This is a genomic window from Streptomyces sp. NPDC007863 (assembly GCF_040633895.1).
Classification (GTDB): domain Bacteria; phylum Actinomycetota; class Actinomycetes; order Streptomycetales; family Streptomycetaceae; genus Streptomyces.
This window is the reverse complement of the sequence record NZ_JBEYEI010000001.1, coordinates 397,051-512,393: the sequence shown is the minus strand read 5'-3', so window position 1 is coordinate 512,393 and position 115,343 is coordinate 397,051. Positions and strand designations below refer to the sequence as shown.

The following is a 115,343-nucleotide window of genomic DNA, read 5'->3' as shown; positions in this document are numbered from 1 at the left end:
GGCGACCGTCGGCCGGGGGCTTCGCTTCGGTCACGGGAGTTCCTTCACGGGAGGTCCTTCGCAGGAGGTCCTTCACGGGAGGTCCTTACGGATCCTTACGGATTTCCTTACGGGATCTCCTTCAGGCCGAGGTCGGTCAGCAGGTCGCGGGCGAGGGTGAGTTCGGCGGCGATGCCGTCGGCGAGACGGCCACGGGTCCGGGGCCGCGCACCGGGCGGGAGCGCCTGCCAGGTGTACGTCTCGACCTCCAGGTGGCGGGTGCGGGGGCGGGCGCCGCCGACCAGGTGGGTGAGGGCGTCCTGGAGGACGGGGAGCGTGGAGGTGAGCGGCGGGGCGGGCGGGGCGTGCAGGGGGACGTGGAAGTGGGCGCGCCAGGGGGCCGTGTCGGGCAGGGTGTCCCCCGCGAGCGCTTCGGGCAGGTCGTCGGTGCCGTGGAGTCCCGTGGCGGTGACCGTGCGGGTCTGGTGCAGGAAGCGCGGTTCGGCGTAGGCGGCGAGGGCGGCGCGCACGTCGGGCCGGTGGGGGTGTTCGGCGTGCAGGGCGGTGGAGAGCTGGGCCTTGGGGACGCCGATGCCGGCGGCGTCGAGGGCGGCGAGTGCCGTGGCCGGGTCCTCGAAGGAGGTCGCGAGGTGGCAGGTGTCGACGCAGACGCCGACGCGGTCGCCGGGCAGGCCGGTGAGCGGTGCGATGGCGTCGGCGGTGGTCTCCACCGCGCAGCCCGGTTCGGGTTCGAGGGCGAGCCGGACGGACTTGCCGGTCAGCTCCTCCAGCGCGTCGAGCCGTTCCGTGAGGGTGGTGAGGGCGGCTCGGGCGGTGGCGGCGGCGTGCTCGTCGAAGGCGGTGCGCCAGGCGAGCGGCAGGGTGGAGACGCTGCCCTCGGTGATGTCGTCGGGGAGCAGGGCGGCGAGGAGGCGGGCGAGGTCGGTGGTGTGGGCGAGGCGCTCGGGCTCGGTCCAGTCGGGACGGTAGACGCGGTGTTTGACCGCCTCGGCGCCGAAGCCCTCGTAGGGGAAGCCGTTGAGGGTGACGACTTCGAGGCCGCGGCGGTCCAGCTCGGTCCGGAGGCCGCGCAGCGCCACCGGGTCGTCGACGAGTGCCCGGGCGGCGCCCCTGGCGAGCCACAGGCCGATGCCGAGCCGGTCGCGGCCGAGGCGCCGGCGCACCGGCTCGCAGTGGTCGCGGAGCTGGGCGAGGACGCCGTCCAGGGTCTCGGCGGGGTGGACGTTGGTGCAGTAGGAGAGGTGGACGAGGGTGCCGTCCGGGTGGCGGAAGCGCACGGGTCCCTCCTCACTCTCCGCCGCGGAGCACGGAGTTGCCCTCGTGCAGGGGTTCCGGGGCGGGGACGTCGAGACGGAGCCGGCCGCCGAGTCCGTAGAAGGCGACGGGGTTGCGCCACAGGACCCGGTCGACGTCGTCCTCGGTGAAGCCCGCGGCGAGCATGGCGTCGGCGACCTCGCGGGTCTTCAGCGGATCGCTCCTGCCCCAGTCGGCGGCCGAGTTGACGAGGATCCTCTCGGTGCCGAAGGTGCGCAGGATGGCCACCATGCGGTCCGTGTCCATCTTGGTGTCGGGGTAGACGGAGAAGCCGAGCCAGCAGCCGCTGTCCGCGGCGACGGTGACGGTCGTCTCGTTGAGGTGGTCGAGCAGGGTCCGCTCCACGGGCAGGGCGGACTCGCGGACGACGTCGAGGGTCCGGTGGAGTCCGGCGAGCTTGTCCCGGTGCGGGGTGTGGACGAGGGCGGGCAGGCCGTGGTCGGCGGCGAGCTGCAGCTGGGCGGCGAGCGCGGTGTCCTCGGCGGGGGTCATCGCGTCGTAGCCGATCTCGCCGACGGCGACGACGGAGTCCTTCACGAGGTAGCGGGGCAGCTCGTCGAGGACGGGCGTGCAGCGCGGGTCGTTGGCCTCCTTGGGGTTGAGCGCGATCGTGCAGTGGTGGGCGATGCCGTACTGGGCGGCGCGGAACGGCTCCCAGCCGAGCAGCGCGTCGAAGTAGTCGAGGAAGCTGGCGGGCGAGGTGCGCGGCTGGCCGAGCCAGAAGGCCGGCTCGACCACGGCGCGGACGCCCGCCGCGTACATCGCCTCGTAGTCGTCGGTGGTGCGCGACGTCATGTGGATGTGGGGGTCGAAGATGCGCATCACGGCTCCTGGGTCGGTACGCCGGTCAGGGTCAGGGCGTGGCGGAGGTCGCGGGGGATCTCCCGGCCCGCCGCGGTGCGTTCGGCGGCGTGGGCGGCGAGCATGCGGGCGAGCTCCGCGTCGTCGGCGGCCCGCCGCGCCAGGTCCGCCACGGCGGTCAGCGGTACGCCGGTGAAGAGGCACTTGAGGACGGCGTGCCGCCAGGCGTGCGGGGCCAGGTGGGCGGCGGCGTAGGGGCCCACGGCGGCGGCGATGAGCCGGGTGTCGTGGGTGCGCAGGGCGTCGTCCACGAGGGGTGCGGCCTGGGGGCCGTCGACGAGGAAGGGCAGGGCGAGGAGCACGGCGCGGCGCTCGGCGGCGCTGCCCTGCCGGTAGAGCCGGGTCAGCGTCTCGGTGGCGGCCCGGGCCTCGATCAGCAGCAGGGCCCGTACGGCGTCCGCGGCGTCCTGGCCGCAGTGCCGGCCGGCGGTGACGAAGCGGAGCTGCCAGGCGGGGTCTGCGGAGTGCGCGGGTGGGGGCGCGGGTGGGGTCCGTGGGGCCGTCGCCGCACGGGCGGCCGGGTCGCGGGGCGATGGTGCCCGTGGTGCCGCCGCCGCTCGGCCGGCGTCGGCCAGGGCCTCGGCGAACCAGGCCCGGGCGTGGTCGTCGGGCAGCCGGGCCGCGATGCCGGCCCGGGTCCAGGACGGTGGTGGCGTCAGCATGCCGGCGCTCCCTTCGCGGCGACCTCGGCCGCGTCACGGAGGAAGGCGACGGATTCCGCGGCCAGGCGCGGGCCCGCGTGCGCGTGGCGGGGCAGTTCGACGACGGTGAGGCCCTGGTAGCCGGTGGCCGCGAGGGCGTCGAGGACGGGCGGGAAGTCGATCTCGCCCTCGCCGAACGGCAGGTGCTCGTGCACACCGCGCCGCATGTCCTCGATCTGCACGTGCCGCAGCCAGGGCGCCGCCGCGCGGACGCACGTGGCGGGCGGCTCCGTCTCCAGGCACTGGCAGTGGCCGATGTCGAGGGTGAGGCCGAGGGGCGCGGGGTCGCCGAGTGCGGCGCGCAGCCGGTGGAAGTCGTCGAGCGTGGCGAGGAGGTGTCCCGGCTCGGGTTCGATCGCGAGCGGCACGCCCGCGTCGGCGGCGGCGTCGAGCACGGGCGCCAGCGCCTCCGTCAGGCGCCGCCAGGCCGTGGCGTCGTCGGTGCCGGGCGGCGTGACGCCGCTGAAGCAGTGCACGGCGTGCGCCCCGAGGTCGGCCGCGACCGCGACGGCGGTGCGCAGCAGGCGGATCCGGGCGGCACGGTCCTCCGGGCCGGCGTCGAGCAGCGAGGGTCCGTGTTTGCGGCGCGGGTCGAGCACGTACCGTGCCCCGGTCTCGACGGTCGCGGTGAGTCCGAGCGCGCCGAGCCGGCGGGCGACGCGGGCGGTACGGGCGGCGAGACCGGGCGCGAGGGGGTCGAGGTGCATGTGGTCGAGCGTGAGCCCGACGCCGTCGTAGCCCAGGTCGGCGAGCAGCCCGAGGGCGTCGTCGAGACGGAGGTCGGTGAGCCCGTTGGTGCCGTATCCGAGGCGGAGTCGCCGCCGCTCGCTCATGTGGCGCTCACCTTCCGTGCGAGGGTACGGGCGAGGGGGGCGAGCCCCAGCAGGCCGATCCCGGTGCCGACCGCTCCGGCGCGGGCCGCGAGGGCGGCCTGGAGCGGGATCATGGCGCGGATCCCGGCGCCGACGGCGCGCTGGGTGAGGGGCGGGGACGGGTTGAGCGCGGCGTGCAGCAGGGGCACGGCGGCGGTGCGGGCGTAGAGGGCGGCGGGCAGCAGCGGTACGAGTTCCGCGGCGCCGCACGGCTTCCGGAGCGACCGGAGGGCGGTGCCGGCCCCGAGCGCGGACGTCGCGGCGAGGGCCCCGAGCGGGACGCGCGTCGAACCGCCCCGCGCCTCGTGCCGGGACACGGCGGTGACGGCGTACGTGTGCACGGCGAGCGCCCCGGCGGGCGCCGCGACCCGGCGGAGGACGGCACGGGCTCCCACGGGGGCGGGGACGCGTCGCGCTGCGGGGTCCGTGACCGAGGCCGTGGCGCCCAGGACGAGGTCGAGGGCGCGGGCGGCGGCCATGGCGGCCGGGGCGGCCGGCGTGTGCTTGAGGCGGAGGTCGTAGGCCCATACGGTGCCGGCCAGGGCGGTCGCCACGGTGAGGGCCGGCCGGCCGGCGCGGGAGGCGAGGGCGAGGCCGGCGGCGGTCAGGAGACCGGCCGCGCCCAGCGCCGCGGCCGGAGCGATCCGCCCGGAGGGCAGGGGGCGGTGGGGCCGGTCGACGGCGTCCTCCTCACGGTCGGCCCAGTCGTTGAGCGCCATGCCCGCCTCGTACAGACAGAGCGACGCCCCGACCGCGTACGCGGTCCCCCGGCCGGGCCGCACCCCGACGGCCGCGGCCCCGGCCAGCGCGTCCCCGGGCACACTGAACAACGCCGACACACGCAGCAGTTCGGCCCAGGACCGGAGCGGACCGCGGCCCGGGGCGAAGCCGGGTCGCTGCGGGGGCCCGGACGCGGCGCCGGAGGCGGACGCGGGCTCGGCTACCGGCACGGTGCCGGACTCGGTGCCGGGCGCGGGCGCAGGGCCGGGCGGCGGCGTCGCCGTGCGTGCGGTCGCGCGGGGGCGTGGGGCGCCGGGCTCGGGTGTGCCGCGCTCGGCGGGGTTCGGGTGGGTGGGGCGGGTCATTTCGCCTCCCGCAGCCGGTCGGCGAACGCCAGCAGCTCGGCGAACTGTTCCGCGAGGCCGGCGGGGCCGCCGTCCGGGTCCTTGAAGTAGAAGCCCAGCTGCGGGAGCGGGCCGGAGATGCCGGCTTCGTGGGCACGGGCGACCAGGCGGGCGAGGTCGAGGACGAGGGGCGCGGCGAGCGCGGAGTCGCAGCCCTGCCAGATGGTCTGGAGAATCATCCGCGATCCGAGGAAGCCCTCGAAGGCGATGTGGTCCCAGGCCGTCTTCCAGTCGCCGAGTGCGGGAACGTCGTCGATGTGGACCCGGCCCTCCGGCCGGTGGCCGAGCGTGTCCGTGAGGACGCGTTCCTTGCCGGCGTTCTTCGCCGCCGCGGCGGCGGGGTCGGCCAGCGTCGCCCCGTCTCCCCCGCCCAGCAGGTTGGTGCCGGACCAGGCCCGTACCTCCAGGGCCCGCTGGACGAACATCGGGGCGAGGACGGACCGCAGCAGCGTCTGGCCGGTCTTGCCGTCGCGGCCCGCGTGGGGCAGTCCGGCGGCGCTCGCCGCGGCCGTGAGGTCCGGGGTGCGCAGCCCGGTGGACGGGGTGAAGTCGACGTACGGGCAGCCGGCCCGCAGGGCCGCGGCGGCGTAGAGGGAGCTGGGCGGCAGGCGTTCGGCGTCGGGCGCGGGTGGCGGCTCCGTGCAGGAGACGTTGACGACGACCACGCGTGCCAGTGCGTGGCGGGCGCGGAACGACACGAGGTCGGCGGCGAGGTCGGTGATGAGTTCGGCGTCGGTGCGGGGGTCGTCCGGGAGGGGTCCGCCGGTACGTATCTCCTCGTCGGCGGCGGCGAGTTCGGCGTGGACGGCGGCGGCGAGCCCGTGCGGGAGCACGCCGGCGCCGGTGAGGAGTTCGGCGCGCTTGGGGAGCGGGCAGGACGCGATGTCGTGGCCACCGAAGACGAGTGCCGCCAGCGGCGGCAGCCCGGTGCCGGCGAACGCGGGTGTCTCGGTGACCATCCCGGTCGCCGGGTGGAGTCCGGCGCGGACGGCGGCGCATCCTGCGACGGCCGTGGTCGCCACGGAGCCGCGTGCTCCGGCGAACCAGACTCCGGTGCGTGCGTGGGTGTCAGTCACGGGCTGCCTCCTTGCCGGTCGTTGAGTGCGTGGGGTGGAAGGCTGGGGGCTTGGGGGGGCTGGGGGGCGGGGGGGGAGGTGCCGCGGCGCCGCTGCGCTGCGGGCGGCGGGGGCGGGGGCGACGCCGGACGCCTGGCGGTGCGGGGCGGGGCGACCCGGCCCCGCCCGAAGGGGTTCCGGCGCGGGCCGGGGACGGCGGTGCCGTGAGGGCCAGGGGCCGTGGTGGTGGTGATGTGAGGGGACCGTAGCCCCGTTCGTCCCTGACGGAAAGCCCTTGTGCAGCCATGAGGACGAACTTTCTCCCGCGTCAGGACAAAGACGTGCGCGGGCAGGCCGGACCGCCCGGTGGCGCCCCTCGCCACCGGGCCTGACCTGCGGTCCTACCGGTCGCCGCCGGAGAACGCCGCGTCGAACGACGCGGCCGGCGGGTCGAAGTCGAACCGCTTCAGATGGGCCAGCGCCTCGGGCGCGCCGGTGAGCCGGTCCATCCCGGCGTCCTCCCACTCGACGGACACGGGGCCCTGGTAGCCGATCGACCGCAGCATGCGGAAGACGTCTTCCCAGGGCACGTCCCCGTGTCCGGCGGAGACGAAGTCCCAGCCGCGGCGCGGGTCGCCCCACGGCAGGTGGGAGCCGAGCCGGCCGTTGCGCCCGTCGAGGCGCTTGCGCGCCTCCTTGCAGTCGACGTGGTAGATCCGGTCCCGGAAGTCGTACAGGAAGCCGACCGGGTCGAGGTCCTGCCAGACGAAGTGGCTGGGGTCGAAGTTGAGCCCGAAGGCCGGACGGTGGTCCACCGCCTCCAGGGCGCGGCGCGTCGTCCAGTAGTCGTAGGCGATCTCCCCGGGGTGGACCTCGTGGGCGAAACGGACCCCCTCGGCGTCGAAGACGTCGAGGACGGGGTTCCACCGCTCGGCGAAGTCCTCGTACCCGCGCTCGATCATCCGTTCCGGCACGGGCGGGAACATGGCCACCAGGTGCCAGATGGAGGAGCCGGTGAAGCCGACGACGGTGTCGACGCCGAAGGCGGCCGCGGCGCGCGCGGTGTCCCGCAGCTCGGCGGCGGCCCGCCGCCGCACGGCCTCGGGTTCGCCGTCGCCCCAGATCCGGGCGGGCAGGATGCCCTGATGGCGTTCGTCGATCGGATGGTCGCAGACCGCCTGGCCCACCAAGTGGTTCGAGATCGCCCAGCACGTGAGGCCGTACTTGTCGAGCAGGGCGTGCCGGCCCGCCAGGTACGACGGATCGGCGAGGGCCTTGTCGACCTCGAAGTGATCGCCCCAGCAGGCGAGTTCGAGGCCGTCGTAGCCGAAGTCGCGGGCGAGCCGGCAGACCTCCTCCAGCGGCAGGTCGGCCCACTGGCCGGTGAACAGCGTGAACGGACGCGGCATGAAGCCTCCAAACGGCGGTGTGCGGGCCGGTTCCCCTACCGGGCCTCGGCCGGCACTTCCTCGACGGGTGTGTAGACGGCGTTCTTCCGGGCGCTCTCCTCGACCGCGGCCAGCACCCGCTGCACCCGCAGTCCGTCGGCGAAGGACGGCGACGGGTCGGTGCCGCCGCCGATCGCGACGAGCAGGTCGCGGGCCTGGTGGGTGAAGGTGTGCTCGTAGCCGAGGGTGTGGCCGGGCGGCCACCACGCCTCCAGGTAGGGGTGTTCGGCCTCGGTGACGAGGATCCGCCGGAAGCCCGAGGTGGCGGCGGGTTCGCGGTGGTCGTGGAAGGAGAGCTCGTTGAGCCGCTCCAGGTCGAAGGCGAGCGAGCCCCGCTCGCCGTTGATCTCCAGCCGGAGCTGGTTCTTGCGGCCGGCGGCCATCCGGCTGGCCTCGAAGGCGGCGAGCGCCCCCGAGGCGAGCCGTCCGGTGAAGACGGCCGCGTCGTCGACGGTCACCGGCCCGCGTGGGGCGCCGGCGGTGGTCCGCCCGGACGGCGCGGCGAGGCCTGCCGCCGCGGTGGCGGGCAGGGGCCGTTCCCGTACGAAGGTCTCCGTCTGGGCGGACACCCCGACGATCGGCTCCCCGGCCAGGTACTGGGCGAGGTCGACGATGTGGGCCCCGAGGTCGCCGAGCGCCCCCGATCCGGCGTGCTCGCGTTCCAGCCGCCAGGTCAGCGGGAAGTCGGGATCGACGAGCCAGTCCTGGAGGTAGCTCACCCGGACGTGCCGCAGGGTGCCGATCCGGCCCTCGGCGATGAGGCGGCGCGCGTACGAAAGGGCGGGCACGCGCCGGTAGTTGAAGCCGACCATCGCCACCTGGCCGCGGGCGCGGGCGGCCTCGGCGGCGAGGGTCATGGCCTCGGCCTCGGCCACCGAGTTCGCGAGCGGCTTCTCGCACAGGACGTGCTTGCCGGCCTCCAGCGCCGCGATCGCGATCTCCGCATGGCTGTCCCCCGGGGTGCAGATGTCGACGAGCTGCACGTCGTCCCGGGCGATCAGGGCGCGCCAGTCCGTCTCCGCCGCCGCCCAGCCGTGCCGTCGGGCGGCGTCCCGGACCGCGCCCCCGTCCCGGCCCGCGATCGCCGCGAGGACGGGCCGCAGCGGCAGGTCGAACACCCGGCTCACATTGCGCCAGCCCTGTGAGTGCGCGGCGCCCATGAACGCGTACCCCACCATGCCGACGCCGATCCCGGGCGGCGCGGTCGCGTCACTGTCCCGCTGTTCCATACGGTTCCTCCTGGTCGGAGAGTCACTGTCTCGTCGGTGTGCTGCGAGGCCGGGCGTCCCCCCGGGAGCCCGGTTCCGGTCAGTTGAAGCCGGTGGGCAGGTAGTCGTCGACGTTCTCCTTGGTGACGACGGCGGAGTAGAGCGTCAGCGAGGACGGGATCTCCAGCTCCGCGAGACCGCCCACGCCCTTGCCCTGGCCGAGCGCGCGGGCCAGGTCGATGGCGGAGGCGGCCATCGTCGGCGGGTAGAGGACGGTGGCCTTGAGGACGCCGGTGCCGGCCTTGATGGCGTCCATCGCGGACTTGGCCCCGGCGCCGCCCACCATCAGGAAGTCGTCGCGGCCGGCCTGTGCGATGGCGCGGAGCGCGCCGACGCCCTGGTCGTCGTCGTGGTTCCACAGGGCGTCGAAGGCGGGCTGTGCCTGCAGGAGTTGGGCCATCTTGGCCTGGCCGGACTCGACGGTGAAGTCGGCGGCCTGGCGGGCGACCTTGGTGATGTTGGGGTAGTTCTTCAGGGCGTCGTCGAAGCCCTGGGTGCGCTGCCGGGTGAGTTCGAGGTTGTCCAGGCCGGCGAGTTCGACGACCTTGGCGTTCGGCTTGTCCTTGAGCTGCTCGCCGATGTAGGTGCCGGCGTTGAGGCCCATGCCGTAGTTGTCGCCGCCGATCCAGCAGCGGTAGGCCTGCGGGGAGGCGAAGACGCGGTCGAGGTTGACGACGGGGATGCCGGCCCGCATCGCCTGGAGGCCGACCTGGGTGAGCGCCTTGCCGTCGGCGGGCAGGATGACGAGGACGTCGACCTTCTTGTTGATGAGGGTCTGCACCTGGCCGATCTGGGCGGCGGTGTCGTTGGAGCCCTCGGTGATCTCCAGGGTGACGTCGGAGTAGGTCGCGGCGCGGGACTTGGCGTTCTGGTTGATGGCGTTGAGCCAGCCGTGGTCGGCCTGGGGTCCGGCGAAGCCGATGGTGACGGGCTTGCCGGGCTTGTCGGCGGCGGCCGGGGTGTTGCCGGCCGGCTGTTCCTGCTGCTTGGGCTCGTTGCTGGTGCAGGCGGTCAGCAGGGCTCCGGCGGAGACGGCGGCGGTGCCGAACAGAAGTCCTCTGCGGCTGGGGGCGGTTCGGGACATGGCGGATCAACCCTTCGGCTGGACGGGCGGGGCGGGTCGGCGGGAGTGGGGTCGAGAGGGGGCGGGACGGCGGTCAGGCGTCGCCGCCGCGCAGGGTGCGGCGCTGGACGAGGACGGCGGCGACGATGATCGCGCCCTTGGCGATCTGCTGGACCGCCGTCTCCAGGTTGTTGAGGGCGAAGATGTTGGTGATGGTGGTGAAGATCAGGACGCCGAGGACGGAGCCGACGATGGTGCCGCGTCCGCCGCTGAGGAGGGTGCCGCCGATGATGGCCGCGGCGATGGCGTCGAGTTCGTACAGGTTGCCGTTGGTGTTCTGGCCCGATCCGGCGAGGACGATCAGCATGAACGCGGCGATCCCGCAGCACAGGCCGGACAGCAGGTACAGGTAGAGGCGCTGGCGGCGCACGTCGATGCCGGCGAGCCGGGCCGCTTCCGCGTTGCCGCCGACGGCGACGGTGCGGCGGCCGAACGTGGTCCGGTTGAGCAGCAGCCATCCGATGACGGTCACGGCGGCGAAGACGAGGACCAGGGGCGGGACGCCGAGGACGTAGGCGTCCTTGACGCCGAGGTCCAGGACGTCGGTCACGGTCACCATCTGGGTCCTGCCGTCCGTGATCTGGAGGGCGAGACCCCGGGCGGAGGCCAGCATGGCCAGGGTGGCGATGAACGGCACCATGCCGCCGTACGCGATCAGCAGCCCGTTCACGAGGCCGCAGCCGACGCCGACGAGCACCGCGGTGAAGAGGATGCCCGCGAAGCCGAACTCCTGGGTGGCGACGGTCGTCGCCCACACGGAGGCGAGAGCCACGATCGCGCCGACCGACAGGTCGATGCCGCCGCTGGTGATGACGAACGTCATGCCGACGGTGACGACGCCGATGACGGAGGCCTGGGTCAGGACGAGCTGGAGGTTGCTGGTGGCGAGGAAGGAGTCGGGCTGGGTGATGCCGCCGACGGCGACGAGGGCGATCAGGACGCCGAGCAGCGACAGGCTGCGCACGTCCCACCGCATCAGCGCCGGTCGGCGGGTTCCCCTCCTGCCGGTGTCGGAGGTGGCGGCGGACGTCGGCGCGTCCTTCCGCGCGGCGGAGGCCGGCTGCGTCATGGCGTCGGGTTCCCTTCCATCACGAGATCGAGTACGCGGTGCTCGTCGAGCTCCCGGGCCGGTGCCGTGTGCACGACGGAGCCCTCGCGGAGCACCAGCACGCGGTCGGCGAGCCCGAGGACCTCGGGAACCTCGCTGGAGACGAGCAGCACCGCCAGTCCTTCGTCGGCCAGCCGGCGGATCACGGCGTAGAGCTCCGCCCGGGCGCCGATGTCGACGCCCCGGGTCGGCTCGTCGAGGAGCAGCACCTTGCAGCCGCGCAGCAGCCAGCGCGCGAGTACGGCCTTCTGCTGGTTGCCGCCGGACAGCGTCCTGATCGCCGCGTCCGGGTCGTCGGGCCGCAGCGACAGCTCGCGCACCGCCCGGTGCGCCGCGGCGCGCTCGGCGCGCCGGTCGAGCCAGCCCGCGCGGGCGTAGCGGGAGAGGGTGGAGACCGAGACGTTGCTGCCGACGGACTCCAGCATCAGCAGGGCCTGCGCCTTGCGTTCCTCGGGGGCCAGTCCGATCCCGGCCCGGACGGCGGAGCGGACGCTGCCCGGGCGCAGCGGGACACCATCGACGAGGACACGGCCCGCGTCGGGCTTGCGCGCCCCGTAGATCGTCTCCAGGATCTCGCTGCGGCCGGAGCCGACGAGCCCGGCGAGGCCGACGATCTCGCCGGGCCGCAGTGCGAGGTCGAGGGGGGCGAACTCGCCGCCCCGGGTGAGGCCCTCGACCGTGAGGACGGGGTCGCGGGCGGCGGCCGTGCCGTCGGGGCGTCCGGAGGGGTCGGGGCGCTCCGGGAAGACGTGCTCCACGTTCCGGCCGGTCATCAGGGAGACGATGTCGCGGGTCGGGGTGGTGTCCGCGGGCAGGCCCCCGGCGACGGAGCGGCCGTCCTTCAGGACGGTGACCCGGTCGCCGATGCGGCGGATCTCCTCCAGCCGGTGGGAGATGTACACGACGGCGACGCCGTCCGCGGTGAGTTCGGCGACGATGCGGAAGAGGTTGTCGACCTCGTCGGGGTCGAGCGCGGCGGACGGCTCGTCCATGACGATCAGCCGCACCTCGTGGGAGAGGGCCCGGGCCATGGAGACGATCTGCTGCTGGGCGGCGGACAGCTCGCCGACGAGCCGGCCCGGATCGATCTCCGGGTGCCCGAGGCGCTCCAGGAGCCGCCCGGCGGCAGCGCGGGCCCGGGCGCCGCGCACGACGAACCCGGCGGAGGTCGGCTCGTTCCCCAGGAAGACGTTCTCGGCGACGGAGAGCCCGCCGACCAGGTCCAGCTCCTGGTAGATGGTGGCGATCCCGAGCCGCATGGCCGCGATCGGCGAGGTCAAGGAGACCGGCTCGCCGCCCCAGGCGATCTCGCCGTCGTCGGGCTGGTGGGCTCCGGCGAGGACCTTGATGAGGGTGGACTTGCCGGCGCCGTTCTGGCCGAGGAGGCAGTGGACCTCGCCGGCGTGGACTTCGAGGTCCACGCCGTCCAGGGCGCGGACGCCGGGGAACGATTTGGTGATGCGGTTCATCGTGAGCAGCGGTGGGCGTGTTGCCATGGGGATCCCCTCGGCGGATGCGGCCGTGAGCGGGCAGGGCGAAGCGGGGCACGGTGAGCGGCGTGAGGCGGGAGGGAACGGGCGAAGGGCTCAGGGGCCCGCGGCCTCGGACGTACCGGCGCGTGCGGGGTGAGCGGGCATGGCTGACAGCCACGGGACCGTTGCGTGGTGCGGTGGTGCGGTGACGCTGCTTCTGGCGGGGGTAGCGGCTGGGTGACGCGGTGCCGGAGTAGTACCGAGGTGCTCCGGTGCCGTGAGGGGTACGTGCTTCGGCGTGCGGGGTACCGCGGCCGGAGGAGTGGTGGGCCGGGCGGCGAGCGCCCGGCCGGGGTCAGGCCGGCGAGAAGACGTGATCGCTGATGAGACGGGCCGCGCCGATCACTCCGGCGGTGGGCCCCAACTCCCCTAGGACGATGGGGAGGTTGCCGGTCGCGAGCGGCAGCGACTGGCGGTAGACCTGGGTACGGACGCTGGCCAGCAGGGTGTGGCCGAGCCCGGTGACACCGCCGCCGATGACGACGAGTCCCGGGTTGAAGAAGCTGACGAGCCCGGCGATGACCTGGCCGAGGCGCTGTCCGCCCTCGCGGATCAGCTCCAGGGCCACGGTGTCCCCGGCCGCCGCGGCGGCCGAGACGTCCGCGGCGGTGAGCTCCCCGGCCGCCTCCAGCCGCGCGGCGAGCTGCGCCGAACGGCCCGAGCGCGCCGCGTCCTCCGCGTCGCGGGCCAGCGCCGCGCCGCTGAAGTGCGCTTCCAGACAACCCAGGTTGCCGCAGGCGCAGGCCCGTCCGTCCGGCTGGACCTGGATGTGCCCGATGTCGCCGGCACTGCCCGTCGTACCGCGGTAGACCTGGCCGCCGATCACGATGCCGCAGCCGATGCCGGTACCGATCTTGACGCAGAGGTAGTCGCCGACGGAGCGGGCGACTCCGGCGTGCTGCTCCCCCATCGCCATGAGGTTCACGTCGTTGTCGACCATCACCGGGCAGCCGAGGTCCTGGCTGAGGGCCTCGCGGACGGGGAAACCGTCCCAGCCGGGCATGATCGGCGGGGCGACGGGCACGCCCTCGGGGAAGCGGACCGGACCGGGGACTCCGATGCCGGCGCCGTCGAACCCCTCCGCGACCCCCGAGGCCTTCAGCTTGTCCGCCATGGCGAGGACCCGTTCGAAGACGGCGACGGGCCCTTCGCGGACGTCCACGGGCTGGTTCAGGTGACCCAGGACCTCCAGCTCGGCGTTGGTGACGGCGACGTCGATCGAGGTGGCCCCGATGTCGACGCCGAGGAAGCGGAGCGCCGGGGCGAGCCGGAGGTTGTGCGAGCGGCGTCCGCCGCGCGAGGCGGCGAGCCCGTCCGCGACGACGAGCCCCGTCTCAAGGAGACGGTCCACCTCGACCGCGAGCTTGGAACGGGACAGGTCCACCAGATCGCCCAGCTGCGCACGGGAGTTGGGGCCTCCGTCGCGCAGGAGGCGCAGCAGTCGCGCCTGGTGCACGTTCGCGGGTCGAGCAGTCATCCGTCTCACGAATCCCTCCTCTCCCCCACCTCCGGCTGGGGGCCCGATTGCCTGTCCGCGGCGGCCGATCCGTCGGGCTTTCGAGAGGAACGTAGCAGCGCTCCACCGAGCTGGGAACTACTTGAGCAGGAAACGGTCGTGACTTCTTCCACTCCCGGGACAAAGACCCGTCGCCGCGGGCCCGGTTGCCATGGAGACGACGGAACGGCCCCCCTTCCGGAGAAGGGGGGCCGTCACGCGGCGGGAGCCGGAGCGGGGTGGATCAGGGGGCGATCTTCAGAAGCTTGTTGGCCGTGCCGGCGGAGGGGTTCTTGATGGCGTCCGCCGTCGCCGCTCCGGTGAGGGCCGCGGCCGTGTCGGCCGGGGTCGCCGCCGGATGGGCGGCCAGGTACAGGGCGGCGGCACCGGCGACGTGGGGTGCGGCCATGGACGTACCGGAGATCGTCTTGACCTCGGTGTCGCCGCCGTTCCACGCCGAGGTGATCTCGGAGCCGGGAGCGTAGATGTCCACCACCGCGCCGAAGTTCGAGAAGTCCGACTGCTCGTCGTCCTTGGTGCTGGACGCGACGGTGAGGGCTTCGGGGACCCTGGACGGGGAGCCCTGGCCGGCGTCGGAGGACTCGTTGCCCGCGGCGACGGCGAAGGTGATGCCGGCGGCGATGGCGCGCTGGACCGCCGCGTCGAGCGCCTCGTCGGCGCCGCCGCCGAGGCTCATGTTGGCGACGGAGGGCCCGGTGTGGTTCTTCGTCACCCAGTCGATGCCGGCGACGACCTGCTCGGTGGTGCCGGAGCCGTTGTCGTCCAGGACGCGGACGGCCACGATCTTGGCCTTCTTGGCGACGCCGTGGGAGGTGCCGGCGATGGTTCCGGCGACGTGGGTGCCGTGCCCGTTGCCGTCGTCGGCCGAGTCGTCGTTGTCGACGGCGTCGAAGCCGTGGGTCGCCCGGCCACCGAAGTCCTGGTGCGAGACCCGGACCCCGGTGTCGATGACGTACGCCGTCACGCCCTCCCCTCCGCCGTCGGGGTACGTGTACTTCTCGTCGCCGGCGGTGTCGGCCTGGTCGATCCGGTCGAGGCCCCAGGACGGGGGCTTCTCCTGGGTCTCGTTGATGGTGAAGCGCTTGTTCTGGACGACCGTTCCGACGGCGGGGTCGGCCGCGAGCCGCTTCGCCTCCTGGACCGTCAGGCCGGAGGCGGAGAAGCCGTTGACCTCCGAGCCGTAGGCACGGTCGAGCGTGCCACCGTACTTCTTCGCCAGCGCTTCCTTGTTCGCGGATGCGTCGAGGATGACGACGAAGCTGCCGTCGACGGCGCCGGGCGCGCCGAGTCCGTGCACGGTTCCCTCGGCGGGGGCGGACGCGCCGGCGAGGTTGGCGGCGAAGAGCGCCGCGGCGACGGAGCCCGCCACACCTGTGGCTATGGCTGCGTTGCGAAGGCCGCGGGATCGCTTGTGAGTTGCCATGAAGGGAGTTCTCTCCTCGTGTTGACGTGTGGGGCGTCAAACGTTCGAGAGAACCTTGTGCGGCTTGGCAGGAGCAAATCAAGTCTCGTCGGTGACGAGACGTTATTCAACAAGGTTTCTTAAAACCGCCTCCGCATCCCCTCCACGACATTCATGCCTTCCACCGCACTCCCCTGCGGGACGCGCACATCCCGCGGACCCGCGCCGGCCTCCCGCGCGGGCCGGTGCCGCGCGGGAGGCTGTTCGACGGGCGCGGTGTTCAGGCCCCCAGGACGATGGGGAGTTCAGGCGCCCAGGAGGTCGGGGGGTTCAGGCACCCAGGACGGTCAAGGCCGCGATCGCGGGCCCGAACGCTCCGCCGAGCTGGTAGCCCAGGTTGAACAGGCCGAGTGCCGTGGGGCGTTGGGGTGCGGGTGCGCTCTGGACGGCGAGCACGGCCAGGGTGGCCTGGCCCGCGCTGGTCGTGAACACGGCCAGGGTCGCGACGGGCAGGAGGAGCGCCGGCCAGGGGGTCAGCAGGGCGAGGAGCGGGGCCAGGGCTCCGGCGGTGAGCAGGACGGCCAGGACGCGGGTGTGACCGAGCCTCCGCGCGACGACGGCCAGCGTCAGGGAGAGGACGGAACCGGCGAGCAGGGCGCCCAGTTGGCCGACGCCGATCGCGGAGGCCGACCAGTCCGTGCGGTCGCGCAGCAGCTGCGGAACGGCGAACAGGAGGGTGAAGTACGAGGTCGCGAAGGCGCAGGCGAGCAGGGTGGACAGGAGGAACGTCCTGGTGCGCAGCAGGGACAGCGGGACGAAGCCGGAGGGGCGGGCCCGGATGTGCAGCGCGAGCAGCACGCCCACGGCGAGCGCGGCGGTCGCGGCGGGGAGCGGGAAGCGGGGCAGGAGGACGAGGGACGTGGCCAGCAGCACGAGCAGGGCGGCCCCCCGGCCGTCGAACGGGGTTCCCTCCCGGGGCGGGTCCAGGTCGGCGCGGCGGGCGACGGCCGGGAGGGCGAGGAGCGCGACCGCTCCGACAGCGAGGGAGAGCCGCCAGGAAACGGCGTCCGCGAGCACCGAGCCGAGCAGGGGACCGACCGCGCCGAGCACGCCGAATCCCGCCGTGATGACACCCATCCGGCGGACGGTGCCGGCCAGGCTCATCGCAGCGGTGACCAGGCCGGCGCCGCCCACCGCCTGTGCCGCGCGCCCGGTCATGGCCAGCGGCAGCCAGGGCGCGGCGACGACCACGGTGCCGGCCACGACCAGGGTCGCGCTGAGCCGGAGGACCGCCCGCAGGCCTCGGCGGCGCAGCAGTCCGGCCATCAGAGGGGTGCCGACGGCGATGGCCCAGGCGAACACCGTGACGAGCCAGGTCGCCGTGGCGGTGGGGGCGCCGAACGAGCCGGCGATGTCGTCGAGGATCAGGACCGGGCTGTTGGCGCCGGCGGCGAGCGGGGTGGCGAGTAACGCGAGCCAGAGGGCGGCTATGGGGCGCGGCTCGGAGGGCGGGGCAGTGAGGGGGCGCGGCCGGGTGCGGTCGAGCAGGGACACGGCGGACTCCATGGCAGGGGCGGGCGTGGGCGGGGACGATGCGCGGGACGGCGGGCGGCCGGGGGCTTCGCCGTACGCGGTGGTCGGGCTCAGACGGTGGTGATGACGTCGTCCGCGGTGGTCGGGCTCAGACGGTGGTGATGACGTCGTCGTAGGCCAGGCGCGGGGAGCGCGGATACCAGGCGTCCTCGCCGGGCTTGCCGATGTTGACGACCATGAGCGGGGTGTGGTCGGCATCCAGGAAGTCCTTCTGGAGGCCGGCGAAGTCCAGGCCGGTCATCGGGCCGGCGGCGAGGCCGGCGGCGCGGACGCCGACGATGAAGTACGCGGCCTGGAGGGCGGCGTTCAGCAGCGCGGAGCCCTCGCGGACCGGGCGCTCGGCGAAGAACATGTCCTTGGCCTGCGGGAAGTGCGGGAGCAGCTCGGGGAGTTCCTCGTGGAACTCGTTGTCGGCGGAGAGGATCGCGACGAGCGGGGCCGTGCGGGTCTTGGCCTGGTTGCCCTCGGCCATGTGCTTCACGAGGCGCTCGCGGGCCTCCTCGGAGCGGACCAGGGTGATGCGCAGCGGGGTCTGGTTGAAGGCGGTGGGGCCGAACTTCACCAGGTCGTAGATCGCCTGGACCTGCTCGTCGGTCACCGGCTCGTCGGTGAACGTGTTGGCGGTGCGGGCCTCGCGGAAGAGGAGGTCCTGGGCGGCGGAGTCGAGAACGAGAACGGACACGGCGCACTCCTGTCAGTCAGCCTTGATAATCTCAACGTTGAGATAAAAACAGCCCGACTCACTCAACGTCAAGCTTCTTAACGTTGAGAAGATGTCCGTTGAGAGGAGTGTGTCGATGAGCGACGCCGTGGACGCGATCATCCGCCAGTGGGCCGAGGAGCGCCCCGACGTGGAAGAAGACCTGTGGCCGGTGGAGTTGTTCGCCCGCGTCCAGCGCCTGTACCGGGTCGTCGAGAAGTCCGCCAAGGCGGCGGCGGCCGCTCACGGCGTGGAGTACGGCGAGTTCGACGTGCTCACCACGCTCCAGCGCTCGGGCCCGCCCTACGCCCTCACCGCCGGCGCCCTGCTCAAGGCCGCCATGGTGACGTCCGGCGCGATCACCAACCGCATCGACCGGATGGAGGCCAAGGGCCTCGTCGAGCGGATCCGCGACGACGGCGACCGGCGCACGGTCAGGATCCGCCTCACCGACCACGGCCACGACGTCACCCGCGCCGCCTTCGCCGACCACCTCGCCAACTACAGCCGGCTCCTCGCCGACGTCGACCGCGACCTCGTCGGGAGGACCGGCGACGGCCTGCGCCAGGTGCTGGAGGCCCTCGGCGACACCGCCATCGAGTAGCCCCCGCCCGGTCGTCGCGGTCGGCCGGCACTCGCCGGGAACCGCGACGACCACGGGGCCGGCCGCGCAGGTGACTCAGTACCAGCGGGTGCAGGTCCAGCTTCCGCCCTGCCCGTCGTACTCCTCGACGCAGGCCCGGTAGGCGTTGCTGGAACCGACCATCTGCGTGTACGCCTCGTAGGAGGGCGAGGCGTTGGCCACGTACGACCTTCCGCCCCTGATCTCGATCTTGAAGCGCCAGTTGCCGTTCGCCTTCTGGATGCGAGCCCACGACGCGCTGCAGCGCGTGGACGTCCGCAGCTGGACCTCCGGACCGCCGCCGGCCGGCTTGATCCGCTTGAGCACGGTGGCGCCGGAGCCGCACCCCTCCTGCTGAGGGTTCTTCCCGGTACAGGCGCTGCCCTTGCACGCGGCGGGTGCCACCGCCTCCGCGGACAGCGCGGGGGCGAGGAGCAGCGCCGAGGCGAGCGCGACGGAGCCGAGGGTCGACAGCAGGGATCGGCGAGCGGCCATGAAGGAGCCTTTCGACACGGGGGAATGCGCACAAAACGGGTGATCGGCGCATCTGATGTGATCTTGATAGCGATCGTGACAGGCCGGTCACAAGCCCACGGGTCCGCGGATCACTCCGGAGAGTGAGTCCCGGCCAGGGATTTCACACCTCCGTGCCCCGTCCCCGGGGCGTCCTCCCGGGCGAGCGCGCTGGGCCACCAGACCTTCGGGCCGATGTCGCGCACCAGGGCGGGCACCAGGAGCGACCGCACCACGATCGTGTCGAGGAGGACGCCGAAGGCGACGATGAAGGCGATCTGCGCCAGGAAGGCGAGCGGGATGACGATGAGCGCCGCGAAGGTCGCCGCGAGAACCACTCCCGCCGAGGTGATCACACCGCCGGTGGCGATCAGCCCGCGCAGCATGCCCTGCCGGGTACCCAGCCGCAGGGTCTCCTCGCGCACCCGGGACATCAGGAAGATGTTGTAGTCCACCCCGAGGGCCACCAGGAAGACGAATCCGTACAGGGGCACGGAGGCGTCCGTTCCGGAGAAGCCGAAGCCGTGCTCGAAGACCAGACCCGCGATGCCCAGCGTCGCCAGGTAGTTCAGACCGACGGTGGCGACGAGGAGCAGGGGCAGGAGCAGGGAACGGAGGAGGACGATCAGGATGACGAGGATGATGGCGAGGACGACCGGGATGATCAGGTTCTTGTCGTGCTCCGCGGTGCGCTGCGTGTCGTACTGCTGTGCCGTGTAGCCGCCGACCAGGGCCTCGGCGTCGGCGGCGTGTACGCGCTCGCGCAGGTCCTGGACGGTCCGCTTGGCCGCGTCACTGTCGGGGGCATCGGCCAGGGTGGCGTCGATGCGGACCTTGCCGTCGACGACCAGCGGCGGCCCGCCGGGGGTACGGGTGGTCACCTGTGCGTCGGCCACTCCGGGTGTCGCGGCCGCGGCCTGGCGCACCGCGTCCCGGCTCACAGCTTCGGTGATGATGACCGCGGGCTGGCCGGAGCCGCCGGGGAAGTGCCGGCCCAGGGTCTGCTGGGCGGCGACGGACGGGGCGTCGTTGACGAAGAGTTCGTCGAGCGGCACGCCCTTCGACTGCAGAGCGGGGAAGAACGCCGCGCCGGCCAGGAGGACGCCGGTGGTGACGATCCACAGCCGTCGGGGGCGGGTGTCGACCCCGTGGGCGACGCGCCGCCAGATGCCGTGCCCGCCCGTCTCGGCGTCGGCCGACTTCGGCTTGGCCGGCCAGAACGCCGTCCTGCCCATGAGGGCCAGGACGGCGGGCAGGAACGTGAGTGTCGTGAGGACGGCGCAGACGACGCCGATCGCCCCGACGGGCCCGAGCGCCTTGTTGTTGGTCAGATCGCTGAGGAGGAGGGCCAGGAGGCCCAGGGCGACGGTCGCGGCGCTGGCGGTGACCGCGCCAAAGGAGCCCCGGGTGGCGGCCCACGCGGCGGTGACGCGGTCACCGCCGGCGGCGATCTCCTCCCGGAAGCGGGCGGTGAGGAGCAGCGCGTAGTCGGTGGCGGCGCCGATGACCAGGATGGACAGGATGCCCTGGACCTGGCCGTCGACGCGTACGACGCCGTTGTCGGCGAGGACGTACACGATCGCGCCGGCGACTCCGAGCGCGAAGACCGCGCTGATGATGATCAGGAAGGGCAGCAGGACGCTGCGGTAGACGAGCAGCAGGATGAGGAGGACGGCGGCCAGCGCCACGCCGAGCAGAAGCCCGTCGATTCCCGCGAACGCCTCGCCCAGATCCGCCTGGGTCGCGGCGGGCCCGGCGAGTTGCGCTCGGGCGTCCGGCACCTCGGCCGCCGCGCGCTCGACCTCGCCGAGCACCTCTTCGAGCCGTTCCCCCAGGTCGGGCGCGAGGGGCACGACGCCCTGCAGGGCCTTCCCGTCCTCGGAACGGAAGGCCGGCGAGGGCGCCCCGACGACACCTTCGGTGTCCGCCAGCGACCGCAGGGCGGCGGTGGCCGCCTGCCGCTGGGCCTCCGATACGTCGGCACCGTCGAGCGCGGTCCAGACGACGATGACGGGGATCTCCTGCCGGCTGAAGGCCTTCTGCTGCGTGATCACCTTCGTGGACTCGGCGTTCTGCGGCAGGAAGGCCGCCTGGTCGTTCGTGGAGACCTCGCCGAGCTTGCCCGCGTAGGAGCCGAAGGCTCCTCCGAGGCCCAGCCAGACGACCACGAGGACGAGGGGGACCAGCCAGCGGACTGGTCGGCGCACGCTGTTCATCGACTCCCTAACGGAGGGCGGGACAGAGGAGGGTCGGTCAAGTTATCTCAACGAGAATGTATCTCAATGGTTGAGTAATCTTATACTCGACCTATGCAGCCACCTTCGCCAGACGCCGCCGACCAGCCCAGCGACCTGTTCGCGTACGCCGTCCTGCTGCGCACGCTCAACCGGGAGCTGAACCGGAGCACCCTGGACTTCGCCCACGAGAACGGGCTGCACGCCACGGACATCCACGCCCTCTCCGTCATCATGGATTCCTCCGCCGGCGCCGAAGCGCCCGTCACCCCCACGCGCCTGAGGGAAGAACTGGGCCTGACGTCCGGGGCCGTCACCGCCTGCCTCGACCGGCTGGAACGCTCGGGGCACATCAGCCGCGAGCGCGACAGCGCGGACCGCAGGGTCGTCCACGTCGTCTACAACCCCGAGGCCCGCGCTCTGGCGCGCCAGTACTTCAGCCCCCTGGCACGGGCCACCGAGACCGCGCGCGGCAAGTTCACCCCCGCCGAACTCACGACGATCGCCGCCTTCCTCCAGACGCTCAACACCGAACTCGCCGCGGAACGCGAGCAGTGAGAGACCCGGCAGGAGGCAAGGCGGTCTCTTGCCGGAACCGGGGACAGCGACGACGCGGATCTGATGGAGTGAGGGGCCGAGGGCATCGCGTACCGCGTGCCGCGGTCCGGACTGGTCGTTCAGGGAAGGGCGAGGATGCTTGCTGAGGCGATGACGGCGCTGGCCGCGGCGGGTGGCACCGCGGTGGTGCAGGCCGCGGGCACGGACGCGTGGACAGGGATGCGCCGGCAGGTGGCACGTTGGTTCGGCCGGGGGAACCCGGAACGTGAGCACGCCGAGCTGGAGCGCCTCGACAGCACCGCGGGCGAGCTGGAGGCGGCGCCGCCGGCCGAGGTCGAGCGGGTGCGCATCCGTCAGGAGGCGGCGTGGCAGGGCCGGATCCAGGCTCTGCTCGAAAGCCTGGAGGACACCGAGCGGGCCGCGATCGTGGACGAGCTGACCGCCCTGCGGACGCGGCAGACCTCCCCCGGCGACGGCGCGTCCGCCGGGCAGGGCGGGGTGGCCGTGGGCGGGAACGTCATCGTCCAGGCCGACCACTCGTCCGCCGCCGCCCTGGTCATGGGGAACGTGACGCTGGGAAACCCTTCGCAGCCGGGTTCGCATCAGGACTGAGCGCACCCGGTCCCGACGCGGCCGCGCCGGCCCACCACGTCGGCGGCGTCTTCGCCGACCACGGCGGCAGCGCCTTCGGCCACGTCGGACAGGTCCACCACCACGCCGCGCCCCGCGCACCGGCCGCCTGGCCACACCAGGTGGGCGTGATCCCGCCCCGCGCCCTCTCGTTCCAGCACCGGGCCGAGGTCGACGCGCTGCGGGCGGCGGTCGGCAGCGGGGGTACCGCGGTGATCGGCCAGGTCCTGACCGGCACCGGCGGGGTGGGCAAGACGCAGCTGGCCGCCGACTACGCCCGGACCGCCTGGGAGGGCGGCGGGGTCGACGTCCTGGTGTGGATCAGCGCGAGCAGCCGCTCGGCGATCACCGCCGGGTACGCCCAGGCCGGTGCGGAGGTGGTCGCCGCCGACCCCGGCGACCCCGAGCAGTGCGCGCGGGCGTTCCTGGCCTGGCTGGAGCCGAAGTCCGGCCAGAAGCCGTGCCGGTGGCTGGTCGTCCTGGACAACGTCGTGGATCCGGCCGACCTGCGGGGCTGGTGGCCGCCCGCCAGCCCGCACGGCCGTGTCCTGGTCACCACGCGTCGCCGCGAGGCCGCCCTGACCGGGGCGGGCCGTCGCCAGGTGACCGTGGGCCTGTTCACTCCCGAGGACGCGGCCGTCTATCTCACCGCCGTACTCGCCGCGCACGACCGTCACGAGCCGCCCGATCAGATCGCCGGCCTCGCCGCCGACCTGGGCCACCTCCCGCTCGCCCTGGCGCAGGCCGCCGCGTACATCGTCGACACCGACGTCACCTGCGCCCGCTACCGCGGGCTGCTGGACGACCGGCTCCGAAGACTGGCGGACCTGCTGCCCGAGCCCGGCGCCCTGCCCGACGACCAGGCCGTGACGGTGACGGCCGCCTGGTCCCTGTCCATCGAGCACGCCGACCGGCTGCGCCCCGCCGGTCTGGCCCGCCCCATGCTCCGCCTCGCCGCGATGCTCGACCCCAACGGCATCCCCGCCGACGTCCTCACCAGCCGGCCCGTCCTCGCCCACCTCACCCGCCACCACACCCAGGACGCGCGGCCGCCCGTCCACGCCACGGCCGAGGACGCCGAGGGCGCGCTGCGCGCCCTGCACCGGCTCAGCCTGGTCACCTACGCGCCGGGCCAGCCCGTCCGGATCCACGGGCTGGTGCAGCGCACCGTGCGGGAGGACCTGCCGCCGGACGTGCTCGCCCACACCGTACGGGTGGCGGCCGACGCCCTGCTCGACGCGTGGCCGGAGACGGAACGCGACTTCGCCGTCGGCCAGCGGCTTCGCGCCAACACCGAGGCCCTGCGGTCCCATGACGAGCACCTGCTGTGGTCGGACACCGATGTGCACCAGGTCCTGCTCCGCCTGGGCCAGAGCCTCGCCCACGCGGGCCTGTACCAGGCCTCCGACGACCACTACCGGCACCTCGCGGCGATCTCGACCCGGAAGTACGGCGCCGACTCACGCCGCACCCTCGCCTGCCGCAGCAACGCCCTCGTCTTCCTGAAGGTCACCGCGAGCCCCGCGGAGGCCGTGGCGGCGTACACGGAACTCGCCGCGGACTGCGCACGACTCGTCGGGCAGGACGACTCCTTCACCTTCCGCGCCCGCGACGATCTCGCCGGGACCCGGACCATCGGGGGCGACCTGGCCGGCGCGCTGGCCGACTACGAGGGGCTGCTCCTCGACCACCGGCGCGTCCATGGCCCGCACCACCACCGCACCCTCGCGGTCCGTGCCCGGATCGCCGCCCTGTACGGCGAGATGGGAGACGTGGCGGTCTCCACCGCCCGGTACGAGCTGCTGCTCGACGACTGCCGGACGCACCTCGGGCCCCTGGACGACACGACCCTCGACGTACGCAGGGCGCTCGCGCGCCTGCGGGGCGGGGCGGGCGATCCCGCCGGAGCCCGCGACCGGCTCGGCGAGCTGCTGGACGAGCACCTGGCGGCCTTCGGGCGCGACGACCACCGCACCCTGGTGGTGCGGCACGAGCTGGCCGACTGGCGTGCCGCCGCAGGAGACGCGCCCGGGGCCGCCGCCGAGCTGTCGGAGATGATCGACGATGCCGTGCGGGTCCTCGGCTCCGACCACATCGACGTCGCCAACGCCCGCTTCTCGCTGGGGCTGATGCGCGACAAGGCGGGAGACGCGAACGCCGCGCCGGTCGGCATCGACGAGTCCGCCCGCCTGCTGGAGCGGACGTTCGGGCCCGACCATCCGTTCGTCATCGGTCACCGCGGCCTGCTCCGGCTGTGGCAGCACGGTCTGGCGGAGAGCGATCCGGTCACCGCGGCCGAAGCCTGGGCGGAGATGATCGCCGCCCTCAGTCCCGTCTGGGGATCCGACCACCCCCAGGTGCTCTTCCTCCGCGGCAACCTCCTCGCCATCGAGGGCGTGATCGGCGACCCGGGCCGGACAGCCGAGGCGTTCGCCATGCTCCTCGCCGACTGCCGACGGGCCCTGGGCCCCGAGCATCCCCTGACGCTGACGACCCGCGCGCAACTCGCCGACTGGCGCGGCGAGGCGGGCCGCCACGCCCAGGCGGTCGCCGACCTGCGCGCACTCCAGGACGACATGGCCCGGGTCCTGGGCCCGCACCACCCGGAGACCCTGCACGCCCGTGAGCTGCTCGCCGACAAGCTGCACGAGAGCGGAGAGACCGCCGCGGCCCTCACGACGTACGAGGACCTGATCACCGTGCACGGCCACGTGCTGGGCCCGGACCACCCGGACACCCTCCGGCTGCGCACCGCGCTCGCCGGGCGCCGCGCCGACGACGCGGAGGCGGACGCGATGATCCCGGTCTACCAAGAGCTGCTCGCGGACCATACGCGCGCCTTGGGCCCCGACCATCCCCGCACCCTCGAAGTCCGTACCCAACTCCTCGAATGCCGGGCCGATGCGGGCGACCCGGCCGGAGCCGTCGAGGAGTGCCGCGCACTGCTCCTCCACTACGAGCGGCTCATGCCGCCCGACCACGTCGAGCTCCTGCCCGTCCGCGCCACCTACGCCAAGGTGCTCGCGGACAGCGGGGACTTCACCGGGTCGGCCGCCGTGTACGAGGACCTGCTGCCGGTGGCGCTGCGCATCGGTGGCCCCGACCACCTCATCGCCCTCGTGACCCGCGGCTGCCTGGCCGAGGTGCGGGTCCGACGCGACCGGGCCCCGGCCGACGGCCTCGGCGCCTTCTCCGCGCTCCTCGACGACTGCGTACGTGTCCTGGGCCCCGCCCATTACCTCACCGAGGCCACCGAAGCCTTCCGGGACGCCCTGCGCCGCGGCGGCCCCGACCTCCCCTCCACGACGTACCACACGATGCTGGAGCGGTACGAGAAGGCAGAGCGCTCCGGCCGCGCGGCGTCCTCCGGCACCGCGTGACCCCGGGCGCCCGGATGACGAAGGGTGCCCGGTCCGGGATCTCCGCCCGACCGGGCACCCTTCGTCGTGTCAGCGGAGGCCGAGCGCCACGACCTGGGTGATGGCGTCCTCGGCGAAGTTGTCGTCGCTGACGAGGATCAGCAGGCGCTCGCCGGAGGGCAGTTCCGGGCCCCACGTCATGCCCTCGGTGTTGTCGATGGCGGAGAGGCCGAGGGTGTCGAAGTCCGCGACGAGCCTCTTGCGCATCGGCGTCACGGTCTGCCCGGCCAGCGAGTCCATCGCGCGCACGTCGGTCGCCCCGCGCGTGGTGGCGTCGAAGAGGCGGATCTTGTAGCCCGCGCCGGCGACCCAGGTGCGTTCGAGCACGAGGTAGCGGTCGGGCTGGTCCGGGAAGGCCAGGATGGAGGGAACGCCGGTGTCCGGGCCCCAGGGGCTGTTCGGGTCGCTCTCGGCGAAGATCTTCTCCAGCGGGTAGGCGAACTGCCCGAGCACCCTCCCCCCACGGTTCTGCTGCGTGACGCGGACCAGCGCGCCGTTCTCCAGGTCCGGCTCCGGGCCGTCCTGGAGGAGCGGGCCCTCGACCGCGCTGGTCACCACCCTGCCCTGGGAACCGAAGGTGATCGCCTCGATCGCCTGGTTCCGGCGCGGGCCACGCTCCTCCATCGTGATCTCGTAGTTCGCCGGCAGCCGCAGCTGCCCGGTGTAGTCGCCGGTGGCGGAGGCGTACTGGATGGACGGCTGGACGACCAGCGGGCCGACCGCCTTGGGCCGGTCGCCCTCCTGCGCCCACCAGTAGTCGCAGCCGCGCGGGTCGACCCTGATCTCCTCGGGATCGACGGCCTTGCCGTCGCCCACGGTCGGGGCCGGGTAGACCGAACCGTCGGGCTGGCGGAAGGGGTGGGTGTTGGTGAAGTCGACGGCGTGCACACCGCCGGCGTCCACGTCCAGCTTCGCCGTGTAGAAGCGGGCGGGCTGGAGGTACGAACGGTCGTCGCTGATGAACACGTACTCGCCGGTGCAGGGGTTGCGGTCGATGCCGGAGAGGCCACCGACCGTGGTGTCCTTGAAGGCCAGCTTGTGGGGAACGGTCTTTTCGCCGAGCAGGCGGGCCTGCACGGCCCGCCCCAACCCCTTGCCGGGGTCGCCGGGTTGGGCGGCGGCGGCCACGGCGGGGGCCAGGGTCGAGGTCAGGAGCAGGGCTACGGCGCACGCTCGGCGCGTCAGGGAAGAACTCACCAGTTGATCTTGGCCTCTGGCGGGCCGAAGCACAGTCGCCCAATCGGGTAGGTCTCCCGGACATCGGTTCGGTGATCGTCCGGGAACGGCCGCGAACGGGCACTGCGCGGAGTGCGTCGCCGAGCGGGCGCGGTTCAGTCCCGGGCCTTCACCTGTGTGTCGAGGAAGTCCAGCATCGCCGCGTTGAAGCGGTCGGGCCGCTCGGCGCCCGGGAGGTGGCCGGCGCCGTCGACGACCGTCAGGACGGCCTGGGGAACGAGGTCGCGGATCGTCTCGGCGGCCGTGACGGGGGTGTAGACGTCGTCCGCTCCGACGATGATCAGCACCGGTTCGCGGACGGCGGGCAGCGTGTCACGGTAGTCGCGGCGTTCGGCCCGGCCGCGCAGCGCCGCGGCGGCGCCCCGCGGGTCGGTGGCGCGCATCATCGCCAGGACGTGCTCGGCGACCCTCGGCATCGCGGTCACGTTGTACGCGGCGAGCATCTTGTCGATCACCTCGTCCGCGTAGCCGCCCATCCCTTCGGCGAGGAGCCGGTCGGCGAGCCGGTTGCGGACGTCCTTGCCCGCGGCGGTCTCGGCGGGGGCCGAGGTGTCGGACAGGACGAGGGCCCGTACGCGTCGCGGGTGACGGTGGTGGAACTCCATGGCGATCTGACCGCCCATGGAGACGCCGCCGACCACCGCCCGCTCGATGCCCAGGTGGTCGAGGAGCGCGGCGAGGTCATCGGCGAAGTCGGCGAGGAGCACCTGCCCGGGGGTGACGCCGCTGCCGCCGTAGCCGCGCAGATCGGGGGTGACGACCCGGTAACCGGCTTCGGTCAGCGCCGTGACCTGGGGCGCCCACAGGGTGCGGTCGAAGGGGTGACCGTGGATCAGCAGGACCGGCAGTCCGGCCGACGGCCCGAAGTCGCCGTAGTGGAGGGTGACGCCACGCAGGGTTACGGTGTCCATGCCAGGCACCCTAGCCGCGTGATCGCCCGACGTGCGGCGGCGTTTCGCGGGACGGCGGACGCGGCCTCGCCCTGCTCCGTCTGGCTTCCGGGCGGCGGAGCCGGCCGGCCTCGGGTGTCGAGACCGGTCGGCTCCCCTGCCGTGTGCCGTCGGTTCCTAGTGGGGCGCGGCGTCGGTGTCAGGCGCGCCGGAAGCCTGGTAGGCGGCGGCCTGGAGGGTGAACATGTGGGCGTAGAGGCCGTCGTGCGCCATGAGTTCGGCGTGGGTGCCCTCCTCCACGACCCTGCCGGCGTCGAAGACGTAGATCCGGTCGCAGTCGACGACGCTGGCGAGGCGGTGGGAGATGAGGACGGTGATCTGGTCCTCGCGCAGGCGACCGCGCAGGACCGCCTCGTACACCGCGTGCTCGGACGGCGGGTCCATGCTCGCGGTCGGTTCGTCGAGGAGGAGCAGCGGGGCGTCGTTGTACAGGCCCCGGGCCACGGCCATCTTGGCCCACTGGCCGCCGGAGAGGTCCTGGCCGCCGCGGAACCGCTTGGAGAGCAGCGTGCTCCACTGTTCGGGCAGGCGGGCGATGACCTGGTCGGCGCCGGAGGCGCGTGCGGCGGCCAGGGCGCGGTCCGGGTCGGCCTCGGTGAGGCTTCCGGTGGAGGCGGTGATGTTGGCCAGGGCGCTGAAGGGGAACCGTACGGGCTCCTGGAGGACGAAGGCGACCTGCCGCTGGAGCGACCGGGCGTCCATGGTCCGTACGTCGACGCCGTCCCAGCGGATCGTGCCGCCCTGCGCCTCGTGGAGTCCGGCGAGGAGCTTGGAGGCCGTGGTCTTGCCGCCGCCGTTGGACCCGACGAAGGCGACCGTCTCCCCCGCCCTGAGTGTCATCGACACTCCGGTGAGGGCGGGTTCGGGCTTCCCCGCGTACGTGAACGACACGTCGTCCAGCTCGATCGCCGCCACGCGCCCGGGAGCCCGGAGGGTGCCGCCGCGCATCTGCAGGCCGCGGCAGCGTTCGAGTACGGCGTCGAGGTCCGCGACCCACAGGGCGTGCTCGTACACCAGGTGGGCCACGTCGACGAGCCGGGTCAGCGCGGCCTGACCGCTCTGCACGGCCAGGACGGCGCTCGCGCCGGCGGCGAGGGGGAGCCAGCCGGCGATCAGCATGGCGGTGAGCGCGCCGTACGTGACCGCGGTGCCCAGTCCGCCGACGCCTCGGCCCGTCAGGTGCAGCCAGGCCGCCTGCGCCCGCAGGCGCGTGTCCTCCTCGGCGATGCGGGTGATCAGCCGGTCGTGCTCTTCCAGCAGCGCCGCCTGCACGGTGTCGGAGCGCACCTCGGCGGCGGCGTCCTGGTCGAGCAGCAGCCAGGTGAAGACGCGGACGCGGCGCTGCAGGGCGTTCCACCGCTTGAAGGAGTGGTACCGGGCGCGGGCGCTGCGGACCGCGGCGATGCCGACGGGCAGCACGGACAGCAGCATCAGCGGCAGCAGGGCCGGATGCAGGAGTCCGAGGACGCCGATGGTGCCGGCCAGGCCGAGCGCGGCCGAGGCGAGCGCGACGACTTGCCCGATGAGCTCGCGGGCGTAGAAGAGGCCGCGGTCGTACGCGCGGAACACCTCGTCGTGCCAGTCGGCGTCCTCCACCGCCTCCAGCCGTACGTGCGCCGTCAGCCGGAGGAACTCCTTCTCCAGCGCGGTCCGGATCTTCGGGGTGACCCGCGCCTGGGCCATCCCGACGCCGGCCTCCAGGAGGGCCCGCAGGGCGAGCACACCGGCGACGAGGAGGACCTGGAGGGCGGCGGCACGGACGCGCTCGGAGGTCGGCCCCTCCGCGAACAGCGCCTGCAGCACGCCCACGGAGGCGAGGAGCCCGAAGGCGGTCATGGCGGCGGAGGCGAGCTGGCAGGCGACGGCGGCCAGCGTGGCACGCGGGTCCGCCCGCCAGGCGAGCAGACCGATCCGGCGGGTCGTCCGGGGCAGCCCGCCGAGGATCTGCCGGACGGTCGCGGTCGCCACGGCTCCGTCGTGGACGGACCAGTAGGCCTCTTCCATCCCCTCGGTGATGTCCGTGCCGTCGCCGTCGGCGGCGGCCGACGGCGGAGGCGGGCCGAGGGCCGGCGTGCGCGGTGGGGGGACGGAGCTGTCGGGGGCCGGTTTCGAGTGGGCGCGCTCGGTCATGCGGACCGCCTCGGGGCCGTGGCTGCCGTGGCTGCCGTTGCTGCCGTGCGGCAGCGGCCGGTCGCCGGGCGGGCGGGTGGGGCGGGGAGAAGGAGAGAAGCGACGATCTGGGGGTGCAACACGTCCTCCATGCCTGCGGGTCGGGGTGTCGGTCGGCTCAACGAGGCGACATCCCGGGTCGTGCACATCCGATTCGGACGGCGTTCGAACCCTGCAAGCAGGCGAAGGGGAGTTCGTTCCCTGTACATCGATCCGCGCGGGGCACGGGTCGGGGCGGAGACCCCGCGTGGCCGAAACGCCGACGTCGCGGGCGTGCGGCCGGATCTCCGGCGCGGCCCCTCCGTACGGCGCGGGGTCGGTGCCGCGTCCCGCGTCCCGCGCCCCGCGCCCCGCTCAGAACATCGTGTTGTCGTTCCGGGAGGCGGACGGGACGACCTGGAGGACGTCCCAGTGTTCGACGATCCGGCCGGCGGCGTCGAAGCGGAAGATGTCGATGCCGGCGTACTCCTCGTCGCCCGGCCAGGTCTGGTGGCAGTGCAGGACCACGTGGTCGCCCTCGGCGAAGGCCCGCTTGTACGCGACGCGCTTGCCCGGGTACGCGGCGGCCATGCGCTCGAAGTAGTCGATGAACGCCTGCTTGCCGTCACCGACGTGCGGATTGTGCTGGATGTACGTGTCCCCCACGTACCGGTCGACGGCCTCGGCGGGGCGGCACTCGTTGAACATCAGGTCGTAGAACGCCTTGGCCGTGGCCTTGTTCTTCTCCGGGTCGCTCATGGGGCCCACCGTAGGCCCGGCGGGCCGGAGCGGCACGGCGGGGACGCCGTTCCCGGCCGGCCGGCGGGACTGCGCCGCACGGGTGAGGGCCCGGGCGAGAGCCTCATGGGCCGGGTCCAGGGCCGGTCGGAGCAGGCCGTTGGCGTGCGGGGGTTGAAGTCGCCTTCGGCGATCGCCCGGTGGACGGCCCTGCAGCCGAGGTTCCCGCCCTGCCCGGCCCACCGCGCGGCGCCCGTCGGCGGACCCGCGCCCGAAGCCGACGCCACAACCTGCCTGCGCTTCCGCGACGCCGTCGAGAAGGGCTTCGCGCCCACGCGCCGAGGCGCTCGGCTACTCTCCCCGCACCCTTTCCCGGGCCTCGCTCGCCGCGGCCGGCGTCGGCACCAAGGAGTCCATCGACCGGCGCGTCGTCCTGGAGGCCAAGCCCCCCCTCGCCTTCCTCGACGGCCCGGACGAGTCCGGCACGAGCCCGCGGCGCTAGCCTCGGACCCCATGACGATCGTATGGATCAACGGCACCCATGGCGTGGGCAAGACGACGACCGCCGCCCTCGTGCAGCAACTGATTCCGGACTCAAGGGTGTTCGACGCCGAGAAGGTCGGCGAGACGCTCATGGACATCAGCCCGGGGCTGCCGACGACGAGCAACTTCCAGCACTGGCCGCCGTGGCGGCCGCTCGTGGTGGAGACCGCCCGGCACGTCCTCGACTACACGGGCGGCACGCTGGTGATGCCCATGACGGTCCTGTACGAGCAGTACTGGCGCGAGATCGGTGCGGGCCTCGCCGGGCACGGGATTCCGGTCCGGCACTTCGTCCTCCATGCGGACCGGGACGCCCTCCGCGCGCGCATCGCGGGCGACACCGTCACCGGCCCGGACTCCCCGTTCCGCCTCCAGTACCTGGAGCCCTACGCCGAAGCGGCGGCCACGTGGCTCCACGCCGAGGCCGAGGTCGTCGACACCACCCACCTCACCCCCGCCCAGGCCGCCCTGCGGATCGCGGAGTCCGTCACGGGCTGACGGGAATACACGGTGCCGGTCCGTTGTTGTGCGGCCATGGGCCGTACGCGCCGTGCTGCCGTCGCCGCCTCCGTCGCCGTGACGGGGGTTCTCGTGCTGCTGGTGGGGTGCGCCTCCGCTTCCACGTCCGACGGTGTCACCGCTCCCCCGCCGGCGCGTGTCGCCGAGGCGGGCGAGCTCTCCGGGTCCGGGTCAGGGTCCGTCAGCGCGTCGCCACTCAGTCCCACTCCCAGCCCCACTCCCAGCCCTGCTCCCACCGCTCGGCCGCGGGCCGCCGAGATCGACATCCCTTCGATCGGGGTGGCGGACCTGCGGGTCGTGCCGTACGAGGGGAGGACCGACGACCGGGCGGGCACCCGCATACAGGACCGGGGCGTCGCGGCCAGCCCGTACGGGGACCGGGGTGGCGTCGGGCCCGGCGACATCGGCAACTACCAGGTGACGGCGCACCGGCTCTCGGCCGGAGGGCCGCTGCGTGACCTGCCCGAGGTACAGGTCGGCGACCTGGTGCACGTCACCGCCGGAGGCGACACGTACACGTACCGGATCGTCGAGACCCGCTCCACCTCCTTCCGCTCCGAGCGTTCCCTGGCCGAGCAGCGCGCCGCGGTCCCGGGGGAACCGGGCGAACGGCCCACCCAGGCCATGATCACGTTGTCCACCTGCGCGACTCCGGAGGACGACGCGGCGGGCAACTTCTGGCGGGACGCCCAGGGGAATCCCGAGCACCGGATCGACAAGATCGGCCTCCTCACCGCGACCCGACCCGCGTCCGACTAGGGACGGCGACGGCGGCCGCCGCGGCCAGGAAGAGCCGGGCCGCCCGGGGTGCGGGCGCGGCCGGTGAGGACGTGGGGTCGTCGTCCGCCATCGGTGTTCCTTCGGGGCTTCGCTTCCGCGCCTGGGTGACCGCTCGGACGTTACCCCGGCCCGTGCTCACCGGGGGCACCGCTTCGGCGGAGCGCATTGCGGTGATGTTTGCGGCATCCGTTGGAATCCTCGGGAATGTGCTGGCCCGTGATCGTTTCCGCGTGGTGCCCTCCCGCCATGAACACACGTACCAGACTCGCTCTGGCGAGCACCGTCGTCGCCGCCGTGGCCCTCACCGGACCGGCCGCCACCGCCGTGGGGTCCCCCTCGGCCCCGGGGGCCGGCGCCGTGCCGGATCCGACTCCGGCGCCGCTCATCACCGCCGCCAACGCGGTGCCCGGCAAGTACATCGTGACGCTCGACGAGACGGTCGACGCGGCCGCTGCGGCGGCGAAGCTGGGGCTCAAGCCCACGTTCGTCTACGAGAAGGCGCTGAACGGCTTCGCGGTGCCGCTGACCTCGGTCCAGCTGGACCTCGTCAGGAAGACGCCCGGGGTGGCGTCCGTCGAGGAGGACGCGGTGGCCCTCGCCCCGCCGCAGCCCGTCACCCCCACCGGCACCCGCGGACCGGCCGCCACCTGGGGGCTCGACCGGATCAACCAGTGGAACCTGCCGCTCGACAACGACTTCACCACGCTCGGCAGCGGCGCCGGCGTGACCGTGTACATCCTCGACACGGGGATCGACTACGCGCACGACGAGTTCGGCGGCCGTGCCTCGTTCGGCTTCGACGCCATGGGCGACGGGCGGGCCGGGCAGGACTGCAACGGTCACGGAACGCATGTGGCGGGCACCGTCGCCGGGAAGACGTACGGCGTCGCCCGCAAGGCCGGCCTGGTGAGCGTGCGGGTGCTGGGCTGCGACTCCCGGGGGCCGTACTCGGGGATCATCGCGGGGATGGACTGGGTGGCCAAGAACGCCAAGCAGCCCGCGGTCCTGAACGGCTCGCTGGGCGGCGACAAGTCCGTCGCCGTCAACAACGCCGCCACCGCCCTGTACTCGGCGGGCGTCCTGCCCGTCATCGCGGCCGGCAACTCCGCGAAGGACGCCTGTGACGTCTCGCCCGCGTCCGCGGCGGGCACGTTCACCGTCGCCGCGTCCAACGTGCGGGACGAGGAGACGTCCTTCTCGAACTACGGCCGGTGCGTCGAGATCTTCGCGCCCGGCCAGGACGTCGTGTCGGCGAAGCTCGGCGGCGGTTCCGTCGCCCTGAACGGCACGTCCATGGCCGCCCCGCACGTGGCCGGGGTCGCCGCGCTCTACAAGGCGCAGCACCCCACCGCCGGTCCGGCCGAGGTCGGCCAGTGGCTGGACGGCAACTCCACCAAGGGCCTCCTGACCAGCCTCAGCAACAACACCCCCAACAAGCTGCTGTACACCGGCGGCCTGTAGCACCCGCCCTCGCTCCCGCTCCCGCTCCCGCTCCCGCTCCCGCCACGCCTCTCACGCCCCGCCCCGGGTGGTCGGCGACGCCGGGGCGGGGGCCGTGGGCGGCGGGGCGGTGCTGTTCCTGACGACGAGGCTGGTGGCGAGTTCCAGGCGGGTCACGGCGGGTTCGCCCGCGCGCAGCCGGAGCAGCATCTGGACCGCCTCCTCGCCCATCTGGCGGAGCGGCTGGTGGACGGTGGTGAGGGCGGGGCTCGACCAGCGGGCGGGCATCACGTCGTCGTAGCCGACGACGGAGAGGTCCTCGGGGACGCGGAGCCCGCAGACCCGGGCAGCCTCCAGGACGCCGAGGGCCTGGAGGTCGCTGCCGGCGAAGATCGCGGTGGGACGGTCGGGCAGGCGGAGCAGGTCGAGGGCGTGGGCGTAGCCGCCTTCGACGTGGAAGTCGCCGAAGCGGATCAGCTCCGGGTCGCTCGCGAGTCCGGCCATGCCGAGGGTCGAGCGGTAGCCGTCGAGGCGGGCGAGGGAGCACAGGACGTCCTCGGGGCCCGTGATGATGGCGATGCGCCGGTGGCCCAGGTCGACGAGGTGGCGGGTGGCGGCGACTCCGCCGGCCCAGTTGGCCGAGCCCACCGACGGGACGTCCGGCTCCGGGTCTCCGGCCGGGTCGACGATCACGAAGGGGATGGAGCGGGCGCCGAGTTGTCGTTTGACCTCGGCGGGGAGCGAGGAGAAGACGAGGACGACGCCGATCGGGCGGCGCTGCAGGACGCCCTCGATCCAGTCCGGTCCCGGCGCGTGCCGCGTGCCGCTCTCCGTGAGGACGACGCTCGCCTGGTGGGCCTTGGCGAGGTTCTCCACCCCGCGGATCAGCTCCATCGACCACACGCTGTCGAGCTCGTGGAAGACGAGTTCGATGAGCGGGGCCTCACCGGCCGCCCGGGTGGTCCTCCGGTACGAGTGCGCCTCGAGGAGCGCCTCCACCTTGCCGCGGGTGCGGGGCGAGACGTCCTGGCGTCCGTTGAGGACTTTCGAAACTGTCGAAAGCGAGACCCCGGCCTTCTCGGCCACTTCGGCCAGGGTGATTCGCCGGTTCTCCTCGTCATCACGCATCCGAGCAGCATAAAGCACCGGTCCCGGCGACTCCGATGTCACGTTTCCATAACGCGACGACAGAGGGTTGACCGGTTTCACGGCGCCGCCCTAGCGTCCCGCCCATGAAGTTTCGGAAACAGTTCCGAAACTCTTTCGAAGCGAGGCGGTGCGATGAAGCGACACATACGGCTCCTGAGAACGGCTGTCGTCGGTGGGGCGTCGCTGGCCATGACCCTGTCCCTGGCCGGCTGCGGCGGGTCGGACGACGCGGCCGGCGGCGACTCGGGCACGATCCACGTCCTCGTCTACGGGGACGCCACGAACAAGGTGGAGAAGCAGCTCGTCGACACCTTCAACAAGACCTCGAAGGTCAAGGCGGTCCTCGACACCATCCCCGGCGCCGAATACCAGTCCAAGCTGCAGACGATCATCAGCGGCAAGCAGGCCCCGGACGTCTTCTTCAACTGGGGCGGCGGCAGCATCAAGCCCTACGTCGACGCCGGGCTGCTGATGCCCCTCGACGACTTCATCGCGAAGGACCCCAAGCTCAAGTCCGACTTCCTGCCGTCGGTCTTCGACACCGCCGTCGTCGACGGCAAGCCGTACGGCGTCCCGATGCGCGGCACCCAGCCGGTCCTGCTCTTCAGCAACGAGAAGGTGCTCCGGGAGGCGGGCGTCACCGCCCCGCGGACCTGGGACGAGCTGCTGGCCACCGTCAAGGCGCTGAAGGCCAAGGGCGTCACCCCGATCGCGCTGGGCGGCGGCGACCGGTGGCCCACGCAGATGTGGTTCCAGTACGTCTACGACCGGGTGGCCGGGCCCGAGCACTTCGCGAAGGCCGTCAAGGGCGACAAGGACGTCTGGGCGAGCGCCGACAGCAGGAAGGCCCTCGGCATGCTCAAGGAGCTGATCGACGCGGGCGCCTTCGGCACCAACTACGACTCTGTCAAGTTCACCGACGGAGGCTCGCCCGCGCTGCTCGCCACCGGCAAGGCCGCCTTCGAGCTCATGGGCTCCTGGGAGTACTCCACCCTCCAGGACGCCTACCCCGACTTCGTGAAGACCGACCTCGGCTACGGCGCCTTCCCGGCCGTCACGGGCGGCAAGGGGAACGGCGACAACATCGCCGGCAACACCAACAACTTCTACTCGGTGCTCAAGAGCACCGAGCACCCCGAGGCCGTCGCCGACTTCCTGAAGCTCATGTACTCCGACGAGTTCGTCAAGGCGCAGCTCTCCATCGGCAACCTGCCCACCACCGCCAACACCCCGAAGTTCCTCGGCACCGCCGCCAACCCCGAGTACTCGACGTTCCAGTACGACCTGGTGAAGAAGGCCCCGGCCTTCCAGCTCTCCTGGGACCAGGCGTTCCCGCCGGCCGCCACCACCACGCTCCACCAGGCGATCCAGCAGTTCTTCAACGGACAGTCGGACGCCGACGCCTTCATCGCCGCCATGCAGAGCCTGCCCGCGGCCTGACCACCGGGACTTCCGACATGACCCCCGCCACCGGTGTGGGCCGCCCGGGCTTCGCCTGGGCGGCACCGGCCGCCGTCTTCTTCGGGCTGTTCGCCCTCGTCCCGCTCCTCCTGGTCGTCGTGCTCTCCTTCACCCGCTGGAACGGCCTCGGCTCGCCCGAGTTCGCGGGCCTGGAGAACTGGAGCAAGCTGCTCGACGACCCCGTGATGGTGAAGAGCCTCTGGCTGAGCCTCGTCCTCACCGTCCTCGGCGTCGTCGTCCAGACCCCCATCAGCATCCTCCTCGGCGTCTGGGCCGCCGGCCACCAGCGCAACCGTGCCGTCCTCTCGGCCGTCTACTTCGTCCCGCTGCTGCTCTCCGTCACCGCCGTGTCGGTGCTGTGGCGCGCCCTCCTCGACCCCAACTTCGGCCTCCCCTCCCAGGCCACCTGGCTGTTCGGGGACGGCAACCTCTTCGGCGTCCAGTCGAGCGCCCTCGGCGTCCTCGTCCTCGTCGGCACCTGGCAGTTCACGCCCCTGCACACGCTGCTCTACCAGGGCGCGGCGCGGGCCATCCCCGACGTGCTCTACCAGGCGGCGCAGATCGACGGCGCGGGGCGGGTCAGGCAGTTCTTCCACATCACCCTGCCGCAGCTGCGCAACACCGTCGTGACCTCCACGATCCTCATGGTGGTCGGCGGTCTCACCACCTTCGACACCGTCCTGATCCTCACCCAGGGCGGCCCCGGCACCGACACCACGAACACGGCCTACTTCATGTACCAGAAGGCCTTCAAGAGCTTCGACTTCGGCGCGGCCTCCGCCATCGCCCTGCTCCTCGTCCTGGTCGCCACCCTCGTCTCCCTGGTCATGGTCCGCCTGAGCGGCTACGACCGGATGCGCAGCACCCTGGAGGGCGTGTGACGCGGAATCGAGGGCGTGTGACGCGCACACGACCCAACTACCTCGCGGGCTTCGGTTCCCTCGTCTGGCTGTTCGTCGTCGGCCTGCCGCTGTACGTCATGCTCGTCGCCACGTTCCAGAGCCGGACCGACTACGCCGCGAACGGCCCCCTCGGGTTCCCGACGAACCTCACGCTCGACAACTACATCAACGACCTGAACGACGGCTTCGCCCAGTACTTCCTCAACACGGTCGTCGTCACCGTCTCCGTCGTGGCGATCGTCCTGCTGCTCGTACCGCCCCTGGCGTACGCGATCGTCCGCAGCGACGGCAAGGCCTCCGGCAGGGTCTTCCGGCTCTTCCTGCTCGGTCTCGCCATCCCCTCCCAGGCCGTGATCGTGCCGATGTTCTACCTCATCAACGAGGCCGGCCTCTACGACAACCTCCTCGGCGTCATCCTCCCGACCGCCGCCTTCGCCATGCCCGTCTGCGCCCTCATCCTCACCGGCGTCATGCGCGACATCACCTCCGAGCTGTACGAGGCGATGACGGTGGACGGCGCCTCCTCCCGGCGGATCTTCCTGCAGCTGGTGCTGCCGCTGTCCAAGGGCGGGCTCTCGACGATCGTCGTCTTCTCCGCGCTCCAGGCGTGGAACGGCTTCCTCTTCCCCCTCGTGCTCACCCAGTCCTCGGAGAACAAGGTCATCACCATGGGCCTCTACGACTTCCAGACCGAGCACGGCGTCGACATCCCCGGTCTGCTCGCGGCCGTCGTCCTGTCCATGCTCCCCATCCTGTTCGTCTATCTGTTCGCCCGTCGCGCCCTGGTCCAGGGCCTGATGGGAGTCGGAGGAAAGTGACCGCCCCCATGACCACGGCGTCGCCCGACACCCCTCCCGCCCCCGACACCCCTCCCGGCCCCGGCCCCGCCTCGGGACCCGGCCCCCTTCCCGGCCCCTGGCGGGACCCCTCACTGGATCCGGAGGCCCGCGTCGAGGCGCTCCTCCGCGCGATGACGCTCCCGGAGAAGACCGCCCAGCTCTACGGCGTCTGGGTCGGCGCCTCCGACGACGGCGCCGAAGTCGCGCCCCACCAGCACGACATGGAGGAGCCGGTCGACCTCGACGCGCTGCTCCCCGACGGCCTCGGCCAGCTGACCCGCCCCTTCGGCACGGTTCCGGTCGACCCGGCGCTCGGCGCGCTCTCCCTCATGCGGACGCAGGCGAGGATCGCCGCCGCCAACCGCTTCGGCATCCCCGCCGTGGCCCACGAGGAGTGCCTCGCCGGCTTCGCCGCCTGGGGAGCCACCGCATACCCCGTCCCGCTGTCCTGGGGCGCGACCTTCGACCCGGAGCTGATCCGGGAGATGGCCGGCACGATCGGGCGCGACCTGCGCGCGGTCGGCGTCCACCAGGGCCTGGCCCCCGTCCTCGACGTCGTACGCGACGCCCGCTGGGGGCGCGTCGAGGAGACCATCGGCGAGGACCCCTACCTCGTCGGCACCATCGCCACCGCCTACGTCCAGGGCCTGGAGTCCGCGGGGATCGTCGCCACCCTCAAGCACTTCGCCGGCTACTCCGCCTCCCGCGCGGGCCGCAACCTCGCCCCCGTCGGGATGGGGCGGCGCGAGCTGGCCGACGTGATCCTTCCCCCGTTCGAGATGGCGGTCCGGGAGAGCGGCGTCCGGTCCGTGATGCACGCCTACACCGACACCGACGGCATCCCCGCCGCCGCCGACGACGCGCTCCTGACCGGGCTGCTCCGTGACACCTGGGGGTTCACCGGCACGGTCGTCGCCGACTACTTCGGCATCGCATTCCTCAAGACCCTGCACGGCGTCGCCGGAAGCCTCGACGAGGCGGCCGGCGTGGCGCTCGCGGCGGGCGTCGACGTCGAACTGCCCACCGTCAAGGCCTTCGGCGGGCCGCTGCTCGACGCCGTCGAGCACGGGCGCGTACCCGAGTCCCTCGTGGACCGCGCGGTCCGGCGCGTCCTCCTGCAGAAGGTCCGCCTCGGCCTGCTCGACCCCGACTGGAGCCCCGTCCCACCGGCCCTGGCGGGCCTGGTCCCCGGTACGGACACCGCCGACACCTCGGACCCGGAGGACCTGCGCGGCACGGTCGACCTGGACCCCGCGTCCAACCGGGAGCTCGCCCGCCGGGTCGCCGAGCGGGCCGTCGTCCTCCTCCGCAACGACGGCACCCTGCCCCTCGACCCGGCCGTGCCCCGCCGGATCGCCCTGATCGGCCCCACGGCCGAGGCCCCCACGGCCGTCCTCGGCTGCTACTCCTTCCCCGTCCACGTGGGCGGACAGCACCCGGACGTGCCGCTCGGCATCGCGCTGCCGACCCTCCACGAGGCGCTCCGGGCGGAGTTCCCGGCCGCCGAGTTCACCGTGGCGGCCGGCACCGGCATCGACGACGGGGCGACCGACGGGATCGCCGAGGCCGTGGCGCTCGCCCGCGGCGCCGACCTCGTCGTCGTGGCGCTCGGCGACCGCGCCGGGCTCTTCGGCCGCGGCACCAGCGGCGAGGGGTGCGACGCGGAGTCCCTCGACCTGCCGGGGGCCCAGGGCCGGCTCCTCGACGCCCTGCTCGACGCCGTTCGCGACACCGGTACGCCCCTGGTGGCCACGCTGCTGGCCGGACGGCCGTACGTCCTGGGCCGGGCCGCCGAGGAGGCGGCCGCCCTCGTCCAGTCCTTCTTCCCCGGCGAGTCGGGAACCGCCGCCATCGCCTCCGTCCTCAGCGGCCGGACCGCCCCCAGCGGCCGTCTCCCCGTGAGCGTGCCCCGGCACCCCGGCGCCCAGCCGTCCACGTATCTGGCCGCCCGCCTCGGCCACGCGAGCGAGGTCTCCAGCATCGACCCGGCGCCCGCGTACGGCTTCGGCCACGGCCTGACCTACACGAGCTTCGACTGGTCCGGCCTCGCGGTGGAGACGGCCGAGACGCCGACGGACGGCGCCTTCCGCCTCTCCTTCACCGTGGAGAACACCGGTGCCCGCGCCGGCACCGAACTCGTCCAGCTGTACCTGCACGATCCGGTGGCGTCGGTGGTGCAGCCCGTGCAGAGGCTCGTCGGCTACGCGCGGCTCGACCTCGCCGTGGGCGAGCGGAAGCTCGTCCGCGTGGAGGTCCCCGCCGATCTCGCGTCGTTCACAGGCCGCGACGGGGCGCGGAGGGTGGAACCGGGAAGCCTGGAACTCCGCTTCGCCGCCTCCAGCACCGCGCCCCGGCTGACGGCGCACGTCACGCTCACGGGTCCGGTGCGGAAGGTCGACCACCGCAGGCGTCTGCACGCCGACTTCGCGATCGCGCCTTCCGCCCCGCCCCTGCCCCCGGTCCCCTCGGTCCCGTGATCACGGGACGATCCTGATGAAGAAGGGATCGCCGTCGAGGATGCGGTCGCGCTGGTACCAGGCGCCGAGGGCGCCGCCCGCGCTGCTGTTGTCCGCTCCCGGTACGTACTTGACCGAGAAGTCGCCGTACGGGGCGGCGGGCCGGTACGTGGGCAGGCCCGCGCCCTCCAGGCTGGAGGCGAAGGGGAACTCGTCGCACTCGGGCTTCGGCACCCCGGGTTTGACCAGCTTGGCGCACTCGGCGCGTACGGCCTTGCGGTTGTCCCGGACGCGCTGCGGGTTCTTCTTCCGGACCAGGCGGTGGAGGGGCGAGGCGGCGGACCCGCCGGGGATCCGCTTGGGCGGATCGGTGCGGGCGGGGACCGTGGCCGCCGGGTCCTCCAGGGCGGTGCGGATGTGCTCGGCGACGGCCGCCTCCTTGCCGCCGAGCCGGTACACGAGGTGGGGCACGGTGTTGTCGAAGACGGCGCCGTCGACGAGCTCGGGCCGCTGCTCGGGCTCGTCCCGGCGGCTCACGGCCCGGGTGGGCTCGTCGTGGGCGTCGGGTTCCGGTTCGGGGCGGGCGATGTAGTCGCTCGTGTCGAAGCGGAGGGTGCTGCGCGGCCCGTCCTTCAACTGGGGTGAACTGCTGCCCGCCTTGCCCCACATGCCGAAGGAGAAGACGGCCTTCACGATGCGCTCGTGTTCGGCGCCCGCCGTCGCGGGCGCGTCCGCCGTGAAGCGGGCGGGGGCCGCCACCCACATGGCCAGCGGGGTCAGGGCGGAACCGGAGGAGGAGTCCTCGCACACGTCCCCGGCGACGGCCGCGTACGTGCTCACGCAGTCGAAGTCGAGCCCGAACCTCGGGTCGCCGGGGAAGCCGGACATGTCGAGCTTCGAGCCCTGGGCGGTGTAGTCGACGCGGCGGCCGTCGGCACGGCCGTTGCCGAGGAAGGTGACGAGCATGGAGGAGGTACCGATGGGCACGGGGATCGTGAAGGGGCCGACCTTGTAGTAGTGGGCGATGACCACGACCTTGACGGCGCACCAGGCGTAGTGGTTCTTGACCCACCCTTCCGGCAGGCCGGACCTGCCGCCGCGCCGGAAGTCCGCCAGGCACTCCTCCTGGGTGACCGGGTCGTAGAGGTCGCGGGTCGCGGGCGCGTCGGCCGCGTCCGTCAGGTCGGCCGCGTTCACGCCGTAGGTGGAGGCGGTGGTCCGGCGGAACTCCGCGGCCTCCTCGGCCGTCCTGGGGACCCTGGGCAGGTCGCCGTAGCCGAGGGACCGGAGCGTGGCTCCCCCCTTGAGCTCCTGGAGGATCTCCTCGGCGGTGCGGGAGGCGTCGTTCCCGACCCCGATCCGCACGAACGACTCCCCGTCGCCTCCCGAGGGGTCGGACGGAGAACTCGCCCCGTACGTGGGACTCGCCCCGTACGTGGGACTCGCGGCGTACGTGGGACTCGCGGCGTAGGTGGGCGTCAGGCCGGTGACGGCCATCGCGGCGGCCAGGGACAGGACGAGTGCGGGCCGCCGCAGGCGCGGGGGCATCCGTCACGCCTCCGTTCCGGGAGCGGCGCCCGCGGTGAGCCGGTACGAGCAGCCCGGGCGGGCGCACGGACCGTCCACGTCCTGGCCGAGCGAGATCAGGTCACCGTCCTTGATGAGGGTGTACCGCACGGTCCAGGAGGCCTCGGGGGCGTCGTCGCAGCGGTCCGAGAACGGATCGCAGCGGGTGAGGGAGACGTCCACCCCGAAGCGCCGGTGGGTGCCGCCGATGACCTCGTCGCGTACGGCGGTGTCGACCCGCCAGCGGAAGCCGTGGTGCTCGGCGGGCCGGGGGGCCTCGGCGCGCACCGTCCACTCGTCCGGCATGCGCCACGCGCAGGCGACGATGCCGACGTCGATCCGGGCCAGCGGCTCGTCGGCGGCCCAGTGGCGCACCGTCAGCTGCTGCGACGGCGCGCAGCGGGCGAGGCCCCCGCCGCCGGTCGCGTGGGCGGGGGCGGCCACGGACAGCAGGGAGACCAGCGTCAGCGCGGCCGCGCCGGCGGTTCGCCGCAGGGGTCGCCGCGGTCGGCGGGGCGGACGTGTGCGGGACAGGAGGGACATGCGTGCTCCCGAATTCGACTTCTCGTACGAGGTACGAATGGACACGTGATCGAGCCCATCCTCGGGAGCACGGAGCGCGGGGAGGCCGTGGCCCGCCCATGAGCCCGGGAAATCACTCTCCCGCCGCAGGCCGGCACCGGGGGCGCCGCCGGCGGTCCTCGGCTCAGGAGTCGAGCAGGCGCGCCACCCAGTCGTCGCGGGCCGCGGTCGCCGCCTGGGACACGGCGGTGTGGGGGGCGAGCAGGTCGAAGCCGTGGAAGCCTCCGGCCCACACGTGGAGTTCCGTGGGTACGCCGGCCGCCCAGAGTGCCGTCGCGTACGCGACGTCCTCGTCGCGGAACAGCTCCGCCGAGCCGCAGTCGATGAACGTGGGCGGCAGGCCGGCGAGGTCCGTCGCGCGGGCGGGCGCCGCGTAGACCGAGACGTCCTCGGTCCCGCGCCGCTCGCCGAGGAGCGCGCTCCAGCCGACCCGGTTGTTGTCGCCGTTCCAGGTGCCGGCGTCGGCGTACTGGTACGTCGAGGCCGTCCGCCCCCGGTCGTCGAGCATCGGGCAGATCAGCACCTGGCCCAGCAGTGCCGGGCCCTGACGGTCGCGGGCCAGCAGGGCGGTACCCGCGGCGAGTCCGCCACCGGCACTCGCGCCCGCGACGACGATCCGGTCGGGGTCGATCCCGAGGTCCGTGGCGTGCTCCGCGGTCCAGACGAGACCCGCGTAGCAGTCCTCCACCGGATACGGATCCGGGAACTCGGGAGCGAGACGGTACTCGACGGTGACGAGGACCGCGTCGTGCTCGACGATCCAGGGCAGCATCTGGACCACGCCGAGCAGGCGGTTCCCGAGGACCATGCCGCCGCCGTGGACGTGGTAGATCCCGGGCCCCCGGCCGGTGTGGTCGCGGCGCGCGATCACGGTCGCGGCCAGCTCCGCGCCCTCGTGGCCGGGCACGGTGACCTCGCGGCGTACGAGTCCCTCCGACTCCAGCTCCTCGTCGGTGAGTCCGCCCGCCATGGGCAGGTCCCGGAACTGCGGGACGGTCTCCAGCGTCAGGGTCGGCAGCTGTTCGGCGACATCGGACAGGACGGCGTCCAGCTCCGGATCGAACGGCGGCCTGGCTATCCCCGGGCTCGGCATCATGACCTCTCTCTCCTCGTGTCTCCCCGCGTGTCCCCGCGCACCTCACGCTGCTCGCGAGGCGTCGCGGCGCAGGCCCTCACCCTGTCCGCCGGCCGAGGACCACGACAACCGCCGTTCGCGGCGGTCTGCGGGCGCCGCGTCCGCCGTTCGTCGGTGCGGACCCGGGCTGACGTGCCGCAACGCCACGGGATCGGCGTCGACCCGCCGGGTCCGGATCCCGGTGGGCGGTCGCGCACTCGATCAGGGGACGCGGGAACCGGCCGGCAGCGGGGGGAGGGGCGGGCGCGACGAAGGGCGACCGCGCGTACCGGGCGCGTGAACGCCCCCCTCTGGCTATAACGATCGTCATAGTCTACCGTGACCGCTGTCTATAACGACCGTCATAGGAGCTGCCATGCCCCTGATCCGCCTGACCGTGCCCGCCGGCGCCCTCACCGAGAGGGGCCGCGCCGGCGTCCGACGCGACCTCGCCGCCGCCGTGCTGCGCTGGGAGGCGGTGCCGGACACCGCCTTCTTCCGCGCCCAGGCGTGGAGCTACCTCGTCGAGCTGCCGGAAGGCGCGCAGACGACCGCCGAGGACGACGCGCCCCGCTTCCTCGTGGAGGTGAAGGTGCCGCAGGGGGTCCTGTCCGAACGGCGCAAGGCGGGCCTCGTACAGGACGTGACCGGGACGGTCCTCGCCGCCGCCGGCCTCGGTCCGGCCGAGGCGCCGCGGGTCTGGGTGCTCGTCCACGAGCAGCCGGACGGCACGTGGGGCGCGGGCGGCTCCGTCGTCCGCCACGCCGACCTAGTCGCGCTGGCGCAGGGCCGGCGACGGGGCGAGGAGCGGGCCGGTGCGTGAACTGACCTACGTCGCCCGCCGGACGGTCGAATGGCGCGAGGCCCCGGACCCCGCGCTGCGGTCCGACCGGGAGGCGATCGTCGCCCCGGTCGCCGCGACCTCCTGCGACGTCGACTCCTCGATCCTGGCCGGACACGGCTTCATCGACCCGCCGTTCGCCCTCGGCCACGAGTGCGTCGCCCGCGTCACCGAGGTCGGCGACGCCGTCACCACCGTCGCTCCCGGCGACCTCGTCGTCGTGCCCTGGTCCATCAGCTGCGGCACGTGCGGCCCCTGCCTCGGCGGGCTGACCGCCCACTGCGCCTCGGTCCCGCACATGGCGATGTACGGCGCGCCGATCGGCGGCGGTTGGGGCGGGCTCTTCTCCGACCTGGTCCGCGTCCCGTACGCGGACGCCATGCTCGTCCCGCTGCCCTCCGGACTCGACCCGGTCGCGAGGGCTGCCGCGAGCGACAACTGGTCGCTGTCCTGGCGGCTCGTCGCGCCGCACCTGACGGCCCGCCCCGGCGCCCGGGTCCTGGTCGTGGCCCGCGGCAGCATCGGCCTGTACGTCTGCGACATCGCCCGGGCGCTCGGCGCCTCCGACGTCCTGTACGTCGACCCCGACGCGCAGCACCGCGAGCTCGCCGAGGGCTTCGGCGCCCGCACCGCCGAGGCCCTCGAACCGGTCCGGCACGGCTTCGACCTCGCCCTCGCGGCGTCCGGCACCGTCGACCCGGCGCGGGTCGTCTCGCACGTCCTCGACTGGGAGCAGCTCCCCGAGGCCCTCCCCGAGCGCCACCTCAAGCCCGTCTTCGTACGCGACCCGGGGTGCGCCGAGCGGGGGGAGAACCACGCCGACCTTTCCTGATATGCCATCAAATGCTGTCCTGATGGCGACAGTTGGGGGATGTCGATGCGCAACCGCAGGGAGTGGTTACGGGTCAACCGACCCGCGCGGCGGCCCCGGCGGCGACGGCCGTCTCCGAGCGGAAGCCGTGGCCGAGTTCGGGGGCGAGGCCGTGGTAGTGGCGGAAGTTGTAGATGAGGGGGCTCCACTCCCCCGGGTCGACGTGGTGCGTGCCGGGGACGACGATGTGCTCGGCGGCGTGGACGCGGAGCACTTCGCATTCGACGGAGAAGAAGTCGCCCCCGCCGCCCGGAGTCAGCGCGGCGGCCCGCGCCTCCAGCTGGAGCGGGGACTCGGCGACCCGGGGCGGCCGTACGAGCTGGGAGGGTCGCGGGGTCAGCCCGGCGGCGGCGAACTTGTCGGGCTCGTGCCGGTACACCGCCCGCTTGCTCTCCGGCACCGGATCGGCGCCGGTCAGCGGCGCGAGGCGCTCCACCTGTTCCCACAGGTCGGGCGAGGCGAGGTTGATCACGACGTCCGGCCGCTCGGCGAGGTTGCGCACGGTCCGGCTGTCGCGGCCCAGGCCCAGGACGACGCGCTGTCCCAGGGCCCAGGCCGAGGAGATCGGGGCGAGGTTGAAGGTTCCGTCGCCGTTCTCGGTGGTGAGGAGGGCGACGGGGGTGCCGAAGTAGAGGATGCTCGGGCGGATCACTCGGTGGGTGTCGTTCGTCATGCGGAGAACGCTAGGCGCGTGACCCTTCGGCGGGCGTCGAAGTGACGGCGGTCGACAATGACCGCGTGACCAGCACCGACGTGTACGCCGACGAGCCCGACCTCGCCGCCCTGGCCGGCCTCCTGGCGGACCGGACGCGCGCCGCCTTCTGCCTCGCGCTGCTCGACGGCCGGGCGTGGACGGCCACCGAACTGGCCCGCCTCGCGGGCGTCGCCCCCTCGACCGCGACGAGCCACCTGAACCGGCTGGTGACGGGCGGCCTGCTCGCGGAGGAACGCAGCGGCCGGCACCGCTACGTCAGGCTCGCCGACCCGGGCGTCGCGGAGATGATCGAGGCGCTGGCCGCGCGGGCCCCGCACCGGGTGACGCCGGTGCGTTCCCTCACCGCGGCCCGGCGCCGCCGGGATCTGGCGTTCGCCCGCGTCTGCTTCGACCACCTGGCCGGCTCGCTCGCCGTCGCGATCACCGACGCCATGACCGCCGAGGGCCTGCTCTCCTGGGACCACGGCCCCGCCCTCACCACCGCCGGGGCCGACTGGCTGAGGAAGCTGGGGATCACCGACGAACCCACCGGCCCCGCGCCCGCCCGTCCGCACGTCCGCACGTGCGTGGACTGGAGCGAACAACGCCTCCACCTGGCGGGCGGTCTGGGAGCGGCCGTCTTCCGGCACGCGGTCGAGGAGTCGTGGCTGGTCCACACCGCCGACACCCGCGTGGTGCGGCTGACGGACGACGGCCGCGCCGCCCTCCGGCTGCGCCTCCGCCTGCCGGACACGGCACTGACGCCCGCATCGCGTCGGACGGAGGACGGACCGACCGCCCCTTGACGCTCCTCGCGGGAACCACGGCAGCGACGATCACTGCCCCGCGGGGGGCGTGCCCTCGAGTACGCCCCCCGGGAGTACGGCAAAGACCGGTCCGCTCAGCGCGCCGGGCGGTAGGTCGCGATGATCACGCCGCTGCTGGTCGGCTGGGCGCTCACCAACTGGAGCCGCTTCATGGGGGCGTCGTCGGCGAACAGCTTCCGGCGGCCCTCGCCGGCCACGACCGGGTGGATCAGCAGGACGAGCTCGTCCAGCAGGTCCAGCTCCAGCAGGGAGCGCACCAGGCTCGGGCTGCCGGCGACGGTGATGTCCTTGCCTTCGCCCGCCTTGAGCTCGTTCACGGCGGTCGTCAGATCGCCCTTGACGAGAGTGCTGTTCGCCCAGTCGTCGACGCTGTCGAGCGTCGAGGAGACGACGTACTTCGGGGACTCGTTGATCCACTGGGCGAAGCCGGCGTCCTCCCCGCTGGTCACCGTCGGCCAGTACCCGGCCCACTCGGTGAACGTGACGCGGCCCAGCAGGATGGTGTCCGCCGTCTCCAGCGTGCCGGCGAGCGCCGCGCCCATCTCCTCGTCGAACTCGAACTGCCACTCGTTGGGCGACTGGGCGACTCCGTCGAGGGAGACGAACAGACCCGAGACGACCTTGCGCATGATTCCTCCACGTCGGAAAGGTTCGATCGACGGTTCTCGGCCGGTCGGCCGAGAACCGTCGGCCACGTGAGGAACAGTAGGTCGGCGCGCGGGGTCAGGTCTTGTACAGAAGCGACAGCGGCAACGTCGTGTCCGGCGTGGCGAGCTGGGTGGCGGTGCGCCCCACGTACCGCTTCAGGGAGCGGGCCAGGTGCGGCTGGTCGAAGTAGCCCAGCCGGTGCACGACCTCCTGCGCCGGTACGCCCTCCTGGACGAGCACCGCCGCCTGACGGGCCCGGTGGATCTGCCGGACCGCTCCCTGGGTCAGTCCCGTCGCCGCGACGAAGCGCCGCTGCAGGGTGCGCTCCGAGACGTCCGGGACGGCACCGGAACCGATGCCGGGGCCGGGACCGGTGCCGGTGCCGGTGCCGGCGAGCGCCGCGGTGACGACCGGGTCGAGGTCCACGATGCCCTCGCGGACCATCCGCCGGACGAACGCCTCGGCGTTGTCGTAGTCGGGGACGTGCCACGCCGAGCCCTTCAGCCACAGCGAACGCCGTGTCACATCGGGGATCGCCGCGCTCCCGCCGACCAGTGCGCTCACCGGGATGTGCGGCATCGACGTGCCGAGCGCGAAGCTGATCCCGAAGAAGACGGCCTCGCCGGGGACGGGTGCGAGGGAGGCCTTCGCCTCCGGGCCCAGTACGGCCGCCTGGGGCACCCCCTGGTGCTCCCAGAACACGAGCTCCCAGTGCGACGTCGCGACCGACATCATCCGGCCGGCCGCGTCGCTGCGACTGCGCCACACCCGTTCGATGTACGGCACCTCCGACGGCCGGCTCTCGACCACCAGACCCACCCTGCCCCCTCCCCCGGTCGACCGCACCGATCCGGTCGACCGCACCGCTCCGAACCCCGTCAGTGTGGCATCCGGACGGGGAGCGTCAGCGGCCGGTGTACGGCAGCAGCGCCATCTCCCGGGCGTTCTTGACGGCGGTGGCGAGGGCCCGCTGCTGCTGGGCGGTCACGCGGGTGACGCGGCGGTTGCGGATCTTGCCCCGGTCGGAGATGAACGTGCGGAGCAGATCGGTGTCCTTGTAGTCGATGTACGTGATCCCCGCCGCGTCGAGCGGGTTGGGGCGGGACTTCACGGGCTTGCGGGGTTCCTGGCGTCGCGCCATGGCGGTGTCTCCCTTTCTTGGGGGGGCGGGTGTCTCGGGGTTCTGCGCGTCGAGGGTCAGGCGGCGGTGTCGAGGAGGGAGTCGAACGCTGCGGGCAGGTGTTTCCAGGCGTCGGGCCCGGCCGCGTACTCGGCGTCGGTCAGCAGACAGGATTCGAGGAGCTGCTCCAGTCCGTCCCGGTCGAGTCCGGGCGAGGTGAAGACCAGGTGCTGGCAGCAGTCGCCGTGTTCCGGGTGCCAGTCGAGCGCGGCCGCCGCCCGGCGCATGGGAGGGATCAGCTCCCAGGCCGCGTCGGGGAGGGACGCCAGCCAGGGGCCGGCGTTCTCGACGCAGAGCGCACCGCCGGCCGCGTCCCAGGCGAGCAGGGTGTCGGGGCGGTCGGCGAGCCAGAACCGGCCGCGGCTGCGCGCGGCGGCGCAGCACAGGTCCTCAAGGGCCTGGTAGAGGCGCTCGGGGTGGAACGGCCTGCGCCGGTGCCAGACGAGCGTGGTGACGCCGGCCTCGTCGGCTTCCTGCGGAAGGAGCGCGCACGCGGGGTGCTGGGCGGCCGCCGCGGCCTCGACGTCGAAGCCCGCGAACGCGGCCCGGGCCAGCTCGGCGGAGGCGGCCGGCACCTGGCGGGCGGTGGGGTGCAGCTGGGCGAGCAGGGCGCGGTCCTCGTCGTCGGCTTCGTCGTTGTCGACGACGGCGAGGACGGGGGCGTACTCCAGCTGCCGTGCCCAGGTGTCGGCGACGGTCCGCCGGTCGGTGGGCGCCGCCGCGAGGCCGGCCTCGGCGAGGTCGTCGCCGTTGCCGAGGTACGGCAGGACGAGCGCCGGGTCCACGGCGGTGATGACGCCGGTGAGCCTGAGCCGGTCGCGGCCGTGCGCGGCGATGACCTCCGCCATGGCCTTCGGTTCCACGGAGTCCCACAGTTCCACGACGGCGAGCCGGGTCAGCCCGCCGTCCGCCAGCCGTTCCAGCTCGGGGACGAGGTCCTCGCGCAGCGCGCAGCAGGCACAGTCGTTGACGAGCGGCGTCTCGTCCCGGGACACGGTGCCGGTGGCGTCGCTCACGAGCCGGAGGACGGTCCCGCCGGGCGCGTCGGAGAGGTCGTGGTGGAGCGCGACGCTGCCGGGGACGGTCCGCAGGAGCCGGTCGACGACCTCCCGCCGGGCGTCGGAGTGGAGGCCGGCGACGACCACGACGGCCAGTTCGCTCCCCGTGGGCCCCGTGCTCATCGGCCGCTTCCGTAGCGTCGCTCGAAGCGCTCCACGCGGCCGGCGGTGTCGAGGACGCGGGCGGTCCCGGTGTAGAAGGGGTGGCTCGCGGAGGAGATCTCGACGTCGACGAGGGGGTAGAGGTTGCCGTCCTCCCACTCGACCGTCTTGTCGCTGGTCATCGTCGACCGCGTGAGGAACGCGGTGCCGGAGGCGGAGTCGCGGAAGACGACGGGGCCGTAGGCGGGGTGGATTCCGGGCTTCACGGCAGGAACCTTTCGGGGATGGGCTGGGGGATGGACTTGGGGCTGGGCTTGGGGCTGGGGGTCGGTGCGGTTCAGGCGGGCTTCGCCCAGGGGCCGGGGTCAGCGGTCCTCTCGGAAGTCGACGTGCCGCCGGGCCACGGGGTCGTACTTGCGCAGGACGAGCCGGTCGGGGTCGTTCCGGCGGTTCTTGCGGGTGACGTAGGTGAAGCCGGTGCCCGCGGTGGAGCGGAGCTTGATGATCGGGCGGATCTCGTTGCGTGCCATGGGGCTAGTATATGGGAACGATTTTCATTTCCAACCAGCCCTCTTCGGAGAAAGGCGGCCCCCCATGTCGGCCCTCTGCCAGCTGACCGGCGCGAAGCCCGGCTTCGGCAACAACATCTCCCACTCCCATCGGCGCACCTCGCGCCGGTTCGACCCCAACATCCAGCGCAAGCGCTACTGGCTGCCCAGCGAGGGACGGCACGTCCGCCTCACCCTGAGCGCCAGGGCGATCAAGACGGTGGACGCGATCGGCGTCGAGGCCGCCGTGGCCCGCATCCGCGCACGGGGCGGGAAGGTCTGATGGCGAAGAAGAGCAAGATCGCGCAGAACGAGCGGCGCAAGGCGATCGTCGAGCGGTACGCCGCGCGGCGGGCCGAGCTGAAGGAGACCATCCGCCGTACGTCGTCCACCCCCGCCGAGCGCGAGGCGGCCCAGGCCGAGCTGCGGCGGCAGCCGCGTGACGCCAGCGCCACGCGCGTACGCAACCGCGACAGCGTCGACGGCCGACCCCGCGGCTACCTCCGCAAGTTCGGCCTCTCCCGCGTGCGAACCCGCCGGCAGGCCCACGCGGGCTTCCTGCCCGGAGTGACCAAGTCCTCCTGGTGAACCAGGGCGTGCCCCCGCCGGAACCCCCGGCGGGGGCACGCGCGCAGACCGCACACCCCTCAATTGATAATGGGTACCGTTTTCATATAACCTCGGCGAGTCACCCCCCGACCCGACCGAGGAGACCCGACCCCATGGCCGTTCCCAAGCGGAAGATGTCCCGCAGCAACACCCGTCACCGCCGCGCCCAGTGGAAGGCCAGTACGCCGCAGCTGGTGGCCGTCACCGTCGACGGTGTCGTGCATCAGGTGCCGCAGCGGCTGGTGAAGGCGTACGAGCGCGGCCTCGTCCGTCCCGAGGGCTGAGCAGTTGACCTCCTACGAACGCCTGCCGGTCACGGTCCTCTCCGGATTCCTCGGGGCGGGGAAGACGACCCTGCTCAACCATGTGCTGGCCAACCGCGAGGGCCTTCGGGTCGCGGTGATCGTCAATGACATGAGCGAGGTCAACATCGACGCCGCGCTCGTCCGAGGCGGCGAGGCGGCGCTCTCGCGGACCGAGGAACGGTTGGTCGAGATGACCAACGGCTGCATCTGCTGCACCTTGCGCGACGACCTGCTGGAGGAGGTCGAACGGCTCGCGCGCGAAGGGCGGTTCGACTACCTGCTCGTCGAGTCCAGCGGCATCTCCGAGCCGATGCCGGTCGCCGCGACCTTCTCCTTCCCCCGGGACGACGGCGCCACCCTCGGCGACCTGGCCCGCCTCGACACGATGGCCACCGTCGTCGACGCCGCGAACTTCCTCCGGGAGCTCGACGGAGGCGAGGAACTGGCGGCCCGCGGCCTCGCGCCGTACGAGGACGACGAGCGCACGATCAGCGATCTCCTCGTGGATCAGGTCGAGTTCGCCGACGTCATCGTCCTGAACAAGCTGGACCTGGTCGGCCCCGACGAGGCCCGTCGGCTCCGGGCGGCCCTGTCCCGGCTCAACCCGGAGGCACGCGTCGTGCCCGCCGTACGCGGACAGGTGGCGCCCCAACAGATCCTGGGAACCCGGCTGTTCGACGTCGAACGGGCCCAGCAGGCTCCGGGGTGGGTGAAGGAGCTCAACGGCGACCACGTACCGGAGACCGAGGAGTACGGCATCTCCTCCCTGGTCTTCCGCGCCGACCGCGCCTTCCACCCCGGACGGCTGTGGACCCTCGTCACCGAAGGCCTGGACAGCGGCACCTACGGGCGGATCCTCCGCTCCAAGGGCTTCTTCCGGCTCGCCAGCCGTCCTCACGTGACCGGCCTCTGGTCCCAGGCCGGCGCCGTCGCACGATTCGAACCCGCCGGCGCCGCAGGCCCGGAGACCGCCCAGATCCAGGAACTGGTCTTCATCGGCACCGACTTGCGCCCCGAAGCCCTGCGCGCCGCACTGGAGGCCTGCCTCCTGACCCCGGGCGAACCCGCACCCGCCGAGGACGAGTTCCCCGAGTGGGAGACGTACGGCATCGACGACGCCTGCGAACACGAACCCGGGCACGCGCACGGACAGGCGCACGGACACGAGCGCGGGCACGAGTACGCGGCCTGACACGGCAGGCCGGAAGAATCCGGGCCGGACGGTGGTCGCAGCCACGGCACCGTCCGGCCCGGTCCTCGTCGTGCCGCGCCATGCCGTGCCTCTGGCCATGAAACGAGGCCCGCTTGTCCATGGCCGGGCAGACCAGCGGTGGACCCTCGCATGGGTACCCACCCAGCCCGGGGCTGCTGTGGCGCACGGAAACGGCCGTCCCGCCCGGCTTCTCCGTCGAGCGACAGGATCCACGACCGGCCTGGTAGGACTCACTCACCCGGTCACGTCTCAGGCCACGATCCGAAGGCAGCCGCATCACGGGTTCGCGTCCAGTGGCCAGGGCCGACAGCGGACACTCCGGCTTGTCGCACTCGGAGAACGCGCCGGTACTCGTCGAGGTCGTAGCGACGGTCGGCGAGCAGCCTGCCCGGTCGGTGATCAGGTGGTGCGTCCCGCCCGGCCGCGTGCGGTCGACCGGCGAAGGCCCGGTGTGAGCCGGTGGCGCCACGATGGGGGCCCCGGCCGGTGGTGCCGGGGCTCACATCGTGGTGGTTCGTCAGCGGTCCATCAGGACGAAGACGCCCCACCCGAGGTATTCACGCTGGTACCTGGCGTGTTGGACGGGCGCCGCGGTCAGTTCCGCGCGCATCTCGTCGGCGAGCTCGTCGTCGGGGTTGGCGTCGAGCCAGCGCCGGATGTTGAGCCACTGCGCCGAGACGTACCTGTCCCAGCTGTCCTGGTCGGCGAGGACCATCTCGACGACGTCACAGCCCAGGTCACCGAACTGCCGGAGCAGTTCCGGCAGGGTGAGCAGGTCGTCCTCGCGGGCCATGTGGCAGCCCTCGACGACCGTCTGGTCCTCGGGCTCGCGGCGCCAGTACGGCTCGCCGATCAGCATCATCCCGCCGGGAGCGAGGCTGCGCCGCAGGAGTTCGACGGTGCCGGCGACTCCGGAGCCGATCCAGGTCGCGCCGACGCAGGCGGCGATTCCCACGGGATCACCGGCGACGTGGCCCGAGGCATCGGCATGCACGAAGTCGACCCGGTCGGCAACGCCCAGTTCCGCAGCCCGCTCACGGGCGGCGTCGAGGAAGACGGTGCTGATGTCGACCCCGGTGCCGGTGACACCGTGGTCCCGGGCCCAGGTGCACAGCATCTCGCCCTTGCCGGATGCGAGGTCGAGCATGCGCGTACCCGGCACAGGGCTGATGGCCCGGCCCAGGAGAGCCAGCTTGTCGCTGGTGAAGGGGTTGCAGATGCGGTGGCTGCTCTCGCGGATGGTGAAGCTACGCGGCAGATCCATGACAGGGGTTCCTTCGGTTCGTGGAGGTCACAACGGTGGGGCTGAGCGGCCGACGGGAGCTGACCGCGAGAACCTGAACCGTCATCGGATACACCTCTTCGAACGCATGAAGGCTGGGACCGGCCGAGGCTACGACCGCTGTGATCACCGTGTCCAGCGCAATTGCGCCGTGCCGACGGGCGCCTCGTGCCACGCGAGTCGCCGGCCTGTCACGGCCTGCGTCAACCACTCCGTAACCCGTGGCACCTGACCGACCTCGGCCGACAACCCGACCAGCACGCCGGCGTCTTCTCGAACGTCATTCCGAAACGATCAGTGAGCCCGCGGGCGTGCGAGGAACTCGCGGGCGTGGGTCCAGATGGTCTCCGGGTCGTACGGCTCCGGGCGGCGCCAGGTGGTCGTGGTCAGGGCGCCCCGCCCACGGTACGCACGCATGATCTCGACGTGTGGCGGCCAGGCGACGAAGCTTCCGAGGGCCTCCTCGTCGCGCCAGACCGCGACCGAGCCCACGCGTCGGGACAGAGGCCGTGCCCAGAGCCACATCCCGTACGCGCCCTCCAGCTCGGCCCATCGCGCCGCCAGGGTGCGGGCGGCACGGAAGACGCCCGGCAGGTCGGCGATCCGGTCGGGACGGAAGGCGGTGACGGTGACGGTGATGTCAGGCGGGGTCGCGGCGACGGGGGCGGGAAGCGGGCCCGGCGTCCAGGACGACCTCAGCACGCGGCGTCCGCCGGGCGCCGCCCGAGCATCGCGAGGATCCGTTCCAGGACGGACGCGTCGGCGGCGGCCGCGAGCCCGGGGGCGAACGGGCTGCCCGGAGCGCGCCGGAAGTCCCCGTCGGGGACGGCGAGGGCGATCGGCAGCGCGGCGTCGAGGACGTCCGGGTCGGGGTCGTACGGGATTCCCAGGGCGTGGGCGACGTCCCAGCCGTGCACGACGTAGTCGAGGAGGTGGAATCCGAGGGCGCGCCGGGCCTTGACGGTCGTCCCCGTACCGAACTCCGGCAGGGCGAAGGGACGGTCGGGGTCGTCGACGGCCTCGAAGGCGGCGAGGACCCGGTCGGCGGCCTTCCCGTATCCGCCGTCCGTCACCTCCCACTGGGCCGGGTCCGCGCCGTTGCCTTCGGCTGCCGCCGCGAACCCGTGGTGCTGGGCCGTCATGTGGTCGAGCAGGTCGTTCAAGTCCCACCCGGCACAGGGCGTGGGCCTGGCCAGGTCGGCGGGCGTGACGCCGGCGACCAGGCGCACGGTGTCGCGGACGGCACGGGCGTGAAGACGCCTCAGGTCGTCGAAGGCGTTCCCCTCGATATTCATAGGCATACGCTTACGATCTGCGTGAGCCTACGATTTGTCAACGGGTATTTTCGTGCCCATGTCCGAGAACGCAACCCCGGGAGAAGAGCGCCGCCCCGACCTCGCGGCGATGGTCGTGCCGCTGGGCCGCGCCCTGATGGCCGCGGAACGGCCGGTGCTCGACGCCCACGGCCTGACCATGTGGGCGTACGCCGTCCTGCTCCACCTCGACGAGGCCCCGATCCGCACGCAGGCCGCGCTGGCCGAGGCCATCGGCGCGGACAAGACCCGGATCATCGGCGTCCTCGACGCGCTGGCGGAGCGCGAACTGATCCACCGCGTACCGGACCCCAAGGACCGCCGCGTACGCCTCCTCTCCCTCACCCCCGAAGGCCGCCGGGTCCGGGACACCGCCCAGTCCGCCATCCAGGAGAACGAGGAGCGCCTCCTCGCCGGCCTGTCGACCCGCGACCGAGAAGGATTCCTGAGGGCGCTGCGGGCTCTGACCGAGGCCACGGGGGTCTCCTGAAGCCCCGCCCTCCCGCGCGGACGGCACAGCCCCCTTCGAGAAGCCCGACGGGGACGGCTTCGACGTCACGTGATGACGCGCGCTGCCGCCGAAGCGACTCCGCGCATCGGTGACGAGGGACGGAACGCTTCGGCCCGGACGTTGCCGCCGTCGGCCCAGGTCCACAACCATCGCCGCAGTGACGCGGTCGCGTGGCCCAGGCCGTCACGGGGCCTTCGCCCCGGCCTGGCGCCCAGCCGTCCGCGCCATAGGGCGAGCGCGGCCAGGCCGCCGTCGGGGCCGAAGCCACCGTCGCCGACCTCGGCGTGGATCCTCCGGAGGAGGGCTGGCAGCGGACGTCCGATGATGTCCTCGGCGGCGTCGACTTCAGGGGGCCTCACCGGTGGAAACACCGGCCCGCGCGAGCGTCGGCGAAGTAGGCCGTCACCTCCTCGGCTTGCGATTCGAGCAAGATCATCCCGTCGCCGTTCGCGCCGACGGTCCGGCTCCGCTTCTGCTCCAGATGCTCCGGACCGAAGCGTTCCTCGATCCAGGCGCGGGGACCGATACGGTGTCGAACCGCCGACCCGGGCCCCAGGCGCGGGCACGCAGCTTGTCGATGAGCGCGTCGTCGTCCTCGGGCCTGACACGCAGGTCTTGACGGTGCGACTCGGAGTCGCCGCGCACCGGGAACGTCATGCGCCGGGATCTTGCCGGCGGCGTCCAGCCGTCGCGGGGCCGCGCGCAGCCGGGACCGTGGGCGTATCGCAGGTCGGAGTGCGGCGCGTAGGCATGGCTCTGTCCACTGTGGTGACGAGTGGCGCGCCTACGGGAAGGCCCGGACCCCTTCCAGGGTCAGAGGGGCGCGAGGGCGGAGGCGAGTTCGCGCCACTCGCGCTGCGGGAGGGTGGTCGGGTCGGGGGTCAGGACCTGGAGGCAGACGTGGTCCGCGCCGGCGTCGAAGTGGTGCTGGACGCGGCGGCGGACGGCCTCCGCGTCCCCGTACGCGACGATGGCGTCGACCAGGCGGCGGCTCGGGCCGGCGGCGAGGTCCGCGTCGCCGAAGCCCAGCCTCCGGACGTTGGCCTCCTGGTGCGGGGCGGCCGTGACGTACGCGGCGACGTGCGCCCGCGCCGACTCCCGGGCCCGGCTGCGGTCGGTGTCCAGTACGACGGCCTGCTCTACGCCGAGGAACGTGTCCGGCCCCATGATCGCCCGGGCCCTTTCGGTGTGCTCGGGCGGTACGAAGTACGTGTGGGCGCCCCACGTCGTCGCGGCCGCCAGTCCGAGCATCTTCGGGCCGAGGGCCGCGAGCAGGCGGCGCGGGGTCGGGGACGGGGCCGTGGGCGGGGGCGGCGTCCATGGCCTGGAGGTAGGCGCGCATCGTGGACAGGGCCCTTCCTCGCGCAGGTACGGGGTAGCCGTCCACCTCGTGGACGGTGTCGTCCACCCGGTGGCCGCCCAGCCCGAGTACGTACCGTCCGGGGAAGGCCTCGCCCAGGGTGCGTTCCGCGGCGGCGGTGGCGAGCGGGTCCCGGAAGGCGATGTTGGCGATGCCGGAGGCCACGGGGATGCGGCGGGTCGCCGACAGCAGTAACCAGGCCTGGCCGAAGGTGTCGCGACCGAAGGCCTCTCCGTACCAGATCGCCCCGTACCCCAGCTCTTCGAGTTCGGCGGCGGATTCCCGTACGCGTCCGGCGGGCTGTCCGTCGTAGGCGAAGGTCCAGATTCCGACGCGGCCGAGATTGGTCGATGCGGGCGGTGTCATGCGTTCGCACTCCTTGGGTCGGTCGCCAGAACGTAAACGGAGAGGGTCTCCGGTTCACCGGGAACGCTACGATACGGAGAACCTCTCCGGTTGGCCACACCTTGACGGCGGAGCGGATGGGATGGACGGGATGGATGGGATGCAAGCACTGGATGCGCTGGACCGGGACCGGACGTCCGGGGACGGAAGGTAGGACGATGACGGCCGAGCACGGCATCGGCGGCGCCGGCGGCAGCCCCGCCGATCCCCCACGGCGCATGGACGCCCGCCTCAACCGGGAGCGCCTGGTCGCGGCCGCGCGCGAGGTGTTCGCGGAGGCGGGCCCCGGTGCGTCCCTCAACGAGATCGCCCGCAGGGCGGGGGTGGGTCCGGGGACCCTGTACCGCCACTTCCCGGGCCGGACCGACCTGTTGACCGCCGTCCTCAGGGACCGGATCGACACTTTGAGCGGGCGGGCGGAGCAGCTGCTCGGCGCGCAGGACGCGGACGACGCCCTTCAGCGGTGGCTGCACGACTTCCTCGACCACGCGCGGGCGAACCAGGGCATGGGCAGCGCCCTGCTGGTGGAGACCTCCGCCGCGGCCGACCCGGACTGTCAGCGACGCATTCTGGACGCGGCGAGCGGACTGCTCGACCGGGCCCAGGAACACGGAACGGCCCGCGCCGACGTGACCGTCGACGACCTCGTCCACCTCGTGGTCGGCATCGCCCTGGCCACGACCGGCGGCGAGCCCAACGTGCCGCAGCCCCACCGCCTCCTGGACCTCGTGCTCGACGCGGTGTTCGGGTCACCGCGCGACGGCGGGTGACAGGGCGACGGTCGTAGGCTCGGCCGGGGCGACTCGACCGGCGCGAGACGAAGCGGGCGGGGCGGAAGCTTCGCCGCGGGCGCGGGTGCGGGCGCGGGCGTGCGCGGCGCTGGGCGGAGGGACCCCCGTCACCAGATGCCGCCGGCCACCTCTTCCAGAGCGAGGTGCCACGGGGACTCCTCGTTCGCGAACGGGAGGGGGTCGTGGGCGGTGATCCGGGCGCGCAGGGCGTCGAGGGTGGTGTCCGCGAAGAGGGCGAGCACCAGCCAGCCCCGGCACTCCTCGGGGACGGCGCCCCACCGGGCGTACCACCGGGGGGACGTCGACGGGGTCGTCCGCCCGCAGGCTCGCCTTCGACATGAACCACTCGGTGTCGGAGGCCGACGGCGCTCAACAGGTGTGCGGTGCGCCGGTCGAGGTGGTCGTGGGGGCATTGCCGTAAGGGCGAGGTCGTCGGCGCGCGGACGGACACCGCGGTCCCGCGCCAGGGTGCGCCGGACCGCGGTGTCCGTCCGTGGACGGCGTCTGCGGTCAGGGGGTGTAGACGGTGGGGCGTGGTGCGGTGGGCATGCCGGCGCCGAGGAAGAAGGAGGGGTGCGGGGGCTGGTTGTAGGCGGTGTTCTGCCAGGCGAGGGCGGTGCGGTACTGGGTGTCGTGGAGCAGGGTGGTGATCCTGGTGCCGGTCGGGTGGGGTGTCGCGTAGATGCGCAGGGCGGTGTTGTCCGAGGTGCGCCAGACGACCTCCTCGCGCCAGTCGCCGAGGATGTCGCCGGAGAGGGCGGGGGTGGCTTTGGTGGTGTTGTTGGAGGAGACGCCGGAGCCGGTGAGGAGGCGGGTGTCGCCGGCGGTGCCGTACTTGTCGATGCGGGTGCCGTCGAGGAGTTCGCGGACGGTGTCGCCGTCCCACCAGGACAGGAAGTTGATGCTGGAGGGCTCCCGGCCGAGGGATGCGCCGGTCGCGGAGCGCAGGGTGGTGTCGGAGGCGGACCAGGCCTCGGCGCCGGGGCTGCCGGCGTAGACGTCTCCGGCCACGCCCCGGCCGTTGTCGGCTCCGGAGGCCGTCTGCCACAGGATCTGCCCGGTGCGGGCGTCGGCGAGCCAGGAGCCGGGCTTGGTCTTGTCCTCGGAGACCTTGAAGTACTCCAGGCCCTGCCGGGACGGGTCGAGGTCGCCGACGTGGCCCGCGTCGCCGTGACCGAGGCGGGTCGTCCAGAGTCCGGCGCCGTTGTCGTCGACGGTCATCGCGCCGTAGACGATCTCGTCCTTGCCGTCGGCGTCGACGTCCGCGATCGAGAGGGCGTGGTTGCCCTGGCCGTCGTACCCCTTGCCGACGTTCGTGGAGGAGTTGGTGTCGAAGGTCCAGCGGCGGGTGAACTGGCCGCCCCGCCAGTCCCAGGCGGCGATGACGGTACGCGTGTAGTAGCCGCGGGCCATGATCAGGGAGGGGCGGGCGCCGTCCAGGTAGGCGGTGCCGGCGAGGAAGCGGTCGACGCGGTTGCCGTAGGAGTCGCCCCAGGACGAGACCGTGCCGCGCGCGGGGACGTAGTCGACCGTGCCCATCGCCCTGCCGGTCTGGCCGTTGAACATGGTGAGGAACTCGGGGCCGGAGAGGACGTAGCCGCTCGCGTTGCGGTGGTCGGCCGCCGCGTCGCCGATCACCGTGCCCGTGCCGTCGCGCGTGCCGTCGGCGGTCTTCATCGCGACCTCGGCCCGGCCGTCGCCGTCGTAGTCGTACACCTGGAACTGGGTGTAGTGGGCGCCGGAGCGGATGTTGCGGCCGAGGTCGATCCTCCAGAGCCGGGTCCCGTCGAGCCTGATGCCGTCGATGACCGTGTTGCCGGTGTAGCCCGACTGGGAGTTGTCCTTGGCGTTCGTCGGCTGCCACTTCAGGACCAGGTCGAGCCTGCCGTCGCCGTCGAGGTCACCGGTACTGGCGTCGTTGGCCTCGTACGTGTACGCCACGCCGTCCGGTGTCGTGCCGCCGGCGGGCGCCGAGATCGGCACGTCCAGGTAGCCGGAGCGGAACTTCAACGCGCTTTCGGAGGCGGGCTGTTCGACGCCGTTGACCACGGCGCGCACGGTGTAGTCGGCGGAGTCCGCGGCGCCGGAGTCGAAGTAGTTGGTCGAGGTGGCGAGGGGCGTGGGGGTGAGCTTCGCGGTGCCCCGGTAGACGTTGAACGCCACGTTGTCCGGGTCGGTGGCGAGCCAGCGCCACGCGACCAGGTTCCCGCTCGCGGTGTGCGTGCTGGTCAGCCCTCGGTCGAGGCGTTCCACCTGGCGGGCGGTGGCGGCGTGCGCGGTCTGCGGCGACGCGACGAGCCCGGAGACGGCGAGCACGGCGGCCGCGACACCGCTCATCAGCAACCTGCCCGCCGACCGCCTCCGCGCGGGGAGGGAGGGGGGCGGGGCGGCCGTGCGGATGGGGGTGCGGGTGGGGATGGGGGTGGGGATAGGGGCGGGGGCGGGCAATGTGGCCTCCGTGGCGTGGGGGTGCGTGAGGGTGTGGCCGTGTGGCCCGTGGGACGAGAGGGACGCGTTCACCACGCCGACTTCGTGGGCACGGATGGTGTGGGAACGCTCCCATGCGAGGTGAGCGTAGGAACCCACTGACGCCTGGTCAAGAATCCTGTCGCATCTTGTTGTTCGTCGATGTTGGGATTCGTTACTTTCCCTTCCGTGTGCAGGGGAGGGCCACCGGGACTTGTCCTGCCGCTCACTCGCCCCGTCAGGGTGACCAGGCAGTGGGGGTGGTCATGAATACAGTGGATATGAGCCGGACCGAGGCCGTTGCCCTCGTGCAGCGGATCATGGCTGCGGACCACGCTTCCGAAGAGGAGGCGGACGGGTGGTTGGACATGCTCGGCAGAGCCCTGGCATGGCCGACTGGCCACATCAGCAACTTGATCTTCCACCCGTCAGGGCGGGATCTCTCGGCCGCTGAAGTGGTCGATCAGGCCCTGTCCTATCGGCCGATCGCCTTGTGAGGTCGACGCGTGACGCCGGAGGTCGGCCATCGTCACCCGTGACGTTCGCCATCCCCCACGGGCCGAACCGTTCAAGCAGTTCACATCACCCGGAGTGGAGGGTGATCACGCGGATGCAGCGCGGGCGCCGACGCCATGCCCGGCGGCGTTCATGGAGCAAGCTCGTGGCGGCGGGGGTCGCCGGGACGACCTTCAGCCGGCGGTTCGCCTACCTTCAGGCGCTGATCGCGGCGCCGGCGACGTCCGTCGTCCGCATGTCCGTCGGATCGCCCGGGCCGTGGACGACGGGAGGTCGGGCACGGCGCCGCCGTTCGTGGCGATGCGCCGGATCACGGCCGGCGTCCTTCAGGTCGCGGGCGCCTGGATCCCCGTACTCGGCCTGTGGGACGAGCCCGGCCGGCGAGGCCTTCACCCTCCAGCCGGGCGTCGCTGCGCGGCGACACCAGACGGCGCCGGCCCCGGCACCCTGCCACAGGGCGCCGGGCCGCCCGAGGGCTGCGGGGCGGGGGCCGTACGGTGGCGTCGCCGTCGGTCGGCGTCACGCCTCCGGCCGGGGAGGAACGTTCCCTCTGGCTGCCCGCATCGCGAGCAGCGCGGCCTTCGCCTCGGCCTTCGTGCGGTCGATTTCCTCCCTCAACTGGCGTATGCGGGCCTCTCGTTCGGCACCGGTCAGGCCCGTGAGTCCCAGCCGCGCGTCACGTTCCTCCTGAGACATGGCGTCCCCTCCCCTTCTCCCCCGCCATGATGCAACACCACGCTCGACGCCGGCGGATCGCGGATCCCCTCCCGGCCAAACTCCGGGGGCGTACGGCCGCGCCCTCGGTGGCCACGCCGGGGCGCGGCGACACGGCGGACGGGGGTGCCCGGGCATGGCGAACGCCGGAGTGTTCCGCGCCTACGTTGGGCGGCATGAACGACATCACAGCCGAGCTCGACGACTTCCTCGTCCGGTACGCCGGCGCCCTCGCCTCCTTCGACGCCGAGGCGGCGGCCGCGTTGTGGGGCGCCCCGGGCATGATCCTCGACGATCGCAGCGTCGGCGTCGTGGAGACCCGGGAGGCCATGGCCGACGGGCTGAAGCGTTCGTACCCCCTCTACCGTCGGCTCGGCCTGACGGCGGTCGGCCATGAGCTGCTGAGCCGCGATCAGCTGAGCGACGCCGTCTATCTCGTCCGCGTCCGGTGGCTCTTCTACGACGGGGACGGCGACCTGATGACCGACAGCTTCGGCAGCTACCTCCTGCGCCGCGACGCCGACGGCGCGGGTCTGCGGGCGTTCGTGTACGTACCCGTCGACGACGCCGAGAAGCTGCGAGAGCTCGCCGAACGGAAGGGGATCGATCTCGCCGGGGAGTAGACCGGGCAGGTGATGGTGCGGTCGCTCGCCGGGCGATGTCGTCGTGCGGCAGGCGGGCGGTTCCGGGCGGGGCCTCCTGGCGTTCTGCGGTGGCCGCCCCGTTCACCCGCCCGGTCCGCCCGCGACGGCGACGGCGCGCCGGGCGCTCCTGTGCGGTTTCGCGTCGGCGGTCGGTCGGCGCGTCAGGTGCGCGGTGGCGGAGTCGGAGAGGGTGTCCGGCCGGGTGGGGTCGGGCCTTCCTGCCCCTCGGGGCCGGTGGCCTGCTTCGACTCGCGCTCCGCGCTTCCGTGGAGGTCGGCGAGCAGTTCGGCCTGGCCCTCCAGCACCCCGGACAGGATCGAGCGTGCGACGGCGAGGAGTTCGGCGACCTGGGGGCTGGTCAGCGAGTAGTACACCGACGAGCCCTCACGGCGGGCGACGACCAGGTTCGAGCGGCGCAGGACGGCGAGCTGCTGCGAGAGGTGCGCCGCCTCGACGTCCACGTCGGCGAGCATCTCGGAGACCGCGTGGTCCCGCGTGCTCAGCAGTTCCAGGACCCGGATGCGTACGGGATGTCCGAGCGTCTTGAAGAACTCGGCCTTCAGTTGGTAGAGCGGCGCCTTCACCGGGCCCACCGCCGCCGCGGGTCCCGTGCCGATCCCGCCCGTCCAGAACTGTTCACCATGGGGACATCCTCGCCGCTGCGGGTCGCGACGCCGAGCCCGGGGTGTCCGGGCGCCGGAGCGGGGTCACCCGGATCGGCCCGGGTCCCCCTCTCGCACGCACAGCGAGAGGGGGACCCGGGAGTACGCGGCCTCTCCCGGCGTCAGATTCCGGACGGGGTCGCGAGCGTGCGCGTGCCGGGCCAGTCGTCGCTGCACCACTCGCGCTGTTCCTCGCCGCCGCCGTGGTGCGCGGCCAGCGCGGCCTCCAGGTCGCAGTGGACGGCCATCTGGGGGGTGTCGCCCGTGGGGACGAGGGAGCCGTCGGCGGGGATCGCGGCGAGTTCCAGGCCTCGCCCCTCCCCCGCGAGGCGCCGGGCGGCCTCCGCGACGGCCAGCTGCCCGCCGGCCGACCAGCCTCGCAGGCCGGTGAGGTCGAGGACGACGGGGCCCGTCCCGCGGGCCAGGACCCAGCCCACGGCGCCGCTGAACCGGCCGACCGCGTCCGCCCCGAGGTATCCCGACAGGGACAGCACGCTGAGGCGGGGGTGGAGGGTGTAGCGCCATTCGATGGTCATCGCGTTGCCTTCGTCTTCACGGGCGGAGGGGGGAGGGGAGAGGTGGGAGTGTTGGGGGTGGGGTGGCGGTGGGGGGTACGCCCCGTCCCGGGGCCGCTGTCACACGGGCTTCACCGTGCCGAGCCGGTACCCGGTCACGGTCTGCGGGGTGATCCGCAGCAGGGTGTCGTGCGGGCCGTACGCCCAGCCGGGCACCGTACGGAAGGGGTGGGCGACCTCGGCCGTCTCCAGGACGTGGACTGCGGGCCGGACGACCGGCACCTCGCGCCGCACCATGCGACGGGGCGTGGCGACGGCGGTCATGGGACGGACTCCTCGTTGGCGGCGGGGGAAGCAGTAGGGGTGGCGGGTGCGGCGGGCAGGAACCCCGCCCCGTGGAGGTGGGCTCGGGCGCCCGCGATCGCCTCGGGGGTGGTGGCGAACTCGCGTCCTTCGAGGCGCAGGAGGTCCAGCGCGCCGACCGCGTCGAGCGCCTGCCGCTGGCCGGGGCGGATCCCGGAGGTCATGACGGCGATGCCGCGCCGGTGGAGCTTCTCGACGACGTCCTTGAGGACGAGCGCGCCGGTGGCGTCGACGGTGGTCACGCGGGACATGCGGAGGATGACGACGCGGACGTCCGCCACCTCGGAGAGTCCGAGGAGGAAGCGGTGGGCGGCGGCGAAGAACAACGGGCCGTCGATCCGGTACGCGACGATGTGCTCGGCGAGCAGGGCGTGCTCCTCGGCGCTGTGCTCGCCCGGCAGGTCGGCCGCGAAGTCCACCTCGGCGAGGCGGGCCTGCTGGGCGACGGCGCGCAGGGCGAGGGCGCCGGCGACGACGAAGCCGATGATCACGGCGTACACGAGGTCGAGGGCGAGGGTCGCCGCCGCGGTGAGGACGAGGACGACGGCGTCGGCGCGGGTGGCCCTCGCCATCGCCCGCAGCGAGCCGACCTCGACCATCCGGACGGCGGTGGCGAGGAGTACTCCGGCGAGGGCGGCCAGCGGGATCGCGGAGACCAGGGGCGCGGCGGCGAAGACGATCACGGCGAGAACGGCGGCGTGGGTCAGGGCGGCGAGCCGGGAGGAGGCTCCGGTACGGACGTTGACCGCCGTACGGGCGATGGCGCCGGTCGCCGGGACGCCGCCGAACAGCGGCGCGGCGAGGTTCGCGAGGCCCTGGCCGAACAGTTCCCGGTCGGGGTCGTGCTTCTGGCCCACCGTCATGCCGTCGGCGACCTGCGCGGAGAGCAGGGACTCCAGGGCGGCGAGCGCGGCGACGGCGAGCGCGGGGGCGATCAGCGATCCGAGCTGCGCGGGGTCGACGAAGCCGAGGGAGGGGGCGGGCAGTCCGGCCGGCAGTTCGCCGATCGGTGCCGCCGCGTCCAGGTGGAAGACCCGGGCGACGACGGTGGCCGCGATCACGGCGACGATCGAGAAGGGGACGGTGGGCCGCCACCGGGCACCGATCAGCATGAGGGCGGCGACGCCGAGCGCGAGCCCGAGGGCGGTCCAGTTCGGGGCCCGGACGAACTCGCCGACGGCGCGCCAGGTGACCTCCAGGACCCGCTCGCCCTCGGGTTTGGGGGCGCCGAGCGCCTGCGGGACCTGTTGGAGGCCGATGACGAGGGCGATGCCGAGGGTGAAGCCCTCCACCACGGAGGCGGGGATGTAGGCCATGTACCGGCCGGCGCGGGCCACGGCCAGGGCGATCACGATCGCGCCGGCGATCAGGCCGACCGTCAGGACACCGCCGGGGCCGTACTGGGCCACGATGGGGACGAGGACGACGGTCATCGCCCCGGTGGGCCCGGTGACCTGGAGGTTCGAGCCGCCGAAGAGCGCGGCGAGCGCCCCGGCCACGACGGCCGTCGCCAGGCCGGCTTCGGCGCCGAGCCCGGAGGAGACGCCGAAACCGAGCGCGAGCGGCAGCGCGACGACGGCCACGGTGAGGCCCGCGAGCAGGTCGCGACGCGGGTCGCGGCCCATGGCGGCGAAGTCGGCGCGCACCGGCAGCAGGGCCCGCAGCCCGCCCGTCCGGCGCTCGCCCGTACGGCCCGACGCCTCGCCCGTACGGCCCGACGCCTCGCTCCTCGTGCGCGTGGTGCTCATCGGGCGGGGACCCGGGCCTCCCGGAGTTCGGCGAGGAGTTCGTTCTGCCCGGACAGCACCTCGGTGAGGATGCGCCGGGCGGCGCGCATGAGGTCGGCGACGTCACCGCTGGCGAGGGTGTAGACGACGGTCGCGCCCTCGCGGGTGGACGTCACGATGCCGGAGCGGCGCAGCACCGCCAGCTGCTGCGACAGCGCGGGCGGCTCCACCTCGATCGCGGCCAGCAGATCGCGTACGGCCATCGGACCGTCCTGGAGCAGCTCCAGGACACGGATGCGGACCGGGTGCCCCAGCATCCGGAAGAACTCGGCCTTGGCCTGGTAGAGCGGAACCGACACGCCTCAGCACGCTCCCTCTCTGTGTCGTTCGCCGTCCGTCATCCGACCGGAGCGGACCTGATCGAATGAATACAGCATGTATTGAATTGCCGAATTATGCAATTCATCAGAGATACGGAGTGGCGCCGCCCGAGCCGGGAGCCCCACCGACCCCGCACGCCGTGATCCTCGCCGCCGGCCCCCAGGGCGGCCTGCATCACCACGATCCCGGGAGCGGGCGGCTCAGACCGCTTGGGCAGCGGTCGGCTGCTTCGTACGGCCGGCGAGGGACCGTTCCCGCACCGACCGCGCCTGAGGACCGGGACGCTTTGGCGCGGAATCCTCTCCGGCCGCCCCATCAGCCGTCCTAAGCTGAGGGCGACGCACCGAACGAGGGGGAGACCGACTTGGACCCGATCACTGCGGCGGCGCTCGCGGCCCTGGCGGGCAGCATCGGTTCCGAGGCCGGGCGGAACGCCTGGCTGGGACTGACCGCGCTCGTCCGACGCCCCTTCCGCCGCAACGCGGCGCTGGAGGAGGCGCAGGAGGAGGGCGCGCTCGCCGTCAGCTCCGGCGAGGTCGAGGTGGCCGCCCTGGAGGGCGCGCCGGCCGATCCGGGCCACGCCCAGGCCCTCGCCACCGCGCTCCACGTACGGGCCGCTCTGGACGGCGAGTTCCGCGCGCTCCTCGACGAATGGTGGCGCCAGGCCCGGACGCAGTCGGGCGGCAACGTCCAGAACAACATCGGCGGCACCGTGCACGGCACCGCCGTCCAGGGCCGCGATCACTCGAACTTCACCTTCCACATGACCCGCACCACCGGCGCGGACGACCACCGCGACCAGGACGTGACCGGCCGTTCCTGAGCGGACGCGCGCGCGACGGCAGGTGGGCCGAGGTCCCGTTTCCGTCGGCGGTCAACTCCCTTGCGCCCAGGGCCGCTCGGAATGTTCGGAACGCGACACCCGGCGCGGCCCGGGCTGCTAGCGTCCTGTTCCGTTCGGGCCGTAACCGTTAGGAGCAAGGGGGCGGCGGCGCGTGGGTGGTGGTGTCGTGGGCTTATCCGGTGAGGGCGTCCGGCCTCGGTGGGATCCTCGGGAGTCCCCGTGCGTCAGGGTGTCGACGCTCGACGACCGGCTCGTCGAGATGAACCTGGTGGAGCTGCTCCACGATGCCGACGGGGTGCGGAGCGTGGAAGGCGGCACGCCGGGCGAGCAGGTCGCGGTCATCGAGTTCCTGCTGGCGATCTGCTACGCCTCCGGCACCTACCCGGAGTCTGCGGGGCAGTGGCCGGCCTGGGTGGACCGGAAGGACGCGCTGCGGCCGGCGGCCGAGTGGCTGGCGCGGCGGCCGGAGGACGAGGTCTGGGACCTGTTCCATCCGGTGGAGCCCCTGGGGCAGAACGCGCTCCTCGCGCCCTTCCTCGACGAGCACGGGGCCGGTCCCGCGCAGCTGGTGATCGAACGGGTCGGGGACTACAACCAGTTCTTCGACCACCACCACCTGGAGCACCCCAGCCCGCTGCCCGTCGCCGAGGCGTTCCGCGCCATGCTCACCCAGCACGTGTACGGGCCGGCCGGGCGCGCCCGGATCTCCGGCAAGGAGACCCTGGGCGCCACGATCACCAACCTCGCCGCCACCCGTCTCGGGACCCGCATCCGGGTGATCGCGCTCGGCGACACCCTCGGCGAGACGCTGCGGCTCAACCTGGCTCCGGTCTCCGGCCCGGCCGGGGCGCTGAACCGGACCTGGACCGTCGGCGAGGAGCGCCGGGGCTTCACGGCGAAGGCGACCCCGCGCACCGTCAACGGGCCTGCGGATCTGCACAGTTGCCTCGGCCGGTCGGTGCTGCTGCGCCCCACGCGGACCGGGGAGCACGTCGACCGGGTGCTGCTCGGCGCGGGCGAGGTGCTGAAGCTGACGGACGAGCACCTCCAGGACGCCGTGTACCTCGGGAAGAAGGGCGACGGCGCCAGGAAGCCGCTGTGGGCGTCGGCGACCCGTGCCGTCTGGCGCGAGGCCCACGCCCTCTACGCGGCGGTGGCCGAGGCCCGCTCCGGCGGGGGACGGAACGACGGGAGCACCCTCTACCGGCGGCTCGCGCTCTTCCCGGCCGCGGACGTGGCTCCCGAGCCCGGTCAGCAGCCCGCGCGCCGCGTCGAGCTGTGGACGGTCGGGCTCGTGGCCAAGCAGACGACGGCCATCGCCTGGGTCGACGGGACGTTCCCCTTCGCCCCCGGCCTGGAGGCCAGCCTGTACGAGGCGTCCTCCCGTGGATCGGTCGTCGCGGAGTTCGTGGCGGACGCCCTGTACAAGGCGGCGTACGCGGCCTGGAGGGTGGCGTACCCGAACCCGAAGCCGACCGACAAGCAGCTCCAGATCGCGCGGTTCGACGCCCGTGCCCGGCACTGGGCGGCGACGCGGGAACCCTTCTACCTGCTGATGGAGGAGACCACGCTCGGCGAGGACGTCGGGGCGTCCCTCCGGGAGTACGCGGCCGGCGTCGCCACCGCCGCCCGCCGGTTCCTCGCCGAATGCCTCGACTCCCTGCCCAGGAACGCGCAGGGCGCGAAGGCCCGGGCGGCGGCGCTGCGGCGCTTCGACGACGAGCTGGGCCAGCCGAAGGCCCCGGCCGAACTCCGAGGGGGGACCACCTCATGACCACCGCCAGAGCCGTCGGCGGCACCCGCCACCGCGCCGCCGACCGCACCGCCGACCGCGCCGACGCCCCGGTGAGCGAGGGCGGGGCCGCGCTCACCGCCTGGCTCGCCAGTCTCGTCCACAACCACGACTACGCGAGCCTGGCGGAGCTCCGCCGGCCGCGCGTCCAGCGGGAACCGCACTTCCGGGCGCTCTGGTACAGCCCCACCGAAGCGCAGCGCGAGGTGTACGGGCAGGTCGCCTTCCTGTTCGCCGTCTACCACCAGGGGCGGACGAAGCCCGCCTTCGGGTACGGCAGTCTCGGCGAGGCGGCCCGCCGGATCGGCGGCGGAGCGGGGCGGGGGCCCGACGACCCGGGCGCCGCGCGTCTCGTCGACCGGATCGTGTCCAGCCGCCGCATCCCGTGGCGCCACCTCCAGCACGCCATCGCACGGCTGCGCTCCTGCGAGCAGCAGCCGCCGTCCTGGGCCGGGCTCGTCGACGACCTGAACCGGTGGCACGACCGCAGGGCGCGTGTCCCGTACGAGTGGGGCGTGGCCTTCCACATGCCGCCCGCGCGCGCCGCCGCCGACCGCGCGGGCGCGCTCTCCCTTCCGACCGCAGCCGTCTCCCTCCCGAAGGACCCGACCACGTGACCAGCAGCGTCTCCTCCCCCGGCAGCCAGTTCCTCTCCCTGCACCTCCTGGAGACCCTGGTGGCGGTCCTCCCCGTGCGCGACGAGAACGGGGCGCCGAAGTCGATCGTCTACGGCGGCACCGAGCGGCACATGATCACCAGTCAGGCGCGGCGCAGGGCCGAGCGCGTCCACACCCGGAACCGGGCCAACGCCGGGGTCGGCGCGCTGGCCGGGCGCGGCACCGGGACCCGTACCCGCGAGTGGGCGCTGATCACGGCACGGGCGCTGACCGCCGAGCACGGCTGGGAGCCGGAGGAGGCGGTCCGGACCGCGCGGGCCGTGATCGAGGCCACCGGTCTGAAGTTCGGGGACCCGGGCAAGAAGACGGTCGCGAACCTCACGAAGGTGTTGTTGTTCGCCCCGTCGGACGCGGGCGCGCGCATCGCCGCCCACATCGAGGAGCAGGCCGGGGCGGTACGGGCCTGGGCCGACGCGTACACGGCGGCCCAGGCGGCCGCGACGGCGGCCTCGGCCTCGGCCAGGAAGAAGGGGGGCCGCAAGAGCGCGGCGCAGGAGGAGGCACACGGCGGGGACGTCGCCGAGGGCGGCGTGGAGGCGGGGGCCGGAACGGCCGGCGAGGCCTCGGCCGCGGAGGCGAAGCTGCCCGCGCTGCCGGCGGCGACCCGGGCCGCGGTGCTCACCGCGCTCGCTCCGCGCGACGCCATCGACATCGCCCTCTACGGGCGCTTCCTCGCGGAGATCGCGGACTCGCCGAACGTGGACGGCGCCGTCCAGAGCAGCCACGCCTTCACCGTGCACGAGGCGGAGCAGGTCGACGACTTCTACGCGGCGGCCGACGACGCGAAGCTGGACCGAAAGCGGAGCCCGAAGCCTCAGGAGAAGACGGCCCTGGACTTCCTCGACGCGGCGGACGACGCCGGCGCGGGCATGACCGGCTACCAGTCGCTGATCACCGGCACGTTCTACCGGCACGCCGTCCTCGACCGTCTGAAGCTGCGGCGGAACCTCCGGGCGGCCGGGATGACGGAGGAGGAGGCCGAGGAGGCGTCCGTGGCGGCCGAGGCGGAGTTCGTCACGGCGTTCGTCGACGCCTTCCCCGAGGCGAAGAAGAACTCGACCGCGTCCACGGGGTCGCTGCCCGCGCTGGTCCTCGCCTTCGAGGGCGAGCGCCCGTACAACTACGCGGCCGCCTTCCAGAACCCCATCGACGAGAACCCGGTGGGCGGGGGCGGCGAGGGCCCGGCGGGTCCGGCCGCGGTCAAGCGGCTCCTGAAGCACCACGCGTTCGTGAGCGGGCGCCGGCCCGACATCCAGGCCGGCCGCGTCCTCACCTACGACCCGCAGATCGACGAACTCCTCGGCACCCTCAAGGACACCGGCGCGCTGACCGTGACCTCCGCCGAGGAGCTGACCGCGTGACCTCGCACGTCCTGCTGGTGCGGCTGGCCGCGCCCCTCCAGTCGTGGGGGGTGGCGTCCCGGTTCGCGCACCGGGACAGTCATGCCAGGCCCACCAAGTCGGCGGTCGTCGGCCTCGTCGCGGCGGCGCTCGGCCGGGACCGCACCGACCCGGTGGACGACCTCGCCGCGCTCGTCTTCGGGGTCCGCGCCGACCACCCGGGCACTCCGGTGCGCGACTACCACACGGTCGGTTCCGGCCGGTACCCGCTGCGTCCGCGCGACGTCATCACCGACCACCGGCGCGCGGCGGCCGTCGCCGCGAGCCTGGCGGCGGCCGACGGGCCGTCCTTCGGGCACCACGAGCTGGCCGGGTGGTACGGGGCGCCGAAGAAGATCACGGCGGATCCGGTCTCGGGGGCGCTGGTGTCGGCGGAGCTGTCGCGCTCGGCGATGGTCACCGAACGCTGGTACCTGTCGGACGCCGCCTTCGTCGTCGGACTCGAACACCCGGACCGGGCGTTCCTCGACGCGCTCGCGTACGCCCTGGAACATCCGAAGCAGCTGCTGTGGCTCGGCCGGAAGTCGTGTCCGCCGTCCGGCACCCTGGCCGCGGAGATCCTGCCCGGCACGATCGCCACGGCGTTCGCCGGCAAGCTCCTGCTGCCGGGGCCGGACGGGCCCGACACCTCCGGACGTCGGCCCTGGGCGTGGATCCAGGCCGCGCCGGGCACGCGCGGCGCCTCGCAGGTGAACGACCAGCCGGTCAGCTTCGACCCCGCGCGCCGGGCCCACGCCAGGCGCTGGGAGACCCGTACGCGCATCACCATCGCACCGACCGCAACCGGATGGGACATCATCCCGTGACCACCAGCGCACGGGCCTCGACGGCCCGTTTCGTCGCCACCCACGCCGTCCTCACCCTCCATGCCCGCCACCCGCTGGTCGCCAAGTCCCTCGTCGACGCGCAGGAGATGCACCGGACCGTCATGAGCGGCTTCCGCGGCTGGGTCGAGGACGGCGCCCCGGAGGCGCGCGCGCAGATGGGCGTCCTGTCGACGTGGTCGGTGGACCTGAAGGCGGCGGCCCTCGTGCTCGTGGTGCAGTCGAGGATCCCGGGCGACTGGACCCGTATCCCGCGCGCGGCCTTCACGGCGGCGCCGCGGCTCATCACCGTGGACCGCACGTTCAAGGCGGGCGAGGTCGTCGGCTTCCGTACGGTGGTGAACCCGACCCGCAGCAAGCCGTCCGGCCGTCCCGCGTCGGAGAAGGTACGCGGCACCCGCACCGCCCACACCACGCCCGAGCACGTGAAGCGCTGGTTCACCCGGCGCCTCCAGGCCGACGGCGAACCGGCGAACGCCGAGGACGGCGTGGCCCGCATCGGCGCCACCGCCGACCCCGAGGCGCTGGGCATCCGCATGCTGCCGACGGTCTCCAGCGCCCACCGCGCGAAACCGGTCCGCATCGGCCGCGCCGAGATCCGCGGCGACCTCACCGTCACCGACCCGGACACCTTCGTGAACGTCCTGTCGAACGGCGTCGGCCACGCGCGGGCGTACAGCTGCGGGCTGATTCTGACGCGCTGACACGGGAGCCCGGCAGGAGGCATCCCCGCGCACGCGGGAGGGAAAAAGGGCCTGCTCCTAACGGGAGCCATCCCCGCACGGGCGGAGAACGCCGACCGTGGCTGAGAGTATGCCCTGCGTCCCGCCGGGACCAGACCCTCCGGACGGCCCGGACCTACCGCTTCCCGCCACGGCGCATCAGGATCGCGAGCGTGGCGCGCGCGTCCCGCCGGCGCTGCGGGGTGCGGAGGACGACGGACGACACGGCGACGGTCACGACGGCCCCGGTGTAGGCGAGACCGGTGGCGGCGGAGAGCGTGGCGGCTTCCTGGAACACGGTCTCCAGGACGGTCAGCAGGACGGACATGGAGTCCCCCTCGGGGTTCGGGCGCCCGGCGGTCCGTTCCGCCGGGCTCGGTGCCTCAGGTATCCACCGTGCGGACCGCTTTACAGAAGCGGGGCCAGCCCTGGATCGGCTGCGTACTCGCAGGTCAGAGGGAGATGAAGAAGTTTATGGAGAACTACTCCGCAGGACCCACGTTCGCGAACGACCTCGCCACGCTGTACGAAGCGGCGGGCGGCAAGGGCGTGGTGACACTCGAGTTCCTGGCCGCCCTCCAGACGGAGCATGTGAACCTCTCCGGCCTGAGGGCGTGGCTCAGGGGCGAGAGGATCCCCACGAAGCCGGAGCATGTGAAGTACGTGCTGGAGAAGCTGATCCCGAAGCTCGAGGAGCTTGCGGCCGGCCGTTCGCCGCGTCACGTGCGGACGCGCACGCCCACGTGGCGAGCCAGGCACCATGCCGCGCAGGTCGTTCGTCAGCGTAACCAGGGGGGTGGTTCCAAGCCCCGGGTGCACGGATCGTCGGATGGCCGTCTCCTGGGTGGGACGTCACCCGCCCTCGGCGACGTCCTCCCTCGTGACTTCACGGGTCGGGAGGACGAGCTGGAGGAACTGACGCGGTTCGTGTCGAACCGTCAGGAGGGCGGCCCCGCCTACCTCTGGCTCCAGGCGGGTCCCTGGGCCGGGAAGACCGCGCTGCTCGCATGGTTCGCCCACCGCTACCGGGAGCTCCCCGGAATCGACTTCGCCCACTACTTCATCTCTGGCCGCCTGGGTACCGATCGTGTCGCAGGCTTCGAACGGACAGTCGGTGCGCAGTTGGCCGTGGCGTCCGGCAGCCGGCGCACTCCCCCGCCGGCTCCCGAGCAACCGGACCCCGACAAGTGGTACGGGCCGGCGGCCAAAGCGTGCGCGGATCGTGGGCGCCGTCTGGTGCTGATCGTCGACGGGCTCGACGAGGACGCCGAGGTCGACCTCAAGCACCGGGGGATCGCCGGGCTCCTCCCGAAGGAGCCACCGCACGGCATGCGGGTCATCGTCTCCGGGCGTCCCCACCCGCGAGTTCCGGCGGGGCTTGCCGCCGACCACCCGTTGCGGGAACGCAGCATCGTCCGGCGGCTGTCCGACTCCCCCGAGGCACGGATCATCCGGGACGCCGCGACCACCGAACTGGAGGCCTTGCTCGAGGATCCCGAGTTCGGCCGGCGCGTGCTCGGGCTGCTCGTCACCGCTCGCGGTGCCCTCAGCTGGCGAGACCTGGGCGAGCTCCTGGGGATCACCAAGCATGAGGTCAAGGCGAAACTGCGTACCGTGGCGGGCCGTTCGCTGACGCCCTCCCGGGTCGATCTGCTTCCGCTGGATGTTCGGACCGAGACGGAGGCGGCGAAGGAACGGCAGACCTTCGTGATCGCCCATGCCGAACTGCATGAGACAGCGAGCGACGACCTCGGGTGGCCCGTACTGGACACGTGCCTCGATGACCTTCATCGCTGGGCCCTGCACTACCAGGAGACGAGGCGCTGGTGCGACCGGACGCCGAACTACCTCCTCACCGGCTACACCCGTCTCGTACGCGAGGAGGCACCCGGGCGGCTCGCCGGGCTGGTGCTCGATCCTCGGCGGCAGCTTCGGCTCGTCCTTCGGGACGGGGCGGATGTCGCTCTTGGTGACGTCGAGCTGGTGGCGCCGGCCGACGGGGAGGAGGTCGCGCCGGCGCGGGCGGCGGCGGTCGCGGTGTCGCGGGAGTTGCTGCGGGGGCGCGTGCAGGCGCTGCCCGGGTCCGTGGCGCGGACCGTGGCGCGGCTCGGGGACGCGGGGCGGGCCCGGGCGTTGGTGGGGGCGTCGGGGCGGGCCGTCGAGAAGGCCGGGCGCCTGGCCGATCTGGCGCGGGCGCTGCACGCGAGGGGCGACGCGGAGGCCGCGGTGACCGCCGGGGCCGCCGTCGGGTGGGCGCGGACCGCGCTGCGGGAGGCGGGGCGCTTCGCCCCTCTCGTCGACGAGGCGGGGGCCGCGGCGGCGCGGGCGGCCGTGGCGCTGCTGGAGACCGCCCTCGCGCCGGACCCGGGCGGCGACTTCCGGGAGGCGCTCGCACTGCTGCGCGCCTCGCGGGGGACGGGTGCGGCGCGCTACGAGGCCTGGGCGGTGGCCGCCGGTCTGTTGGCGGCGGAGTATCCGGACGAGGCCGCGGAGCTGCTGGAGGAGTTGGAGGAGCAGGCCGAGGCGCTGGGGGCGGAAGGCGACTGGGCCGGGGCCGTTCAGGTGTGGGAGACCGTGGCGGGCGCGGATCCCGACCGTGCCGGGCGCGTTCACGATCGGGTGCTCGCCCATGTGACGGAGGTGTGGGAGGACGGTCCGACGCTGGAGAAGGTCGGGGTCGTCGCGGTCGCCGCCTCGCTCGTGGCGCGGACGCGGCCGGAACCGGCCGAGCGGCTCGTGGACGCGGCACGGCTGTATCTGGAAGGCGTGCTGGGTGGGGACGCCGGGGGGCTTTCGGGCGCGGACGCGTTCCCCGTCGAGTGCGGTCTCCGGGACGCGTTCGAGGCCTTCTGCCGGGCCCTGGACGATGTGGGGGCGCCTGCCGAGGCGGTCGATCGGGTACGCGCGCTCGGGCTTCGTGTCCTTCCGGCGGAGGCCGAGGAGGAGGTCTTCGACTCCGGTCCGTTCGAGGATCGGGCGTTCGTCGAGGCCGGGCGGGTCGCCGATGAGGCTCTCGCGCTGGCCGACGGCGGGGCGGAGGACGAGGCGGAGCAGCGGTTGGAGCAGGCGCTGGCGCTGCTTCCGGCGGGCGGGGTCGGTGAGGGTCTCAGCCCGGTGTGGGTGGCGGAGCTGGCGGGGGCGCTCGTCCGTACGGATGCCGTCAAGGCTGCCGGGGAGATGCTCACGACCGTGCGGCGGCCGGCCGGTCTGGTGCGCGTGAACGCCGCCCTGGCGTTGGCCTGTGCCGATTCCGGTCGGCCCGACGCCGCGCGCGGATACGCGCGGGAGGCGGAGAGGAAGGTCACCGGGGCCGGTACGGGCTGGGCCCATGCCGCGCAGGCCTTGGCCGGTGTCGGGGACGCGGGGGCCGTCGGGGACCTGCTGGCGCGGTACGGGCAGCAGCCGGGCGGGGCCGGTACGCGGGCCGCGTGGCGGAAGGCCGATCAGGCGGTGCGCATCGCCGTCGCCGCCGAACTCGCGGCCCTCGACCCCGAGGCCGCGGGCGAGGTGCTGCTGCCCGTCCTGAAGCGCCTGGTCGCCGCGCGGAAGAGCACCATCAGGAGCCAGGCCCTGCTGACCGAGGTCGTGGAGGTCCTCCCGGCCGCCGGCCGTCTGCCCGACGGGGTACGGGGGCTCTTCGACGACGTCATGGAGGAGGCGCGGACGCAGGCCGCGCGGAGCGGCCCGCGGTCCTGGCGGCCCGAGGACGTGCTCGTCGTCGCCTTCCTGCGGCTGGGGGCCGGGGACCTGCCCGGCCGTCAGGTGGACTGGCTGAGGCAGGAGCTGCGCAATCGCGGGGCCGAGCACTTCCCGACCGCCGCGCTGGCCGTGCTGCACGCGGCGCTCGGCGACGTCGCGGCGGCCGAGGCCATCGCCGTGCTGCCGGCCGTCGCGCACCACCGGGCGGCGGCACTGACCGCGGTGGCGGCGCACCTCGCCCGCGTGCCGGTCCGGCCCTTCCCCGTCCCCGGTCCGAGCGGTTCGGACTCCTTCACGCGTGCCGTCCGGCACCTGGCCCTGACGGCGACGCCGCTCGCGACTCCCGCTCCCGAGGCCGCCCTCGCGCCCCTGGGGCGGGTGCTGGCCACCGCCGGCTGGTACCACGCCCTTCCGGTTCTGGCCCGGGTCGCTCCGGAGGCGGTGGGGGCCGTCCACGAGATCGCCGCGGTCCACCTCGGTGTCACCGGCCGTCCCTAGGGGGCGCGTTCCGGCAGGGTGACCGGGGCGGAGGCGCCGACGGGGCGGGCGGGCGGAGGCGTTGTCAGTGGGGCCGCATACTGTCCTCCTCATACCGCAGTTCAGGGGCGCCTCCGCCCCTGGTTCCGGCTGCGTGGACGAGTGACGTACGGGTGGAGAGGCGCGGCAGATGGCGTGGCTGGATGCGGGTGAGGGGTACGAGGTGACCCTCGGCGAGGGCGGGCGGGTGGTCGCCCGCCGGTCCGGGGGGCGGGAGTTGAAGACCGTCCCCAAGGCGCTGCGGGACGACCCGGGGGTGGACCGGCTGCGGCGGCTCTCCGAGTGGCTCGACCGGCACGCGGACGCGTGCGTCGCGCAGGTGGACGCGTGGATGGTGTCCTCGCTGCCCGTGCCGACGGCGCTCATCGCCCGGGTGTGGCCGGACGAGGCGTGGCGGTCCGCGCTGCGGGACATGGCCGTGGTGGGGGACGATCCGGACGAGGTCGGCTTCCTGAGGGACGTGTCGGAGGACGGCGGGCTGAAGGTCGTCGACCTCGACGGCGAGACGGTGCGGCTGGCGCCGCGCACGGTGACGGTGCCGCATCCGGTGCTGCTGCCCGATCTGGAGGACGTCCGGGAGTTCGCGGCCGAGCTGGGCATCACCCAGCGCGTGGAGCAGATCCACCGCGCCACCTGGACGCGTCCCGAGGCGCACGCGGCGAACGCGACGGAGGTGCGGGAGTACGCGGGCGGGAAGTTCGCCTCCCGGTTCGGGCTCGCCGCGCGGGCCACCGGGCTCGGCTACCGGGTGTCCGGCGGGTACGCCACGTGCAAGGTCCGCGACGCCGGGCGGACGACCGAGGCGTCGGTGTGGATCGGCGAGCCGTACTGGGACGGGGAGTCGGAGACCGGCGCGCTCAGCTGGCACGACGAGGACGGCCGCGCGGTGCGGCTCGACGGGGTCGGACCGGTCGCCTGGTCCGAGGGGATGCGCATGGCCGCCGCGCTCTACGCCGGCCGCACGATCGAAGAGGGTGGGAAGGCGTGACGGGCACGACCGCGACGAACGACACGGAGCTGCTGAACGCCGGGGCCGTGCTCCCGGCCGGCACCGAGGGGGCGGGGCCGTCCGCCGTGGAGCTGACGGCCCGGTCCTACCGCCATCCGGTGCTCGGCGAGGACCGGGTCGTGGTGCGGCTGACCGCCGCCGAACTCGGCGCCGCCGAGGACCTGGCCGCGGGCTTCCTCGGGCTCGAACCCGCCGGGGAGCCGGTCGTGGTGGGTCTGGGCCGGCGTCAGGAGCTCGGCTTCCCCGAGTGGGTGCTCGTGCACCACCCGGAGGACGGGCACCACGCGCTGGCCGTCGTGCCGGAGCTGGACCGGCTGGCACGGCAGGCGAAGTCCAAGCCGAAGGCGGCGCTGGACGCCTGCCTGGAGCTGGCCGGGCGGCTCGCCTCGTCCGTGCCCCACTTCCTGCCGGTCTTCTACGAGCAGGCCGCGCGGATCTTCCTCGCGGTGGAGAACACCACCTACGCGGGGCAGCTGTTCGGGCGCGCCCGCACCAGTGAGGCGCAGCACGGGCTGCCGGTCGACGAGGACCGGCTCGACGCGGTGTTCCTGGAGTTCGCGCTCGCCGGCGCGCTGCCGGTGAAGGTGCTGTCGGGGTACGGCAAGGAGCTGTCGGCGCGGCTCTCGCCGGAGGAGGCGTACGAGCGTTTCCGCCGGCTGTGCGTGCGCCGTACGGCGGGCGGGCTCGCGCCGTCCGCGCAGGCCACCACGGAGCTGCGGCGCCTCGCCCGGGCCGCCGGCCTGTCCGGCGGGGAGGCGGAGCAGGACTTCGTCGCCGAGCTGCTGCCGCTGCCGGCGACGCTGCGGGCGGCGGCGGGCTGGTGGAAGTCGCACCGTGCCACGCTGGTGGCGCTGGCGCGGCGTGTGCCGGCGGTCCGGGGGACGCTGCTCACGCTGACACCGTCGTCGGACGACGGGGAGCTGAGCGAGCTGTGGCTGGACATCCTCGCCGAGTCCGGCGCCGACGCGGGGCTCGTCGACGCCGGGCTGCCCGCGGAGGAGCGGTGTGCCGACGGGACGGCCGGGTGGCTGGAGCGTTACCACGGCGCCCGGCACCGCGGCTGGGGCCGGCGGCTCACGCCGACGGCGCTGCTCGATCTGGTGGAGCGGGCGGCGGAGCGGCTGCGCGCCGATCTGGCGGACCGTCCCGAGGGGCGGCGCGCGCTGCGGATCGGGGTGGAGGACGTCAACCTGCTGGACCTGCTGCTGGCCCTCGACGTGCCGGTGACCGCGCCGGACCGGAAGGGCAGCCGGCGGAACGCCGCGCTGGACCTGATGGACTGGCACCAGTCGGAGCGGCCCAGGGATCTGGCGGCCCTCGCCGCGGATCCGCGCTTCCACCAGGCCTTCGACCGGGGTGCGGACGGCTTCCGCGGCGGCGGGCACGACGCGGACGTGATGCGGCGCCTCGCCGCGTCGGCCGGCGGACGGGTGCTGCTCGCCCGCTGGACCGCGGGGGTCGCCCGGAAGTCGGTGGCGGCCGGGCTGCCCGCCCTGCCGAAGGCCCTGTCCACCCTGTCGTGGCTGCCGTCGGAGGCGCTGGCGCTCGCGCCCGACGAGGTGACCGCGGCGGCGGGCGCCGATCTCGGCGAGACGCTGGCGCGCAGCCTGCGCGGCGGCACGTGGGAGGAGTTCCACTGGCCGGAGTGGGAGCGTACGGTCGCGGAGCTGGCGTCGGATCCGGCGAAGCTGACCGTGGTCGAGGCCTGGCCCCACCTGATCGTGTCGAACGCCTCCCAGGTCCGGGTCATCGACGCCGACTCCACCCTCCTCACCCATGACCTGCGCATCCCGTCCTCCGTGGCGTCCTCGGTCCGCGACCGCGGCTTCCACTACGTGGACGGCGCCCTGTTCGTCTTCTGGAGCGGATACGGCAGCGGCCCGGCGCAGGGGTACTGGCACACGGCCCCGGACCGGCTGATCACGCTCGACGACGTCGACCGGTGGTCGCTGCGCTCCTCCGAGGTCAGCCTGGCGCTGCCCGGCGGCGGCCGCACCACCGGCCGCGGCGTGCTGCACGCCGGGGACACCCGGCTCCCGGCGGAGGCGCCGGTGATCTCCGACGGCACCTCGTACTGGGTCTTCGAGAACCGCAACGGCGGGGACGACAGCGGCTGGGTCGAGTACGACCCCGCCGAGGGCACCTACGGGCGGCGCTCGCAGCCCGGCTTCCTCGCCGACGCGCTGCGCGGGCACGCCCCGGACGCCAGGCTCGGCGCGTTCTCCTCCTGGCTGCGCCCCGCGCCGACCGTCGAGGGCTCCGCCGTCGGCGCGCCCGTCGACGGGCTGCTGGGCTGGCGCGTGGTGCGGCTGCCGGGGAACGGCTGGCGCGGAGAGGACACCGGCGGGCGTGAGGTGGTGCTCCCCGAGGGGGCGACCATGCCGGTCGCGGCGCTGCTCTTCCCCGGCGACGACCGTCCGCGCGCGCTCGGCCGCGAGTGGCGGAACCTCTCGCTGACGGACCCGGACGGGATCGTCACGGCGACGGCCGAGAGCGGCCGGACCGAGCTGTTCCTGACGGCGGCGTCGGTGCTGCCGCCGCTGCCCTTCCTGTACGCGCTCCGCCCCCGAGACCCGCGGGGGTCGGCCGCCCTGCGCGCCGCCGACGCGGAGACGGCCGGCACCCTCCTGAAGGCCTCCCTCGACGCGGAGACCGTCCAGGACGTGGCGGACCTCGTGGGCAGCTCGTTCCCCGAGGTCACCGCGCCCGAGCTCGTCGCCGGCGTGGTGAAGACGGTGCTCTTCGCCGCCCGGCAGCAGCGGGCGCTCGACGCGGTCGCCGCCCGCCTCCACCCGACGGCCGAGCCCGTCGTGGAGCGGGTCGCGGGCCCGTCCGACCGGGTCCTCGCCCAGGCGCTCAACGGCGTGGTGGGCTCCGGCTACTACCGGTGGGGCTCCGAGTCGGACGTCACCCACCGCTATCTGGAGGAGCTGGCGGCGGCGTGCGCCGACACGGAGGCGGAGGCCGTCCCCGGGCGGCTCCACTTCGACCTGCCGTCGCTCCCCTGGTCCGGGCTGCCGTTCACGCAGCTCCTGGACCGGCCGGCGGCGATCGCCTACCGGGCCGTCGCGCCCGGCGCGGACGAGGAGCACCGGGGCACGCTGCTCGCTCTGCTCGCCCGCACCGACGCCCTCGGCGTCCTGTCGGCGGCCGGGTCCGCCGACCGCTGGCGGCGCGTCCTGCTCCACCTGACCGAAGCGCATCTGGCCGACGCGCACGGTCAGAGCCGGAACCACGCGCACCGCAGCGTGGTCCCGCTCGGCGGCGGCGCCGCCCTCGGGCTCACCGAGCACACCGACGGCGTCGCGGACGGCCGGGAGTTCGGCGCCCTGCTGCACGACCCGAGCGGGCGGTTCGAGGTGCCCGGGCCGTACACGGTGCGCGGCAGCCTGCCGGTCGGCGACCCGGTGCGCGCGGCGGGCTGGGCGGCCGCGTTCCTGAAGGAGGCGGAGGCGCGCGGCGCGACGCCGTTCCTGCCGGCGGCGGCCGAGGAGTTCGGCCGGCTCACCGGGGCCTCCCGGGCGCTCTCCGGGCTCGTCCTGGCCGGCATGCCCGGGATCGACAGCCACGAGAACAACTTCCTGCCCCTGGAGCTGCGCACGGCCCTGGGCCTGAAGGTCGCCGAGGCCGGGCACGCCCGGGACGAGCTGCGGGGCCTGCCGGTCGAGGTGCGCCAGGAGGTCGTGGCGGCGCTGCTGCCCGAGGACCCGGCCCTGCTGTGGACCGAGGGCCCGGACGTGGCGGCCGCGGCCGAGGTGTGGAACGCGCGGGTCGGTCGCCGGGTGCCGGTGCCCGACTGGCTGACGACCGAGGCGGCGCGGGCGGTGCGGACCGGCTGGCCGGTGCCCCGGGCGCTGCCCGCGCTCCTCGACCCGGCGGGCTCCCCCGAGCTCGGCACGGACGTCGCGTGGCGGATCCAGAAGGACCGGCCGGAGCCGGCGGCGCCCGCCGAGGCGCCGTTCACCGGAGCCGTGCTGACCGGCGCGGTGGGCCTGCTGACGTGGCTGGCCTACCGGCTCCCGGCGGGCGATGCGCTGCGGGCGGCGCTGCCGGCCGCGCTGGCGGCCGTACGGCAGCGGCTGGCGGCGCCGGAGCTCCTCCTCGCCGTCGGCCACTACACCAGCCTGGCGGAGTTCCGGCGGGTGGCGGGTACCCCGACGGAGACCGCGCCGGATCACGAGCGGTACGGGGCGGTGCTGATGGCCACGCACGACGGGCAGCCGCTGCCCGCGCTGCGGCCTGCCCTGCTCGACTCCACCGGCTCCGACCCGTATCTGGTGGCGCTGCGCGGCGAGGACCAGCAGCCCACGTCGGTCGAGGCGGCGCTGCGGCGCTGTCACGACGCGGCGTTCGGACGGCTCCTCGCCGATCAGGGCGCGCCGGTGGCGGGCGCGGCGGACGAGGACGGCACGTGGTGGCCGCAGGACCCGACGCGCTCGGTGCCCGGCCTGGTGGCGGAGGCGGCGGAGGCGCACGGCCTGGGGGCCGACGCGGCGGCGCTGTATCTGATGCTGCTGGCCCTGCCGGACCCGACCGACCGGAACACGGCACGGTGGACGGGGTGGAAGCCGGCGCGGCTGAAGGCGGCGCGGGCCGAGCTGGCCGCCACCGACCTGGTGGTGTCGGCGGTCCGGGCCCGCGCGGGCCGCTCGCTGTTCCTGCCGGGCGCGTGGGTGGAGCAGTCGGCGCCGGTGCTGCCCGTCGAGCAGTGGAAGCTGACGCTGCTCGGCCTGCCGGCGGGCGGCCGGCCCGTCCTCGGCCCGCTCGTGCCCGCCGAACCGGTCGCCGAGCTGTACGCCCGGGCGTGGCAGCGGATCGCCGACGGCGACCTGCCGCGCTTCGAGGAGCTGAAGGTGAAGCGCACGCGCCGCCGGCGCTGACCCGTCACGGCGGATCCGGCGCCCTCCTCGGAGGAGGGCGCCGGATCCCGCCGCGTGCCGGGCGCCGACCCGCCGGGCGTCCTCTGGGAGGGGGCCCGGCCCCGGGCCCCCTCCGTACACCGTTCGTCCCTCTCCCCAGCGATCTTCCGAAGGAACCGCGCATGACCGTCACCACCGAACAGTCCGCTCCCGCCCGGCAGGTCCGGCCCGCCGAGGAGCGGTACGCCGCCGAGCTCGCCTTCCTCGCCGCGCAGGACCCGGGTCCGCGTCCGCCGGGCTGGGCGCTCACCCCGCGGGCCGTCGTCACCTTCGTCTGCGGCAGCGCCGGCGTCCAACTCGTCCTGCCCGAGCGGCGCGAGGGGCTGCCGGCGAAGCTGGAGATCGGCCCGAAGTTCGTCGGCGAGCGGGCGCTGGTGGAGCGCTGCGTCGTGACCCTGGCCGGTGAGCGCGGTCTGCTGCTGACCGGCGAGCCGGGCACGGCCAAGTCGATGCTGTCCGAGCTGCTCGCCGCGGCCGTCTGCGGCACCAGCGCCCTCACCGTCCAGGGCACCGCCGGCACCACCGAGGACGCCTTCCGGTACGGGTGGAACTACGCCCTGCTGCTCGCCCAGGGCCCCACTCCGCAGGCCCTGGTCGACTCCCCCGTGCTGTCCGCCATGCGTACCGGCCGGGTCGTGCGGGTCGAGGAGATCACCCGCTGTCTGCCCGAGGTGCAGGACGCCCTCGTGTCGCTGCTGTCGGACCGTCGCCTCACCGTCCCCGAGCTGACCGCCACCGAGGACGCCGTGGTGAGCGCCGCGCCCGGCTTCACCGTGATCGCGACGGCCAACCTCCGGGACCGGGGCGTCTCGGAGATGTCGGCGGCGCTCAAGCGCCGCTTCAACTTCGAGACCGTGGACCCGATCGCGGACGCGGACGCGGAGGCGACGCTGATCCGGCGTCAGGCCGTGGCGGCGGTGCGGCGGGCGGGGGCGGAGTTCTCCGTCGACGACGCCGTCCTGGACGCGCTCGTCACGGTCTTCCGCGATCTGCGTTCGGGCCGGTCGACGGAGGGCTGGGACGTGGAGCGGCCCGGCACGGTGATGTCGACCGCCGAGGCGGTGCAGGTGGCGGCGGCGCTGGGGCTCTCGGCGGCGTACCTGCCCGCCGGGGACGTCCTCGACCTGCTGCCGGGGCACCTCCTCGGCGTCGTCCGCAAGGACGACCCCGCCGACCACGCCCGGCTGCTCGGCTACTGGGACGGGCCGGTGCGCCGCCGCGCGGAGACCGGTTCGGCCATGTGGCGCCGCCTCTGGGACCTGCGCGGGAGCCTGAAGTGACCGTCCCCGACCCGAGGTCGGCCGTCGACGCGCTGGCCGCGTCGCGCGCGCCGTACCTGCTCGGTGTGCGGCACCACAGCCCGGCGCTGGCCGCCGTGGTGCCCGCACTGCTCGACGCGGCGGACGCCGAGGTCGTCTGTGTGGAGCTGCCCGCCGACTTCCAGGCGTGGCTGGGGCACCTCGCCGACCCCGAGACCGTCGCGCCGGTGGCGCTGGCCGGGACGGGCGAGGGCGGGCGGCTGGCGTTCTACCCGTTCGCCGACTTCTCGCCGGAGCTGGCGGCGGTGCGCTGGGCGCGGGCCCGGGGCGCCGAGGTCGTCTGCTGCGACCTGCCCCTCGGCGACCCCGGCTGGTCGGCGGAGCGGGAGCCCGCCGGACCGACCGGCGCCCGGCGGCGGCTGTTCGCCGACGCGCTGACGGCCGCAGGGACCGGCCGGGACGGCGACGACCTGTGGGACCGCGCCGTCGAGGTGCCGGCCCCCGGGTGCGCGCCCGAGGCGGTGCGGCGGGCCGCACTCGGCGTGGGCTGGGCGCTGCGCGCCGACGCCGAGGTTCCCGCGACCGACCTGGCCCGTGAGGCCCGGATGCGCCGGGTGATCGCCGAGGCGGGCGCGGGCGGGCGGCGGGTCGCGGCCGTGATCGGCGCCTTCCACGCCCCGGCGCTGCTCGCGGAGGACCCGGAGACGGACCGGGCGGAGGACCGGGCCGCGTCCGGCCCCGCCCCCGTCGTGGAGGCTGGGCCGGGCGAGGCGACGGTCACCTCGTTCGTTCCGTACTCCTTCGATCTGCTCGACGCGCGGTCGGGCTACCCGGCGGGGATCAGGGACCCCCGGTGGCAGCAGGCGGTGTTCGAGGCGGGCGGTGTGCCGGAGCGGCTGCGGGAGGCGGCCGCCGCCTCGCTGACGGGGCTGTGCCGGGAGCTGCGCCGGGCGGGCCACACGGCCGGTACCGGCGAGGCGGCCGAGGCGCTGCGGCACGCCTGCGACCTGGCGGCGCTGCGCGGGCTGCCCGCGCCGGGGCGCGGGGAGCTCCTGGAGGCCGTCACCACGGTGCTCGGGCAGGGCGAGCCGCTGGGGCGTGGGCGGGCGCTGGCCCGCGCCCTGGAGGCGGTCTTCGTGGGCACAGTGCGGGGACGGCTCACGCCGCACGCGCCGCGCTCCGGGCTCGGCCCGTCCGTGGAGGAGGAGCTGGCGCGGCTCCGGCTGCCGCGTCCGGACGAGCCGGAGCCGCGCGAGGTGCGGCTCGATCCGCTGCGGTCGAAGCTGGACGGGCGCCGTGAGGTGCTGCTCCAGCGGCTTTTCGTCATCGGCGCCTCGTACGGGGAGCCGGTGGCCGTGGCCTCGACGGGGGACGGTACGGCCCTGGGCACCAAGTGGCGTCTGACGTGGACGCCGTCGGTGCCCGCGCGGCTCGATCTCGCCGGGGTGCGCGGGGTGACGGCCGCGCAGGCGGCCGCCGGCACGCTGGCCGAGACGGCGCGGCGCGCGGCGGCCGAGGGCGGGCCGACGCCGGGGCAGGTGCTCGCCGGGCTCGCCGCGGCGGCCCGCTGCGACCTGCCCGAGCTGGTCGGGGACCGGCTGCGGGAGGCCGCGGAGGTGCTGCCCGAGAGTGCGGGGCTCCCGGAACTCCTCGACGCCCTGGACCTGTTGGAGGGGCTGCGGCGCGGTCACTATCCCGGCACCACGGAGGAGACGAGTACCGCCGCCGGAGTGCTGGCCGGTGACCTGCTCGACACCGCCGTCCGCGCGCTGCCCGGTCTCGCCGGAAGCGACGCGCCCGCGGACGCCGCCGCCCTCGTGGCGCTCGCCGACCGGGCGGCGGCGCGGCAGCTGGGTCTGCGGATGGACCGGGCGCTGGCCGAGCTGGCGGCGGACGGTTCGCCCCTCGTGCAGGGCGCGGCGCTCGCGGTCCGCGTCCTGGTGGACCTCGACCCGGCCGCCGGGCTCGGGGAGCGGGCGGCGGGATGGATCGACGGCGCCTCGGGACCGGACGCCCGCCGTGCGCTGGCGAAGCGGCTGGCCGGGCTGCTCACCGCCGCCGGGCCGCTGCTCCAGTTGTCGCCCGACGCCCTCTCCCCACTCCTCGACCGGGTCGACACGCTGGCCGACCAGGAGTTCCTCGACCGTCTGCCGGCCCTGCGGGGAGGCTTCGACGCGCTGTCCCCGGCGGCCCGCGAGCGGTTGCTGACCACGGTCACCGAACGGCTCGGGGACCGCCTCGACCTGTCGCTGGACGCCCCGGCCGAGCTCCTCGCGCTGTGGGCGGCGGCGGACGCGGCCGGAGCGGCCGCGCTCAAGTCGCTGGCGCTGCCCGGCCCGGGAGCCGCTCCCGAACCGGCGGCGACCGCGGTGGAGACGGCTTCCGTACCGGCGGGGACCGTCGAGTCGGCTCCCGTGCCGGCGGGCGGGTTGCTGCCCGTGCCGGAACACCGGATCGGGACCGCCGACCGGTGGCGGCTGCTGCTCGGCCGGCACACGGACAGGCTGAGCGGGCGGTCCCGCCGGTACGCCCAGGCGCTGGACGAGCTGTACGGCCACGGGCGCGGCGAGGGTTCCGAAGGGCTCGACGGGGGCGCGGGCGGGCAGGGCGGCGGGCAGGAGGCGTCGTTCCCGACGGCCCGGGAGTGGGCGGAGGAGCTGGAGGCGCTGTTCGGCGCCGACGTCCGTGAGGAGGTCCTCGCGGACGCCGCCGACGCGGGACGGCACGATGTGCTGACCCAGCTGGACCCGGCGGCCGTGCGCCCGTCGGTGGAGCTGCTCTCCTCCGTGCTCTCGCTGGCCGGGGGCATGCCCGAGGCCCAGCTCGCGCGGCTGCGGCCACTGGTGAAACGGCTGGTCGACGAGTTGTCGAAGGAGCTGGCGACCCGGGTGCGTCCCGCCCTGTCCGGCCTTTCCTCGCCCCGGCCCACCCGGCGGCCCGGGGGCCGCCTCGATCTCGCCCGCACCCTGCGGGCGAACCTGGCGCACACCCGGCGCCTGGCCGACGGGCGGGTCGTGGTGGTCCCGGAGCGCCCGGTGTTCGGCACCCGCGCGGGCAAGGAGGCGGACTGGCGGCTGATCCTGGTGGTCGACGTCTCCGGCTCGATGGAGGCGTCGGTCGTGTGGTCGGCCCTGACCGCCGCCGTGCTGGGCGGCGTACCGACCCTGTCCACGCACTTCCTGGCGTTCTCCACGCAGGTGGTGGACCTGACCGACCGGGTCGAGGATCCGCTGTCGCTGCTCCTGGAGGTGCGGGTCGGCGGCGGTACGCACATCGCGGCGGGCCTCGCGCACGCCCGTACGCTCATCACGGTGCCCAGTCGCACGCTCGTCGTCGTGGTCAGCGACTTCGAAGAGGGCGCGCCGCTCTCCGGCCTCCTCGGGGAGGTCCGCGCGCTGGCGTCGTCCGGGGCACACCTGCTCGGCTGCGCCGCGCTCGACGACGCGGGGGCGCCCCGCTACTCGGTGCCGGTGGCGCGCCGACTCGTCGCCGCCGGTATGCCGGTGGCCGCCCTCAGCCCGCTCGCCCTGGCCCGCTGGGTCGGCGACCGCCTCCGTGGAGAAGCCCGTTGAGCACCGCAGCCCTGCCGCCCGTCGCCCCCGAGGTCCTCGCCGAGGCCGTCGAGGCGCTGACCGCGCGGCTCCGCAAGAAGCTCGACGCCGCCGTCGCCGAGTGCGCCGGGAAGGCGACGGAGGGAGCCGACGGCACCGTGGAGGTGCGGTTCGGCGAGGACACCCTCGTCACGCTCGCCCCGGGACCGTCGGGCGCGGTGACGGAGTCCGGGCAGGCGGTGTGCAGCTGTCTCCTGGCGCCGCGCTGTCTGCACCGCGCGGCCGTCCTGGGCGCGGCGCCGATCGCGGACGCGGACGCGTTGCCGCCGGTGGAGGCGCAGGCCCCGGAGGCTACGGCGGAGGTGCCGTCACCGGTCGCCGCCGGGCAGGAGGACGCACCGCGGGCGGCACCCGCCTCCGCATCCGCCTCCGTCGAGGATGTCGTGACGGCGTCCCTCACGCCCGCCCAGCACCGTGCCGGCGCCGCCCTCTGGCAGGCCGCGGCCGAGGCCCTCGCCGCCGGGGTCACCGCGGGCGGGACGGTCGTCCAGGCCGAGCTGCTGCGCGCCGCGCACACGGCGCGGCTGGCGGGGCTGCCACGGGCGGAGGCCGCCGCGCTCAGAGTCGTACGGGGACTGCGGAGCGCGCGTGAGCAGGGCAGGGGGCAGCGGTTGTCGGACCTGACGGCCGCGTTCCGGGAGCTGCTCGCCGGGGCGTTCGCGCTCGCGTCCGGGGTGGCGGAGACCGGTGCCGTCGGTGGCGCCCGCCGCGCGTACGAGCAGGGCGGCAGCCTGCGTGTGCTGGGACTGTGCCGCGAGCCGGTGCTGTCCGCGACCGGCTACGGCGGCGTGACCACCCATCTCCTCGGCCCCGAGGGCGCGTTCCACACCGTGTCCGACGTGCGGCCGGGCGGGATCGGGCGGGCCAAGGGCGCCGGGACGGCGTCGGTCGCGCTCGGCGGGGCCGTGCTCGACCACGCCGGGCTCGCGCGCGGCGGGCTGCTGATCGCGGGCGCAACCGTCTCGGCGGACGGGCGGCTCGGTGCGGGACGGGGCGTCCGCGCGACCCCGGTGCGCGGCGTGGACTGGGCGGAGGAGCCGGTGGCGGCGCTCTTCGCCCGGCCGGTACGGGAGGCGGTGGCGGACGCGCTCGCCGCGGGCGCGGAGGCGGACGGCGGTACGGGGCCGGCGCTGCTCGGCTGTGACGTGGAGGTGCTCGGGGCGGCCGAGGACCATCTGGTGGCCCGGATCATCGGCGGCGGTCCGCTGGTGCGGCTGCGCGTCGCGCACCCGCACCCGGAGCTCGCCCACACGGCCAATCTGCGGCGGATCGGCGGGTTTCCCGGGCTCGTGCTGCGGGTCCTCGGCCGCCCCGACCCGGACCGGGCGGCGACGCTCCGGCCGCTCGCGGTGGCCCCGGTGCCGGGCGCGTCGCACACCCTGCGGCTGCCGGAGGAGTGGCTCGGCCGCGCGGACCTGGGCTACGACCGGCTCCAGGGCGACCACTTCCCCCGCCCCGAGGCGGGGGCGGCGGCGCCCGCACCGGTGCCGGACGGGCCGGATCCGCTGGCGGACGCGCCGCTGTGGCGGGTCCGCCGGCTCCTGGAGACCGGAGTCGCGGGCGGGCGGCGGGCCGTCGCGGAAGCGGCCAGGGGCGCCGACCGGGTGGCGCTGGCGGTGCCGCTGCGCCGGGCGGGTCTCACCGGGGCCGCCGAGCTCGCCGAGGGCCTGGCCGCCGAGGCCGACCGCAGGCCGCGAGACTCCTTCGGCCGGCTCGTCGACGCCTCCTCCGACGCGTACGCCCGCACCTGGCTGGCGTCCGCCGTCCACCTGGAGGCCGCCGAACGCGCCTTGGTCCTGGCCTCCTGGTCCTGACGTGCCGCGCCCTGGAGTGCCCGCGTACCCGGCGGGCACTCCAGGGCCGTCGGGCCCACCACCAGGGGAAGGGTTCGCCGCCTGGCGGGAGGAGGGCTGCGCGGTCGGCGGGTGGAGATGAGGCCCGGCTCGGGTGCCTGGCGCGTAGGCCTGGCCCGGAGGAACGGCTCGGCGCTCGGCCCCGGGCATCGGTTCAGGGCCCCGCCCCGGCGGCCGGCCACGCAGGGTCCTGGCGGTCACGAGCCGAAGGCAGCCGCCTGAGCCCGGCGTTCACGCGGTCGGCGGCGCACCCAGGTAGGGGGCGAAGTGCTCGGCCACCTGCGCCGCCACAGCCGCCGCGTCGAGCGTGCCGTCGACATCGATGACGCGGATGCCGGCGGCGGGCGTTCCGGGCCGCGTCCTCGGCGATCAGCCGGTCGCGGGCGACGCGGTTGGCTTGGGCGCGCGCCGCGTCGGAACGCGGCGCGGACCTCCGCCCCGTGACGAGTGTCCGGGGTCGACAGCGAGAATTGCAGTCTTGTCTTCGTTCAGAGGCGAGAGGTGAGGCCGGTGGTGGGGTCGTGTGCGATCAGGGTCGGCAGGCCGGTGTCGTAGCGGACGGTCTCGCCGGTGAGCAGCGCCTGCCGCCCGGACGCCTCGGCCACCTCGGTCAGGAAGCGCAGCACGGCGGCCACGCCCGCGCCGTCGACGACGTCGTCGGGCCGGACCGAGAACTCGATCTCCTCCTCGTCGTAGGGCAGCGCGAAGAACCACACGGCACCGAAGCGCGCCCGGAAGGCGAACGACGTCCCTTCGCCTTCCGGCTCGTCCGCCCAGGCCCGGAAGAGGTCGGCGACGGGGGGCCGCACCGGATCCAGCCGGGGGTAGGGGTGTTCCGCCTCCGTCTCGTCGGCGACCGCGCGCAGCCGCTCCAGGACGGCGATCCACTCGGCACGGGTCACGTCGGGGACCCGGATGTCCCTCAGGCTGCCGTCGATGTGGAAGACGCGGCACATCCAGGGCTCGGGCAGACATCGCGCGCGGGCGCCGTGTTCGCCGGCGTGCACGTCCTCGCAGTTCGACACGCCTCGCCCGCTCCTCAAGTCCGCGTTCCCGTGGCGTCGAGGGTACGCGGCGCGGCAGGGGACCGTTCGGTCCGGGATGAAAGGATCGGCGGATGAGCAGCGACCTGGAAGTAAGCGCACTGGCGATCAACGTCACGATCCCCGAGGCGCTCCGCTGGACGGACACGCGGCGCGGCGAGGCGTTCACCCTGACCACGCTCAACGTCAGGCTCCTCCCGGACGGTCACCTCGCCGTGAAGGCCTACGGGCGGCCGGTGGCCGGCGGGCGGGGCGCGTACGTGTCGTTCCCGGTCCCCGACGAGCCCGCGCTGGCGGCGCTGGTCTCCGAGGCCGCCGGGCGCGCCGCGGGCTTGTGGGCGGCGCACCGCGGGCTCGGCTGACCGCAGGGCGGAATTCACACTGGCGTATGGCCTGTCGTCGATGTGGGTGGTGACAGGTCATACGACGCGACGAGAACATTTACGGACAAGGGGAGTGGGTGGGGAGAGCCGGTCCGCCGGCCCGTCGTCGCCCCTCCCCGCTGTGCCGAGCCTTGCCTTCCTGGCTGTTCCCTCGCGTGTCACGGAGGATCCGCGGTGACGGACTGCGCTGTGATGTTCCCTGGACAGGGTGCCTATCTCCCCGGTGCGCTCGGCCCGTTGGCCGAGGACGAACCACTGGTCCACGAGACCCTTCGAGAGCTGGACGCGGCGGCGTCACGCCTCGGGCGGGGCGCGCCCTCGCGGCTGCTGCTCGACGAACGGGCGCCGTCGCTGGCCGACTTGGCGGCCAGCCGCCCCGCCGACCTCCACCTGGCGCTGTTCGCCGCCGAGACCGCCCTCTTCCGGCTGCTGACGGAGCGTCACGGCGTGCGGCCGCGCATCCTGATCGGGCACAGCTTCGGGGAGTTGGTGGCGCTCACCGCCGCGGGTGTGTACGCCCTGGAGGAGGGCATGGCCCTGGTGGCCGCCCGGGACGAGGCGTTCGCCGCGTGCCCGCCCGTCGACGGCGGGATGGTGGCGCTCGCCGTGTCGGTCACCCGGGCCGAAGGGCTGCTGACGGGCCTGGGCGAGTGGGAGGTCACCGTGGCGGCGGACAACAGTCCCCGGCAGTGCGTGGTCTCCGGCCCCTCCCCCGCGCTGGAGCGGGTCCGGGAAGCGGCCGGGAAGCTGGGCATCGACGCCACTCCCCTCCGGGTTCCCTACGCCTTCCACCATCGGACGCTGGCGGCCGTGGCCGCCGACTTCGCCCGGCGGGCGGGCGCGTTACGCACCGCTCCACCCCGCCACGCCGTGCACTCCGCGATCCTGGGCCGCCGCCTCGACGGACCCGACGAGGTGGCCGATCTGGTCGCCGCCCATCTCGTGCGGCCCACCCGGTTCACCGACGCGGTGCGCCGGCTGTACGCGGACGGGGTCGACGTGTTCGTCGAGTGCGGCCCGCGTGGCGTGCTCAGCGACCTCGTCGCGGCGACGGTGCCGGACGTACGCGTCATCGCGCCGCTGCGCCGGCGGGCCGGCGGTCGGGCCGTGGCCGACGCCCTGGCCGGTGTCGCCGCGAGCGGCACGTCGGCGGGCGCCTCGCACGTTACGTCGTACGCCACGTCGTCCGTCACGTCGCACGTCACCTCGTACGGCACCTCGCAGGTCACATCGCCGGCCGCGTCGACGGACGCGTCGAGCGGTTCGGTGCCGGCCGAGCCGCTCGCCGGACCGGCAGAGAAGGAGGAGGGGACGGACCCGCTCGCCGACCGGGCGGCCGTCGTGGAGACCCTGCGCGCGCTGTACGCCGAGGCGCTCGGGTATCCGCCCGAGGTGCTGACCGGGGACGCGGACCTGGAGGCCGACCTGGGCGTCGACTCGATCAAGCAGACGGAACTCTTCGCGCAGGCCGCCGGTCGTTACGGGCGGACGCTGCCCGCCGACGGGTCCCGCCTCACCAGCTACACGACGCTCGACGCGCTCGCCGGTCTGCTGAACACCCTGCCCGCGCTGGAGCCGGGCGCGAAGGAGGCGCTCGCGTGAGCGGAGAGACCGTTCCCGACGTCCCGGCGGCGCCCGATCTCCACGGGAAGGTCGCGGTCGTCACCGGCGGCGGCAAGGGCGTGGGCGCGGCCATCAGCCGGGAGCTCGCCCGGCGTGGCGCCCATGTCGTCGTCAACCACTTCCACTCCCCCGAGGCGGCGGAGGCCACCGTCACCGCGATCCTCGACGCCGGCGGCAGCGCCCAGGCGGTACGGGCCAGCGTCGCCAAGCGCGAGCAGGTCACCGCCCTGTTCGCGGCGGTCGCCGACGAGCACGGGGGCGTGGACGTCCTCGTCAACAACGCGGCGCGCGGCGTCTTCGCCCGCTACGACGATCTCACCGACACCGAGTGGCAGCGGGCCGTGGACACCAATCTGCACGGGGCCCGCTGGTGCGCCCTGGCGGCCGCGCCGCTCATGGCCGCCCGGGGCGGCGGGGCCATCGTGAACGTGTCGTCCATCGGCGCGGGCCTGGCCATGGACAACTACCTGCTGGTCGGGGTGTGCAAGGCCGCGCTGGAGGCGATGACCCGCTATCTCGCCGCCGATCTCGGGCCCCAGGGCATCCGGGTGAACACCGCCTCCGCCGGTCTCCTGGACAATCCGACGGCCGGGCTGTTCCCCGGCGCGGAGGAGCTGCGGGCGACCTGTCGCACGGCCGCCCCGCTGGGCCGTCTCGGCACCGAGGAGGACCTGGCCCGGCTGGTGGCGTTCCTGGCCTCGCCGCAGTCGCGCTGGATCTCCGGACAGTGTCTGCTGGCGGACGGCGGGCTCTCGGTGGGCCGGGCCATGCTCACGCCCCGGCCGGCGCCCACGGCCGTCGCCGCGCCCCCTGCCCCCGCCGCACCCGCACCCGCACCGGCCCCCGCCCCCGCCCGCCCGGCTCACGTCGCCTCCACCACCTCCACCACCGCTTTCAGCGCTTCCACCGCTTCCACCACCTCCGCCGTCGCCGAGGACCGGACCGTCGCCGTCGTCGGCATGGGTCTGGTCGCGCCCGGGGTGGACGGTCCGGACATGCTGTGGCAGCGGCTGGTGGAGGGCGCACCCCGGTTCACCGAGCCCCGGGAGCGGTTCGCGCTCGAACACTTCTGGGCGGCGCGGCCCGCCCCGGACCGGACCTACAGCCGGGTCGCCGGGTACGTCCGTCCGCTGCCGCCCGACGGCGAGGACTTCCTGACGGCCTGGGCGCACACCGCTCTCGACCAGTGCGGGGCCTCCGCCCTCGCCTCCGCCGCCGGATCCCGCGCCGCCTGTTTCGTCGGGGCGTGGGCCGAGGGCTCCCAGCACGTCGAGGAGAGCCTGCTCGTGGAGGCCGCCGCGGAAGGGCTCGCCGCGCACTGGCCCGGTGGCGGCGGCGAGAGCCTCCGCGCGCGCCTGCGGGAGCACCTGCGCGGGCTCTACCCTCGCGCCGGCCGTCTCGCGGACCATCTGCCGGAGGCCGCCGTGCGCCGGGCCGTGGCGCGGCTGCTGCCCGCCGACACGCCGGTCCATGTCGTCGACACCGCCTGTTCGTCGTCGCTGTACGCGCTCGATCTGGGGGCACGCTCCCTGCTGGACGGGGAGTGCGAAGTGGCCCTGTGCGGCGGCGTGTTCTCCTTGGGGCCGCGCTACAGCGTGCTCTTCTCGCAGCTGCGGGGGCTGAGCCGCTCGGGTGCGGTGCGGGCGCTCGGCAAGGGCGCGGACGGGGTGTTGTTCTCCGACGGCGCCGGCTTCGTCGCCCTGAAGCGCCTGGACCGGGCCCGGGCGGACGGCGACCGCGTCCTGGGGGTGCTGGCCGGGTTCGGCGCGGCGTCCGACGGGCGCGGGCGCGCCGTCCACGCCCCTCACCACACCGGCCAGGAGCGGGCGTTGGCGCGCGCCCGCGCCGTCTCCGGCATCCCGGCCGAGCGGGTCGAGTGGGTGGTGGCGCACGCCACGGGGACGCCGGTCGGAGACCGGGTGGAACGCGGCGTCGTGCGCGAGCAGTTGCCGCACGCCTGGTGCACGTCCAACAAGTCGGTCGTCGGGCACACCGGTTGGACCGCGGGCGTGGTCTCCGTCGTCCACGCCCTCCAGGCACTGGACCACAGCGTGATCCCGCCGCAGTCCCCGTACGAGGCCCCCGACGACCCCGACGGCATCGACTCCTCTGACCGCATCGACGGTCCCGACACCCTCGCCGCCTCCGGCGGTCCCGTCGGCGCGGCGGCTCCGCGCGTGCCGACCACGCCCGTGCCGTGGCCCCGCCCGTCCGGCCGGCCCCGTACGGTCGGCGTGTCCTCGTTCGGGTTCGGCGGCACCAACGCCCACCTCCTTCTCCAGGATCCGCCCCGCCCCGGCGAGTTCGCGCCCGCCTCCCTGCCGGTACCCGTCGACGGCGACCCCGTGGTCGCGGTCGCCTGGTCGGCGCACCTCCCGGGCGCGCCCGACCGGGAGGAGGTGGCCCGCCGGCTGGCGGCCGGCCTTCCGCCCGCCGGGCGGCGCTCGTTCGGCAGCGCGTACCCGGCGCCGCCGTTCGGCGAGGTGCGCATGCCCGCGCGTTCCGTGGAGGCCGTCGACCGCGCCCAGTTGATGGCCCTGCAGGCGGTGGCGAAGCTCACCACGCCGGACGGCTCCCCGTGGTGGGAGGGGCTCCGGGAGAACTGCGGGGTGTTCGCCGCGCACGCGGGCGTCCCGGCCCGCTCACCCGACGTCACCCTCCGCTGCTATGCGGCCTCGCTCGCCGAGACGCTGCGCGGCGACGCTCCTCCGGGGCTCGACCGGGAGGCGTGGGAGCGGGCCGCGGAGGCGTTGCTGGCCTCGGTCGGGGCGCGCCCCGCGCCGGGCGAGGACACCCTGGCCGGGCTGATGCCCAACGTGATTCCGGCCCGGGTCGCCGCCGCGCACGATCTGCACGGCCCGACCATGACGCTCGACACCGGCGGCTCCTCCGGCCGCTCCGCGCTGCGGGCCGCCTCCGCGCATCTGCGGCGCGGCGAACTCGACGTGGCGCTGGTGATCGGCGTCAACGGCGCCAGTGGGCCTCTCTTCCACCGCGTGTACGGGATCGAGGAGCCCGATCGGCTGGCCGAGGGAGCCTTCACCCTGCTGCTCACCCGGGCGTCCGTGGCGGCCTCGCACGACTGGCCCGTACTTGCCGAACTCCCCTGCCTGCTTGCCGAGTTGCCGGAGGTCGTGTCACCACGGGGCGGCTGGTCCTATCGCGGCGCCGACGATCTGGTCGACGTGCTGGCCCGGGTCGCCACCGCCGCGTCCGGCACCCCCGAACCGTCAGCGGTTCCGGCCGCCGCGCAGGCCCCGACCCGGCGCCACACCCTGACCTGGGAGCGGCGGGGCCCGTACGCTCCCGGCGTCCGTACGCGTCCCCTCCCGTCCCGCACCCTGGTCATCGCCGGCTCCCGGCACGCCGGAAGCCTCGCCCCCTCGGTCCGGGCGTCCGGTGACGGGGTCCGTCTGGTGGCACTGGAGGCCGGCCGGGATCCGCAGGCCGTCGTCGACGCGGTGCTCGCCGAGTCTCCGGAGGGGTTCGCGCACCTGCGGGTCGTCGCCGACCTGCACGCCGCCCCGGAGTGGCCCGCCCCGCCGCCCGCCGAGGTGACGGCGCTCCAGGAGGCCGCGTTCTGGGCCGTACGGCGGCTCCGCGACCGACTCGTGGCCGACGGGACGTGCGGGGTGGCGGTCATGGCGCCGTTCACCGACGGGCATCCGCCGCCCCACGCCCATCTGTTCACCGGCTTCGTGAAGTCCCTCGCGTGGGAGCTGGACGGCTGCGCGGTACGCGCCGTGGTCGGCGACACCGACGCGGCGGCCGGCGCGCTCGCCGCGCTGGAGGACGAGCTGGCGCGGCCCGCCGACGGCCTGCCCGTCGTACGCCACCACGGTGGGGCACGCCACGTCCAGCGGCTCACCGAGGACACGCCGCCCCCGCCGGAAGGTGCGCTGCCCCTCGCCCCGGGCGCCGTGGTCGTGGCGACCGGCGGCGCGCGGGGCATCACGGCGGCGTGTCTGCTGGGTCTGGCGCGCGTGACGCCCCTCCGCGTCCACCTCGTGGGGTCCAGCCGGCTCGCCGACCTCCCGGAGGCGCTGCTCGACGCCGCGGAGGAGGAGCTGCCCGCCGCCCGCGCCCGGTACATCGGCGAGGAGCGCGAGCGCCGGCCGCGGCGGACGGTGGGCGAGATCAACGCCTCGTTCGACCGGCTGCTGCACGCCAGGGAGTCGGCCCTGACCCTGCGCGAGCTGCGGGAACTGTGCGGCGCGGAGCACGTCCACTTCCACTCCTGCGACCTCACCGACGCCAAGGCCGTCGACGCCCTCGCCGAGACCGTGCGGGGCCGCGAGGGCCGCGTCGACCTGCTGGTCAACGGCGCGGGCCTGCACCATCCCGGGGACATCGTCCGCAAGACGCTGGCCGGCATGCGGCGCGTCCGTGACGTCAAGCTGTACGGCCACCACCATCTGCGGTCCGCGTTCACCGGCGTCCTCGCCCCGCGCCTGTGGTGCAACTTCGGGTCCGTCACCGGGGTCGCGGGCCTGCCGGGCGAGAGCGACTACTCCCCGGCGAACGACTTCCTGTCCGGGGCCGCCCAGGCCGGACCTCCCGGCGAGTACACGATCGCCTGGACCGTGTGGGACGAGACCGGGCTCGGTTCCGGGGCGCTCGTCCAGTCCTACACCGCCCGCACCGACCGCCTGTCCCGCATGACCACGGCGGAGGGCGTCGGCCACTTCCTGTCGGAGCTGCGCCGCCGTCCCCGGTGCGAGGACCGGCTGGTCACCTTCGTCGGCGAGGCCGAACACCGTTCCTTCGCCCGACACTTCCCCGGCCTCCTGACCCCGAACCGACCGGCCCCGGGCCCCGACACCACGCCGCGTCCGGCACCGGCCCCGAGTCCGGCCGCCGCCCCGGTCCCCGCACCGACCCCGAGGCCGGCCGCCACCCGGAGTCCCGCACCGCCCCCGAGCCCCGCCGCCGCCCCCGACGCCGTACCGGGGCTGTTGCCGGAGCCGTCCGAGCGCCGTGACGCTCCCCGGGGCGAGCGGGCGACCTGGCACCTCGCCCTCGGTCTCGACACCCACGGCTTCCTGCTCGACCACCTCGTCGACGGCCGGCCCACCGTGCCCGGCGTCCTGCTCGCCGACCTCGCCGTGCAGGCGGCCCGCGTCCTTGCCCCGGGCCTGCCGGTCCGCAGCGTGGACGACCTCGTGTTCAGCGCCTGGGTCCGGGCCCGCGCCGACGGCCGGCCCGCCCGCTTCCGCGTCGACGCGCGCCGCACCGACTCCGGCGGCACCCGCGCGGTCGCCGTCACCGTCCGCTCCGCCGTCCTCGCCCCGGACGGCCGCGCCCTGACCCGGGACCGGGAGCACTTCCGCGCCACCGTCCACCTCGGCGGCACGCCCCTCGTCCCGCACCCCCACGGCCCCGTCGGCCCCTCGCCGCAGCCGGTCGACGACCCGTACTACTCCCCGGTGTCACCGGTCCTCCTCAGCGGCGCCTTCCGTGCCACCGAGGACTGCGGCACCGGCCCGCTGGGCGCCACCGCGCGCTGGCGCCCGGACGTCCGGGCGCTCGCCGGGCTGCCCCGGCTCGGCACCCCCTGCACGCTGCTCGACAGCCTCGCCCGTACTCCCGCCCTCCAGTCGGCTCCCGACGGGCGCCGTCCCGTCCCCGTCCCGCACTCCATCGAACGCATCGCGCTCTACGCGCCCGGTGACGACCACACCCTCGTCGCGGCCCATCCCGGCGGCCTCCGGCTCCACCACTCCCCCGCCACCGCGCTCTGTACGGCGTCCACCGACGACGGGCGCGTCATCGCCCAGATCACCGGAATGCGCGCCACGGTCCTCGCGCACCTTCCCGCACCGGCCGCCCCGCCCGGCGCCTCCGGCCCCCGAGGCTCGCGTGACGCGTCTTCCTCCGCCTGACCCCCGGTCCCGCGCCCTGCCCGGCGGGGTGGACCTCTGGTGGCACGTCGGGCAGGTGCCGGCGGGCCGGGGTCACGGCCGGGCGCTGCTCGGCCACGCGCTCGCCGCCCACCCCCACCACTCCCACCCCCACCACCACTCCCACGACCCAAGGGACCGGAACCGGGACCCCGACACCCTCCGTCTCGCTCCCGATCCCCTCGGCCGCCCCTCCCCCGCACCGGGGCAGGGTCTCCCTCCCCTCACGCTCACGGCGGCCCACAGCGGCGCGGTGACGGTCGCCGCCCTCACACCCTCCGCTCCTCCCCACCCCATCGCGATCGGCATCGACGTCGAGCATCTGCCCGCCTTCCCCTCCGCCGCACTTCTGAGTCTCGCCCTCCGCCCCGCCGAACGCGCCGCCCTGGCCGAGCGACCCGCCCCTGACCGGCTCGCCGCCTTCCTGACGGTGTGGACGGCGAAGGAGGCGGTCGCGAAGGCCCTCGGCTGGCCGCTGCTGCGGGCGCTGGCGGACGTGGAGATCGCCCTGCTCCCCCGGCCTGCCGTGGTCCGTCTCGGCACGGACCTCGCCCCGCGCGGCTGGCGCCTTGTGCCGCTCCGGCTGCCCGGGGTACCCCACACCGTCACCCTCGCCCTTCGGCATCGGCACCCCGCACCAGAACAGGAGAACCCATGGACCTCACCGGCAGGACCGCGCTCGTCACCGGCGGCACCCGGGGCATCGGACTGGCCATCGCCCGGACCCTCCACCACCACGGCGCCCGGATCGTCGTCACCGGACGGGACGAGGGACACGGCCGGCGGGCGCTGGAGGCGCTCGACGCCGGCGACGACGTCACCTTCTGCCGCGCGGACGCCACCCACCGGTCCGACGCGGAACGGGCCGTCGACACCGTCGTGGAGCGCTACGGCCACCTCGACGTCGTCGTCAACAACGTCGGCGGAGCCACCGACTTCGCCACCGTCGCCGACATCACGGACGAGGTCTGGCACCGCACCCTCGCGCTCAACCTCGACACCGCCCTCTACACCACCCGCCACGCCCTGACCCACCTGATCCCCCAGCGCTCCGGGCGCATCGTGACCATCTCCTCCATGGAGGGGCGCGACCCCGACCCGGGGCTGTGCGCCTACGCGGCGGCCAAGCACGCGCTCATCGGCCTGACCCGGGTGCTGGCCAAGGAGGTGGGCCCGCACGGCATCACCGCGAACTGCGTCTGCCCCGGCGCCGTCGAGACCGACTGGGTCACCGAGCAGGGCCCGAAGGCCGCGCGCGTCCTGGGCACCGACTACGCGGGCCTGATCCGCCACTTCACCGGCAGGACCGCGACCGGCCGTCTCACCCGGCCGGAGGAGGTCGCGACCGCCGTCCTCCTCCTCGCCTCGAACCCGGGCTCCGGCATCACCGGGGCCTGCATCCCGGTGGACGGGGGCACCACGGTCTGACGTCTCACCACACCCCCAACTCCGTTCATTTTCGGCCCAGTTGCCACGCTCCCGCGATGCGGGAGTGACTGGTGTGACGTGTGGGAGGGCGTGTCCGCAGGGGGCCGGTGTGTAACCGGTGGACAACGGCTCAAACCTTACGCACAAATTGCACACACCCTCTCTCCAACCCGGTGCGCATGCTCTAGATTGACCATGCTTCAGCTGATCGCGCCCGACCCGCGCGATCAGTTCTCGCGAACCTGTTTTCCATACGGGGACGGTGGGGGGCCTCTCCGGGCTGAGGAACAGTGCAGGGCGAGCGCGTCGACCACTGGGACCTGGGGGGTTCTGTGCGGCAAGGGGGATTACTCAGCCCGTTTCCGTCTGCGCGTGAGCGCCTGGCGAACGGGCAGATCAGTCGGACGTCGATGGACTGGGAGCAGCGGTACCGCCGTACCGTGATCGCCAGCGACACGGTGGCCACCGCGCTCGTGGTGGGCACGATAGGGGACTTCTTCGGGGCCAGGGACGCGGCCGACTGGCACGAGAAGTGGGGGATTCTGGCCTTCGGCACCGAGCTTCTGGTGCTGGGGGCGCTCGCCGTGAGCCGGGCGTGGGCTCCGGCGGTGCTCGGGCAGGGGGCCGAGGAGTTCCGGCGGCTCGGGCGCTCGCTGTTCATGGCGACCGTGGCCCTGGCGCTCGGCGGGATCGCCCTGACCTCGCGCAACATCAAACTGTGGATCTTCGTCGCGATCCCCGCGATCGCGCTGGTCACGATGACGGCGCGGTATCTGCTGCGGCTGTGGCTGCACAAGCAGCGGAAGGAGGGGCGGTGTCTGCGGCCGGTGCTCGCCGCCGGGAGCATGGCGACCGTACGCGACCTGATCACCCGGACCCGGAAGTTCCCGCACCTCGGGTGGCGGGTGGACGCGGTGTGCACGACGGACGGGCTCGGGCCCGACGGCGGCCGGCTGGACGGGGTGCCGGTCGTGGGCCGGCTGGCGGACGTCGCCGACCATGTGCACCGCGACGGCTTCCGGGTCGTCGCGGTCACCCCGGACCCCCACTGGTCGCCGGGCAGGCTGCGGCGGCTGGCGTGGAACCTGGAGGGCAGCGACGCCGAGATGGTGGTGGCCCCGGTGCTGATGGAGGTGGCCGGGCCCCGGCTGCACGTGGACGCGGTGCTCGGGATACCGCTGCTGCGGGTCAGCATGCCGGCGTTCACCGGGGGCCGCCGGGCCGTCAAGGAGGTCGTCGACCGGCTGGGCGCGGCGCTGCTCCTGGTGCTGCTCGCCCCGCTGATGCTGGCCGTCGGGCTGCTCGTCCTGGTCGACAGCCGGGGCGGGGTGCTCTACCGGCAGCGCAGGGTCGGCAAGGACGGCCGGGAGTTCATGATCCTGAAGTTCCGGACCATGGTCGCCGGCGCCGACCGGGCGCGCGAGGAGCTGGCCGGGCGGAACGAGGGCGCGGGGCTGCTGTTCAAGATGCGCCGGGACCCGCGGGTGACGCGGGTGGGGGCGGTGCTGCGCCGGTACTCGATCGACGAGCTGCCGCAGCTCGTCAACGTCCTCGCCGGGTCGATGTCGCTGGTGGGCCCGCGGCCTCCGCTGCCGGAGGAGTCCGCCGCGTACAGCCCGGACATCCGGCGGAGGCTGCTGGTGAAGCCCGGACTGACCGGTCTGTGGCAGATCAGCGGGCGCAGCGACCTGTCGTGGGAGGAGGCCGTCCGGCTCGATCTGCGGTACGTGGAGGACTGGTCGCTCGCGCTGGACACGGTGATCCTCTGGAAGACCTTCCGCGCGGTGATACACGGTCAGGGGGCCTACTGACAGGGGGAGTTGGGGCCTTGAATGCTGGGCGGAGGGCGGGCCGTGAGGGTCCGTCCGGGGGGAGGAGCGGGTCATGAGGGTGAGTGTGTTCGGGCTCGGCTACGTGGGCTGCGTGTCGGCCGCGTGCCTGGCCAGTCTGGGGCACGAGGTCATCGGGGTGGACGTGAACCCGGTGAAGGTCGACCTGGTCAACGGCGGCCGGGCGCCGGTGGTCGAGGAGGGGATCGGCGAGCTGGTCGCCGAGGTCGTCGGGTCCGGAGCGCTGCGCGCCACCACCGACGCCCGGGAGGCGATCGCGGGCAGCGACGTGTCGCTGGTCTGCGTGGGGACGCCGTCGGAGGCCAACGGCAGCCTGTGCACCACCTACCTGGAGCGGGTCACCGAGGAGATCGGCGCGGCGCTGGCCGAGCGGGGCGGGCGGCACACGGTGGTGTACCGCAGCACCATGCTGCCGGGCACCTGCCTGAACCTGCTGGTGCCGCTCCTGGAGAAGTACGTCGGCGGCACGGTCGGCGTGGACGTGGGGGTGGCGGTCAATCCGGAGTTCCTGCGCGAGGGCACGAGCGTGCGGGACTTCTTCGACCCGCCCAAGACGGTCGTCGGCGAGCTCGACGCGGGGAGCGGCGACGTCGTCGAGTCCCTGTACGACGGCCTGCCCGGCCCGGTGTTCCGGGTGCCGGTGCCGACGGCCGAGGCGATCAAGTACGCGGACAACGCCTTCCACGGCCTCAAGATCGGCTTCGCGAACGAGCTGGGCGCCGTGTGCCAGGCGCTCGGGGTGGACTCGCACCAGGTGATGGACGTGTTCCTGGCCGACCGGAAGCTGAACATCAGCCCCGCTTACCTGCGGCCCGGCTTCGCCTTCGGAGGCTCGTGCCTGCCCAAGGACCTGCGCAGCCTGGTGCACGCGGCGCGGCGGGCCGACGTGTCGGTGCCGATCCTGTCGCACGTGCTCGTCTCCAACGCCGACCACCTCCAGCGGGCGGTCGAGCTGGTCGAGCGGACCGGGAAGCGGCGGGTGGGCCTCTTCGGGCTCTCCTTCAAGCCCGGCACCGACGACCTGCGCGAGAGCCCGCTCGTCGAGCTGGCGGAGCGGCTCTTCGGCAAGGGGTACGACCTGCGGATCCACGACGCCAACGTGAACCTCTCCCGGCTGCTCGGCGCGAACCGCGAGTACATCGAGAACCGGTTGCCGCACCTGGCGCAACTGCTCGCCGACACCGTCGACGAGGTGCTCGACCACGCCGAGGTGTGCCTGGTCGGGACCAGGGACCCGGCGGTCCTCGCGGCGCTCCCCCACGGGGGCGGTCCGCTGATCATCGACCTCGTCCGCCTTCCCGACGCCGACGCGCGCCGGGCCGAACCCGGGTACGTGGGCCTTGCTTGGTGACGAGACCGGCCGCGGCGGGCATCGCCGGCGCGCGCTGATCCTGGTGGAGAACCTGTCGGTGCCGTTCGACCGGCGGGTGTGGCAGGAGTGCCTGACGCTCCGGGACGCGGGCTGGGAGGTGCACGTCGTCTGCCCCGCGGGCGGCACGCGGGACACGGAGCGCGAGGCGGAGATCGACGGGGTCCGGATCCACCGCTATCCGCTGCGCGCGGCGACCGGAGGACCGGCCGGCTATCTGCGGGAGTACGGCTCCGCGCTCTGGCACACGGTGCGGCTCGCCCGGAAGATCGGGCCGGTCGACGTCGTCCACGCCTGCAACCCGCCGGACCTGCTGTTCCTGCCGGCGCGGTGGCTGAAGCGGCGCGGGGCGCGGTTCGTCTTCGACCAGCACGACCTGGTGCCCGAGCTGTACCTGTCCCGGTTCGACCGCGGCGAGGACCTGCTGTACCGGGCGGTGTGCGCGCTGGAGCGGATGACCTACCGGGCTGCGGACGTGGTGCTGGCCACGAACGAGAGCTACCGGGACGTCGCGGTGCGCCGCGGCGGGCGGCGGGCCGAGGACGTGTTCGTGGTGCGCAGCGCGCCCGACACCGAGCGGTTCCGTCCCGTGCCGCCCGAGCCGGAGCTGAAGCGCGGCAAGCCCCATCTGCTGTGCTACCTGGGCGTGATGGGGCCGCAGGACGGTGTCGACTACGCGCTGCGGGCGCTGGCGAAGCTCCGTGACGAGCTGGGCCGCACCGACTGGCACGCGGTGTTCGTGGGCGGCGGGGACACCTTCGACGCGATGGTGGAGCTGTCACGGCGGCTGGGCCTCGCGGACCGGGTGGAGTTCACCGGGCGGGTCCCGGACGCCGACCTGGTGCGCTACCTGTCGACGGCCGACGTGTGCCTCTCCCCCGACCCGCGCAATCCGCTCAACGACGTGTCGACGATGAACAAGGTCCTGGAGTACATGGTGATGGGCCGGCCGATCGTCTCCTTCGACCTGCGGGAGGCGCGGGTCTCCGCCGGGGACGCGGCCCTGTACGCGCCGGCGAACGACGAGACCGAGTTCGCGCGGCTCGTCGCGCTGCTCCTCGACGACCCGGAGAAGCGGGCCCTGATGGGGAAGGCCGGCCAGGAGCGGATCGGCGGGCCGCTGGCCTGGCGGAACTCCCAGCGCGCGCTGCTCGCCGCGTACGACGCCGCCGTGTCGGGCGGCGCGCGGGGCCGGGCGGGGACGGGGCCGCGCCGTTGAGCGACGACACGATACGCCTGGTCAGCCTGGGGCGGATCCTCCGCCGGCGAGGGCGGCTCCTCGCCCTCCTCGCGCTGGCGGGCGCGCTCGTCGGGTACGGCACCTCGCTGCTGCTGCCGCCGCGCTACACGACCTCGGTGTCGGTGCTGCTCCCGGGGTCCTGGGAGGAGCGGGAGCTGCTGACGCAGGCGCAGATCGCCACCAGTTCGGTGGTGGTCGACCGGGTGGCCGCCTCGCTCGGCCGGAGCGGGGCGGACGGCACGGAGCTGCGCGAGCGGATCGCCGCGGAGGCGGCCGAGGGGAACATCATCAGGATCTCGGGCACGGCCGACAGCCCGGCCGGGGCGCAGCGGCTCTCCGACACGGCGGCCCGGGAGTTCGTCGCCTTCGCGAGCCGGGTGGTGGGCGGCGACGCCGACCCGGAGGCGGAGACGCGCCTGGAGGCGTTGCGGAGGTCGGTGGAGACGGCGAGCCGCCGGATCACGGAGCTGGCCGACGCGGCCGATCCCGGGCGGACGGTGGAGAGCGTGCAGGCCCGTACGGAGCTGGAGAAGCTGCGTACGGCGCTGCGCGACGCCATGACGAAGCTGGACGAGACGGACCCGGCGGCGGGCAGGTCGGGGAAGGTCTCGATGGTGGTGATGGGTCCTGCGGTCCGTCCCACGGGCGAGGCTCCGCCGACGCGGGCCCAACTCGTCGCCTCGGGAGCCGTGTTGTTCTTCGTCCTGGCGGTCGTCGGGCATCTCACGGCCGCGCGGATGAGCCGCCGGCCGCGGACCGAGGGGGAGATCGCGGCCGCGCTGGGCGCGGTGCCCGTCGGCTCCGTGGACGTGCCCGGCGGGCGTCCCGCGCTCCGTCCCGGGGCGCGCGGTCCTCGGGCCTGGCTCCGCCGACTGCTGGGGCTCGACGTCCGCTGGGACGTGCCGGTGCCACGGGCGTCCGGCGATTCCTCGGGGCGCCGGATCCGCTACCGGCGGGTGTGCGCCCGGCTCCGGGACCGGCTGCCGGCGGCCGGCCGGCTCCTCGTCGTCGTCCCGGACGGCGACGAGGTCGCCCGCAGGGCCGCCGGGGAGCTCGTCGCCGAGGCCGCGAGCGCCGCCTCGCCCGACGACGGCTTTCCGGCGTTGCGGGTCGTGGGGGTGACGGTGTCGCATCCGCTGCTGCCGGACCGGGACGGCGAGTCGGGCGTCGTGGTCGTGGTCAGCCCGGGGAGCTGGACCTCGGGCGAGCTCGCGGGCATCGCGGGGGCGTGTGCGGACGCCCGGCAGGAGGTGGTCGGCCTCGTCGTCGCGGGGGCGGTACGCGGCCGGCCGGCGGGAGGTGCCCGGTGACGGCGCGCACGGAGGAGGAGCCGGCGGCCGCTCCGCTGATCGACCTGCAGACGCTGCTGGCGGCGGTGCGCGGGCGGCGCCGGCTGTGGTCGTCGCTGGCGCTGTTCGGGCTGCTCGCGGGCGCGGTGCTCGCGTTCGCGCTCGTGCCGCCGCCGACGGCGACGACGAAGGTGCTCGTGGCGCACCAGGAGGACCAGCCGAACGATCCCGGGACGCTGATCCGTACCGACGTGGCGCTGCTGCGCACCACCCGGATCGCGGGTGAGGCGCTGCGGTCGCTGGACTCCGGTGAGCGGCCGGAGGACTTCATGGAGGAGTACGCCGGGCTGGGGCTCACCAACAACCTGCTGGAGATCACGGTCTCGGGTGACAGCGAGGCGGAGGCGGTGGCGCGCGCCGGGGCGCTCGCCGACGCGTTCGTCGCGGACCACGTGCGGCGGCTGAGGGAGACGGCGGACGCCGAGGCGAAGGCGCTGCTCGACCAGCGCGACCGCATGCGGGACGAACTGGCCCGGGTCAACGGGTCGATCGCCGAGGGGGCGCGGGAGACGGCGCCGAAGGCGTCGGCGGACATGGAGTCGCTCTTCGCGCGCCGGGCCGAACTCACCTCGCGGATCTCGGACTTCGACCAGCGGGCCGCGCAGGCCCGGGTCGGCACGCCGCGTCTCGTCGCCGGTACGCAGATCGTGGACGCCCCGCGCGCGGTGCGGCACTCGCTGCCGAAGTCGGTGGCCGCCGACGCGGCGATCGGGCTGGCCCTGGGGCTGGCACTGGGCCTCGCGGTGGCGGCGGTCGGCTCGGTGGTGGCGGACCGTCCGGTGCTGCGCCGGGAGATCGCCGCGCACCTCGGTGCCTCGGTCGTCGCGGAGCTGCCGCGCCGGTCGTGGCCGTGGCAGCGACGGCGGACCCGGGAGGCGCGGGAGCGGCTGACCCGGTCGCTGGCGCGGACGGTGCGCGGGGCCGCGGGGCCGGTGTCCCTCCTTGAGCTGGGCTGTGCGCGGGAGACGGCGGCGGTCGCCCTGGACCTCGCGCGGGCGCTGGGCGCGGACGGTCCGGTGGCGGTGATCGACGGGCTGCCGGGGCTGCCGCTGGCGGGCCGCCGCCCGGTCCCGGGGGATCCGGTGGTGGTCGACGGCGAGGGCGCGGTGGAGCTGTCGCACCAGGAGCGCCGGATCGGGGTCGGTTCGGTGGGGCCGGGTGCGGCGTGGGCGGACCTGCCGTATCTCGGGGCGCGGACGGTGCTGTTCGTGCGGGCCGGGTTCGGGAGCGTCGCCTGGCTGCACGCCGTGGCCCGGCACCTCGCCGACCAGCGCGTCCCGGTGGTGGGCGTGGTGCTGGTGGACCCCGATCCGCGCGACCGGACCGACGGCACCGTGTGGGACGGGGTGTCGTCCGTGCCGTCGCGCGGGGCGGGCGGGCGGCAGTTCCCGCGGAACGGCGGGGGTACCGCGCACGCCCCCGCGGCGGTCGGGGAGGGCCGGTGGCGGACGGAGCGGCTGCCGGTGCGGGCGGCGCGGGTTCCGGACAGCGACCAGGAGGCACGGTAGACATGTGTGGCATCGCGGGTACGTACCGGTGGCCGGACGGGAAGGCGGTGGCCGACCGGCTCACCGAGACCCTGGCGCACCGGGGCCCCGACGGGTCGGGGCGGTACAGCCGTCGGGTCGGGGACGGCGAGGTGCACCTGGGGCACCGCCGGCTGGCCGTGGTCGACCTGTCGGAGACGGGCGCCCAGCCGATGGAGTCGGACGGTCTGGTCCTCACCTACAACGGCGAGCTGTACAACGCGCCCGAGCTGCGGGCCGAGTTGGCGTCCGCCGGGGTGCGGTTCCGGGGCACGTCGGACACCGAGGTGCTCCTGGAGGCGTGGCGGCGGTGGGGCACGGACTGCCTGCCCCGGCTGCGCGGCATGTTCGCCTTCGGGATCTTCGACGAGCGGACCGGTGAACTGGTGCTCGCCCGGGACCAGTTGGGCATCAAGCCGCTGTTCCTGCTGCGGCGCGGCGAGGGGCTGGTGTTCGCGTCGGAGCTGAAGGCGCTCGCGGCCGTGAGCGGCGGGGCGCTGGAGGTGGACCACGGAGCCCTTGTGGCCTCGTTGTTGTACTACTGGGTGCCGGACTCGCGGTGCGCGTTCCGGGAGGCGGAGAAGCTGCCGCCGGGGACCTGGCTGCGGTGCCAGCCGGACGGGCGGGTGGAGCGCGGCCGGTTCTGGGACCTGCGCGAGGTCGCCGCCGAGGGGCGGGACCGGGCCCGCGCGGGCGAACTGCCCGACCTCGCGGCCGTCGTCGAGGAGTCGACCCGGCGCCATCTGCTCTCCGACGTGCCGGTGGCGACCTTCCTCTCCGGCGGTCTCGACTCCAGCTATCTGACGGCGCTCGCCGCCCGCGAGCGGCCGGGGATCTCCGCGTACACGATCGGCTTCCGCGCCGAGGACGCCCGGTTCGAGGCGATGCCGGACGACCTGCGGTACGCGCGGCAGGTCGCCGGGAGGTTCGGGGTCGAGCTGCACGAGATCGAGATCGCCCCGGACGTCCTGGACCTGCTGCCCCGGATGACGTACCACCTGGACGAGCCGATCGGGGATCCGGCGGCGATCAACACCTTCCTGATCTGCTCGGCGGCGCGGGAGGCCGGGGTCAAGGTGATGCTGTCGGGGATGGGCGCGGACGAGCTGTTCGCCGGCTACCGCAAGCACCTGGCCAATCTGATGGCGCTGCGCTACCAGCGGGTGCCCCGGCCGCTGCGGCGGGCCGTGTCCGGCGTGGTGGACCGGCTGCCGGTCGCGACCGCCCGGCGGGGGTACCGGTCGGTGCGGTTCGCGAAGCGGTTCCTGTCCTTCGCGGAGCTGCCGGAGGAGACGGCCTTCCGCCGCAGCTACACCCTGTACGACCGGGCCGAGCTCCTGGACCTGGTCGATCCGGACCTGGCGGGGACGGTCGACGACGTGCTGGCCGAGCACGCGGACGTCTACCGGGACAACGACCTCGACGACTTCGTCAACCGGATGTGCCTGGGCGACGCCCGGATGTTCCTGCCGGGACTGAACCTCGCCTACACGGACCGGTCGAGCATGGCCGCGTCGACCGAGGTGCGGGTGCCGTTCGTGGACGTCGAGGTGGTCAGGGCGGCGTTCGCCGTGCCCGGCTCGCGGAAGATCGTCGGACGGCGGGGCAAGGCCGTCCTGAAGGAGGCGGCGTCCTCGGTCCTGCCCCGGGAGGTCGTCCACCGTCCCAAGGGCCTGTTCAGCGCCCCGCTGCGGGCATGGATGAGCCGGGACCTCGCGCCGCTGGTGCGGGAGGTGGTGCACGACGGCGAGCTGGTCCGCTCCGGGCTGCTGCGGCGCGACGCCCTGCGGCGGCTGGTCGCGGAGGACGCGGCCGGGCACCACGACTACTCCAAGCACCTGTGGCACGTCCTGACCCTGGAGTACTGGTACCGCGGCGCGACCTCCGCGGCCGGCCAGGTCCCCTCCCTCACTCCGTGAGGAACAGCCACAGCCGAGAAAAGCAGAGCCAAGGCCGAGTAGAGCCGAGCAAAGCCATGAAGAGCCGAGCAGAGACAAGAGGACTTCGGTGAAGCAGGTAGTGCAGAACTACAAGAGCGGCGAGCTGGCGCTGCTCGACGTGCCGGTGCCCGGGTGCAAGCCGGGCGGGGTGCTCGTACGGACCGCCTATTCGCTGATATCCACCGGGACCGAGCTGATGAAGGTCTCCGAGGCCGGCATGTCGATGGTCGGCAAGGCCCGTTCGCGGCCCGACCAGGTCGCGAAGGTCGTCCAGAGCGTCGCCGTCAACGGGGTGCCCGCCACCTACCGCAAGGTGATGGGCAAGCTGGACTCGTACACGCCGCTGGGCTACTCGCTGTGCGGGGTGGTCGAGCAGGTCGGCGCCGGGATCGACGACGTGAAGGTCGGCGACCTGGTGGCCTGCGCGGGCAACGAGCACGCGCTGCACGCCGAAGTGAACTGGGTGCCGAAGAACCTCTACACCCCGGTGCCGGACGGTCTCGCGCCCCGCGACGCCGCCTTCGGGACCGTCGGGTCGATCGCGCTCCAGGGGCTGCGCCAGGGCGAGCCGCAGCTCGGCGAGGTGGCGCTGGTCATCGGCCTCGGGCTGATCGGCCAGCTCCTCGCGCAACTGCTGAGCGCGGCGGGCGTCCGGGTGGTCGGCGTCGACCCCGACCCGGAGCGGTGCGCGCTCGCCGAGCGGCTCGGCGCGGTGGCCTGCGGCGACCCGGACTCGGCGGCGGTGGCGCACGCGGTGGCCGAGCTGACCTCCGGACACGGCGTGGACCAGGTGTACCTGGCGGCGGGCGGGAGCAGCAACCAGCCGGTGGAGCTGGCCGCCCGGCTGAGCCGGGACCGGGGCCGGGTCGTCGACATCGGCAAGTGCCGCCTGGACCTGCCGTGGAACGCGTACTACGAGAAGGAGCTCGACGTCCGGTTCTCCCGGAGCTACGGCCCCGGGCGCTACGACCCGGAGTACGAGCTGGAGGGCCGCGACTATCCGATCGGCCACGTCCGCTGGACCGAGCGGCGCAACCTCGCCTGCTTCCTCGACCTGGCCGCCCGGGGCCGGGTCGACGTGGGGGCGCTGGTGTCCCACGTCGCCGGCTTCGACGACGCCGTGGAGACGTACGGACGGCTGAAGGACGGCCGGCTGAAGGCGGTGGCGGTGCTGTTCCGGTACCCGGACGGAACAGCGGCGGAGGCGGACGACGAGGCGCCGGCCGTGACCGTCCCGGCGGTGGCGCGTCCCACCGCGGCCGCCGCCCCGGCCCGGGTCGCCGGGCGGCCGGTGCGGCTCGCGTTCGTCGGCGCGGGGAACTACGCGTCCTCGATGCTGCTGCCGCACCTGACCGGCCGCGAGGGCGTCGAGCTGTCGGCGGTCGTCACCACGACCGCGCTGTCCGCGGCGAACGCGCGGCGCACGTTCGGCTTCCGCCGCGCCACGACCGATCTGGACGCCGTCCTCGGCGATCCGACCGTCGACGCGGTGTTCGTCGTCACCCGTCACAGCTCGCACGCCGACCTCACCCGGCGGGCGCTGCTCGCGGGCAAGGCGGTCTTCGTCGAGAAGCCGCTCGCGCTCACCGGGGACGAGCTGGCCGCGGTCCTCGCGGCCGTGGAGGAGTCCGGCAACGACCGGCTCCAGGTGGGCTTCAACCGCCGGTTCGCACCGCTGTTGCGGGAGGCCCAGGAGCGCTTCGGCGCCCGGACCGGCCCGGCGAGCCTGCGCTACCTGGTGAACGCGGGCCGGCTCGACCACGGCAGCTGGTACCTCCGGGCGGGCTCCGAGGGCTCGCGGTTCACCGGCGAGGGCGGCCACTTCGTCGACACGGCGAGCCGGCTGCTCGGCGCCGACCCGGTGTCGGTGTACGCGGTCTCCCCGCCCGGCACCGACGACCTCCAGGTGGTGCTCGGCTATCCCGACGGCTCCACCGCGACCCTGAGCTACGTCACGAGCGGCGCGCCCGGCTTCCCGAAGGAGACGCTGGACCTGGTCGCGGACGGCAGGGTGCTGCGGTTCGACGACTTCGTCCGCGCCTCCGTGTACGACGGCCGCAGGCGGTGGGTGAGTTCGCGGCTGCCGAAGGCGCGGGACAAGGGGCAGTCGGCCGAGCTGGCCGCGTTCGTCAAGGCCGTGCGGACCGGCGGGCCGATGCCGGTGCCGCTGGAGTCGCTGGTGGCCACCACGGCGGCGACCCTCGCCGTCCCCGCGTCCCTCGCCGCCGGCGTACCGGTGACCCTGGCGGCGGCCCGATGACCAGGAGCACGGGGACCGAGACCACGGGGACCCAGGGCAAGGGGACCCAGGGCAAGGGCACGGGAGGCGCGCGGGCCATGAGCGCGGGCTGGTACCTGCGGCGGCTGTCCCGGATGGGGCCGCGGGAGGTCGGCGGTCGGGTCGGCGACGCGGTGCGCAGGCGGCGGTGGCGGTCGGCGCGCCCGGAGGGCCCGGCCGTGACCGGCGCCCGGTTCACCGCCGTGCTGCCCGCCGGTGCCCTGGCGGCGGTGGCGCCTGAGGCGGCGAAGCGGCTGCTCGCCGAGGCGGACCGGCTGATGGCCGGGCAGGCCGTGTACTTCGGGGTGGCGCGCGACGACCTGGTCGACCCGGACTGGTGGTACGACCCGAAGACCGGGCGCCGGGCCCCGTGGGGGTACGCCTTCGACGTGCCGTACCGGGACGAGGAGGCGGTCGGGGACGTCAAGCAGATCTGGGAGCTGTCCCGGCACCAGTACCTCACCGTGCTCGCCGCCGCCTACGCGCTCTCCGGAGACGAGCGGTACGCGGAGCGGGTGGACGCGCACCTGCGGTCCTGGTGGGCGGCGAACGCGCCGCTGCGCGGGGTGCACTGGACCAGCGGCATCGAGCTGGGGATCCGGCTGCTGTCCTGGGTGTGGGTCCGCCGGCTCCTGGACGGCTGGCCGGGCGCGCCCGGCCTGTTCGAGGAGAACCCGGTGGCGCTCCGGCAGATCTGGCACCACCAGCGCTGGCTGGCGGCCTTCCCCAGCCGGGGCTCGTCGGCGAACAACCACGTCGTCGCCGAGGCGGCCGGGCAGCTGGCGGCGGCCTGCGCGTTCGGCTGGTTCCCCGCCTCGGCGCGGTGGCGGGCCGACGCGCTGCGCTCCCTGGAGCGGCAGCTGCGCGCCAACACCTTCCCGTCCGGGCTCAACCGGGAGCTGGCCACCGAGTACCACGGCCTGGTCCTCGAACTGGGCCTGGCGGCGGTGGCCGAGGCCGACACGGCCGGCGTGCCGGTCCCGAGGACGGTCCGGCTGGTGCTGCTGCGGATGACCGACGCGCTCGCGGCCGTCGTCGACGACCGGCTGCGGCCGCCGCGCCAGGGCGACGCGGACGACGGGTACGGCCTGGTCGTCGACGGACCGGACACCGACCGCTGGGGCTCGCTGCTCGCCACCGGGGACGCCGTCTTCGGCAGGCTCCCCTGGTGGCCCGAGGTGCCCGGCACGGACGTGCGCACCCCGCTGCTCGCCGCGCTCGTCCGGCCGTACGGGAAGGGCGGCGGCGCGCCGGCCGTGTCCCGTCCGCCGGTGCGGCCGGCGCACTTCGCCGACGCGGGCCTGACCGTGCTGCGGGGGCCCGGCGGGATCTGGTGCCGCTGCGACGGCGGTCCGCACGGCTTCCTGTCGATCGCCGCGCACGCCCACGCGGACGCGCTGTCGGTGGAGGTGCGGCACGACGGCGTCGACGTGCTCGCGGACCCGGGGACGTACTGCTACCACGGGCAGCCGGAGTGGCGGAGCTACTTCCGCTCCACCCTCGCCCACAACACGCTCCAGTGGGACGGCGCCGACCAGTCCGTCTCCGGCGGCCCGTTCCTGTGGACCCGGCACGCCCGCACCCGCGTCCTGGTCGCGGACGTCCCGGACTCCTCCGGAGGGAAGCCGGCCCGCTGGTGCGCCGAGCACGACGGGTACGAGGGCGTGGCGCACCGACGGACGGTGGAACTCGCCTACACGACAGGGGAGTTACGGATCCTCGACGAGGTCCATGGTGGGCGCGGGCGGGTGCGTCTCGCCTTCCATCTGGGTCCGTCGGTCGGCGCGGAGCTGGTGGGGAACCGGGCGGTGCTCACCTGGTCCTCGCGGGAGGGGGAGGACCGCTCGGCGGTGCTCGACCTGCCCGGGGAGCTGTCGTGGCGGGCGCACCGCGGGGAGAGCCGTCCGCCGCTGGGCTGGTACTCCGCGGGGTTCGGCCGCAAGGAGCCGGCCACCGCGCTGATCGGCACCGGCTCCGCCGACGGCGCGGCGGGGTTCGCCACCGTGCTCAGGTTCCACGGCCGGGGGGCGCGCGGTGAGTGAGGAGCGGCACCGGGCGGTGCCGGGGACACCGCGGGTGCCCGTGGTCCGGGCGGCGCGGGGCGGGGGCGGGGATGGCCGCTGACCGCGTGCCGAAGGCCGTCGCGGCGGCGTGGGTGCTGCTCGCCCTCAACACGCTCGGCTCCGCCGGGGCGAAGACCGTCGTCGCGATCCCCCGTTCCCTCATCCAGATGGTGACCATGGGCGCGCTGGTGGTCGCCTTCGCGCTGGCGCTCGCCGTCAACCGGCCGCTGCGGGTGCGGCCCAGCGCCTTCGTCTTCCTGCTCACCCTGCTGCTGGTGCCGAGCGTGATCGCCGGACTGCACCTGGAGGTCGGGTTCGGCGCGCTGTTCCGGTGCGCCCGGCTGGCGCTGTTCGTCGCCACGCTGTGGCTCCTGACCCGCTGGTGGAACGGCGGGCTCGGCTTCGTGCGCGTGCACATCCGGATGTACTTCGCGGTGCTCTGCCTGGTGGCCGTCGGTCTGGCCGTCGCGCCCGGCACGGCGATGCCCGAGTACTACGGCGGGCGGCTCGTGGGGGCGCTGTGGCCGCTGACGCCGCCGCAGATCGGGCAGTACGCGGCGGTGGTCGTCGGGCTCACCGTGCTGCTCCTGCTCGGCCGCCGGACGACCGCCGCCGGCGCCGCCGTGGTGGTCGTGCCGGCGCTGGTCCTGCTCGCGATGACCCACACCCGGACGGCGACGCTCGGGCTGCTCATCGGCCTGGTGCTCGCGGTCGGCTCGCTGTTCCTGACCAGCGCGGCGGCCCGCCGGGTCTTCGCCTGGGCGGTGCTGTGCGCCACGGTGGCCGCGGTGGTGTTCGGCTCCGCGCTGCGGGCGTGGTTCCTGCGCGGGCAGAGCCAGGAGAACTTCGCCAACCTCACCGGCCGGGCGAAGGTCTGGGACGCGCTGCTCGCGGCGCCCCGGACGGCCGGGGAGCGGGTCCTCGGCGTGGGCCTGGGCGACAAGTCCTTCGACGGGCTGCCGATCGACAACAGCTGGCTGGCGGTCTACCACGAGCAGGGGCTGCTCGGGGTGACGCTGGTGGCGGCGCTGCTCCTCGTGCTCGGCGGGGTGGCGCTGCTGCGGCCGCCGTCGCTGCCGAGGGCGTGCGCGATCTTCCTGATCGGTTACTGCGCGCTCTCCTCGTACACCGAGGTCGGCCTCGGTGACGCCTCGGCGTATCTGCTGCATCTGGCCCTGGCCGCCTCGCTGTTGGTGGCGCCGGCGCCCGCCCCCGCCCCCGTGGCGGCCGAGCCGCCCGTCCGACCCGTCCCGCTGTGGGCGAGGAGGTGAGCTGAGCATGCGTGTCCTCGTGGTGCACAACCGCTACTCCTCGGCGCAGCCGAGCGGCGAGAACAGGGTCGTCGACGAGGAGGTGACGCTGCTGCGTGCGGCCGGCCACCGGGTCGGGCTGTTCGAGCGGCGCAGCGACTCGATCGGTTCCCGGTCCCTGCTCGGGAAGGCGGCGGTGCCGCTCCTGGTGCCGTGGAATCCGGCGGTGCGTACGGAGCTGGCGGCGCGGCTGCGCGCCGAGCGGCCGGACGTGGTGCACGTCCACAACGTGTTCCCGCTGCTGTCGCCCTCGGTCCTCGCCGCCTGCGCCGACGCCGGCGTGCCGGTGGTCGCCACGCTGCACAACTACACGCAGGTGTGCCCGCCGGGCAC

94 protein-coding genes and 3 pseudogenes (2 of these 97 only partly in view) are annotated in these 115,343 nt (G+C 74.1%); 50 read left to right on the top strand and 47 right to left on the bottom strand.

The window, feature by feature from the left end:
- The 16 genes from ABZ621_RS02180 to ABZ621_RS02105 all read right to left on the bottom strand — a co-directional run.
- Positions 1–34, bottom strand: partial view of a nucleotide pyrophosphatase/phosphodiesterase family protein gene (locus tag ABZ621_RS02180; RefSeq protein ID WP_360599731.1) — the start only. The gene continues 1,370 nt to the left of window position 1, outside the view; the window shows 34 of its 1,404 coding nt (coding positions 1–34); the start codon lies at positions 32–34; the stop codon falls past the left edge of the window.
- A gap of 73 nt (positions 35–107) precedes the next feature.
- Entirely contained in the window at positions 108–1,277 is a 1,170-nt protein-coding gene (gene eboE, locus ABZ621_RS02175; protein ID WP_360599729.1) for a metabolite traffic protein EboE, read from the bottom strand.
- A 10-nt stretch (positions 1,278–1,287) separates the two neighbouring features.
- Positions 1,288–2,136 carry a TatD family hydrolase gene (locus ABZ621_RS02170; protein ID WP_360599727.1) on the bottom strand — a complete coding sequence of 283 codons (849 nt, stop codon included), beginning with the start codon at positions 2,134–2,136 and terminating at the stop codon, positions 1,288–1,290.
- Positions 2,136–2,837 (bottom strand): EboA domain-containing protein, encoded by a 702-nt coding sequence (locus tag ABZ621_RS02165; RefSeq protein WP_360599725.1) that lies wholly within the window; start codon positions 2,835–2,837, stop codon positions 2,136–2,138. Before ABZ621_RS02165 ends, ABZ621_RS02170 begins: the two co-directional genes overlap by 1 nt.
- The gene (locus ABZ621_RS02160) at positions 2,831–3,709 is read right to left on the bottom strand and encodes a sugar phosphate isomerase/epimerase family protein (protein ID WP_360599723.1); all 879 of its coding nucleotides are present in this window, start codon (positions 3,707–3,709) and stop codon (positions 2,831–2,833) included. The genes ABZ621_RS02165 and ABZ621_RS02160 overlap by 7 nt, the downstream gene beginning before the upstream one ends.
- Positions 3,706–4,833: an SCO3242 family prenyltransferase gene (locus ABZ621_RS02155; protein ID WP_360599721.1), complete on the bottom strand. Its 1,128-nt coding sequence runs from the start codon at positions 4,831–4,833 to the stop codon at positions 3,706–3,708. Before ABZ621_RS02155 ends, ABZ621_RS02160 begins: the two co-directional genes overlap by 4 nt.
- Entirely contained in the window at positions 4,830–5,948 is a 1,119-nt protein-coding gene (locus ABZ621_RS02150) for an inositol-3-phosphate synthase (RefSeq protein WP_360599719.1), read from the bottom strand. Before ABZ621_RS02150 ends, ABZ621_RS02155 begins: the two co-directional genes overlap by 4 nt.
- A 380-nt stretch (positions 5,949–6,328) precedes the next feature.
- Positions 6,329–7,336 carry a sugar phosphate isomerase/epimerase family protein gene (locus tag ABZ621_RS02145; RefSeq protein WP_360599717.1) on the bottom strand — a complete coding sequence of 336 codons (1,008 nt, stop codon included), beginning with the start codon at positions 7,334–7,336 and terminating at the stop codon, positions 6,329–6,331.
- A gap of 35 nt (positions 7,337–7,371) precedes the next feature.
- Positions 7,372–8,604 carry a Gfo/Idh/MocA family oxidoreductase gene (locus tag ABZ621_RS02140; protein WP_360599715.1) on the bottom strand — a complete coding sequence of 411 codons (1,233 nt, stop codon included), beginning with the start codon at positions 8,602–8,604 and terminating at the stop codon, positions 7,372–7,374.
- A gap of 79 nt (positions 8,605–8,683) precedes the next feature.
- Complete coding sequence (locus tag ABZ621_RS02135; RefSeq protein ID WP_360599713.1) at positions 8,684–9,727, bottom strand: substrate-binding domain-containing protein; 1,044 nt, start codon at positions 9,725–9,727, stop codon at positions 8,684–8,686.
- Positions 9,728–9,800: 73 nt separating this feature from the next.
- Entirely contained in the window at positions 9,801–10,835 is a 1,035-nt protein-coding gene (locus ABZ621_RS02130; RefSeq protein ID WP_360599711.1) for an ABC transporter permease, read from the bottom strand.
- Positions 10,832–12,370 carry a sugar ABC transporter ATP-binding protein gene (locus ABZ621_RS02125; protein WP_360599709.1) on the bottom strand — a complete coding sequence of 513 codons (1,539 nt, stop codon included), beginning with the start codon at positions 12,368–12,370 and terminating at the stop codon, positions 10,832–10,834. Before ABZ621_RS02125 ends, ABZ621_RS02130 begins: the two co-directional genes overlap by 4 nt.
- A 331-nt stretch (positions 12,371–12,701) precedes the next feature.
- Positions 12,702–13,883: an ROK family transcriptional regulator gene (locus tag ABZ621_RS02120; protein WP_123459384.1), complete on the bottom strand. Its 1,182-nt coding sequence runs from the start codon at positions 13,881–13,883 to the stop codon at positions 12,702–12,704.
- A gap of 262 nt (positions 13,884–14,145) precedes the next feature.
- Complete coding sequence (locus ABZ621_RS02115; protein ID WP_360599707.1) at positions 14,146–15,345, bottom strand: S8 family peptidase; 1,200 nt, start codon at positions 15,343–15,345, stop codon at positions 14,146–14,148.
- Positions 15,346–15,654: 309 nt separating this feature from the next.
- Entirely contained in the window at positions 15,655–16,878 is a 1,224-nt protein-coding gene (locus ABZ621_RS02110; protein WP_360599705.1) for an MFS transporter, read from the bottom strand.
- A gap of 127 nt (positions 16,879–17,005) precedes the next feature.
- Positions 17,006–17,599, bottom strand: coding sequence for a malonic semialdehyde reductase (locus tag ABZ621_RS02105; RefSeq protein ID WP_360599703.1), 594 nt, complete (start codon positions 17,597–17,599; stop codon positions 17,006–17,008).
- A gap of 115 nt (positions 17,600–17,714) precedes the next feature.
- Here ABZ621_RS02105 and ABZ621_RS02100 point away from each other — a divergent pair, with 115 nt between their 5' ends.
- Complete coding sequence (locus tag ABZ621_RS02100) at positions 17,715–18,221, top strand: MarR family transcriptional regulator (RefSeq protein WP_360599701.1); 507 nt, start codon at positions 17,715–17,717, stop codon at positions 18,219–18,221.
- Positions 18,222–18,296: 75 nt separating this feature from the next.
- Here ABZ621_RS02100 and ABZ621_RS02095 read toward each other — a convergent pair whose 3' ends face one another.
- Positions 18,297–18,734, bottom strand: coding sequence for a DUF2690 domain-containing protein (locus ABZ621_RS02095; RefSeq protein WP_360599699.1), 438 nt, complete (start codon positions 18,732–18,734; stop codon positions 18,297–18,299).
- A gap of 110 nt (positions 18,735–18,844) precedes the next feature.
- The gene (locus tag ABZ621_RS02090; protein ID WP_360599697.1) at positions 18,845–20,959 is read right to left on the bottom strand and encodes an MMPL family transporter; all 2,115 of its coding nucleotides are present in this window, start codon (positions 20,957–20,959) and stop codon (positions 18,845–18,847) included.
- A 102-nt stretch (positions 20,960–21,061) separates the two neighbouring features.
- Between ABZ621_RS02090 and ABZ621_RS02085 the strand changes: the two genes are divergently transcribed.
- The 3 genes from ABZ621_RS02085 to ABZ621_RS02075 all read left to right on the top strand — a co-directional run bounded on the left by ABZ621_RS02085 (position 21,062) and on the right by ABZ621_RS02075 (position 25,554).
- Positions 21,062–21,544 carry a MarR family winged helix-turn-helix transcriptional regulator gene (locus ABZ621_RS02085; RefSeq protein ID WP_360599695.1) on the top strand — a complete coding sequence of 161 codons (483 nt, stop codon included), beginning with the start codon at positions 21,062–21,064 and terminating at the stop codon, positions 21,542–21,544.
- Between the two features lie 135 nt (positions 21,545–21,679).
- Positions 21,680–22,156, top strand: coding sequence for a hypothetical protein (locus ABZ621_RS02080; RefSeq protein WP_360599693.1), 477 nt, complete (start codon positions 21,680–21,682; stop codon positions 22,154–22,156).
- Between the two features lie 146 nt (positions 22,157–22,302).
- The gene (locus ABZ621_RS02075) at positions 22,303–25,554 is read left to right on the top strand and encodes a tetratricopeptide repeat protein (RefSeq protein WP_360599691.1); all 3,252 of its coding nucleotides are present in this window, start codon (positions 22,303–22,305) and stop codon (positions 25,552–25,554) included.
- A gap of 69 nt (positions 25,555–25,623) precedes the next feature.
- On the opposite strand, the gene ABZ621_RS02070 is transcribed toward ABZ621_RS02075, so the two are convergent.
- The 4 genes from ABZ621_RS02070 to ABZ621_RS02055 form a co-directional block, all read right to left on the bottom strand.
- Entirely contained in the window at positions 25,624–26,790 is a 1,167-nt protein-coding gene (locus tag ABZ621_RS02070; RefSeq protein WP_360599689.1) for an esterase-like activity of phytase family protein, read from the bottom strand.
- A gap of 134 nt (positions 26,791–26,924) precedes the next feature.
- Complete coding sequence (locus ABZ621_RS02065) at positions 26,925–27,740, bottom strand: alpha/beta fold hydrolase (protein ID WP_360599687.1); 816 nt, start codon at positions 27,738–27,740, stop codon at positions 26,925–26,927.
- Positions 27,741–27,896: 156 nt separating this feature from the next.
- Positions 27,897–29,909 carry an ABC transporter ATP-binding protein gene (locus ABZ621_RS02060; protein WP_360599685.1) on the bottom strand — a complete coding sequence of 671 codons (2,013 nt, stop codon included), beginning with the start codon at positions 29,907–29,909 and terminating at the stop codon, positions 27,897–27,899.
- Positions 29,910–30,302: 393 nt separating this feature from the next.
- Positions 30,303–30,686 (bottom strand): nuclear transport factor 2 family protein, encoded by a 384-nt coding sequence (locus tag ABZ621_RS02055; protein ID WP_360599683.1) that lies wholly within the window; start codon positions 30,684–30,686, stop codon positions 30,303–30,305.
- A gap of 231 nt (positions 30,687–30,917) precedes the next feature.
- Between ABZ621_RS02055 and ABZ621_RS02050 the strand changes: the two are divergent.
- The 4 genes and pseudogenes from ABZ621_RS02050 to ABZ621_RS02035 all read left to right on the top strand — a co-directional run.
- A pseudogene (locus tag ABZ621_RS02050) lies at positions 30,918–31,122 on the top strand (AraC family transcriptional regulator); the annotation flags it as partial.
- Positions 31,123–31,178: 56 nt separating this feature from the next.
- Positions 31,179–31,706, top strand: a complete 528-nt coding sequence (locus ABZ621_RS02045; RefSeq protein ID WP_360599681.1) for an ATP-binding protein — start codon at positions 31,179–31,181, stop codon at positions 31,704–31,706.
- A 36-nt stretch (positions 31,707–31,742) separates the two neighbouring features.
- Positions 31,743–32,486 carry a class E sortase gene (locus tag ABZ621_RS02040; protein ID WP_360599679.1) on the top strand — a complete coding sequence of 248 codons (744 nt, stop codon included), beginning with the start codon at positions 31,743–31,745 and terminating at the stop codon, positions 32,484–32,486.
- A gap of 267 nt (positions 32,487–32,753) precedes the next feature.
- Positions 32,754–33,968 (top strand): S8 family peptidase, encoded by a 1,215-nt coding sequence (locus tag ABZ621_RS02035; protein ID WP_360599677.1) that lies wholly within the window; start codon positions 32,754–32,756, stop codon positions 33,966–33,968.
- A 51-nt stretch (positions 33,969–34,019) separates the two neighbouring features.
- Here ABZ621_RS02035 and ABZ621_RS02030 read toward each other — a convergent pair whose 3' ends face one another.
- Positions 34,020–35,075, bottom strand: coding sequence for a LacI family DNA-binding transcriptional regulator (locus ABZ621_RS02030; protein ID WP_360599675.1), 1,056 nt, complete (start codon positions 35,073–35,075; stop codon positions 34,020–34,022).
- A 153-nt stretch (positions 35,076–35,228) separates the two neighbouring features.
- Here ABZ621_RS02030 and ABZ621_RS02025 point away from each other — a divergent pair, with 153 nt between their 5' ends.
- The 4 genes from ABZ621_RS02025 to ABZ621_RS02010 all read left to right on the top strand — a co-directional run bounded on the left by ABZ621_RS02025 (position 35,229) and on the right by ABZ621_RS02010 (position 40,775).
- Complete coding sequence (locus ABZ621_RS02025; protein ID WP_360599673.1) at positions 35,229–36,536, top strand: extracellular solute-binding protein; 1,308 nt, start codon at positions 35,229–35,231, stop codon at positions 36,534–36,536.
- Between the two features lie 17 nt (positions 36,537–36,553).
- Positions 36,554–37,438: a sugar ABC transporter permease gene (locus tag ABZ621_RS02020; protein ID WP_360599671.1), complete on the top strand. Its 885-nt coding sequence runs from the start codon at positions 36,554–36,556 to the stop codon at positions 37,436–37,438.
- Positions 37,439–37,455: 17 nt separating this feature from the next.
- Positions 37,456–38,277, top strand: coding sequence for a carbohydrate ABC transporter permease (locus ABZ621_RS02015; protein ID WP_360599669.1), 822 nt, complete (start codon positions 37,456–37,458; stop codon positions 38,275–38,277).
- A 152-nt stretch (positions 38,278–38,429) separates the two neighbouring features.
- Complete coding sequence (locus tag ABZ621_RS02010) at positions 38,430–40,775, top strand: glycoside hydrolase family 3 N-terminal domain-containing protein (protein ID WP_360599909.1); 2,346 nt, start codon at positions 38,430–38,432, stop codon at positions 40,773–40,775.
- Here the strand turns inward: ABZ621_RS02010 and ABZ621_RS02005 are convergent, their stop codons facing one another.
- The 3 genes from ABZ621_RS02005 to ABZ621_RS01995 form a co-directional block, all read right to left on the bottom strand.
- Complete coding sequence (locus ABZ621_RS02005) at positions 40,776–42,302, bottom strand: NucA/NucB deoxyribonuclease domain-containing protein (protein ID WP_360599667.1); 1,527 nt, start codon at positions 42,300–42,302, stop codon at positions 40,776–40,778.
- 3 nt (positions 42,303–42,305) lie between these two features.
- Positions 42,306–42,863: a hypothetical protein gene (locus tag ABZ621_RS02000; RefSeq protein WP_360599665.1), complete on the bottom strand. Its 558-nt coding sequence runs from the start codon at positions 42,861–42,863 to the stop codon at positions 42,306–42,308.
- 163 nt (positions 42,864–43,026) lie between these two features.
- Positions 43,027–43,995 (bottom strand): alpha/beta hydrolase fold domain-containing protein, encoded by a 969-nt coding sequence (locus ABZ621_RS01995; protein WP_360599907.1) that lies wholly within the window; start codon positions 43,993–43,995, stop codon positions 43,027–43,029.
- A 397-nt stretch (positions 43,996–44,392) separates the two neighbouring features.
- Here ABZ621_RS01995 and ABZ621_RS01990 point away from each other — a divergent pair, with 397 nt between their 5' ends.
- Together ABZ621_RS01990 and ABZ621_RS01985 are read left to right on the top strand one after the other, a co-directional pair.
- Positions 44,393–44,839 (top strand): tautomerase family protein, encoded by a 447-nt coding sequence (locus ABZ621_RS01990; RefSeq protein WP_360599663.1) that lies wholly within the window; start codon positions 44,393–44,395, stop codon positions 44,837–44,839.
- Positions 44,832–45,689: an alcohol dehydrogenase catalytic domain-containing protein gene (locus ABZ621_RS01985; protein ID WP_360599662.1), complete on the top strand. Its 858-nt coding sequence runs from the start codon at positions 44,832–44,834 to the stop codon at positions 45,687–45,689. The genes ABZ621_RS01990 and ABZ621_RS01985 overlap by 8 nt, the downstream gene beginning before the upstream one ends.
- Positions 45,690–45,762: 73 nt before the next feature.
- Here ABZ621_RS01985 and ABZ621_RS01980 read toward each other — a convergent pair whose 3' ends face one another.
- Positions 45,763–46,401 carry a flavin reductase family protein gene (locus ABZ621_RS01980; protein ID WP_360599660.1) on the bottom strand — a complete coding sequence of 213 codons (639 nt, stop codon included), beginning with the start codon at positions 46,399–46,401 and terminating at the stop codon, positions 45,763–45,765.
- A 65-nt stretch (positions 46,402–46,466) separates the two neighbouring features.
- Here ABZ621_RS01980 and ABZ621_RS01975 point away from each other — a divergent pair, with 65 nt between their 5' ends.
- The gene (locus ABZ621_RS01975; protein ID WP_360599658.1) at positions 46,467–47,228 is read left to right on the top strand and encodes a winged helix-turn-helix domain-containing protein; all 762 of its coding nucleotides are present in this window, start codon (positions 46,467–46,469) and stop codon (positions 47,226–47,228) included.
- 95 nt (positions 47,229–47,323) lie between these two features.
- On the opposite strand, the gene ABZ621_RS01970 is transcribed toward ABZ621_RS01975, so the two are convergent.
- From ABZ621_RS01970 to rpmG, 6 genes are all read right to left on the bottom strand, one after another.
- Complete coding sequence (locus tag ABZ621_RS01970) at positions 47,324–47,878, bottom strand: dihydrofolate reductase family protein (protein WP_360599656.1); 555 nt, start codon at positions 47,876–47,878, stop codon at positions 47,324–47,326.
- Positions 47,879–47,972: 94 nt separating this feature from the next.
- Complete coding sequence (locus ABZ621_RS01965) at positions 47,973–48,716, bottom strand: helix-turn-helix domain-containing protein (RefSeq protein WP_360599654.1); 744 nt, start codon at positions 48,714–48,716, stop codon at positions 47,973–47,975.
- An 85-nt stretch (positions 48,717–48,801) separates the two neighbouring features.
- Positions 48,802–49,038, bottom strand: coding sequence for a 30S ribosomal protein S18 (rpsR, locus tag ABZ621_RS01960; protein WP_360599652.1), 237 nt, complete (start codon positions 49,036–49,038; stop codon positions 48,802–48,804).
- 56 nt (positions 49,039–49,094) lie between these two features.
- Positions 49,095–50,258, bottom strand: a complete 1,164-nt coding sequence (locus ABZ621_RS01955) for a GTP-binding protein (protein WP_360599650.1) — start codon at positions 50,256–50,258, stop codon at positions 49,095–49,097.
- Positions 50,255–50,503 carry a type B 50S ribosomal protein L31 gene (locus ABZ621_RS01950; RefSeq protein ID WP_360599648.1) on the bottom strand — a complete coding sequence of 83 codons (249 nt, stop codon included), beginning with the start codon at positions 50,501–50,503 and terminating at the stop codon, positions 50,255–50,257. Before ABZ621_RS01950 ends, ABZ621_RS01955 begins: the two co-directional genes overlap by 4 nt.
- A 99-nt stretch (positions 50,504–50,602) precedes the next feature.
- Positions 50,603–50,767, bottom strand: a complete 165-nt coding sequence (gene rpmG, locus ABZ621_RS01945) for a 50S ribosomal protein L33 (protein ID WP_169090767.1) — start codon at positions 50,765–50,767, stop codon at positions 50,603–50,605.
- Positions 50,768–50,831: 64 nt separating this feature from the next.
- On the opposite strand from rpmG, the gene rpmB reads away from it, so the two are divergent.
- From rpmB to ABZ621_RS01925, 4 genes are all read left to right on the top strand, one after another.
- Positions 50,832–51,068: a 50S ribosomal protein L28 gene (gene rpmB / locus ABZ621_RS01940; protein ID WP_360599646.1), complete on the top strand. Its 237-nt coding sequence runs from the start codon at positions 50,832–50,834 to the stop codon at positions 51,066–51,068.
- Entirely contained in the window at positions 51,068–51,373 is a 306-nt protein-coding gene (rpsN, locus tag ABZ621_RS01935) for a 30S ribosomal protein S14 (protein ID WP_360599644.1), read from the top strand. Before rpmB ends, rpsN begins: the two co-directional genes overlap by 1 nt.
- 134 nt (positions 51,374–51,507) lie before the next feature.
- Entirely contained in the window at positions 51,508–51,678 is a 171-nt protein-coding gene (rpmF, locus tag ABZ621_RS01930) for a 50S ribosomal protein L32 (protein WP_360599642.1), read from the top strand.
- 4 nt (positions 51,679–51,682) lie between these two features.
- On the top strand, positions 51,683–52,891 hold the full coding sequence (locus ABZ621_RS01925; RefSeq protein WP_360599640.1) for a GTP-binding protein: 1,209 nt from the start codon (positions 51,683–51,685) through the stop codon (positions 52,889–52,891).
- Positions 52,892–53,429: 538 nt separating this feature from the next.
- Here ABZ621_RS01925 and ABZ621_RS01920 read toward each other — a convergent pair.
- The 3 genes from ABZ621_RS01920 to ABZ621_RS01910 form a co-directional block, all read right to left on the bottom strand.
- Positions 53,430–54,176, bottom strand: coding sequence for a methyltransferase domain-containing protein (locus ABZ621_RS01920; protein ID WP_360599639.1), 747 nt, complete (start codon positions 54,174–54,176; stop codon positions 53,430–53,432).
- Positions 54,177–54,488: 312 nt separating this feature from the next.
- Complete coding sequence (locus tag ABZ621_RS01915) at positions 54,489–54,896, bottom strand: hypothetical protein (RefSeq protein WP_360599637.1); 408 nt, start codon at positions 54,894–54,896, stop codon at positions 54,489–54,491.
- Positions 54,890–55,489: a TIGR03086 family metal-binding protein gene (locus ABZ621_RS01910; protein ID WP_360599635.1), complete on the bottom strand. Its 600-nt coding sequence runs from the start codon at positions 55,487–55,489 to the stop codon at positions 54,890–54,892. The genes ABZ621_RS01915 and ABZ621_RS01910 overlap by 7 nt, the downstream gene beginning before the upstream one ends.
- A gap of 58 nt (positions 55,490–55,547) precedes the next feature.
- Here ABZ621_RS01910 and ABZ621_RS01905 point away from each other — a divergent pair, with 58 nt between their 5' ends.
- On the top strand, positions 55,548–55,997 hold the full coding sequence (locus ABZ621_RS01905; protein WP_360599634.1) for a MarR family transcriptional regulator: 450 nt from the start codon (positions 55,548–55,550) through the stop codon (positions 55,995–55,997).
- 834 nt (positions 55,998–56,831) lie between these two features.
- On the opposite strand, the pseudogene ABZ621_RS01900 reads toward ABZ621_RS01905, so the two are convergent.
- Positions 56,832–57,744, bottom strand: a pseudogene (locus ABZ621_RS01900) (TIGR03620 family F420-dependent LLM class oxidoreductase).
- A 197-nt stretch (positions 57,745–57,941) separates the two neighbouring features.
- On the opposite strand from ABZ621_RS01900, the gene ABZ621_RS01895 reads away from it, so the two are divergent.
- Positions 57,942–58,553 carry a TetR/AcrR family transcriptional regulator gene (locus ABZ621_RS01895; protein WP_360599632.1) on the top strand — a complete coding sequence of 204 codons (612 nt, stop codon included), beginning with the start codon at positions 57,942–57,944 and terminating at the stop codon, positions 58,551–58,553.
- Between the two features lie 128 nt (positions 58,554–58,681).
- On the opposite strand, the gene ABZ621_RS01890 is transcribed toward ABZ621_RS01895, so the two are convergent.
- Positions 58,682–58,816, bottom strand: a complete 135-nt coding sequence (locus tag ABZ621_RS01890; RefSeq protein ID WP_360599630.1) for a hypothetical protein — start codon at positions 58,814–58,816, stop codon at positions 58,682–58,684.
- A gap of 268 nt (positions 58,817–59,084) precedes the next feature.
- Positions 59,085–60,911 carry a rhamnogalacturonan lyase gene (locus ABZ621_RS01885; RefSeq protein WP_360599628.1) on the bottom strand — a complete coding sequence of 609 codons (1,827 nt, stop codon included), beginning with the start codon at positions 60,909–60,911 and terminating at the stop codon, positions 59,085–59,087.
- Between the two features lie 410 nt (positions 60,912–61,321).
- Here ABZ621_RS01885 and ABZ621_RS01880 point away from each other — a divergent pair, with 410 nt between their 5' ends.
- Positions 61,322–61,537, top strand: a complete 216-nt coding sequence (locus ABZ621_RS01880) for an e9imm peptide (RefSeq protein ID WP_360599627.1) — start codon at positions 61,322–61,324, stop codon at positions 61,535–61,537.
- 538 nt (positions 61,538–62,075) lie between these two features.
- On the opposite strand, the gene ABZ621_RS01875 is transcribed toward ABZ621_RS01880, so the two are convergent.
- Entirely contained in the window at positions 62,076–62,252 is a 177-nt protein-coding gene (locus ABZ621_RS01875) for a hypothetical protein (RefSeq protein ID WP_360599625.1), read from the bottom strand.
- Positions 62,253–62,446: 194 nt separating this feature from the next.
- On the opposite strand from ABZ621_RS01875, the gene ABZ621_RS01870 reads away from it, so the two are divergent.
- Entirely contained in the window at positions 62,447–62,893 is a 447-nt protein-coding gene (locus ABZ621_RS01870; RefSeq protein ID WP_360599623.1) for a hypothetical protein, read from the top strand.
- 182 nt (positions 62,894–63,075) lie between these two features.
- On the opposite strand, the gene ABZ621_RS01865 is transcribed toward ABZ621_RS01870, so the two are convergent.
- The 5 genes from ABZ621_RS01865 to ABZ621_RS01845 form a co-directional block, all read right to left on the bottom strand.
- Positions 63,076–63,498, bottom strand: a complete 423-nt coding sequence (locus ABZ621_RS01865; protein WP_360599621.1) for a metalloregulator ArsR/SmtB family transcription factor — start codon at positions 63,496–63,498, stop codon at positions 63,076–63,078.
- A 200-nt stretch (positions 63,499–63,698) separates the two neighbouring features.
- Positions 63,699–64,112 carry an STAS domain-containing protein gene (locus ABZ621_RS01860; RefSeq protein WP_360599619.1) on the bottom strand — a complete coding sequence of 138 codons (414 nt, stop codon included), beginning with the start codon at positions 64,110–64,112 and terminating at the stop codon, positions 63,699–63,701.
- 99 nt (positions 64,113–64,211) lie between these two features.
- Positions 64,212–64,415, bottom strand: coding sequence for a hypothetical protein (locus ABZ621_RS01855; RefSeq protein ID WP_360599617.1), 204 nt, complete (start codon positions 64,413–64,415; stop codon positions 64,212–64,214).
- Positions 64,412–66,202 carry a SulP family inorganic anion transporter gene (locus ABZ621_RS01850; RefSeq protein WP_360599615.1) on the bottom strand — a complete coding sequence of 597 codons (1,791 nt, stop codon included), beginning with the start codon at positions 66,200–66,202 and terminating at the stop codon, positions 64,412–64,414. Before ABZ621_RS01850 ends, ABZ621_RS01855 begins: the two co-directional genes overlap by 4 nt.
- Positions 66,199–66,540, bottom strand: coding sequence for a metalloregulator ArsR/SmtB family transcription factor (locus ABZ621_RS01845; RefSeq protein WP_360599614.1), 342 nt, complete (start codon positions 66,538–66,540; stop codon positions 66,199–66,201). The genes ABZ621_RS01850 and ABZ621_RS01845 overlap by 4 nt, the downstream gene beginning before the upstream one ends.
- Positions 66,541–66,926: 386 nt before the next feature.
- Between ABZ621_RS01845 and ABZ621_RS01840 the strand changes: the two genes are divergently transcribed.
- From ABZ621_RS01840 to ABZ621_RS01815, 6 genes are all read left to right on the top strand, one after another.
- Positions 66,927–67,385 carry a hypothetical protein gene (locus ABZ621_RS01840; RefSeq protein ID WP_360599612.1) on the top strand — a complete coding sequence of 153 codons (459 nt, stop codon included), beginning with the start codon at positions 66,927–66,929 and terminating at the stop codon, positions 67,383–67,385.
- A gap of 250 nt (positions 67,386–67,635) precedes the next feature.
- Entirely contained in the window at positions 67,636–69,180 is a 1,545-nt protein-coding gene (locus tag ABZ621_RS01835; RefSeq protein WP_360599610.1) for a type I-E CRISPR-associated protein Cse1/CasA, read from the top strand.
- A complete protein-coding gene (gene casB / locus ABZ621_RS01830) occupies positions 69,177–69,815 on the top strand; it encodes a type I-E CRISPR-associated protein Cse2/CasB (protein ID WP_360599608.1) in 639 nt (212 codons plus the stop codon). The genes ABZ621_RS01835 and casB overlap by 4 nt, the downstream gene beginning before the upstream one ends.
- Complete coding sequence (locus tag ABZ621_RS01825; protein WP_360599606.1) at positions 69,812–71,236, top strand: type I-E CRISPR-associated protein Cas7/Cse4/CasC; 1,425 nt, start codon at positions 69,812–69,814, stop codon at positions 71,234–71,236. The genes casB and ABZ621_RS01825 overlap by 4 nt, the downstream gene beginning before the upstream one ends.
- Complete coding sequence (cas5e, locus tag ABZ621_RS01820) at positions 71,233–72,081, top strand: type I-E CRISPR-associated protein Cas5/CasD (RefSeq protein WP_360599604.1); 849 nt, start codon at positions 71,233–71,235, stop codon at positions 72,079–72,081. The genes ABZ621_RS01825 and cas5e overlap by 4 nt, the downstream gene beginning before the upstream one ends.
- On the top strand, positions 72,078–72,803 hold the full coding sequence (locus ABZ621_RS01815) for a type I-E CRISPR-associated protein Cas6/Cse3/CasE (RefSeq protein WP_360599602.1): 726 nt from the start codon (positions 72,078–72,080) through the stop codon (positions 72,801–72,803). The genes cas5e and ABZ621_RS01815 overlap by 4 nt, the downstream gene beginning before the upstream one ends.
- A 154-nt stretch (positions 72,804–72,957) precedes the next feature.
- Here ABZ621_RS01815 and ABZ621_RS01810 read toward each other — a convergent pair whose 3' ends face one another.
- A complete protein-coding gene (locus ABZ621_RS01810; protein ID WP_360599600.1) occupies positions 72,958–73,149 on the bottom strand; it encodes a hypothetical protein in 192 nt (63 codons plus the stop codon).
- Positions 73,150–73,217: 68 nt separating this feature from the next.
- Here ABZ621_RS01810 and ABZ621_RS01805 point away from each other — a divergent pair, with 68 nt between their 5' ends.
- The 6 genes from ABZ621_RS01805 (at position 73,218) to ABZ621_RS01780 (ending at position 89,669) form a co-directional block, all read left to right on the top strand.
- Positions 73,218–77,018 (top strand): hypothetical protein, encoded by a 3,801-nt coding sequence (locus ABZ621_RS01805; protein WP_360599599.1) that lies wholly within the window; start codon positions 73,218–73,220, stop codon positions 77,016–77,018.
- 169 nt (positions 77,019–77,187) lie between these two features.
- A complete protein-coding gene (locus ABZ621_RS01800) occupies positions 77,188–78,045 on the top strand; it encodes a DUF4132 domain-containing protein (protein ID WP_360599597.1) in 858 nt (285 codons plus the stop codon).
- Positions 78,042–82,946: a DNA-binding protein gene (locus ABZ621_RS01795; protein WP_360599595.1), complete on the top strand. Its 4,905-nt coding sequence runs from the start codon at positions 78,042–78,044 to the stop codon at positions 82,944–82,946. The genes ABZ621_RS01800 and ABZ621_RS01795 overlap by 4 nt, the downstream gene beginning before the upstream one ends.
- Positions 82,947–83,107: 161 nt before the next feature.
- On the top strand, positions 83,108–84,265 hold the full coding sequence (locus ABZ621_RS01790; protein WP_360599593.1) for an AAA family ATPase: 1,158 nt from the start codon (positions 83,108–83,110) through the stop codon (positions 84,263–84,265).
- A complete protein-coding gene (locus ABZ621_RS01785; protein WP_360599591.1) occupies positions 84,262–87,816 on the top strand; it encodes a DUF5682 family protein in 3,555 nt (1,184 codons plus the stop codon). The genes ABZ621_RS01790 and ABZ621_RS01785 overlap by 4 nt, the downstream gene beginning before the upstream one ends.
- Positions 87,813–89,669, top strand: a complete 1,857-nt coding sequence (locus ABZ621_RS01780; protein ID WP_360599589.1) for a hypothetical protein — start codon at positions 87,813–87,815, stop codon at positions 89,667–89,669. Before ABZ621_RS01785 ends, ABZ621_RS01780 begins: the two co-directional genes overlap by 4 nt.
- A gap of 527 nt (positions 89,670–90,196) precedes the next feature.
- Here the strand turns inward: ABZ621_RS01780 and ABZ621_RS01775 are convergent.
- A complete protein-coding gene (locus tag ABZ621_RS01775) occupies positions 90,197–90,733 on the bottom strand; it encodes a hypothetical protein (RefSeq protein ID WP_360599588.1) in 537 nt (178 codons plus the stop codon).
- Positions 90,734–90,825: 92 nt separating this feature from the next.
- Between ABZ621_RS01775 and ABZ621_RS01770 the strand changes: the two genes are divergently transcribed.
- The 15 genes and pseudogenes from ABZ621_RS01770 to ABZ621_RS01700 form a co-directional block, all read left to right on the top strand.
- Positions 90,826–91,113, top strand: coding sequence for a hypothetical protein (locus ABZ621_RS01770; RefSeq protein WP_360599586.1), 288 nt, complete (start codon positions 90,826–90,828; stop codon positions 91,111–91,113).
- A 195-nt stretch (positions 91,114–91,308) separates the two neighbouring features.
- The gene (locus ABZ621_RS01765) at positions 91,309–92,736 is read left to right on the top strand and encodes an acyltransferase domain-containing protein (protein ID WP_360599584.1); all 1,428 of its coding nucleotides are present in this window, start codon (positions 91,309–91,311) and stop codon (positions 92,734–92,736) included.
- Positions 92,733–98,639, top strand: coding sequence for an SDR family oxidoreductase (locus ABZ621_RS01760; protein WP_360599582.1), 5,907 nt, complete (start codon positions 92,733–92,735; stop codon positions 98,637–98,639). Before ABZ621_RS01765 ends, ABZ621_RS01760 begins: the two co-directional genes overlap by 4 nt.
- Positions 98,617–99,210 (top strand): annotated as a pseudogene (locus ABZ621_RS01755) (4'-phosphopantetheinyl transferase superfamily protein); the annotation flags it as partial. The gene ABZ621_RS01760 and the pseudogene ABZ621_RS01755, both read left to right, overlap by 23 nt.
- Before the next feature lie 101 nt (positions 99,211–99,311).
- Positions 99,312–100,085 (top strand): SDR family NAD(P)-dependent oxidoreductase, encoded by a 774-nt coding sequence (locus tag ABZ621_RS01750; RefSeq protein WP_360599580.1) that lies wholly within the window; start codon positions 99,312–99,314, stop codon positions 100,083–100,085.
- A gap of 332 nt (positions 100,086–100,417) precedes the next feature.
- Positions 100,418–101,896, top strand: a complete 1,479-nt coding sequence (locus tag ABZ621_RS01745; protein ID WP_360599905.1) for a sugar transferase — start codon at positions 100,418–100,420, stop codon at positions 101,894–101,896.
- Between the two features lie 73 nt (positions 101,897–101,969).
- Positions 101,970–103,286 carry a nucleotide sugar dehydrogenase gene (locus tag ABZ621_RS01740; protein ID WP_360599578.1) on the top strand — a complete coding sequence of 439 codons (1,317 nt, stop codon included), beginning with the start codon at positions 101,970–101,972 and terminating at the stop codon, positions 103,284–103,286.
- The gene (locus ABZ621_RS01735; RefSeq protein ID WP_360599576.1) at positions 103,276–104,523 is read left to right on the top strand and encodes a glycosyltransferase family 4 protein; all 1,248 of its coding nucleotides are present in this window, start codon (positions 103,276–103,278) and stop codon (positions 104,521–104,523) included. The genes ABZ621_RS01740 and ABZ621_RS01735 overlap by 11 nt, the downstream gene beginning before the upstream one ends.
- Positions 104,520–105,854, top strand: a complete 1,335-nt coding sequence (locus tag ABZ621_RS01730) for a Wzz/FepE/Etk N-terminal domain-containing protein (RefSeq protein ID WP_360599574.1) — start codon at positions 104,520–104,522, stop codon at positions 105,852–105,854. The genes ABZ621_RS01735 and ABZ621_RS01730 overlap by 4 nt, the downstream gene beginning before the upstream one ends.
- Positions 105,851–107,401 carry a Wzz/FepE/Etk N-terminal domain-containing protein gene (locus tag ABZ621_RS01725; protein WP_360599572.1) on the top strand — a complete coding sequence of 517 codons (1,551 nt, stop codon included), beginning with the start codon at positions 105,851–105,853 and terminating at the stop codon, positions 107,399–107,401. Before ABZ621_RS01730 ends, ABZ621_RS01725 begins: the two co-directional genes overlap by 4 nt.
- A 2-nt stretch (positions 107,402–107,403) precedes the next feature.
- A complete protein-coding gene (gene asnB, locus ABZ621_RS01720; protein WP_360599570.1) occupies positions 107,404–109,338 on the top strand; it encodes an asparagine synthase (glutamine-hydrolyzing) in 1,935 nt (644 codons plus the stop codon).
- A gap of 88 nt (positions 109,339–109,426) precedes the next feature.
- Positions 109,427–111,619 carry a bi-domain-containing oxidoreductase gene (locus ABZ621_RS01715; RefSeq protein WP_360599568.1) on the top strand — a complete coding sequence of 731 codons (2,193 nt, stop codon included), beginning with the start codon at positions 109,427–109,429 and terminating at the stop codon, positions 111,617–111,619.
- A gap of 77 nt (positions 111,620–111,696) precedes the next feature.
- Positions 111,697–113,679, top strand: a complete 1,983-nt coding sequence (locus ABZ621_RS01710; RefSeq protein WP_360599903.1) for an alginate lyase family protein — start codon at positions 111,697–111,699, stop codon at positions 113,677–113,679.
- 71 nt (positions 113,680–113,750) lie between these two features.
- A complete protein-coding gene (locus ABZ621_RS01705) occupies positions 113,751–114,971 on the top strand; it encodes an O-antigen ligase domain-containing protein (protein ID WP_360599566.1) in 1,221 nt (406 codons plus the stop codon).
- A 7-nt stretch (positions 114,972–114,978) separates the two neighbouring features.
- Positions 114,979–115,343, top strand: partial view of a glycosyltransferase gene (locus ABZ621_RS01700; protein WP_360599564.1) — the 5' end (the start) only. 844 nt of this gene lie beyond the right edge of the window; the window shows 365 of its 1,209 coding nt (coding positions 1–365); its start codon is at positions 114,979–114,981; its stop codon lies off the right edge, out of view.

Excerpts from the sequence above, each read along its gene's own strand:
- rpsN (WP_360599644.1), top strand. The coding sequence starts at position 51,068 with ATGGCGAAGAAGAGCAAGATCGCGCAGAACGAGCGGCGCAAGGCGATC.
- ABZ621_RS02080 (WP_360599693.1), top strand. The coding sequence starts at position 21,680 with ATGCTTGCTGAGGCGATGACGGCGCTGGCCGCGGCGGGTGGCACCGCG.
- ABZ621_RS01895 (WP_360599632.1), top strand. The coding sequence starts at position 57,942 with ATGACGGCCGAGCACGGCATCGGCGGCGCCGGCGGCAGCCCCGCCGAT.
- rpmB (WP_360599646.1), top strand. The coding sequence starts at position 50,832 with ATGTCGGCCCTCTGCCAGCTGACCGGCGCGAAGCCCGGCTTCGGCAAC.
- ABZ621_RS01920 (WP_360599639.1), bottom strand. The coding sequence starts at position 54,176 with ATGGATCTGCCGCGTAGCTTCACCATCCGCGAGAGCAGCCACCGCATC.
- ABZ621_RS01880 (WP_360599627.1), top strand. The coding sequence starts at position 61,322 with ATGAGCCGGACCGAGGCCGTTGCCCTCGTGCAGCGGATCATGGCTGCG.
- rpmF (WP_360599642.1), top strand. The coding sequence starts at position 51,508 with ATGGCCGTTCCCAAGCGGAAGATGTCCCGCAGCAACACCCGTCACCGC.
- ABZ621_RS02000 (WP_360599665.1), bottom strand. The coding sequence starts at position 42,863 with ATGTCCCTCCTGTCCCGCACACGTCCGCCCCGCCGACCGCGGCGACCC.
- ABZ621_RS01710 (WP_360599903.1), top strand. The coding sequence starts at position 111,697 with ATGAGCGCGGGCTGGTACCTGCGGCGGCTGTCCCGGATGGGGCCGCGG.
- ABZ621_RS02120 (WP_123459384.1), bottom strand. The coding sequence starts at position 13,883 with ATGACTGCTCGACCCGCGAACGTGCACCAGGCGCGACTGCTGCGCCTC.
- ABZ621_RS02060 (WP_360599685.1), bottom strand. The coding sequence starts at position 29,909 with ATGACCGAGCGCGCCCACTCGAAACCGGCCCCCGACAGCTCCGTCCCC.
- ABZ621_RS01705 (WP_360599566.1), top strand. The coding sequence starts at position 113,751 with ATGGCCGCTGACCGCGTGCCGAAGGCCGTCGCGGCGGCGTGGGTGCTG.
- ABZ621_RS02055 (WP_360599683.1), bottom strand. The coding sequence starts at position 30,686 with ATGAGCGACCCGGAGAAGAACAAGGCCACGGCCAAGGCGTTCTACGAC.
- ABZ621_RS01740 (WP_360599578.1), top strand. The coding sequence starts at position 101,970 with ATGAGGGTGAGTGTGTTCGGGCTCGGCTACGTGGGCTGCGTGTCGGCC.
- asnB (WP_360599570.1), top strand. The coding sequence starts at position 107,404 with ATGTGTGGCATCGCGGGTACGTACCGGTGGCCGGACGGGAAGGCGGTG.
- ABZ621_RS02135 (WP_360599713.1), bottom strand. The coding sequence starts at position 9,727 with ATGTCCCGAACCGCCCCCAGCCGCAGAGGACTTCTGTTCGGCACCGCC.
- rpmG (WP_169090767.1), bottom strand. The coding sequence starts at position 50,767 with ATGGCACGCAACGAGATCCGCCCGATCATCAAGCTCCGCTCCACCGCG.
- ABZ621_RS01885 (WP_360599628.1), bottom strand. The coding sequence starts at position 60,911 with ATGAGCGGTGTCGCGGCCGCCGTGCTCGCCGTCTCCGGGCTCGTCGCG.
- ABZ621_RS02010 (WP_360599909.1), top strand. The coding sequence starts at position 38,430 with ATGACGCTCCCGGAGAAGACCGCCCAGCTCTACGGCGTCTGGGTCGGC.
- ABZ621_RS02085 (WP_360599695.1), top strand. The coding sequence starts at position 21,062 with ATGCAGCCACCTTCGCCAGACGCCGCCGACCAGCCCAGCGACCTGTTC.
- ABZ621_RS01770 (WP_360599586.1), top strand. The coding sequence starts at position 90,826 with ATGAGCAGCGACCTGGAAGTAAGCGCACTGGCGATCAACGTCACGATC.
- ABZ621_RS01990 (WP_360599663.1), top strand. The coding sequence starts at position 44,393 with ATGCCCCTGATCCGCCTGACCGTGCCCGCCGGCGCCCTCACCGAGAGG.
- ABZ621_RS02005 (WP_360599667.1), bottom strand. The coding sequence starts at position 42,302 with ATGCCCCCGCGCCTGCGGCGGCCCGCACTCGTCCTGTCCCTGGCCGCC.
- ABZ621_RS02165 (WP_360599725.1), bottom strand. The coding sequence starts at position 2,837 with ATGCTGACGCCACCACCGTCCTGGACCCGGGCCGGCATCGCGGCCCGG.
- ABZ621_RS01970 (WP_360599656.1), bottom strand. The coding sequence starts at position 47,878 with ATGCGCAAGGTCGTCTCGGGTCTGTTCGTCTCCCTCGACGGAGTCGCC.
- ABZ621_RS02095 (WP_360599699.1), bottom strand. The coding sequence starts at position 18,734 with ATGGCCGCTCGCCGATCCCTGCTGTCGACCCTCGGCTCCGTCGCGCTC.
- ABZ621_RS01875 (WP_360599625.1), bottom strand. The coding sequence starts at position 62,252 with ATGTCTCAGGAGGAACGTGACGCGCGGCTGGGACTCACGGGCCTGACC.
- ABZ621_RS01790 (WP_360599593.1), top strand. The coding sequence starts at position 83,108 with ATGACCGTCACCACCGAACAGTCCGCTCCCGCCCGGCAGGTCCGGCCC.
- ABZ621_RS01855 (WP_360599617.1), bottom strand. The coding sequence starts at position 64,415 with ATGACCGCCGTCGCCACGCCCCGTCGCATGGTGCGGCGCGAGGTGCCG.
- ABZ621_RS01800 (WP_360599597.1), top strand. The coding sequence starts at position 77,188 with ATGGCGTGGCTGGATGCGGGTGAGGGGTACGAGGTGACCCTCGGCGAG.
- ABZ621_RS02035 (WP_360599677.1), top strand. The coding sequence starts at position 32,754 with ATGAACACACGTACCAGACTCGCTCTGGCGAGCACCGTCGTCGCCGCC.
- casB (WP_360599608.1), top strand. The coding sequence starts at position 69,177 with ATGACCACCGCCAGAGCCGTCGGCGGCACCCGCCACCGCGCCGCCGAC.
- ABZ621_RS01980 (WP_360599660.1), bottom strand. The coding sequence starts at position 46,401 with ATGACGAACGACACCCACCGAGTGATCCGCCCGAGCATCCTCTACTTC.
- ABZ621_RS01955 (WP_360599650.1), bottom strand. The coding sequence starts at position 50,258 with ATGAGCACGGGGCCCACGGGGAGCGAACTGGCCGTCGTGGTCGTCGCC.
- ABZ621_RS02115 (WP_360599707.1), bottom strand. The coding sequence starts at position 15,345 with ATGGCAACTCACAAGCGATCCCGCGGCCTTCGCAACGCAGCCATAGCC.
- ABZ621_RS01910 (WP_360599635.1), bottom strand. The coding sequence starts at position 55,489 with ATGAATATCGAGGGGAACGCCTTCGACGACCTGAGGCGTCTTCACGCC.
- rpsR (WP_360599652.1), bottom strand. The coding sequence starts at position 49,038 with ATGGCGCGACGCCAGGAACCCCGCAAGCCCGTGAAGTCCCGCCCCAAC.
- ABZ621_RS02025 (WP_360599673.1), top strand. The coding sequence starts at position 35,229 with ATGAAGCGACACATACGGCTCCTGAGAACGGCTGTCGTCGGTGGGGCG.
- ABZ621_RS02130 (WP_360599711.1), bottom strand. The coding sequence starts at position 10,835 with ATGACGCAGCCGGCCTCCGCCGCGCGGAAGGACGCGCCGACGTCCGCC.
- ABZ621_RS01860 (WP_360599619.1), bottom strand. The coding sequence starts at position 64,112 with ATGACCATCGAATGGCGCTACACCCTCCACCCCCGCCTCAGCGTGCTG.
- ABZ621_RS02170 (WP_360599727.1), bottom strand. The coding sequence starts at position 2,136 with ATGCGCATCTTCGACCCCCACATCCACATGACGTCGCGCACCACCGAC.
- ABZ621_RS01870 (WP_360599623.1), top strand. The coding sequence starts at position 62,447 with ATGAACGACATCACAGCCGAGCTCGACGACTTCCTCGTCCGGTACGCC.
- ABZ621_RS01850 (WP_360599615.1), bottom strand. The coding sequence starts at position 66,202 with ATGAGCACCACGCGCACGAGGAGCGAGGCGTCGGGCCGTACGGGCGAG.
- ABZ621_RS02045 (WP_360599681.1), top strand. The coding sequence starts at position 31,179 with ATGACGATCGTATGGATCAACGGCACCCATGGCGTGGGCAAGACGACG.
- ABZ621_RS02145 (WP_360599717.1), bottom strand. The coding sequence starts at position 7,336 with ATGCCGCGTCCGTTCACGCTGTTCACCGGCCAGTGGGCCGACCTGCCG.
- ABZ621_RS02100 (WP_360599701.1), top strand. The coding sequence starts at position 17,715 with ATGAGCGACGCCGTGGACGCGATCATCCGCCAGTGGGCCGAGGAGCGC.
- ABZ621_RS01750 (WP_360599580.1), top strand. The coding sequence starts at position 99,312 with ATGGACCTCACCGGCAGGACCGCGCTCGTCACCGGCGGCACCCGGGGC.
- ABZ621_RS01810 (WP_360599600.1), bottom strand. The coding sequence starts at position 73,149 with ATGTCCGTCCTGCTGACCGTCCTGGAGACCGTGTTCCAGGAAGCCGCC.
- ABZ621_RS02160 (WP_360599723.1), bottom strand. The coding sequence starts at position 3,709 with ATGAGCGAGCGGCGGCGACTCCGCCTCGGATACGGCACCAACGGGCTC.
- ABZ621_RS02140 (WP_360599715.1), bottom strand. The coding sequence starts at position 8,604 with ATGGAACAGCGGGACAGTGACGCGACCGCGCCGCCCGGGATCGGCGTC.
- ABZ621_RS02030 (WP_360599675.1), bottom strand. The coding sequence starts at position 35,075 with ATGCGTGATGACGAGGAGAACCGGCGAATCACCCTGGCCGAAGTGGCC.
- ABZ621_RS02125 (WP_360599709.1), bottom strand. The coding sequence starts at position 12,370 with ATGGCAACACGCCCACCGCTGCTCACGATGAACCGCATCACCAAATCG.
- ABZ621_RS01995 (WP_360599907.1), bottom strand. The coding sequence starts at position 43,995 with ATGCCGAGCCCGGGGATAGCCAGGCCGCCGTTCGATCCGGAGCTGGAC.
- ABZ621_RS02065 (WP_360599687.1), bottom strand. The coding sequence starts at position 27,740 with ATGGACACCGTAACCCTGCGTGGCGTCACCCTCCACTACGGCGACTTC.
- ABZ621_RS02040 (WP_360599679.1), top strand. The coding sequence starts at position 31,743 with ATGGGCCGTACGCGCCGTGCTGCCGTCGCCGCCTCCGTCGCCGTGACG.
- ABZ621_RS01905 (WP_360599634.1), top strand. The coding sequence starts at position 55,548 with ATGTCCGAGAACGCAACCCCGGGAGAAGAGCGCCGCCCCGACCTCGCG.
- ABZ621_RS02020 (WP_360599671.1), top strand. The coding sequence starts at position 36,554 with ATGACCCCCGCCACCGGTGTGGGCCGCCCGGGCTTCGCCTGGGCGGCA.
- ABZ621_RS02155 (WP_360599721.1), bottom strand. The coding sequence starts at position 4,833 with ATGACCCGCCCCACCCACCCGAACCCCGCCGAGCGCGGCACACCCGAG.